Annotated in this window: 103 protein-coding genes, 1 other RNA gene and 1 other annotated feature (1 of these 105 only partly in view); of the genes, 88 read left to right on the top strand and 16 right to left on the bottom strand. The window is 40.5% G+C overall.

What is annotated here, in order from left to right; genetic code table 11:
* Positions 1 to 1,368, bottom strand: partial view of a methyl-accepting chemotaxis protein gene (locus tag ACDD58_RS14340; protein WP_118208886.1) — the 5' portion only. Its footprint begins 102 nt before the window's first position; 1,368 of the gene's 1,470 nt are visible here — the first part of the coding sequence; it begins with the start codon at positions 1,366 to 1,368; the stop codon falls past the left edge of the window.
* A gap of 157 nt (positions 1,369 to 1,525) precedes the next feature.
* Positions 1,526 to 2,329, bottom strand: coding sequence for a hypothetical protein (locus ACDD58_RS14345; protein WP_117920902.1), 804 nt, complete (start codon positions 2,327 to 2,329; stop codon positions 1,526 to 1,528).
* Between the two features lie 242 nt (positions 2,330 to 2,571).
* Here ACDD58_RS14345 and thrC point away from each other — a divergent pair, with 242 nt between their 5' ends.
* Positions 2,572 to 4,062: a threonine synthase gene (gene thrC / locus ACDD58_RS14350; protein ID WP_118208885.1), complete on the top strand. Its 1,491-nt coding sequence runs from the start codon at positions 2,572 to 2,574 to the stop codon at positions 4,060 to 4,062.
* A 105-nt stretch (positions 4,063 to 4,167) separates the two neighbouring features.
* On the opposite strand, the gene ACDD58_RS14355 is transcribed toward thrC, so the two are convergent.
* A complete protein-coding gene (locus ACDD58_RS14355; protein ID WP_117920900.1) occupies positions 4,168 to 5,061 on the bottom strand; it encodes a chemotaxis protein CheX in 894 nt (297 codons plus the stop codon).
* A 2-nt stretch (positions 5,062 to 5,063) separates the two neighbouring features.
* Complete coding sequence (locus ACDD58_RS14360) at positions 5,064 to 5,441, bottom strand: response regulator (protein WP_006858027.1); 378 nt, start codon at positions 5,439 to 5,441, stop codon at positions 5,064 to 5,066.
* Positions 5,442 to 5,644: 203 nt separating this feature from the next.
* Between ACDD58_RS14360 and ACDD58_RS14365 the strand changes: the two genes are divergently transcribed.
* The 3 genes from ACDD58_RS14365 to ACDD58_RS14375 all read left to right on the top strand — a co-directional run bounded on the left by ACDD58_RS14365 (position 5,645) and on the right by ACDD58_RS14375 (position 8,324).
* On the top strand, positions 5,645 to 5,986 hold the full coding sequence (locus ACDD58_RS14365; RefSeq protein WP_117920899.1) for a hypothetical protein: 342 nt from the start codon (positions 5,645 to 5,647) through the stop codon (positions 5,984 to 5,986).
* Positions 5,987 to 6,103: 117 nt separating this feature from the next.
* Entirely contained in the window at positions 6,104 to 6,778 is a 675-nt protein-coding gene (locus ACDD58_RS14370) for a response regulator transcription factor (RefSeq protein ID WP_117920898.1), read from the top strand.
* Complete coding sequence (locus tag ACDD58_RS14375; RefSeq protein WP_118208884.1) at positions 6,768 to 8,324, top strand: HAMP domain-containing sensor histidine kinase; 1,557 nt, start codon at positions 6,768 to 6,770, stop codon at positions 8,322 to 8,324. The genes ACDD58_RS14370 and ACDD58_RS14375 overlap by 11 nt, the downstream gene beginning before the upstream one ends.
* Before the next feature lie 29 nt (positions 8,325 to 8,353).
* Here the strand turns inward: ACDD58_RS14375 and ACDD58_RS14380 are convergent, their stop codons facing one another.
* Positions 8,354 to 9,718: a citrate/2-methylcitrate synthase gene (locus ACDD58_RS14380; protein ID WP_117920896.1), complete on the bottom strand. Its 1,365-nt coding sequence runs from the start codon at positions 9,716 to 9,718 to the stop codon at positions 8,354 to 8,356.
* 173 nt (positions 9,719 to 9,891) lie between these two features.
* Here ACDD58_RS14380 and ACDD58_RS14385 point away from each other — a divergent pair, with 173 nt between their 5' ends.
* The 12 genes from ACDD58_RS14385 (at position 9,892) to ACDD58_RS14440 (ending at position 24,486) form a co-directional block, all read left to right on the top strand.
* Positions 9,892 to 10,311 carry a cytidine deaminase gene (locus tag ACDD58_RS14385; RefSeq protein ID WP_117920895.1) on the top strand — a complete coding sequence of 140 codons (420 nt, stop codon included), beginning with the start codon at positions 9,892 to 9,894 and terminating at the stop codon, positions 10,309 to 10,311.
* Between the two features lie 99 nt (positions 10,312 to 10,410).
* The gene (locus tag ACDD58_RS14390; RefSeq protein WP_118208883.1) at positions 10,411 to 11,463 is read left to right on the top strand and encodes an FIST signal transduction protein; all 1,053 of its coding nucleotides are present in this window, start codon (positions 10,411 to 10,413) and stop codon (positions 11,461 to 11,463) included.
* Between the two features lie 12 nt (positions 11,464 to 11,475).
* Positions 11,476 to 12,438, top strand: a complete 963-nt coding sequence (locus ACDD58_RS14395) for a methyl-accepting chemotaxis protein (RefSeq protein ID WP_117920893.1) — start codon at positions 11,476 to 11,478, stop codon at positions 12,436 to 12,438.
* 122 nt (positions 12,439 to 12,560) lie between these two features.
* Complete coding sequence (gene pckA / locus ACDD58_RS14400; protein ID WP_117920892.1) at positions 12,561 to 14,165, top strand: phosphoenolpyruvate carboxykinase (ATP); 1,605 nt, start codon at positions 12,561 to 12,563, stop codon at positions 14,163 to 14,165.
* A gap of 229 nt (positions 14,166 to 14,394) precedes the next feature.
* Entirely contained in the window at positions 14,395 to 15,468 is a 1,074-nt protein-coding gene (locus tag ACDD58_RS14405; protein ID WP_117920891.1) for a guanylate kinase, read from the top strand.
* Positions 15,469 to 15,534: 66 nt separating this feature from the next.
* A non-coding RNA gene (ssrS, locus tag ACDD58_RS14410) (6S RNA) lies at positions 15,535 to 15,727 on the top strand.
* Positions 15,728 to 15,978: 251 nt separating this feature from the next.
* Positions 15,979 to 18,234: a SpoIID/LytB domain-containing protein gene (locus ACDD58_RS14415; RefSeq protein ID WP_370778106.1), complete on the top strand. Its 2,256-nt coding sequence runs from the start codon at positions 15,979 to 15,981 to the stop codon at positions 18,232 to 18,234.
* On the top strand, positions 18,231 to 19,088 hold the full coding sequence (locus ACDD58_RS14420; RefSeq protein WP_117920888.1) for a YihY/virulence factor BrkB family protein: 858 nt from the start codon (positions 18,231 to 18,233) through the stop codon (positions 19,086 to 19,088). Before ACDD58_RS14415 ends, ACDD58_RS14420 begins: the two co-directional genes overlap by 4 nt.
* 43 nt (positions 19,089 to 19,131) lie before the next feature.
* Positions 19,132 to 19,361 (top strand) — a binding site (T-box leader).
* Positions 19,362 to 19,473: 112 nt separating this feature from the next.
* Complete coding sequence (pheS, locus tag ACDD58_RS14425) at positions 19,474 to 20,493, top strand: phenylalanine--tRNA ligase subunit alpha (RefSeq protein WP_370778108.1); 1,020 nt, start codon at positions 19,474 to 19,476, stop codon at positions 20,491 to 20,493.
* A gap of 25 nt (positions 20,494 to 20,518) precedes the next feature.
* The gene (gene pheT, locus ACDD58_RS14430) at positions 20,519 to 22,936 is read left to right on the top strand and encodes a phenylalanine--tRNA ligase subunit beta (RefSeq protein ID WP_370778110.1); all 2,418 of its coding nucleotides are present in this window, start codon (positions 20,519 to 20,521) and stop codon (positions 22,934 to 22,936) included.
* An 84-nt stretch (positions 22,937 to 23,020) separates the two neighbouring features.
* A complete protein-coding gene (gene queA / locus ACDD58_RS14435) occupies positions 23,021 to 24,058 on the top strand; it encodes a tRNA preQ1(34) S-adenosylmethionine ribosyltransferase-isomerase QueA (protein ID WP_370778112.1) in 1,038 nt (345 codons plus the stop codon).
* A gap of 86 nt (positions 24,059 to 24,144) precedes the next feature.
* Complete coding sequence (locus tag ACDD58_RS14440; RefSeq protein WP_370778114.1) at positions 24,145 to 24,486, top strand: PilZ domain-containing protein; 342 nt, start codon at positions 24,145 to 24,147, stop codon at positions 24,484 to 24,486.
* A gap of 189 nt (positions 24,487 to 24,675) precedes the next feature.
* On the opposite strand, the gene ACDD58_RS14445 is transcribed toward ACDD58_RS14440, so the two are convergent.
* The gene (locus ACDD58_RS14445; protein WP_370778116.1) at positions 24,676 to 26,529 is read right to left on the bottom strand and encodes a right-handed parallel beta-helix repeat-containing protein; all 1,854 of its coding nucleotides are present in this window, start codon (positions 26,527 to 26,529) and stop codon (positions 24,676 to 24,678) included.
* 486 nt (positions 26,530 to 27,015) lie between these two features.
* On the opposite strand from ACDD58_RS14445, the gene ACDD58_RS14450 reads away from it, so the two are divergent.
* On the top strand, positions 27,016 to 28,704 hold the full coding sequence (locus ACDD58_RS14450; RefSeq protein ID WP_117920882.1) for an AAA family ATPase: 1,689 nt from the start codon (positions 27,016 to 27,018) through the stop codon (positions 28,702 to 28,704).
* An 86-nt stretch (positions 28,705 to 28,790) separates the two neighbouring features.
* Here ACDD58_RS14450 and ACDD58_RS14455 read toward each other — a convergent pair whose 3' ends face one another.
* A complete protein-coding gene (locus tag ACDD58_RS14455; protein WP_370778118.1) occupies positions 28,791 to 29,888 on the bottom strand; it encodes a prephenate dehydrogenase/arogenate dehydrogenase family protein in 1,098 nt (365 codons plus the stop codon).
* A 349-nt stretch (positions 29,889 to 30,237) separates the two neighbouring features.
* Between ACDD58_RS14455 and ACDD58_RS14460 the strand changes: the two genes are divergently transcribed.
* Positions 30,238 to 32,331 (top strand): elongation factor G, encoded by a 2,094-nt coding sequence (locus ACDD58_RS14460; protein ID WP_370778120.1) that lies wholly within the window; start codon positions 30,238 to 30,240, stop codon positions 32,329 to 32,331.
* Between the two features lie 108 nt (positions 32,332 to 32,439).
* The gene (locus ACDD58_RS14465; RefSeq protein ID WP_241070672.1) at positions 32,440 to 33,765 is read left to right on the top strand and encodes an InlB B-repeat-containing protein; all 1,326 of its coding nucleotides are present in this window, start codon (positions 32,440 to 32,442) and stop codon (positions 33,763 to 33,765) included.
* A gap of 56 nt (positions 33,766 to 33,821) precedes the next feature.
* Here the strand turns inward: ACDD58_RS14465 and ACDD58_RS14470 are convergent, their stop codons facing one another.
* Entirely contained in the window at positions 33,822 to 34,100 is a 279-nt protein-coding gene (locus ACDD58_RS14470; RefSeq protein ID WP_117921369.1) for a hypothetical protein, read from the bottom strand.
* A gap of 30 nt (positions 34,101 to 34,130) precedes the next feature.
* Complete coding sequence (locus ACDD58_RS14475) at positions 34,131 to 34,457, bottom strand: hypothetical protein (protein ID WP_117921370.1); 327 nt, start codon at positions 34,455 to 34,457, stop codon at positions 34,131 to 34,133.
* A 168-nt stretch (positions 34,458 to 34,625) separates the two neighbouring features.
* Between ACDD58_RS14475 and ACDD58_RS14480 the strand changes: the two genes are divergently transcribed.
* Positions 34,626 to 34,790 (top strand): hypothetical protein, encoded by a 165-nt coding sequence (locus ACDD58_RS14480; RefSeq protein ID WP_243102832.1) that lies wholly within the window; start codon positions 34,626 to 34,628, stop codon positions 34,788 to 34,790.
* A gap of 148 nt (positions 34,791 to 34,938) precedes the next feature.
* Here the strand turns inward: ACDD58_RS14480 and ACDD58_RS14485 are convergent, their stop codons facing one another.
* Positions 34,939 to 35,163: a chorion class high-cysteine HCB protein 13 gene (locus ACDD58_RS14485; protein ID WP_117921372.1), complete on the bottom strand. Its 225-nt coding sequence runs from the start codon at positions 35,161 to 35,163 to the stop codon at positions 34,939 to 34,941.
* A gap of 313 nt (positions 35,164 to 35,476) precedes the next feature.
* On the opposite strand from ACDD58_RS14485, the gene ACDD58_RS14490 reads away from it, so the two are divergent.
* From ACDD58_RS14490 to ACDD58_RS14560, 15 genes are all read left to right on the top strand, one after another.
* Positions 35,477 to 36,865, top strand: a complete 1,389-nt coding sequence (locus ACDD58_RS14490) for an isopropylmalate/homocitrate/citramalate synthase (protein WP_015560518.1) — start codon at positions 35,477 to 35,479, stop codon at positions 36,863 to 36,865.
* A gap of 10 nt (positions 36,866 to 36,875) precedes the next feature.
* Positions 36,876 to 37,535: a GntR family transcriptional regulator gene (locus tag ACDD58_RS14495; RefSeq protein ID WP_117921374.1), complete on the top strand. Its 660-nt coding sequence runs from the start codon at positions 36,876 to 36,878 to the stop codon at positions 37,533 to 37,535.
* Between the two features lie 14 nt (positions 37,536 to 37,549).
* Positions 37,550 to 38,761 carry an NADP-dependent isocitrate dehydrogenase gene (locus ACDD58_RS14500; RefSeq protein WP_117921376.1) on the top strand — a complete coding sequence of 404 codons (1,212 nt, stop codon included), beginning with the start codon at positions 37,550 to 37,552 and terminating at the stop codon, positions 38,759 to 38,761.
* Positions 38,758 to 40,695 carry a ribosomal protection-like ABC-F family protein gene (gene abc-f, locus ACDD58_RS14505; protein WP_370778125.1) on the top strand — a complete coding sequence of 646 codons (1,938 nt, stop codon included), beginning with the start codon at positions 38,758 to 38,760 and terminating at the stop codon, positions 40,693 to 40,695. The genes ACDD58_RS14500 and abc-f overlap by 4 nt, the downstream gene beginning before the upstream one ends.
* 124 nt (positions 40,696 to 40,819) lie before the next feature.
* Positions 40,820 to 41,473: a redox-sensing transcriptional repressor Rex gene (locus tag ACDD58_RS14510; protein WP_118209033.1), complete on the top strand. Its 654-nt coding sequence runs from the start codon at positions 40,820 to 40,822 to the stop codon at positions 41,471 to 41,473.
* A gap of 86 nt (positions 41,474 to 41,559) precedes the next feature.
* The gene (locus ACDD58_RS14515; RefSeq protein ID WP_370778127.1) at positions 41,560 to 43,122 is read left to right on the top strand and encodes an NAD(P)H-hydrate dehydratase; all 1,563 of its coding nucleotides are present in this window, start codon (positions 41,560 to 41,562) and stop codon (positions 43,120 to 43,122) included.
* Positions 43,123 to 43,154: 32 nt separating this feature from the next.
* Entirely contained in the window at positions 43,155 to 44,324 is a 1,170-nt protein-coding gene (alr, locus tag ACDD58_RS14520; RefSeq protein ID WP_117921382.1) for an alanine racemase, read from the top strand.
* 73 nt (positions 44,325 to 44,397) lie between these two features.
* Positions 44,398 to 44,745: a type II toxin-antitoxin system PemK/MazF family toxin gene (locus ACDD58_RS14525; protein WP_015560523.1), complete on the top strand. Its 348-nt coding sequence runs from the start codon at positions 44,398 to 44,400 to the stop codon at positions 44,743 to 44,745.
* A gap of 83 nt (positions 44,746 to 44,828) precedes the next feature.
* Entirely contained in the window at positions 44,829 to 45,557 is a 729-nt protein-coding gene (locus ACDD58_RS14530) for a YebC/PmpR family DNA-binding transcriptional regulator (protein WP_117921384.1), read from the top strand.
* 165 nt (positions 45,558 to 45,722) lie between these two features.
* Positions 45,723 to 47,174: a glycogen synthase GlgA gene (gene glgA, locus ACDD58_RS14535; RefSeq protein WP_117921386.1), complete on the top strand. Its 1,452-nt coding sequence runs from the start codon at positions 45,723 to 45,725 to the stop codon at positions 47,172 to 47,174.
* A gap of 154 nt (positions 47,175 to 47,328) precedes the next feature.
* Positions 47,329 to 47,982 carry a ClpP family protease gene (locus ACDD58_RS14540; protein ID WP_117921388.1) on the top strand — a complete coding sequence of 218 codons (654 nt, stop codon included), beginning with the start codon at positions 47,329 to 47,331 and terminating at the stop codon, positions 47,980 to 47,982.
* A gap of 103 nt (positions 47,983 to 48,085) precedes the next feature.
* On the top strand, positions 48,086 to 48,964 hold the full coding sequence (locus ACDD58_RS14545) for an undecaprenyl-diphosphate phosphatase (protein WP_186898800.1): 879 nt from the start codon (positions 48,086 to 48,088) through the stop codon (positions 48,962 to 48,964).
* Positions 48,965 to 48,985: 21 nt separating this feature from the next.
* Positions 48,986 to 51,754, top strand: a complete 2,769-nt coding sequence (locus tag ACDD58_RS14550) for a DNA translocase FtsK 4TM domain-containing protein (RefSeq protein ID WP_370778130.1) — start codon at positions 48,986 to 48,988, stop codon at positions 51,752 to 51,754.
* Positions 51,755 to 51,773: 19 nt separating this feature from the next.
* Positions 51,774 to 53,444 (top strand): formate--tetrahydrofolate ligase, encoded by a 1,671-nt coding sequence (locus ACDD58_RS14555; RefSeq protein ID WP_117921394.1) that lies wholly within the window; start codon positions 51,774 to 51,776, stop codon positions 53,442 to 53,444.
* A 23-nt stretch (positions 53,445 to 53,467) separates the two neighbouring features.
* Entirely contained in the window at positions 53,468 to 54,598 is a 1,131-nt protein-coding gene (locus tag ACDD58_RS14560; protein WP_370778133.1) for a tetratricopeptide repeat protein, read from the top strand.
* 2 nt (positions 54,599 to 54,600) lie between these two features.
* Here ACDD58_RS14560 and ACDD58_RS14565 read toward each other — a convergent pair whose 3' ends face one another.
* A complete protein-coding gene (locus tag ACDD58_RS14565; protein WP_370778134.1) occupies positions 54,601 to 54,912 on the bottom strand; it encodes a helix-turn-helix transcriptional regulator in 312 nt (103 codons plus the stop codon).
* A gap of 69 nt (positions 54,913 to 54,981) precedes the next feature.
* On the opposite strand from ACDD58_RS14565, the gene ACDD58_RS14570 reads away from it, so the two are divergent.
* The 3 genes from ACDD58_RS14570 (at position 54,982) to ACDD58_RS14580 (ending at position 57,459) form a co-directional block, all read left to right on the top strand.
* A complete protein-coding gene (locus ACDD58_RS14570; RefSeq protein WP_006855327.1) occupies positions 54,982 to 55,320 on the top strand; it encodes a hypothetical protein in 339 nt (112 codons plus the stop codon).
* A complete protein-coding gene (gene tnpB / locus ACDD58_RS14575; protein ID WP_006855325.1) occupies positions 55,313 to 55,666 on the top strand; it encodes an IS66 family insertion sequence element accessory protein TnpB in 354 nt (117 codons plus the stop codon). The genes ACDD58_RS14570 and tnpB overlap by 8 nt, the downstream gene beginning before the upstream one ends.
* Before the next feature lie 146 nt (positions 55,667 to 55,812).
* Positions 55,813 to 57,459, top strand: coding sequence for an IS66 family transposase (locus tag ACDD58_RS14580; protein WP_370775866.1), 1,647 nt, complete (start codon positions 55,813 to 55,815; stop codon positions 57,457 to 57,459).
* Between the two features lie 53 nt (positions 57,460 to 57,512).
* On the opposite strand, the gene ACDD58_RS14585 is transcribed toward ACDD58_RS14580, so the two are convergent.
* Positions 57,513 to 58,094: an AraC family ligand binding domain-containing protein gene (locus ACDD58_RS14585; RefSeq protein ID WP_370778136.1), complete on the bottom strand. Its 582-nt coding sequence runs from the start codon at positions 58,092 to 58,094 to the stop codon at positions 57,513 to 57,515.
* A 416-nt stretch (positions 58,095 to 58,510) separates the two neighbouring features.
* On the opposite strand from ACDD58_RS14585, the gene ACDD58_RS14590 reads away from it, so the two are divergent.
* The 4 genes from ACDD58_RS14590 (at position 58,511) to ACDD58_RS14605 (ending at position 62,723) form a co-directional block, all read left to right on the top strand.
* Positions 58,511 to 59,887, top strand: a complete 1,377-nt coding sequence (locus ACDD58_RS14590; protein ID WP_117921399.1) for an ABC transporter substrate-binding protein — start codon at positions 58,511 to 58,513, stop codon at positions 59,885 to 59,887.
* 84 nt (positions 59,888 to 59,971) lie between these two features.
* A complete protein-coding gene (locus tag ACDD58_RS14595) occupies positions 59,972 to 60,859 on the top strand; it encodes a carbohydrate ABC transporter permease (protein WP_370778138.1) in 888 nt (295 codons plus the stop codon).
* Positions 60,860 to 60,872: 13 nt separating this feature from the next.
* Complete coding sequence (locus tag ACDD58_RS14600) at positions 60,873 to 61,709, top strand: carbohydrate ABC transporter permease (RefSeq protein ID WP_118208868.1); 837 nt, start codon at positions 60,873 to 60,875, stop codon at positions 61,707 to 61,709.
* Between the two features lie 48 nt (positions 61,710 to 61,757).
* A complete protein-coding gene (locus ACDD58_RS14605) occupies positions 61,758 to 62,723 on the top strand; it encodes a glycoside hydrolase family 43 protein (protein WP_370778140.1) in 966 nt (321 codons plus the stop codon).
* Between the two features lie 79 nt (positions 62,724 to 62,802).
* Here ACDD58_RS14605 and ACDD58_RS14610 read toward each other — a convergent pair whose 3' ends face one another.
* Complete coding sequence (locus ACDD58_RS14610; RefSeq protein WP_186898793.1) at positions 62,803 to 63,381, bottom strand: xanthine phosphoribosyltransferase; 579 nt, start codon at positions 63,379 to 63,381, stop codon at positions 62,803 to 62,805.
* A gap of 304 nt (positions 63,382 to 63,685) precedes the next feature.
* Between ACDD58_RS14610 and ACDD58_RS14615 the strand changes: the two genes are divergently transcribed.
* Complete coding sequence (locus ACDD58_RS14615; RefSeq protein WP_370778142.1) at positions 63,686 to 65,434, top strand: IS1634 family transposase; 1,749 nt, start codon at positions 63,686 to 63,688, stop codon at positions 65,432 to 65,434.
* A 130-nt stretch (positions 65,435 to 65,564) separates the two neighbouring features.
* On the opposite strand, the gene ACDD58_RS14620 is transcribed toward ACDD58_RS14615, so the two are convergent.
* The gene (locus ACDD58_RS14620) at positions 65,565 to 66,092 is read right to left on the bottom strand and encodes a hypothetical protein (RefSeq protein WP_241070674.1); all 528 of its coding nucleotides are present in this window, start codon (positions 66,090 to 66,092) and stop codon (positions 65,565 to 65,567) included.
* Positions 66,093 to 66,251: 159 nt separating this feature from the next.
* On the opposite strand from ACDD58_RS14620, the gene rlmH reads away from it, so the two are divergent.
* A complete protein-coding gene (gene rlmH, locus ACDD58_RS14625; RefSeq protein WP_370778144.1) occupies positions 66,252 to 66,743 on the top strand; it encodes a 23S rRNA (pseudouridine(1915)-N(3))-methyltransferase RlmH in 492 nt (163 codons plus the stop codon).
* Between the two features lie 67 nt (positions 66,744 to 66,810).
* A complete protein-coding gene (locus ACDD58_RS14630) occupies positions 66,811 to 68,334 on the top strand; it encodes a family 43 glycosylhydrolase (RefSeq protein ID WP_370778146.1) in 1,524 nt (507 codons plus the stop codon).
* A 58-nt stretch (positions 68,335 to 68,392) separates the two neighbouring features.
* On the opposite strand, the gene ACDD58_RS14635 is transcribed toward ACDD58_RS14630, so the two are convergent.
* Complete coding sequence (locus ACDD58_RS14635) at positions 68,393 to 69,919, bottom strand: sodium/proline symporter (RefSeq protein WP_118208862.1); 1,527 nt, start codon at positions 69,917 to 69,919, stop codon at positions 68,393 to 68,395.
* A gap of 167 nt (positions 69,920 to 70,086) precedes the next feature.
* Between ACDD58_RS14635 and ACDD58_RS14640 the strand changes: the two genes are divergently transcribed.
* The 33 genes from ACDD58_RS14640 (at position 70,087) to ACDD58_RS14800 (ending at position 106,336) form a co-directional block, all read left to right on the top strand.
* Positions 70,087 to 71,292: a chloride channel protein gene (locus tag ACDD58_RS14640; protein WP_370778148.1), complete on the top strand. Its 1,206-nt coding sequence runs from the start codon at positions 70,087 to 70,089 to the stop codon at positions 71,290 to 71,292.
* 66 nt (positions 71,293 to 71,358) lie between these two features.
* The gene (nth, locus tag ACDD58_RS14645) at positions 71,359 to 71,997 is read left to right on the top strand and encodes an endonuclease III (protein ID WP_118208861.1); all 639 of its coding nucleotides are present in this window, start codon (positions 71,359 to 71,361) and stop codon (positions 71,995 to 71,997) included.
* Positions 71,998 to 72,153: 156 nt separating this feature from the next.
* On the top strand, positions 72,154 to 72,888 hold the full coding sequence (locus ACDD58_RS14650) for a CAP domain-containing protein (protein WP_370778150.1): 735 nt from the start codon (positions 72,154 to 72,156) through the stop codon (positions 72,886 to 72,888).
* Positions 72,889 to 73,024: 136 nt separating this feature from the next.
* Positions 73,025 to 73,843: a xanthine dehydrogenase family protein subunit M gene (locus ACDD58_RS14655; RefSeq protein WP_117921419.1), complete on the top strand. Its 819-nt coding sequence runs from the start codon at positions 73,025 to 73,027 to the stop codon at positions 73,841 to 73,843.
* A gap of 80 nt (positions 73,844 to 73,923) precedes the next feature.
* Positions 73,924 to 74,388, top strand: a complete 465-nt coding sequence (locus ACDD58_RS14660; RefSeq protein WP_186898787.1) for a (2Fe-2S)-binding protein — start codon at positions 73,924 to 73,926, stop codon at positions 74,386 to 74,388.
* Entirely contained in the window at positions 74,385 to 76,688 is a 2,304-nt protein-coding gene (locus tag ACDD58_RS14665) for a xanthine dehydrogenase family protein molybdopterin-binding subunit (protein ID WP_186898786.1), read from the top strand. The genes ACDD58_RS14660 and ACDD58_RS14665 overlap by 4 nt, the downstream gene beginning before the upstream one ends.
* A 19-nt stretch (positions 76,689 to 76,707) precedes the next feature.
* Complete coding sequence (locus ACDD58_RS14670) at positions 76,708 to 77,397, top strand: nucleotidyltransferase family protein (protein WP_370778758.1); 690 nt, start codon at positions 76,708 to 76,710, stop codon at positions 77,395 to 77,397.
* Positions 77,384 to 78,691, top strand: a complete 1,308-nt coding sequence (locus ACDD58_RS14675) for a pyrimidine-nucleoside phosphorylase (protein ID WP_370778153.1) — start codon at positions 77,384 to 77,386, stop codon at positions 78,689 to 78,691. Before ACDD58_RS14670 ends, ACDD58_RS14675 begins: the two co-directional genes overlap by 14 nt.
* A 34-nt stretch (positions 78,692 to 78,725) precedes the next feature.
* Positions 78,726 to 78,995 (top strand): YabP/YqfC family sporulation protein, encoded by a 270-nt coding sequence (locus ACDD58_RS14680; RefSeq protein WP_006858311.1) that lies wholly within the window; start codon positions 78,726 to 78,728, stop codon positions 78,993 to 78,995.
* 3 nt (positions 78,996 to 78,998) lie between these two features.
* Positions 78,999 to 80,246 carry a sporulation protein YqfD gene (locus tag ACDD58_RS14685; RefSeq protein ID WP_370778155.1) on the top strand — a complete coding sequence of 416 codons (1,248 nt, stop codon included), beginning with the start codon at positions 78,999 to 79,001 and terminating at the stop codon, positions 80,244 to 80,246.
* Positions 80,233 to 81,231, top strand: coding sequence for a PhoH family protein (locus ACDD58_RS14690; protein WP_117921431.1), 999 nt, complete (start codon positions 80,233 to 80,235; stop codon positions 81,229 to 81,231). The genes ACDD58_RS14685 and ACDD58_RS14690 overlap by 14 nt, the downstream gene beginning before the upstream one ends.
* Positions 81,228 to 82,421: a hypothetical protein gene (locus tag ACDD58_RS14695; RefSeq protein WP_370778157.1), complete on the top strand. Its 1,194-nt coding sequence runs from the start codon at positions 81,228 to 81,230 to the stop codon at positions 82,419 to 82,421. The genes ACDD58_RS14690 and ACDD58_RS14695 overlap by 4 nt, the downstream gene beginning before the upstream one ends.
* 61 nt (positions 82,422 to 82,482) lie before the next feature.
* The gene (gene ybeY, locus ACDD58_RS14700) at positions 82,483 to 82,980 is read left to right on the top strand and encodes an rRNA maturation RNase YbeY (RefSeq protein WP_199654169.1); all 498 of its coding nucleotides are present in this window, start codon (positions 82,483 to 82,485) and stop codon (positions 82,978 to 82,980) included.
* A 15-nt stretch (positions 82,981 to 82,995) separates the two neighbouring features.
* Complete coding sequence (locus tag ACDD58_RS14705; RefSeq protein ID WP_118208852.1) at positions 82,996 to 84,657, top strand: polysaccharide biosynthesis protein; 1,662 nt, start codon at positions 82,996 to 82,998, stop codon at positions 84,655 to 84,657.
* A gap of 74 nt (positions 84,658 to 84,731) precedes the next feature.
* A complete protein-coding gene (locus tag ACDD58_RS14710) occupies positions 84,732 to 85,118 on the top strand; it encodes a hypothetical protein (protein ID WP_117921439.1) in 387 nt (128 codons plus the stop codon).
* Positions 85,119 to 85,251: 133 nt separating this feature from the next.
* Positions 85,252 to 86,523: an NAD(P)/FAD-dependent oxidoreductase gene (locus ACDD58_RS14715; RefSeq protein ID WP_370778161.1), complete on the top strand. Its 1,272-nt coding sequence runs from the start codon at positions 85,252 to 85,254 to the stop codon at positions 86,521 to 86,523.
* Complete coding sequence (locus tag ACDD58_RS14720) at positions 86,523 to 88,142, top strand: NAD(P)/FAD-dependent oxidoreductase (protein WP_370778163.1); 1,620 nt, start codon at positions 86,523 to 86,525, stop codon at positions 88,140 to 88,142. The genes ACDD58_RS14715 and ACDD58_RS14720 overlap by 1 nt, the downstream gene beginning before the upstream one ends.
* A 79-nt stretch (positions 88,143 to 88,221) precedes the next feature.
* The gene (gene mutS / locus ACDD58_RS14725) at positions 88,222 to 90,849 is read left to right on the top strand and encodes a DNA mismatch repair protein MutS (protein ID WP_117921488.1); all 2,628 of its coding nucleotides are present in this window, start codon (positions 88,222 to 88,224) and stop codon (positions 90,847 to 90,849) included.
* Between the two features lie 18 nt (positions 90,850 to 90,867).
* Positions 90,868 to 91,566 (top strand): FAD-dependent thymidylate synthase, encoded by a 699-nt coding sequence (locus tag ACDD58_RS14730; protein ID WP_370778165.1) that lies wholly within the window; start codon positions 90,868 to 90,870, stop codon positions 91,564 to 91,566.
* 53 nt (positions 91,567 to 91,619) lie between these two features.
* On the top strand, positions 91,620 to 93,764 hold the full coding sequence (mutL, locus tag ACDD58_RS14735; RefSeq protein WP_370778167.1) for a DNA mismatch repair endonuclease MutL: 2,145 nt from the start codon (positions 91,620 to 91,622) through the stop codon (positions 93,762 to 93,764).
* Between the two features lies 1 nt (position 93,765).
* Complete coding sequence (gene miaA / locus ACDD58_RS14740; protein WP_370778169.1) at positions 93,766 to 94,722, top strand: tRNA (adenosine(37)-N6)-dimethylallyltransferase MiaA; 957 nt, start codon at positions 93,766 to 93,768, stop codon at positions 94,720 to 94,722.
* Complete coding sequence (locus tag ACDD58_RS14745; protein WP_370778170.1) at positions 94,715 to 96,010, top strand: aminotransferase class I/II-fold pyridoxal phosphate-dependent enzyme; 1,296 nt, start codon at positions 94,715 to 94,717, stop codon at positions 96,008 to 96,010. Before miaA ends, ACDD58_RS14745 begins: the two co-directional genes overlap by 8 nt.
* 113 nt (positions 96,011 to 96,123) lie before the next feature.
* The gene (gene radC / locus ACDD58_RS14750) at positions 96,124 to 96,819 is read left to right on the top strand and encodes a DNA repair protein RadC (protein ID WP_186898776.1); all 696 of its coding nucleotides are present in this window, start codon (positions 96,124 to 96,126) and stop codon (positions 96,817 to 96,819) included.
* Between the two features lie 24 nt (positions 96,820 to 96,843).
* Complete coding sequence (locus tag ACDD58_RS14755) at positions 96,844 to 97,860, top strand: rod shape-determining protein (protein ID WP_117921455.1); 1,017 nt, start codon at positions 96,844 to 96,846, stop codon at positions 97,858 to 97,860.
* Between the two features lie 8 nt (positions 97,861 to 97,868).
* Positions 97,869 to 98,726, top strand: coding sequence for a rod shape-determining protein MreC (gene mreC, locus ACDD58_RS14760; RefSeq protein ID WP_186898775.1), 858 nt, complete (start codon positions 97,869 to 97,871; stop codon positions 98,724 to 98,726).
* A 15-nt stretch (positions 98,727 to 98,741) separates the two neighbouring features.
* Positions 98,742 to 99,260 carry a rod shape-determining protein MreD gene (mreD, locus tag ACDD58_RS14765; RefSeq protein ID WP_118208844.1) on the top strand — a complete coding sequence of 173 codons (519 nt, stop codon included), beginning with the start codon at positions 98,742 to 98,744 and terminating at the stop codon, positions 99,258 to 99,260.
* A 22-nt stretch (positions 99,261 to 99,282) separates the two neighbouring features.
* Positions 99,283 to 102,129: a penicillin-binding transpeptidase domain-containing protein gene (locus ACDD58_RS14770; protein ID WP_370778173.1), complete on the top strand. Its 2,847-nt coding sequence runs from the start codon at positions 99,283 to 99,285 to the stop codon at positions 102,127 to 102,129.
* A gap of 62 nt (positions 102,130 to 102,191) precedes the next feature.
* Positions 102,192 to 103,019 (top strand): septum site-determining protein MinD, encoded by an 828-nt coding sequence (gene minD / locus ACDD58_RS14775; protein WP_006858326.1) that lies wholly within the window; start codon positions 102,192 to 102,194, stop codon positions 103,017 to 103,019.
* Positions 103,012 to 103,209 carry a cell division topological specificity factor MinE gene (locus ACDD58_RS14780; RefSeq protein ID WP_006858327.1) on the top strand — a complete coding sequence of 66 codons (198 nt, stop codon included), beginning with the start codon at positions 103,012 to 103,014 and terminating at the stop codon, positions 103,207 to 103,209. Before minD ends, ACDD58_RS14780 begins: the two co-directional genes overlap by 8 nt.
* 4 nt (positions 103,210 to 103,213) lie before the next feature.
* Positions 103,214 to 104,317, top strand: a complete 1,104-nt coding sequence (locus ACDD58_RS14785) for an FtsW/RodA/SpoVE family cell cycle protein (protein ID WP_117921467.1) — start codon at positions 103,214 to 103,216, stop codon at positions 104,315 to 104,317.
* 19 nt (positions 104,318 to 104,336) lie between these two features.
* Complete coding sequence (locus tag ACDD58_RS14790) at positions 104,337 to 104,732, top strand: methylglyoxal synthase (protein ID WP_006858330.1); 396 nt, start codon at positions 104,337 to 104,339, stop codon at positions 104,730 to 104,732.
* 79 nt (positions 104,733 to 104,811) lie between these two features.
* A complete protein-coding gene (locus tag ACDD58_RS14795; protein ID WP_117921490.1) occupies positions 104,812 to 105,795 on the top strand; it encodes a D-alanyl-D-alanine carboxypeptidase family protein in 984 nt (327 codons plus the stop codon).
* A gap of 118 nt (positions 105,796 to 105,913) precedes the next feature.
* A complete protein-coding gene (locus tag ACDD58_RS14800; RefSeq protein ID WP_015560543.1) occupies positions 105,914 to 106,336 on the top strand; it encodes a hypothetical protein in 423 nt (140 codons plus the stop codon).
* A 138-nt stretch (positions 106,337 to 106,474) separates the two neighbouring features.
* On the opposite strand, the gene ACDD58_RS14805 is transcribed toward ACDD58_RS14800, so the two are convergent.
* The gene (locus ACDD58_RS14805; RefSeq protein WP_117921469.1) at positions 106,475 to 106,687 is read right to left on the bottom strand and encodes a DUF378 domain-containing protein; all 213 of its coding nucleotides are present in this window, start codon (positions 106,685 to 106,687) and stop codon (positions 106,475 to 106,477) included.
* A 124-nt stretch (positions 106,688 to 106,811) separates the two neighbouring features.
* Here ACDD58_RS14805 and ACDD58_RS14810 point away from each other — a divergent pair, with 124 nt between their 5' ends.
* From ACDD58_RS14810 to ACDD58_RS14855, 10 genes are all read left to right on the top strand, one after another.
* On the top strand, positions 106,812 to 108,212 hold the full coding sequence (locus ACDD58_RS14810; protein WP_370778178.1) for an HlyD family efflux transporter periplasmic adaptor subunit: 1,401 nt from the start codon (positions 106,812 to 106,814) through the stop codon (positions 108,210 to 108,212).
* Between the two features lie 14 nt (positions 108,213 to 108,226).
* Positions 108,227 to 108,922: a YggS family pyridoxal phosphate-dependent enzyme gene (locus ACDD58_RS14815; RefSeq protein WP_370778180.1), complete on the top strand. Its 696-nt coding sequence runs from the start codon at positions 108,227 to 108,229 to the stop codon at positions 108,920 to 108,922.
* A gap of 4 nt (positions 108,923 to 108,926) precedes the next feature.
* Positions 108,927 to 109,463 (top strand): cell division protein SepF, encoded by a 537-nt coding sequence (locus ACDD58_RS14820; RefSeq protein ID WP_117921475.1) that lies wholly within the window; start codon positions 108,927 to 108,929, stop codon positions 109,461 to 109,463.
* Positions 109,464 to 109,465: 2 nt separating this feature from the next.
* Entirely contained in the window at positions 109,466 to 110,218 is a 753-nt protein-coding gene (locus tag ACDD58_RS14825) for an RNA-binding protein (protein WP_370778181.1), read from the top strand.
* 78 nt (positions 110,219 to 110,296) lie between these two features.
* Positions 110,297 to 111,391, top strand: coding sequence for a 3-dehydroquinate synthase (aroB, locus tag ACDD58_RS14830; protein ID WP_370778182.1), 1,095 nt, complete (start codon positions 110,297 to 110,299; stop codon positions 111,389 to 111,391).
* 27 nt (positions 111,392 to 111,418) lie between these two features.
* The gene (gene lspA / locus ACDD58_RS14835; RefSeq protein ID WP_117922138.1) at positions 111,419 to 111,943 is read left to right on the top strand and encodes a signal peptidase II; all 525 of its coding nucleotides are present in this window, start codon (positions 111,419 to 111,421) and stop codon (positions 111,941 to 111,943) included.
* Positions 111,944 to 111,991: 48 nt separating this feature from the next.
* Positions 111,992 to 112,924, top strand: a complete 933-nt coding sequence (locus ACDD58_RS14840) for an RluA family pseudouridine synthase (RefSeq protein ID WP_370778184.1) — start codon at positions 111,992 to 111,994, stop codon at positions 112,922 to 112,924.
* A gap of 155 nt (positions 112,925 to 113,079) precedes the next feature.
* A complete protein-coding gene (locus ACDD58_RS14845) occupies positions 113,080 to 113,709 on the top strand; it encodes an AAA family ATPase (RefSeq protein ID WP_370778186.1) in 630 nt (209 codons plus the stop codon).
* A 172-nt stretch (positions 113,710 to 113,881) separates the two neighbouring features.
* Positions 113,882 to 114,334, top strand: coding sequence for a D-aminoacyl-tRNA deacylase (gene dtd / locus ACDD58_RS14850; protein ID WP_370778187.1), 453 nt, complete (start codon positions 113,882 to 113,884; stop codon positions 114,332 to 114,334).
* Positions 114,335 to 114,553: 219 nt separating this feature from the next.
* Complete coding sequence (locus ACDD58_RS14855; RefSeq protein WP_370778189.1) at positions 114,554 to 115,288, top strand: tRNA 2-thiocytidine biosynthesis TtcA family protein; 735 nt, start codon at positions 114,554 to 114,556, stop codon at positions 115,286 to 115,288.
* The last annotated feature ends 55 nt before the right edge of the window (positions 115,289 to 115,343 follow it).

The following is a 115,343-nucleotide window of genomic DNA, read 5'->3' on the forward strand; positions in this document are numbered from 1 at the left end:
ATGTGCAGTCAGTTCTTCTGATATTGCAGAAAGTGTCTGGACGGAATCAGAAATAACCTGATTTGCATCTTTTAATTCTGAGGTGCTTGTGGTCAGGTTCTGTATACCATTTTGAATGGAAAGTGTATTTTCATGAATGGAAGAGAAGCTGTCTGCAGTATTTTGCGCACTTTCTTTTTCCTGATTGATACCGCCAATCATCTGCTGTATCACAGTAACAACTTCATTGATAGCAGAAGTAACATTATTGATCAACTCAGTTATCTTTATGGTCGCATCCTTTGTCTGTGAAGCCATTCCTGTGATTTCGGTGGCAACAACAGAGAACCCTTTTCCTGCTTCTCCGGCTCTTGCAGCTTCAATACTTGCGTTTAGTGCGAGAAGGCTGGTCTGGGATGTAATCCCGCCGATCAATTCTACGATAGAATGCATTTCTTCCATATAATGATTTAATGTTTCTAACTTTGCGGCAGCTTCCACGCTGTTTTCAACAGAAGTATCTACCTGGCTGGCAAGAAGGTGCATGGAATTACTTCCTTCTGTTACGATGTCTAACGTGTGCTGCATATTTTCACTGATCTGCTGTGTTACATCATTGACAACCACAATTTTATCCTGAATGGATTTTGTCTGCACACCCTGTTCCCTAACTGCTTCTGTTGCATCTGCTGTACCGCTGGATACTTCCTGCATGGCATGCTGGGTTGTCTGGGCTGCGGTGCTTAATTTATCAAGTTCCTGATGGATACTGTTGATTTCCTGATTAACATGATCTGATAATTCAGACAGGTTTGTCAGTAATTTCTCTGACTGTGTCTGGGATTCCTCGGCACGTTTGATTTTCTGTGTCATATTGAGGTTTAAAGTCTGTGAAGTATAGTAAGAATAAATACCGACCATAATCATAATGACGACCTGGATTACAGCATTGTCCTGTCCGGAATAACCAAATTTTCCATTCTGAGAACCTACAATTACGACAATAAGACTTTCAATCGTGGTTCCGGCGTTGACCATAAGAGAATATTTTACATCGTTATAAACGGAAATAATTAAAATCATTGGAATAACGAATAAAAAAACCAGACCGTTTGTGGCAGTAAAAAGTGCAAAACTGTAAAAAACAGCAAAACCGATCGCAACGAGATGTTTGATCGCGGCTGATTCATGTGATTTGTTCCAGAAATAAAATTCTGCAATGACAGGTGCAAAACCGAGAATCATAATGATAAGAATATAACCCCAGGTCTGAAGTCCGGAAAGCACCTGCAAAATACAAAACAGTGTCATGATACTCGAATCAATCAGATGAGCATACATACAGGTTTTATTATTTCGTTCAAGATCGCTGAAAGTGGTTTGGCTCATAAATATGTCTCCCTTTATGTATAGTTATTCAGTAGGAATGGTAATTCATCAAAACATTTGTGTTTATTGTACTACTTTTTAGACAAATATACAATAACGTGATTTTGAAAACAGGCGAGCACAACTTGACATTTTCAGTCAGGCTATGCGTCAAAGATCATATTGTGCCAGAGTTTTTTAGATAAGAAAGATAACGTTCAGACAGCTTTATTTTTGTATAAATTTCCGCATATTCTTTTGGTGAAAGTGTATCAATATAATTTTCAGGAAAATCTTTTTGGATTCCGGCGGCTTTTGCGAGGTCTGCAGCCTTGTTATATGCAATAGCAGCTTTTTCCTCACTAGAATAGGTTCCGACGATATAGTTGCCATTAATATGTATCGTAGCACGATATTTGGTAATTCCTTTTACCATATAACGAGCGACACCGTGAAAACGGTTAATCACAAGGATGTTAGCATAACGATAGTCCGATGGGTCCCCGTTGACAAACTGATAATCCCTGCCGGCAACTGCATATGGACGTATCCCATAGCGTGACAGAATGGAATACTGCATCCCGTAATCACTGACAAAAAGGTGTCCCTGCCGTTTCTGGATCTTGTGACTGGAATAATAAAAAAGATCGTCAATGTCAAATTTTAATTCTTCATGTTCTGAAAGGAAATAACTGAAATATCCTTTACGGAGATAGATCGGATTTTTAAAATAGAGTCCATTATCACGAAAATTAAGCAAAATGATGATTTTTTCATATGGAAGAGTTGTTTTGTATGAGTAGACATTGTCAATGGTTATGACTGAGTCAGAAAGAGCCTGTGATGCTTCCTTATAAGCCAGATGAGCTGTATCTTCTGATGAAAAACTTCCAAGACTGATGTGTTTGCCGGAATAATTGATGCTGGAACGATAGTAGATGGTTCCATCTATTTTTGTAGCAGGAAAAACTCCTTTTAACATAAAAATCTCCATTCTGCGGTTAAAGTTGTTATGATGCATTGATGAGATGTAATCAGCATATCATGTTTCCGGAAAGGTTGCAAGATGATGCGATTTTTGTAAAATAATATTTTCATACGTTAAAGCATTGACATGAAGCAATCATTTCCTATATAATACTAAAAAGTATTGATATAATACTGGAAGGTATTGGAAATCCCAAACTTAATTACGATGAATAAAAAGATAAGAGGACGAAGAAAATGGAATTAATGTATGCAAGCACAAGAGACGCAAATGAAAAAGTGACAGCATCACAGGCAATTTTAAAAGGACTGGCAAATGATGGCGGTTTATATGTACCGACTGAGATCCCGTCTTTGGATGTAAGCATGGAAGAACTTTCTAAGATGACTTATCAGGAGACTGCCTATGAAGTACTCAGACTGTTTCTGACAGATTATACAGAAGAAGAGCTGAAAAACTGTATTAATGCTGCCTATGACAGTAAGTTTGATACAGAAGAAATCGCACCGTTAGTGGACGCAGATGGTGCGTATTATCTTGAATTGTTCCATGGTCCGACGATCGCTTTTAAAGATATGGCATTATCCATTCTGCCACATCTTCTGATCACTGCAGCAAGAAAGAATAATGTCAAAAATGATATCGTGATCCTGACCGCTACATCCGGTGATACCGGAAAGGCAGCATTGGCAGGCTTTGCAGATGTAAAGGGAACCAAGATCATTGTATTTTATCCAAAGAATGGCGTCAGCCCGGTACAGGAAAAGCAGATGGTAACACAGAAAGGTGATAATACTTTTGTTGTTGGTATCCATGGCAATTTTGACCAGGCACAGACCGGTGTTAAGAAAATGTTTTCTGATGCAGAATTTGCAGAGGAGATGGACGCTGCAGGTTATCAGTTTTCATCTGCAAACTCTATCAATATCGGACGTCTGGTACCACAGATTGCATACTATGTATATGCATATGCAAAATTATATGCAAACGGTGTGATTGCAAAAGATGAGAAGATCAATATTGTGGTTCCTACCGGTAACTTTGGAAATATCCTGGCAGCGTTTTATGCAAAAAATATGGGCATTCCGGTAGCAAAACTGATTTGTGCTTCAAATGAGAATAAAGTCCTTTATGATTTCTTCTCTACCGGTACCTATGATAAGAACCGCGAATTTATGCTGACAAGTTCTCCATCTATGGATATTCTGATCTCAAGCAACCTTGAACGTCTGATCTATCGTATTGCAGGTGAGGATGCTGTGAAGAATGCTGCACTGATGAAAGAATTAAATACAACCGGCAAGTACGAGATCACACCGGAAATGAAAGAGAAACTTGCTGATTTCTACGGAAATTATGCGAGCGAGAAAGAGACAGCAGATACCATCCGTGATCTGTATGAGAAAACAGGTTATGTGATTGATACACATACAGCAGTTGCTGCATCTGTATATCATAAATATAAAAAAGATACGAATGACACAGATACCAAGACCGTGATCGCATCAACAGCAAGTCCGTTTAAATTCAGCAGAAGCGTTATGGATGCGATTGATCCAAAATATGATTCTTTATCTGAGTTTGAGCTGGTGGATGAATTAAGCAGGATCGGCAATGTAAAAATTCCACAGGCAATCGAGGAAATCCGCAGTGCCGAGGTTCGCCATAAGACTGTATGTGAAGTGGAAGAGATGCCAGAGGTTGTAAAACAGTTCCTTGGAATATAATAAATAAGCAGATAACAGAAAATAGAATGTTCATTCCGCAAACATTCTATTTTCATCAAAAAAACGACTGTGTTTTGCACAGTCGTTTTTTTATCATAATGAAATTTATAATTCGTTGTGAATCAGTTCAAAGATAAAATGAATCGTTCCGAAAGAATAAACAACCGGTAACAGATATGCTTCATGTTCAAATGTGATCAATTCATCTGTCACAACATTTGGAACATCAAGCTGCAGTTCAAGCCCCTGTTCGTTTGACATATTAACGTTGAACAGACCATTATGAAGATTTAAGAAATCTTCAAGAGAGGACTGTACATATTCATCAAAACTGTTGAAATCTTCATCAACATAACGGGATGCAAATGCAATACATGTACTTTCCGGCATGTCAATATAAGTACGGATGGAAAACTTACCGTTGATCTGCTGGCTGATACAATAGTTTGTCGGATATTCTTTACAAAGTTCAGGACGAACTGGTGAAAAATCATCTCCGATAAAACGAACGAGATCGTTAAACAAAAGATGCAGGAAAGAAAGTTCACCAGGTGAAAGCTGACGTTCTGCAACGACAAAGAAATTTTCTACAAGGTGGTTTACGATATCCTTTGTCTCTGCGGACATATCTGCATCATAAAGTTCATTATCTGACTGATAACCGATGATAAGAGACTGAAGCTGCTCATTATTAATAACACCATCATTTAATAATGCCTGACCAAGAAGTAAGAAGTTAGGATTCTGTGTCTGCAGTAACTCTGTAACCTGTGCTTCTGTCAGATAGCCCTCGCGGATGGCAAGTTCGCCGAAACGTTTATCTTCATGTGTCTGCATGATGATTACGCGGTCCACTTCACTGGCTGACATATATCCTGCATGCATGGCGAGAGTTCCTAATTTCGGATGCTCAGAATTTGCTTCCTGCATAGCATGCATTAACTGTTCTTTTGTGATTCCGTGTGATAATAAGTAGTTTCCGAAAAATTGAGCGTACATGTCTATCTCCCTTCAAATCTTGAAGTAATAATATGTTCGATCTGATCCGCATTGATCGGTTTCTGGATAAAATCACTGGCACCTGCCTCAATGGCTTCGCGGAGCTGGGACTGCGTACCGACAGAAGAGACAATAATGATAGTAGCATCTGGATCAAAATCAGTAATCTCATGTATGACAGCATTGCCATCTTTGATCGGCATAACGATGTCAAGAAATACAAGCGAAGGGGATTCTTTTTTGTAAATATCAATAGCATCCTGTCCGTTTGCAGCCTCTAAAAATGTTGGTGTGCCAAACTGGGAGAGGATATCCTTTAACTGTTTTCTTGCTAAAATAGAATCGTCACTGATGAGAATTTTTGTGTCATCAAATTTCATGGTTTTTTGCCCCCTTCTATAAGTATGTTGTTTTTATTTTACACTAATCGGCGCAAGAGTTCAATGTTTCTTGACCGAAAATATGGGATTTTATGTAAAAAAACAAATTAAAACGTCTGGTTGCGCCAATTTTGTATTGCGTTTATAATAAAAAACATGAGACAAAAAAGTCGAAATACAAAGATTTATGCTGGAGGTTTAAAATGAAAGTAATGGTTGTATTTGATGCGGTAATTCTGCTTTTTGGGATCTATATGGTAGTATCTTCACTTCAGATGAAAAAAAGTGGCAGGATCAATGCCATGGTAATTGCAGAAGAAGAGATGAAAAAATGTAAAGATACAGCAGGATTTATAGCATTTATTTACTGGAGAGAGGCGTTGTTCGGAGGAATCGTTGCCCTAGTCGGACTGGTTGGTATCATCAATGAACTTACGAATTTCTTAGGAAAGCTGACTTTGGCAGAACTTGTGATCTTTCTTGGGTCATTTTTATGGTTCCAGAACAGCTTAAAGACTGCACGGGAAAAGTTCCTGCACATTTAAGACGTTCATAGGAGAGCATATTTTCACAAGATACAGATGATAGTCACACAGCCGTCACATAAGCCGGTTATAGTAATGAACAGAAAAAAGTCAGTTTGTGGGAGGAAATGAGACGTTATGGAACGCATTTTAGTTGTAGACGATGAAGATAAGATCCGTGCGATCATCCGGAAATATGGAGAATTTGAAGGGTATGAGATCACAGAGGCACATGATGGGATGGAAGCAGTCGAAATTTGCCGGAAAGAAGATTTTGACCTGATCATACTAGATGTAATGATGCCGGAACTGGATGGGTTTTCAACCTGCCGGGAAATCCGCAAATTCAAAGAAATTCCTGTTATTATGCTATCGGCACGCGGTGAAGAATATGACAAGATTCACGGATTTGAACTTGGAATCGATGATTATGTGGTAAAACCGTTTTCTCCACGTGAACTGATGATGCGTGTGAAAGTTGTGATCAGCAGAAACAATAAAAAAGATGTAAGAAACGGACATGAAATTTTTCAGGCGGAAGGTCTGATTATTGATTTTACGGGACGGACTGTGACCGTAGACGGAAAACGTGTCGAAATGTCACCAAAAGAATATGAACTTTTGTTTTATCTGGTGAGAAACCGTAATATTGCACTTGATCGTGAGAAGCTGATCACAGAGGTATGGGGATATGATTATTATGGAGATGACAGAACATTAGATACCCATATCAAACTTTTGAGGAGCAGCCTTGGGGAATACCGCAAATTTTTAGTGACACTAAGAGGGGTGGGATACCGGTTTGAAGCATGAAAAAATCAGTATTAAGTGGAGGGTATTTACTTATCTGCTCATATTTACAGGAATACTTCTTGTTGTATTATGGCTGATCCAGATCTGTTATCTGGATTCATTTTATACCATGATCAAAAGCAGGGAAGCAGAACAGGTTACATCAGTGGCTGCAGGAATATTAACATCAGACGAAGAAGATAAAGATACCATGATCCATGATATTGCAGCCAAAAATAACATGGCGGTATATGTAACAGATATACAGGGGAATGAAATATACAGCGCAGAGTATATTGTAAATTCAAGACTCACAGATATGCCGTCAGAGCAGATACAATATTATTATGAACAGGCAAAAGAACATGGCGGTATATTTAAGGTAGAATACGAAGGTGGGATCAACCCGGAGTTCTGGGATGATAACATGAAAAAACCTGAAAATGTAGAAGAAGATTTACTGAGGGATGAAAAAGAACCGTTAGAACCTGCCACAGAAGATGGAACCGAAAACGGAAATGAACGTGTTTTTCATGGCTTTTTACAAAAACGGGGACAGGAGCGCATTAAGAGTGTGATCTATGTGAAAGCAGTGGAGTGTAAAGGTCAGGAATATATTCTGATGGTCAATACACAACTGACACCGGTGGATGCAACAGTCAATACACTGCGTATTGAGCTGGTATGGATCACGGTTATTATGATTTTGCTTTCACTTGGAATTGCTCTTTTGTTATCCAGGCAGATATCAAAGTCACTGATCCGGATCAATGAGTCAGCGAAAGCACTTGCAAAGGGAGATTTTGATGTACGTTTTGATGGAAAAGATTATCGTGAAGTAGCAGAACTTTCAGATACGCTCAATGCAACAGCGAAAGAACTTGGCAAAAATGAGTCTCTGCGGAGGGAATTGATTGCAAACGTATCACATGATTTAAGAACGCCTCTTACGATGATCATTGCCTATGCAGAGGTGATGCGGGACCTTCCGGGAGAAAACACACCGGAAAACGTCCAGGTGGTGATCGATGAAGCCGGACGACTGACAAACCTTGTAAATGACATGCTTGATATATCAAAACTTCAGGCTGGTGTTATGGAAAAAAATGATACCGAATACAATCTGACGGAAAGTATCGAATCTGTTCTTGAACGCTATAATAAACTGAAAGAGCAGGATGGTTACTGCATACATTTTGAATATGACAGAAAAGTTCTGGTAAAGGCGGATGAATACAAGATATATCAGGTGATCTATAATCTGATCAACAATGCGGTCAATTATACCGGAAAAGATAAAACAGTGTGGGTGCGTCAGAAAATTTTACAGGATTATGTTCGGATAGAAGTGACAGACAGCGGAGAAGGTATTGCAGAAGATGCACTTCCTTATGTGTGGGATCGCTATTATAAAGTGGATAAAACACACAGGCGCGCTGTAATGGGAACGGGTCTGGGCCTTTCCATCGTAAAAAATATTCTGGAACTTCATCATGCCAGATATGGTGTGGAGAGCACCCCCGGATGTGGATCAACATTCTGGTTTGAGCTTCCAATAGAAAAATAGCAGAATTGAGAAAAACGCTGACTTTCCGGTCAGCGTTTTTCCATTGGAATATATTCTTTATGTTCACCAATATTTTTATAAGCAGGACGCATGATCTTACCGTTGATGGCAACTTCTTCAAGACGGTGGGCACTCCATCCGGCAATCCTGGCAATCGCAAAGATCGGAGTATAAAGTTCCACTGGAAGTCCTAACATACTGTAAGCAAAGCCGCTATAAAAATCGACATTTGGACTGACACCTTTATAGATCTGACGTTCATCTGCGATGATCTTTGGTGCTAATCGTGATACAGCATCATAGAGAGCGAATTCTTTTTCATAGCCTTTTTCGGCAGACAGTTTTTCTACAAATGAACGGAAAATGCGTGCACGAGGATCAGAAAGAGAATATACCGCATGCCCCATACCATAGATCAGACCGGCATGGTCAAAAGCCTCTTTATGTAATAAAGCTCTCAGATAGCGGCTGATTTCCTCTTCGTCATTCCAGTCGGAGAGGTTTGCTTTCATGTCTTCAAACATGCGGACAACTTTGATGTTGGCACCACCGTGCTTTGGACCTTTTAAGGAACCTAAGGAAGCGGCGATCACAGAATAAGTATCTGTTCCGGATGAAGATACCAGATGTGTGGTAAAAGTGGAGTTATTTCCACCTCCGTGCTCCATATGAAGAATCAGCGCTGTATCTAAAAGTTTTGCCTCTAAAGGTGTAAACTGGCTGTCCGGACGCAGAATATGCAGAATGTTTTCTGCAGTGGAATATTCGGCTTTTGGTGGATGAATAAAAAGGCTTGCACCATCATGATAATGTTTATAAGCCTGATAACCATATACGGAAAGAAGCGGAAACAGGCTGATAAGCTGTAAACATTGCCGCAGTACATTTGGAAGCGATATATCATCAGCAAGATCGTCATAGGAATAGAGCGTAAGAACACTCCTTGCAAGCGTATTCATCATATCTTTGCTTGGAGCTTTCATGATAATATCGCGGACAAAACTGGTAGGAAGCGTACGGTATTCACTGAGCATTTTTGTAAATTCCATCAGTTCTGTTTTGGTGGGAAGTTTTCCAAAAAGAAGCAGATAAGTACATTCTTCGAAACCAAAGTGGCTGTTTTCCGATGTGCCGTCAATAATATCTTTGACATTGTAACCACGGTAATAAAGTTCACCATCTGCCGGGCGCATTTCACCGTCGATCATTTTTGTGGAACAGACATCAGATATTTCTGTAAGACCGACTAAAACACCTTTACCATTAATATCGCGCAGACCACGTTTAACATCGTATTTTGTATAGAGAGCAGGATCAATTCTGGCACACTGTTCGCTGAGCTTTGACAGATGCTGTAATTCCGGGGTAATTTCGCAGAAACGATTGGCAGTCATAATAATCCTCCGTATTTTTTGATTTATTACTTTATAACATTAAAGTATTTTTACTTATCATATCATAAGTATTTCTTATGACACAAGAGTTTTCTAAAAAAACTTTTCATGAAAGAGTTTTTCAGGTAAAATATAAACAGATGACTTAACACATTTAAAGAGAGGAAACAAAAATGGATATAAAGAAACTGGCACAGGAATCAATAGCGGCAAAAGAATTTGCTTATACACCGTATTCACATTTCAGGGTAGGAGCTGCCCTGCTTACAAAAGATGGAAAAATATACCGGGGATGTAATATAGAAAATGCTGCCTATACACCGACAAACTGTGCAGAGCGGACAGCTTTTTTTAAAGCTGTATCAGAAGGGCAAAAAGAATTTACTGCGATTGCGATCAACGGGGACGCAGATGACTATCTTTATCCATGTGGGGTATGCCGGCAGGTCATGGCAGAGTTTTGTGATCCGGAAACATTTCAGGTGATTCTTGTGAACACACCGGATGATTATAAGATATTTACATTGGAAGAGTTGCTGCCTGGAGCATTTACAAAGAAGGATATCACAAAAGCAACCGGAAAAGAGTTGTAAAATATAGCTGATAAACTTGACAGACAGCACAGGAAATAGGATAATTTTTACAGATATGTTTGGAATCTGAAACAGAAAAGATAAAGGAGAGACAAACAGATGAAAGAGAGTTATGGAACAAGTTCCAGTGGAAATTTAAAAGAAGCTGTACGGGGGTTGGGGAATCCGGCATTTTTGATCCTGATGTCAAATGCAGAGCAGCTTGAAGCTCATGCAGCTGAACTGGAAGAATTATATCCGGGTGTACCGAGCATTGGATGCATCGGAATGAGTTACCAGACAGGTGTGACGGAAAAAGGTGTCAGTGTAACAGCGTTTGAAGGTGTAGAGGCTGTGACAGACGTATTAGAGCAGGCATCCATCATGCCGGTCAAATATATCAGCAGGGTTGAAAAGGCTTTACAGAAGATAAATGCGTCATCTGAAAATACTGTCTGTATTGATTTTTGTACAGGGAATGATGCGGCGGTTCTTACGACCATGTACAGTATTCTGGAAAAAAAGAAAATTTCACTGACAGGTGGAACAGGGGATGGTGGAAAAGTTTCCGTAAATGGAAAGGTATATGAAGATGCAGATGCTTTTGCATTTGTGAAAAATACCGGTGGCAAAGTTAAAGTGTATAAGGAAAATATTTATTATCCACTTCCACAGTATCGTTTTATTGCATCAAATACAGACCGCAGTAAATACACAGTCGGGGAACTAAACGGAAAGCCGGCAAAACAGGTCTATGAAGATACACTTGGTATCCGGGAACAGGATATTGTAAACCAGACTTTTAAAAACCCGATCGGTAAAAAGAACGGGCAGGATATCTGTATTATCTCAATCAAAGAAGTAGCGGGAAATGCATTGGGCTGCTATCGTCAGGTCAATGATTCCGATGTGCTTTATCTGCTTGAGACGAATGATTATCCTTCCATCGTGGAAGAGACGGTGCGGCAGATCAAAGGTGATTTTGCAAGGATTTCTGGTGTTTTTTCCGTAAATTGCATTTTCCGTTATCTATTCTTCTCCCAGGAGCATTATATGGATCAGTATTTAAAGACAATGGGGACACTTGGTATGCATGCAGGTTTAGTTGGTTTTGGGGAACATTATAACAGCCAGTTTGTAAATCAGACCATGTCGTGTGTTGTATTTGAGTAAGGGGGAGAGAGAATGTTTCAATTCAAAAAAGAGATAAAAGAACAGGTGAGTCAGACAGAAGAAAAATTAAATCTGCATCCGGTAATACATGTGTCTGAAAGTCTGCTTGACTACCAGAAAAAACTTTCACAGACAGAGGTAAGATCTCTGGATGAATTACAGGAAATCCAGAATGCATTTCAGGCGGTTTTAGAGGAAAATGAACAGCTCAAAGAGAAGCTTGGCTCTTTTCATGAAACGTTTGAAACAGTTGGCGAAACGTCAGGACAGTTTGCCGGTGTGCGAGAAGATATTACAAAATCGGTGGAAGAGGCACAGCAGAAAGTCGGTGGCTTAAAGGAGAGTTCAGGGGAAGTACAGGAACATTTTGATGAGATCCAGCGCACATTCGAAGATTTCCAGGCATCCGTGCAGAAAATCAAAGAATGTATGGGACAGATCATCTCAATTGCCAACCAGACCAATATGCTTGCATTGAACGCATCCATTGAGGCGGCGCGTGCCGGGGAGCAGGGAAAAGGATTTGCCGTTGTTGCAGAGGAAGTAAAGAATCTCGCCAGTGAGATCAAAAGCCTTGTCAGCACCGTAGATGGAAGCATTGTGGAAGTGGAACAGGATACGGAAAATTTAAACCAGAGCATTGCTACATCGAAAGAGTCACTCGGGAAAAGCTTAGAGAGTGCAGATGAGACATATGAGGTGTTTGACCGTATTACGGCGGCTGCAAGCGGAGCAGACCAGGTACAGCAGGAGATTGCAGGCGTGCTTGATGATTCAAGGGAAAAACTTGCCGATGTAAACCGTTCGCTTGAGCGGGAAAAGGCAGAGTATGATACAGTTCGCATGCATATAGAGCGGGCAAATGATCTTGGAACACAAAAGAGTACCATGTTCGAAAATATGGAGAATTTACTGGTGCAGATCACACCGATTGCAAAAGAGTTAGAACAGAAGAATTTTACAGCCGGAGAATAAAAAAAAGGGTGACATTATTTTACAAAAACTGATTGACAAAAAAATAACATTGTGTATATTTATATTAGCGGAATTTTTTAAAAAATACCCTGATTATTTTAAAGGAAAGAGGTTAAAGAGCAATGGCAAATATCGATTTAAGCAAGTATGGCATTACCGGAGTAACAGAGATCGTTCACAATCCTTCTTACGAGATGTTATTCGAGGAAGAGACCAAAGCAGGTCTTGAGGGTTATGAGGTTGGTAAGGAAACAGAACTTGGTACAGTTAACGTTATGACTGGTATCTATACAGGACGTTCCCCGAAAGATAAATATATCGTTATGGACGAGAATTCAAAAGACACTGTATGGTGGAATTCAAAAGAATATCCAAACGATAACCATCCTATGTCAGAGGAAACATGGGCAGCAGTGAAAGATCTTGCAAAGAAAGAGCTTTCAAACAAGAGACTGTTCGTAGTAGATGCTTTCTGTGGAGCAAATAAAGATACACGTATGGCAGTTCGTTTCATCGTTGAGGTTGCATGGCAGGCTCATTTCGTAACAAACATGTTCATCAAGCCAACAGCAGAAGAATTTGAGAACTTTGAGCCGGACTTTATCGTATACAATGCTTCAAAAGCAAAAGTTGAGAACTACAAAGAGTTAGGTCTTAACTCAGAGACATGTGTTGCATTCAACATTACATCCAAAGAGCAGGTTATCGTCAATACATGGTACGGCGGAGAGATGAAGAAAGGTATGTTCTCTATGATGAACTACTATCTCCCACTTAAAGGCATCGCTTCCATGCACTGTTCAGCAAACGCTGATATGAACGGCGAGAATACAGCAATCTTCTTCGGACTTTCCGGAACAGGAAAGACAACACTTTCTACAGATCCGAAACGTCTCTTAATCGGTGATGATGAGCACGGCTGGGATGACAACGGTGTATTCAACTTCGAGGGTGGATGCTATGCAAAGGTTATCGGTCTTGACAAAGAGTCTGAGCCGGATATCTACAATGCAATCAAACGTAACGCACTGTTAGAGAACGTTACTGTTGATGCAAACGGAAAGATCGATTTTGATGACAAGAGCGTTACAGAGAACACTCGTGTATCTTACCCGATCAACCACATTACCAATATTGTTAAACCTGTATCATCTGCACCGGCTGCAAAGAATGTAATCTTCTTATCAGCAGATGCATTCGGAGTACTTCCTCCAGTATCTATCCTGACACCAGAGCAGACACAGTACTACTTCCTGTCTGGATTTACAGCAAAACTTGCTGGTACAGAGCGTGGAATCACAGAGCCGACACCTACTTTCTCAGCTTGCTTCGGACAGGCATTCTTAGAGCTGCATCCTACAAAATATGCAGAAGAGCTTGTTAAGAAGATGGAGAAGAGCGGCGCTAAAGCATACCTTGTAAATACAGGATGGAATGGAACAGGAAAGAGAATCACAATCAAGGATACAAGAGGAATCATCGACGCTATCCTTTCTGGTGATATTCTTAAAGCTCCAACAAAGAAAATCCCAATGTTCAACTTCGAGGTTCCTACAGAGCTTCCAGGTGTAGATTCAGGTATTCTTGACCCACGTGACACATATGCAGATGCATCTGAGTGGGAGACAAAAGCAAAAGATCTTGCTGACAGATTCATCAAGAACTTTGCTAAATACGAAGGAAACGATGCTGGTAAAGCATTAGTTTCTGCAGGTCCTCAGAAATAATAAAGTGCACGCTTTGCGAGCAGACTTATTGTTATGAATGACGATCGGGTGTGACTTGGTTCACACCCGATTTTTTAATTCATAGGAAATTATGTCCTATGAATTAAAAAGCCCTCCGGGCAGGATCGCACTGCGTCGGAGTGGAATTATGTCGCTGGAGCGACCCGCCGCAGGCGGAGAATCCTGTAAAGCAGGATTCTTTCTTGCAGTAAAAAATAGGAGGATATTTATGCTGACTTATGGAATTGACTGGGATGATGTGATTTCTGATCTGAATACACATGCAATTACGCTTGCAAATAAGGAACATGCCTTGAATCTGAAATTAGAAGATATCAATTCATGGGAAAATGTCGGTAAGGCATCGATCATCAAGCAGTACTATCAGGACGAACGGATTTATCGTATGCAGACAGTGACGGATGAAGCCAAAAATTTCATACATGAACTGCAGAAAAAAGGGAAAGTATATATTATTACAGCAATTGCACCGCAGTTTATGAGCCTGCGCGCAGAACAGATTCTGACAGCATTTCCTGATTTTCCGGAACAGAATATTATTATGGGATTCCAGAAATCGCTGGTTCGTTTTGATGTTACGTTAGATGATGGACCGCATAATATTCTTAAAAGTTGTGCTAAATATCCGGTTTTAATGCGCCGCCCATGGAATGATTCACTTAGCGGCATTCTATCTGTAAATCATTATGGGGAATTTTTGCAGTTAATAGATCAGATCAAAGAGTCAATGCTGTTAGATAAAAAGCCGGTTTCATTTCCGTCTGTGATAGCATTGGTCGGACCGTCCGGTTCCGGCAAAAATGAACTTGCCAAAAGGTTAGAAAAAGCGGGAGCAGGAAAGATTGTTCATTCGTATACGACAGGAACAGCAGATGGGTTCCATCAGAGACTTTCGGCTGAAGAGTTTAAAAATAAAAAAAATGATTTTGTAACAGTAACCGTGTATGCCGGAAATAAATATGGTATCCTGGCGTCTGATATTGCAAAAATGATCGAAGATGGGATTAATCCGATCGTGCCGCTTGATATCGGTGGTGCAATAGCTATGAAACGATTGTTTTCAACAGCCATATTGTTTTGCAGGAGCAGTCGTGAAAAAATGATTTCCAATATTTTAGAAAAAACTATCAGTAATCAGGAAAAAATGTACCGTCTATTATCATTGGAAAATGAAATTGACAATGAAGAACTCTGTGACTTCTCTATACGGACAGATAATATGGAAGAAGCTATTGAACAGGTAAGGATGCTTTTGTCAATAGAGAAAATAGATAGAAAGTAAAACAAAATTTGGCACTAATTAATAGTTGCGAAATGGGGCATATTAAAGTATAATAAGACTATCAAAAACGGCCTGGGATGTGCGACACCCTACATTTTTGAACCTACATTTACTTTTATGGGATTCTTATATTCGAAGGCAGATGTCAAGCCATCAGTACTTCGGTACGTGAGCAGTGGAAGACAGAAACCAGCGTGCGGTTACCCACCTAGCGGTCGCTAGGAGTCAAAAACGTAGGAAACGGCATTTTGGGTTTTTGACAAAAGATCATAAGGTACAGAAGATTTTTTAGTACAGAAGAGATGAAGAGTACAAAAGAAAATTTGATGTACAGAAGAATATTTGGCATACAGATGAAAAAGATCTGCTATACAAAAGAATATTTAAAATACAAAAGAACTTTTGTTTTCGGACAAAAGATCAGGGAAGCTGCTTTGAAATATAAGCAGCTTCTTTTGTGCAATAAAATGACAGAAATTATATGTATTTGGTACAGAAACGGGGCTCAACGTGAAAAAAAGAAATATACCTAAAATTTCAGCAGTCATACTGGGAGTTTTAATTTGTGTTTTTATAGGTGTACTTATAAACAAACTGAAAGAGAATTATGATCCGGAAGTTTTTTCGGAAGATTATATCAGTATTGATGAAGTAAAACAGGAACTGGCTTTTACCGTGTATTCAAAGGATGAATGGGACGACTGGTTTTCAGACAGGAAACAGGAGTATCTGACACAGTCAGTGCTGGATGAACTGTTAAAAAAACTGGGTGTTTCAGAACAGATTGATTTTGTGGTAAAAAGAAAAAACTCAGCCATCCCGCGTACAGAATGGAATCAGATATATGAGCAGATACTTGGATTTCTTGATATGGAACAGAGCGTGACAAAAGAGTCTTTGCTTGTGTTAAATAGTCTGGAGCTGGATGATCAGACGGTTCTTGTAACGAATCAGGGTGACTATTATACCAGATTACAAAATACATATTTTACAAACTGGATGGCATATGAGATTTATATAAGAGAGAATCAGTGCATTGGCATTGCACAGGTATCCAGACAGGGACAAACGGTCGAGAATGTATATTTAAAATCCTGCCAGAGGGAACAAATCTGTTTTTTATTTGCCGGTGCAGTTTATGAAATAGAATTGAACGATGATCAGATATCCTGCGAACCGGGAGTCTGTGACCTCGTATTTACGGATGGTACGCTTACTGCAATCAAGACAAAACAGGATTTTATACAGGGGCAGATGTTGTCTTATGATGATTCTGAGATTGAGATAGAAGATTATGGAAGAATCCACCATAATGGAAAACTTCCGGTTTATCAGACTTATGGCGATGTGTCTGAAAAATCGATATCGGATGTTGTTTTAGGTAACATGGATGTTGCTTATGTAACAGCAGGGAAGGAAGTCTGTGCGATCCTTATTCTACAGCCTGCTGATATAAAAAATATCCGGGTTCTTCTTTTAGCGGATGATGGTACAAATGTCCGGAAAGATATATATTTAAAATGTTCTGTGAAAGCTGTAGTGACCTGTGGCGATGAAACAAAAAATACAGAACCGGATGAACTTCTTCACCCTGCGGATGCATTGACAGATACCTCTGGAAAAACTTATGTTTTGAAGCCGGAAACGGAAGATGGACGGATCTATCTGTGTGACCAGAATGGGACAGCTACGTCAAATGGCTATTTTGGAACGATCGAGGTGAGAAATACAGAGAATGGGTATACGGTCGTGAATGAGCTGCCATTAGAAGAATATTTATCTGCGGTTGTGCCAAGTGAAATGCCGTCAAATTTTTCGGCAGAGGCATTAAAGGCACAGGCGGTATGTGCGCGCAGTTACGCTTATATACAGCTTATGCGGGCAGATCTTGCGGCATACGGAGCGCATATCAATGACAGTACATCTTATCAGGTTTACAATAAAGTGGAGCAGACCAAGGAGTCCGTTGCGGCTGTCGATGCAACATGTGATCAGGTGATGACCTGGATGGGAAAGGTTGTGGAGGCATATTATTTCTCTACATCAATGGGGTATACAGATACGGCAGAAATCTGGAATGTGGATGATCCTGCTGATTATGGATATCTGAAAAAAACATGTTTAAATCAGACGGATGATGGGATGGACTTATCGGATGAAACAACATTTACCCGGTATATTAAGGGCAACGCGGATGGATATGATAGTGATATCCGTTATTACAGGTGGTCTGCAACAGCAGATTTATCGGATAAAACGGAACAGGTAAATGAGATCTTATCAGCAAGACATTCCATTTCACCCCAAAATGTGTTATATTATGAATCTGACGGCACAACAGAGATGGATGTTTCTGATGCCGGAAAGAAAATGGGAGACATTACCGGAATGTCAGTGGAAGCAAGAAGTGGTTCCGGTTCGATCCTTACATTGAATCTTACTTATGAACATGGTGTTGTAAAAGTAAAGACAGAATACAATATTCGTAAGATTCTTGGATGTATGATCGAAAAAATAGTCTATGCAGATGCAACGGAATCAGAAAATATGACGATGCTGCCGAGTGCATTTTCAACGATCGAAAAGCAGGAAGACGGAACCTATCTGTTATCCGGCGGGGGTTATGGTCATGGACTTGGCATGAGCCAGAATGGCGCAAATGGAATGGCAAAAGCCGGTATGAATTATCTGGATATCTTAAATTATTTTTATCAGGATATTAAAATAGAGACAATCGGAGAGATGGAAGGAAAAAAGACATTATGATCTGGAAGATTATAGGAAATGTCATGTCATTTATGGGAAAATGTAAACGGGATAAGATCAACGCATATTCTGCGCAGTCAGCTTTTTTTATTATATTATCGCTGATCCCGTTTCTCATGGTTTTTTCGTCCCTGTTACAGTATACATCTGTGACGGAGGGGACACTTTTAAAAATTATAGAAAGAGTTATGCCGGAATACATAGCACCGTTTCTTATTTCCCTGATTGATGAGGTGTATAACAGATCTGTGGGCATTATTTCCATTACAGCGATCGCGGCTATCTGGTCTGCAGCAAAGGGAGTACAATATATGACCGATGGACTTAATTCTGTCAATGACCTTGAAGAGACAAGAAACTGGTTTGTGCTGCGCCTCTGGGCAGTCGTTTATACAGTAGTGTTTGTGATCGCGATTATATTTACGCTGCTTGTAATTATTTTTGGAAATTCGCTTCAGAAACTGGCATCGCAGTATATTCCGTTACTGCGGCATGCTGTGGATCTGCTGTCACATTTTCGAGGTCTAGTCATGTTAGCAATGCTGATCCTTTTCTTTGATATAATCTTCACTGCACTGCCGAATAAAAAGCTGACCTTTAAAAGCCAGCTTCCGGGAGCTGCGATCTGCGGAGTGGCATGGTATGTTTTTTCTATTGGTGTATCTATATATGTGGATTATTTTAATGGTTTTTCCATGTATGGAAGCCTGACAACGATCGCACTTATCATGTTGTGGCTTTATTTCTGCATGTATATCATGATGATGTCGGCGGAAGTAAACGTTATTTTCAATGACAGTATCCGGAAGTGGCTGCTCAAAGATAAAGAGAAGAAAAAAAGAAAAAACTCTTGAACTAATAAATTGCCTGTGCTACAATGCAATACAGAGTGAAAAAGAAAAGGCATTGAACGTGATTAGTAGTGCACTATAATTCTTTCAGAGAGAATGGGTCACCGGCTGAAAACCCATTTAAGACAAGGTAGGAATCGAAGTTCGCACGGGAGCCGCATTTGTGAAATGACAGTAGCAGATGACGTTTATGCACGTTACGCATGTTAAGAGCTTCCTGCCAGCTACTATGGCAGAAAGAATCAGGGTGGTACCGCGGAATCATTCGTCCCTGGACGAATGACTCCGCGTTTTTTGTTGCTGAAACAAATCCATCACAGGAAATTGTGTCACAAAAATAATTTGTAAGACAAATATCTGAAAGAAATAATGCAGAATGGAGATTATCATGAAAGAAAAATTGCAGAAAATCAGAGAAGATGCGATCCGTCAGATCGAGGCATCCGGCGATCTGTCAAAATTGAATGATGTGCGTGTTGCAGTTCTTGGAAAAAAAGGAGAACTGACCGCCGTATTGAAGAGTATGAAAGATGTCAGTCCGGAAGAACGTCCATTAGTCGGACAGCTTGTCAATGAGACAAGAGAGAGCATCGAAAAGATCTTAGATGAAACAAAGAAAAAATTAGAGGCAGCAGAGTTAGATGCAAAACTCCGCAGAGAAGTTATTGATGTGACACTTCCTGCAAAGAAAAATAATGTCGGACACCGTCATCCAAATACAATCGCATTAGAAGAAGTAGAGCGCATCTTTACCGGAATGGGATACGAAGTAGTAGAAGGACCGGAAGTAGAGTACGATTATTATAACTTTGAGGCACTTAATATCCCGGCAAACCATCCGGCAAAAGACGAACAGGATACTTTCTATATCAATGACAAGATCGTACTTCGTACACAGACCTCTCCGGTACAGGTCCGCGAGATGGAAAAAGGAAAACTCCCGATCCGTATGATCGCACCGGGCCGTGTATTCCGTGCAGATGAGGTAGATGCGACACATTCTCCGTCTTTCCATCAGATTGAGGGACTTGTTATTGACAAAAACATTACGTTTTCTGATTTAAAGGGAACACTTGCAGAGTTTGCAAAACAGTTATTCGGACAGGACACAAAGGTAAAATTCCGTCCGCATCACTTCCCATTTACAGAACCGTCCGCAGAGATGGATGTAACCTGTTTTAAATGTGGCGGTAAAGGATGCCGTTTCTGTAAAGGAGAAGGCTGGATCGAGATCTTAGGCTGTGGTATGGTACATCCGCGTGTACTGCGTATGAGCGGTATTGATCCGGAAGAATACTCAGGATTTGCATTCGGTATCGGATTAGAGCGTATTGCACTGCTCAAATATGAGATCGACGATATGCGTCTGCTCTATGAAAATGATCAGAGATTTTTAAATCAGTTCTAGGAAAAAGATAGGAGAATATAGCATTATGAATACTTCATTAAAGTGGATCAAAGATTTAGTTCCTGGTCTTGACTGTACACCACAGGAATATATGGATGCCATGACTTTATCCGGCTCTAAAGTAGAAGGATATGAAAACATGGATGAGGATCTCGACAAAATTGTGATCGGACAGGTAAAAAGCATTGAGAAACATCCGGATGCAGATAAACTTGTCATCTGTCAGGTAGATATCGGAACAGAGACGATCCAGATCGTAACAGGAGCTCCAAATGTAACTGAAGGCTGCAAAGTACCGGTCGTATTAGATGGCGGAAAAGTTGCAGGCGGTCATGACGGAAGCAAGACTGAGGGCGGTATTAAGATCAAAAAAGGAAAACTGCGCGGCGTGGAGTCAAACGGCATGATGTGCTCGATCGAGGAACTCGGTTCCAACAGAGATATGTTCCCGCTTGCACCGGAAAATGGTTTATATATTCTGCCGGAAGATGCTCCGGTCGGAGAAAATGCAGTAAGTTATCTGGGATTGAATGATACGGTTGTTGAGTATGAGATCACTTCAAACCGTGTAGACTGTTTTTCCATTCTTGGTATTGCGAGAGAAGCAGCAGCTACATTCGGAAAAGAATTTGTTCCTCCGGTTGTGACAGAAACAGGTAACAATGAAGATGTCAACGATTACATCAAAGTATCTGTAAACGATGACAAACTCTGCTCCCGTTACACCGCAAGAGTTGTAAAGAATATCAAGATCGCACCGTCACCGGAATGGATGCAGCGCAGACTGCGTGCACAGGGAATCCGTCCGATCAATAACATTGTCGATATCACAAACTATGTGATGGAAGAGTATGGTCAGCCAATGCATGCCTATGATCTTGATACGATCGAGGACAGAGAGATCGTTGTAAGACGTGCAGCAAAGGGTGAGCAGTTTGTAACATTAGACGGTCAGGAACGTACTTTAGATGATTCTGTACTGATGATCTGTGATGGAAAGAAAGCCATCGGCATTGCAGGTATCATGGGTGGAGAAAATTCCATGATTACAGACAATGTAAAAACAATGCTGTTTGAAGCTGCATGTTTCGATGGAACAAACATCCGTCTGTCCGGAAGAAAGATCGGACTGCGTACCGATGCTTCCGCAAAATTTGAAAAAGGATTAGATCCGAATACAGCGATCGAAGCAATGAACCGTGCATGCCAGCTCATCGAGGAGCTTGGAGCCGGAGAAGTTGTCGGCGGCGTAGTGGATATTTACCCGAATGTCAAAGGGGATAAGCGTATTCCATTTGAACCGGAAAAATATAACAAACTTCTTGGAACAGATATTGCCAAAGAGACAATGCTCGCATATTTCTCAAAGATTGATTTAGGCTATGATCCGGCCTCTAATGAAGTGATCGTTCCATCCTGGAGACAGGACTTAGAGTGTGACGCCGACCTTGCAGAGGAAGTGGCAAGATTCTTCGGTTATGACAAGATTCCGACCACATTACCAAGCGGTGAGGCTACCACAGGAAAACTTACCTTCAAACTCCGTATTGAGGCAGTAGCAAGAGAGATCGCAGAGTTCTGCGGATTTTCACAGGGTATGACGTATTCATTTGAGAGTCCGAAAGTATACGATAAATTATTATTGCCGCAGGATTCCCCACTCCGTAAGGCAGTTGTGATCAGCAATCCGCTTGGAGAGGATTTCTCCATTATGAGGACAGTTTCCTTAAATGGTATGCTGACATCACTTTCCACAAACTTTAACCGCAGAAATAAAAACGTGCGTCTGTATGAACTTGGAAATATTTACCTGCCAAAACAGGTACCGGTAACAGAGCTGCCGGAAGAGCGCATGCAGTTTACACTTGGTATGTACGGAGAGGGTGACTTCTTTACCATGAAGGGTGTGATCGAGGAATTCCTCTACAAAGCAGGCATGAAGCTGAAACCGGAATATGATCCGGAATCCGGAAAACCATTCTTACATCCGGGACGTCAGGCAAATGTTGTCTATGATGGTACCGTGATCGGTTATCTTGGAGAAGTTCATCCAACGGTTGCTGCAAATTATGCGATCAAAGAGCGTGTTTATGTGGCAGTACTTGATATGCCGGAGATCGTATCCCGCGCATCTTTCGACCACAAGTATGAAGGAATCGCTAAATTTCCGGCTGCAACCAGAGACATTTCCATGGTTGTTCCGAAGAAAGTGCTTGCCGGTGATATTGAGAAGATTTTTGATGAAAAAGGCGGCCAGTTCTTAGAGAAATATGATCTGTTTGATATCTATGAGGGAGCACAGATCAAACCGGGATATAAATCAATCGCATATTCTTTATCTTTCCGTGCAAAGGACAGAAACTTAGAGGATGCCGATATTACCGGTGCAATGGATAGGATTGTAAATGCACTTGAGCGTGTCGGTGCTGAATTAAGAAAATAAAACAAAAAGCATATGCATGTAAGTAGTGCCTGATCCGGTTTTTTACCGGATCAGGTATTTGTAGTATATTGAATGAGGATTATCATGGATGTAAAAGATTTTTATTATGACCTGCCACAGGAACTGATCGCGCAGGACCCGTTAGAGGATCGTTCCAGTTCGCGGCTGATGGTATTGGATAAAAATACCGGTGAAGTGACACATCGTGTTTTTAAGGATATTACAGATTATTTAAGACCGGGAGATTGTCTGGTTATTAATAATACGAAGGTAATACCTGCAAGACTTTATGGAGTAAAAGAGGGCACACAGGCAAAGATCGAGATTCTTTTATTAAAACGTAAAGAGAATGATATCTGGGAAACACTTGTAAAACCAGGAAAAAAATGTAAAGTTGGAACAAAGATCATTTTTGGCGAAGGACTGCTGACCGGTGAGGTTATTGATATTGTTGAAGAGGGAAACCGGCTGATCCAGTTTCATTATGAAGGGATTTTTGAGGAAATCTTAGACCAGCTTGGACAGATGCCTCTGCCGCCTTATATCACACATCAGCTTCAGGATAAAAACCGTTATCAGACGGTATATGCAAAATATGATGGTTCCGCCGCCGCACCGACAGCAGGACTCCATTTTACACCGGAGCTTTTAAATAAAGTACGGGAAATGGGTGTGGAGATTGCAGAAGTAACACTTCATGTAGGACTCGGTACTTTTCGTCCGGTCAAAGAAACAGATGTTCTGAAACACCATATGCATTCTGAATTTTACCGGATCGAGCAGTCACAGGCAGATAAGATCAATCATGCAAAGGAAACAGGGCATAGTGTCATTGCAGTAGGAACTACCAGTACACGTACTTTGGAGGCAGCTTCGGATGAGAATGGTTTCCTGCGTGAGACAAGCGGGTGGACAGAGATTTTTATTTATCCGGGGTATCAGTTTAAAGTCATTGATTCTCTGATCACGAATTTTCATCTGCCGGAGTCTACACTTGTGATGTTAGTTTCTGCGTTAGCAGGCAGAGAGCATGTGTTAAGCGCATATGAGATTGCGGTAAAAGAAAAATACCGTTTCTTTAGTTTTGGGGATGCTATGCTGATTACGGATACCACAGTTTAAATGATCTGAAAAGATGCAACAGACAGCATGATTTACGGGCAAAATGCTTGCTTGAAAAAATCACGAAAGAGAAGGAGAATTACGGAATGGAAGAGAAAAGACACCATAAGCGTTTAAAACTCGACGTTTCCATCCAGTTAGAACGTCTGACAGAAGATGGAACAACGACATATGATTATACGCAGGTCGAAGTTACGGATGTTTCGCGTGGTGGAATCGGCTTTTTGTCCAACGAACCTTTGGAAGTTGGGAGATATTATAATACTAAGATCCAGATATGGACGAAAGAAGTGTTCGATGCGGTCATCGAAATCGTGCGTAAACAGAAACTGGAGGATGGAACAGACAAATATGGAGCAACTTTTATAGGCATGTCCGACACGGATGCGATAAAAATTGATATTTATCAGGTGTTTCGTGAAGCATAAAAGTATAAGAGATGAAGTATGCTTTTGATGACAGGATAAATGCAAAAAATCGAAGAGAGCCAGATAGGTCACATCCTAAAATAAAGATGATCTGTCTGGCTCTTTTTATGTCTGTCATTCTTCGTCCATAAGTTATCATTTATGAAAGCATAGGTATACGAATAAATTATTTGTAAGTCATAAAATTAATCATGCTTCATAAGAACTTATGGTAATTGTATAATCGCTCGTACCTTCCACATAAGTGGTTCCATCAGAGCCTTTGACGGTAACGGTATTGCCGTCCGCGTCAGTGATAGTTCCCTTGCAGGTTAAAGATGAGAGAGTGCTATCCCCGTCAACGATCCAGGTAGAACTGCTGTCAATGGTCAGATTCGCGTAACCGTCGCCTCCATTTCCGGCATTGCTTTCATCCTGAACAAAACTTCCGGTCCAGGTACTTTTATTTTTAAGAGAAACATCCAGTTGGCTGATACTGTCCCAGATGATCTTTCCTGCCATGGTCTGGGAATCTGCAGTAAATTCGCAGTCAGCACCGTTGGCACCGGAAGAACCCCAGCCTCTGGCATTGCTGTTGCCGGTACATTTTAACAGGAAATCATTGGAATCAGAATAGTTTAAATCCACACCGGATAAATAAAAGGTACTTTCTGTATTTGTTGTATAAAACATACCGCCGTTTTCAGAAGTCAGACTGCCGCCTGTCATGGAAAAATTACTGTTTCCGACTTCGGAATCACCGGACATACTCTGATAGAGAATGACAGTCCAGTTACAGTCATTCTGTTCATTTTCCGGAATATTGCCGGTCAGATCACAGTCTGTTAATTTTAAGGAGTTCAGACCTTCAATACAGACTGCTTCCGATCCGTTTGCTGTTAAAGAAGCATTTGAGATAGAAATATCTGCAGTACAGTAAACAGCCGGAGAACCGGTTCCGTTTGAGGTATAGCTGCCACCGTCTACCGTCATGGTTCCGCCTCCACGGTCACTCCGGATTGCCGCAGAAGATTCGCCGTTCGTTGTCACGGTCAGATTTTTGGCAGTGAGTGTACCACCTCCTGCAACATGAATACCGCCGGATGTATCCTGTGTGGTTGTGATTGTACTGTCAGAAACCGTAACATTTCCGTTACCATAAGAAAAGATGCCTGCACCACCGGCAGAATCTGTCGTGATCGTTGCATTGTCTACAGATACTGTTCCGTCAGTTGCCAAAAGACCGGCACCTACTCCGTAAAAACTGGATGAATCGCCACCGGTACTATCAGAGGAAGTGCGGTCTAATGTGATATTTTTTAAAGTCACATTCGCTCCATTTGATACAAGAATCGCATTTTCATCAGATCCTGTGGAAGAGAAAGAAGCATCCGAAACTTCGGTATCTTCCGTGTATTCTGTTACTGCATTGTAGGATTCCGGCTGGGAGGAAGCGCTGCCTCCCGGTGCGCCGCCTCCCGGTGCGTTGCCTCCGTCAGAAATTGTTACTGTTGCCGCATTTCCATCATCATCGAAGGTGATCGTTACCATAGTGCCTTCTGATAAAGCGGAAAGTGTGGTTTCATTTCCATCTTTGTCATAGTAGACGGTGGAATCGGTCAGATTGATCGTCTCGGTTGACATATTGCCCATATCCGGTGTGCCGCCGTTGTCGGAAGGAGCAGAAGTGTTGTCGCCACTTGGCTGATTGTCAGGGGTTTCGGTGGAATCTGTGCCATCAGAGTCTGGTTTGTCAGCCGGAGCAGAGTTATTGTCACTGCCATTGTTGTCACTCGGCGGATTACCCGGTGCTTCGCCCTGACCACCGCCCGGCATGGTAGCAACCGTGATTGTGCTGTCGGTAATTTCGGAAATCATTCCCATGATCGTATTTTCATCTGATTTTGTATCAGTATCTTCAGTAGACGCTTCTACGGTACTTTCCACCGAAGAAGAGGTGCTGGTGGTATTGTCTGTGTCCGTACTATTGTTTGTACTGCCGCATCCAGAGAAAATCAGTGTTCCTGCCAGTGCGATGCATAGTAATGCTTTTTGATATTTCATAGTGTTTTTCACTCCTTTTTTTGTTGATAGCTGTATTCTACCGATGCAATGTGACGGTTAGATGAAGTGGGATTGGAAGTTATGTGAATTTAAAGAGAAGGTTGTGTGGAAGAGAAGCTGGAATACCTTTTTGAAAGTAAAAAAGTTATTTGAAAATTTTTTTGAATTTTATGAAATTTACTATTGTAGATTTTATAAAAGTGTGCTAAACTATATTTGTATCCATGAACTAGTTTATAATGTAAACAGTTCAACTCAAGAGGCTGTATTCCTGATTAACGTCAGGGATACAGCTTTTTGACTGTTATGGAATCGTTTAAAAGACTGAAGATGTGAAAATTTCAGATAAAATTCAAGTAGTCATTACAACGAAGAAAAGTTGATATTACTACCCGAAATTGATACTATGATTACAGAACAAGCGGTTGTAATAAAAAGTCCTTTGCCATAAGGCGGGGGACTTTTTAAAAAAGAAGGGAAGCAGACATGAGACCATTACCGGTTGGAATTGACAGTTTCGAAAAATTAATTCAGGAAAATTATTACTATATTGATAAAACTCTGCTGATCAAAGAGCTATTAGAGCTGAAAGGCGAGGTAAATCTGTTTACCCGCCCCAGACGTTTTGGCAAGACGCTGAATCTGAGCATGTTACAGTATTTTTTTGAAGATACAGGAGATGCGGAGCAGAATGTGAGAAACCGTGCATTATTTACTGGCTTAAATATTATGAATGCAGGGGAAGAATATATTTCACAGATGGGGTGTTATCCTGTTATTTTTCTTACATTAAAGTCTGCAAAACAAAGGAATTTTAAAGCAGCTTATTTTAAACTGAAAGAAGAAATTTCTGAAGAATTTAAAAGACACGAGAAACAGATAATGAGCGGTAATATCTCAGAAGATGACAGAACTCTGTTTTATGAAATTGCGTCAGGAAAAGCGGACAGGGAGGTATATTCCGGTTCTTTAAAGACATTAAGCAGGCTGCTTTATCAGGTGACCGGGCGAAAAGTGATCATTCTGGTTGATGAATATGATGTACCGTTAGAAAATGCATATTTTTCCGGATTTTATAATGAAATGATTGACTTCACCCGGTCGTTGTTTGAATCTGTGTTAAAAACAAATGCGTATCTTCAGTTTGCAGTCATTACAGGCTGTCTTAGAATATCGAAAGAAAGTATTTTTACCGGTTTGAATCATTTGAACGGTATTTCGATTCTGGATAAACAGTACAGCGAACATTTTGGATTTACAGAGCAGGAAGTAAAGCAGGCAATGATTTCCTATGGTGTGGAAGATCGTTTTGCAGATATGAGAGAGTGGTATGATGGATATACTTTCGGAAACTGGGAAGTATATAACCCGTGGAGTGTCATCAAGTTTTTATATGATCTTGTGGCGGATCAAAATGCATTCACACGTCCGTACTGGGTAAATACCAGTTCAAACGATATTGTAAAAAATCTTGTACTGCGTGCCGACAGGGAAACAAAAGGGCAGATTGAGACGCTTCTGGCAGGAAATACATTGGATATTCCGGTTCATGAGGAAATTACTTACACGGATATTTATGAGAATGATGTGAATTTATGGAATTTTCTGTTTTTTACCGGGTATCTGACTAAAACAGATGAATACATGGATGATGGTATCATTTTTCTGAAAGTCCGGATACCGAATCAGGAAGTGAAAATGATTTATAAGACCACAATACAAAACTGGTTTCGGGAAAAAGTAAAGAAAACAGATTTCCATGATCTGTATCAGGCGATGGAAACGGGAAACGCGGCGCGTATGCAGGAGATTCTGAATGAACAGTTGTTAGTAACAATCAGTTATTATGACAGTGCGGAAAGTTTTTATCATGGTTTTCTTGCCGGGATTCTAAGCCAGAGCAGCAATTATCTTGTTGAGTCGAACCGTGAATCAGGGAAAAGACGATATGATCTGATGGTAAAAAGTCCGTCGCTCAGAGGCAGGGCATTTATTATAGAAGTAAAAGTGTCTTCTGGAATTGATGAATTGGAAAATGATGCAGAGAAAGCGGTGCGTCAGATTTATCAGAAAGGATATAAAGAGGCACTTTTAAAGGAAGGTTATAAGACAATTGACTGTTATGGGATTGCTTTTTACCGGAAGGACTGTGAAGTTTGGTATGATGGAAAATAATATAGAATGTATGCTGCCAGGATGAGATATTTCATTATCATGCGCAGAAAAAATGCCGTACGATCAACCGACCGTACGGCATTTCCCTATCTTTCGTAAATCGTATAATGATGTTTCTTAAGCAGTGCGACTGCCAGTGCTAACGATTCCCCGTCATACATTTCAAGTCTCAAGACACCGCCTTCAAATTCACGGTTATGAATGATGCCGATGTTTTTTATGCTTAAATTATTGCTTGCAAGGATCGTGGCGACGGTGGCGATCCCACCGGTCTCATCGATCAGATCTAAATATAATTCGTAAATGTTCTTTAAGGCGCCTTTTGCCGTAATAGTGATAGAATCACGGTAATCCTTTGCAGCAGTAAAGGCATCTAATAAAGCTGATTCATCTGCATCTGCGATATTGATCCGCATTTTCTCCAAAGTATGAATATAACTGTCCAATAATTTTAAAATCTGTTCCTGGTTGGACAGGCAGATATTTTCCCACATGACAGGAGAGGATGATGCAATTCGCGTGATATCTTTAAATCCTCCGGCTGCAATGGTTTTCATGATCTCATTTTCATCATCTGATTCACGAACCAGATTTACGAGACTGTATGCGATCACGTGCGGCAGATGGCTGATCGCTGCGGTAGCATAATCGTGCTGTTCGTATCCTAAAACAAGTGGAATCGCACCGAGAGAACGCACCAGTTCTGTCAGTTCTTCCACGGCGGGAGCAGGACTTTTTTCGGTTGGTGTGATAATATAGTAAGCATTTTCCAAAAGTGTTTCTGAGGCGTTGGAAAGACCGGTTTTCTCAGATCCCGCCATCGGATGCCCGCCAATAAAGTTAGCTTCAAGACCTAGCTTTTCTACTTCCCTGTGAATCTCTGTCTTGACGCTTCCGACATCTGTGATAATGCAGTCCGGTGAGATCACATCTTTTAACTGCTGCAGATATTCGATATTTTTCCTGGTCGGCGTACATAGAAAAATATAATCGCAGTCTGCAAAATCTTTCAGTTCACACGGTGTATTGTTTACGATTAAATGTTCTTTATAAGCGTCGGCAACCGTCTCGGTATGATGTGCAGTTGCAATCATTGTGAGTTCCGGATGAAGTGCATGCAGTTTCTTTGCAATGGAACCACCGATGAGTCCGAGTCCGATAAAGCCGATTTTCTGAAGTGACATATATGGAAATCCCCCTGTTAGATGTTAAAATTCTATTCTTATAATTCTTTACCTATCATAGACATAAATCACAAGAAAGTCAACACGTTAAAGTACAAAAGTGTATATTGCATAAAAAAATAATCAAAGTTTGGACGAAATGTGAACACTATGTAAACATTCCATGCAAATGGTAAAAAAATATTTAAAATGCATACATAATATATAAACAAATTTTGGGTAATATAAAAATAGTTAGTAAATATGAATAAATAAGTTGTAATAAACGTGTAAATTTAGTAAAATATAACCATACAGCGAATGCCGTTTCAGAGGTATCGACTAAAAAATATGTATTGGAGGATTTGCTATGAACGTTTACACAACTGACAAGATTCGTAATGTGGTTCTGCTTGGACATGGTGGATGTGGTAAAACAAGTCTCGCCGAGGCGATGGCTTATCTTGCGGGGATGACAACACGCATGGGAAAAGTTACCGATGGTAACACGATCAGCGATTATGACAAAGAAGAAATCAAACGTCATTTTTCCATCAACACAACTGTGATACCGATTGTCTGGGGTGATACCAAGATCAATATCCTTGATACACCTGGTTATTTTGATTTTGTAGGGGAGGTAGAAGAAGCAGTCAGTGCTGCGGATGCAGCAATTATCGTAGTATCCGGTAAGGCTGGCATTGAAGTCGGCACAAAGAAGGCATGGGAGTTATGTGAGACATACAAACTGCCGCGTATGGTATTTGTTACAGATATGGATATCGATGAGGCAAGTTACCGGCAGGTCGTAGAAGATTTACAGCAGCTATACGGCAAGCGGATCGCACCTTTCCATCTTCCGATCCGTGAAAACGGACAGTTCGTCGGTTATGTCAATGTATTACAACAGCGGGCAAAACGCTGGAAAGATAACGGCGAAGTGGAAAAGGTAGAAGTGCCGGAGTATTCCAAAGAGAATCTTGGTATCTGCAGGGAAGCATTGATGGAGGCTGTTGCGGAGACGAGTGAAGAATTTATGGATCGTTATTTTGGAGGGGAAGAGTTCTCCGAGGATGAGATCCGCCAGGCACTCCGTGTCAATGTATCCGATGGAAGCATCGTTCCGGTGCTGATGGGTTCGAATGTTCTTGCACGCGGCATGTATACACTGATGGTCGACATTGTAAAATATCTTCCGAGTCCGGAAAAACGTTCCTGCACCGGAATCAATGCAAAGTCCAACGAGGTATACAATGCAGACTATGATTTTGCAAAACCAAAATCAGCTTATATTTTCAAGACGATTGCAGACCCGTTTATTGGGAAATATTCATTGATCAAAGTTAATTCGGGAGTTATCAAAACAGATGATCTTCTTTACAACCAGCATAAAGATACAGAGGAAAAAATCGGAAAGATCTATGTACTCTGTGGCAATAAGCCGGAGGAAGTAAAGGAACTGCATGCGGGAGATATCGGAGCGTTAGCGAAGCTGACGAAAGCAGCTACCACAGATTCCCTCTCCACAAAGGCAAACCCGATCCTGTATATAAGAACCCAGATCTCCACACCATATACCTATAAACGTTATAAGGCGGTCAATAAAGGAGATGAAGATAAGATTTCACAGGCATTACAGAAACTGATGCTTGAAGATCTTACATTAAAAACAGTCAATGACAGTGAAAATGGCCAGACATTACTTTACGGTATGGGAGACCAGCACCTTGATGTTGTGGCAAGCAAACTGTTAGAGAGATACAAAGTTCAGATTGAACTGAAAAAACCAAAAGTAGCATTCCGGGAGACCATTCGTAAGAAAGCGGATGTGGAATACAAGTACAAAAAACAGTCCGGCGGTCATGGACAGTATGGTCACGTCAAGATGACATTTGAACCTTCCGGAGACCTTGAAACACCATATGTATTTGAACAATGTGTTGTCGGTGGAGCCGTTCCGAAGAACTTCTTCCCGGCGGTGGAGAAAGGAATCCAGGAAGGCGTGCAAAAAGGACCGATGGCAGCTTATCCGGTGGTAGGAGTAAAAGCAGTTTTATATGATGGCTCTTATCATCCGGTAGACTCTTCTGAAATGGCATTTAAGGTTGCAGCACTTCAGGCATTTAAAAAAGGTTTCATGGAGGCATCACCGATCCTGTTAGAGCCGATCGCATCCTTAAAGGTTGTTGTACCTGACAAATATACAGGTGACATCATGGGAGACTTAAATAAGCGCCGTGGACGCGTACTTGGAATGAATCCGACAGAACACGGTTATCAGGAGATCGTAGCTGATATCCCATATATGGAATTATATGGATACAATACAGATTTACGTTCTATGACCGGTGGAAGCGGAACCTTTTCTTATGAGTTTGCAAGATATGAACAGGCTCCTTCTGATATTCAGGAACAGGAGATCGCAGAAAGAGCAGGCAAACTCGATAACACGGACAATTCATAAAAACTTCTTTGAAAAATAAAAGAAGCAGGTCTTCCCGGAAAGCAGAGCAAAAAACACAGACTGGCTGTAATACCAGCTGGTCTGTGTACAAAAAAGGGAGGAATGGGTATGCAGTTTGGCAGAAAAATTTGCAAAGAATTATTTGTAATTTTATATGTATTTATTTTTCTTGTAAGTGATCCAAAACTGGTTCGTGCCTGCAGTATTATCATCCTCCCGAATGCTTCACAGGAGACCATTGCAAGTGATGATATCACATTAGACCTCTTTGCAGGAGAAAATCCATCGGAATATCATATCGTATATGAAGTAAATGGTGGCATTAACAGTAGTAATAATACAAAAAACATCAAAAAGGAAGAACTTCCGTTTACCTTGGATGTGCCGGTTAAGATCGGATATAATTTTGCCGGCTGGTATGCAGATTGCAATTATTCCAGAAAAGTTACAACAATTGATGAGGACAGTCCTGCTAATATGGTGCTTTTTGCAAAATGGACAAAAAACATCGATAATCATTATAATGTAGAAATGTATTCTTACCAGACTGGCACGATCCGTGATAGCAGTCAGAAAGAGTTAAAGGAATGTTCTTATACTTTTTTGGATTCTCTTTCGATTCCGGGAATGCCTTCTACCAGAGAAAAAGATTATAAGGACAATTTGATCAGCAGTTCCAGCCAGTGTATGCAGGGACTTTGCTTCACACCGGATTATATTCTTATCACAGCCTATTCAGAAGATCGTAAAAATTTAGGCTCGTTAATGGTATTTGACCGTGAGAGTGGTGAATATCTTGTGACACTTGGCATGAAGAAAGAAAGTCATCTTGGAGGTATTGCTTTTGATGGTGAAAATGTCTGGATCTGCCATTCTAATTCCAATACATTAGAGCGCATTTCCTATGAATATATCACAACAATTGCAAATGATGTACCGGGGTATTGTATTGATGCATCCGCTTTGTCAGATGAATATCGTCTGAAAAATACACCATCCTGCATTACCTGCTACGGCGGAAGACTCTGGGTTGCTACACATACCAGATTTTTTGATTCCGAAATGTATTCTTACAGTTACGATAAAGAAGCGGATAAACTGACAGCAGTCAGCAGTTATAATCTTCCAAGCAAGGTGCAGGGCGTGGCTTTTGATGATAATGGCTCTATTTATTTAAGTACCTCTTATGGAAGAAACAATTCTTCTTATTTGAAAGTTTATGCGTCTCTCCTTGCACTGGATAAAAAGCCAAATGATCCAAAGGTAAAAGTTGAGATGCCGCCTTGCTCAGAGGAAGTTGCGATTGCGGATGATACGGTATTTGTTTTATTTGAATCTGCGAGTGCAAAATATTTTGAGGGTACAGACGGTATGGGAAAAAGTCCGGCACCGATTGACAAGTTGTTAGAAGTGAGTGTTGCTTCAATCTGGTAAAACTAAATCAAACAGCAAGCAGATAGAAAAGGGATGGAGTGTTTCCATCCCTTTTGTCAGCTTTGTTTCCGTTCTTTCATAAGACGGATGATCTTATCCGCCTTATCCGCCTCTTCTTTCGACATGTTTTGTTTTAACAGGGCAATTAACATTTCTGTTTCCGGATCAGTAAACTGGATATTGTTTGTCTTTGCCGCATTCATGGTGCCAAGGAGAAATGGCATCATATCTTTAATATTTGTTGGCTTTTCTTTTGAAGCAAAGTTCATTAAAAACTGCAGTTTTTCGGGTGACATATTTTTCAACCCCGGATTATTCCAAAAATCATTTTCCATATTTTTTCCTTTCAAAAGATTTAAGATATTTTATGCAAAAATCGTCTCATATGTTTCCATCATGGAAATCATATTCGTAAGCATATCAAGTGTTTCGAGTTCCTTATCCGTACAGAATTTCCGGAGATCGTTCAGCATAGCAAGCGTGGAATTTTCTTCTTCGCTGACAGAGCACATAGACATGACTTTATCTTCCTGATTAAATACCTGGATGGTATTCTGTAATTCCATATATTTGATCAGAATGGCAAATTGTTTTTTCTGGTCGCCTTTCATATAAGGAATTGCTGTTTTTAACATCTGCAGTTCTCGGGTCTGTGTCATATTATCAAATGGCGTGAATGAATTTTGTTCCATAAAAATCTCCATTCTTGTGTGTGAAAAAAGTTTTTTTCACTCGAATGCCTTTTTTTTCAGTTTATGAATCAGAAAAATAGATTATGTCAGCTATTATGCAGATTTTAGGATGGGTTTAGTGACGATGTCAGGCAGTCCGGCATAAAATAAACAGGGAGGAATAAAAATATGCTGATTATTGATGGAAATAGTGTTTATGAAATAGATGAGGAGTGTGCCAGGAGAAAGAAAGTCCCGAAAGAATGTGGAATTTATGAGAAGATGATACAACAGCAGAAATGGGAAAAAGATCAGGAATATACAGATAAAAATCAGAAAGAAAAATACTCATAATATCGATGATCTATGAATCAGGAAAGAATCCTGCCCGGAGGGCAAAAAACGTCTCGCCTGTAACGGGCAGAGACGTTTTTGGTATAAACAATAGAATGATACAGGGCGACCGGCAATACCGGCCGCCTGTATGGAATGGATGCTCAGACTAGCAGAAGCATCCTCCGCCATTTCCACCACAGCCGCCGCAGCAGAAGAGAAGCAGGATGATCCACAGACAGTCATTACTGCCACCACAGCCATTATTTCCACCACAGAATCCGCCGTTACCGCCACAGCAGCATAATAAGATGATGATCCAGAGAATGGAATTGCATCCTCCCTCGTTACAGGAACATCCACCACCACAGTTTGTTGCAGCTAAATCACTCATATAAAACCTCCAGAAATTTTTCTTACACTGTATCTTATGTGAAAGCCAGATAAGTGTTACAAATCTGAAAAAATTTTCTGTTAGGTTTAAAGGAATATACAGGATGCATATTTTAACATATTTATAACTGCAAGTTATAGAAAATATAAAATTTTATGCCTTGACAAATAAGAGAAGAAATGTATAGAATATAGAAAAAGTATAATTGTATACAATTATGCATGAAAAAATATTCACTCTAAAAGTAAAAATATGCATTCATGGCATAGGTGTCAATGGCACAAGTGCCATGGCAGAAAGAAGGATTTACGTTATGAGAGAAGTTGTAATGAATAAGAAAACGAATCTGCTGCAGCTTGAAGAGCATTTTTATCAGTTAGCAGATGTGAAAGAACCAAATGTATTCCATAATCTGTTCCCGTATGATGAGATCCCAAAGATCGCATTCAATGACCGAATTGTACCACATAATATGCCTGAAAATATCTGGATCACAGATACGACATTTCGTGATGGACAGCAGTCAAGGGCACCTTATACAACAGAACAGATCGTGACGATCTATGATTATCTGCATCGCCTGGGTGGACCGAAGGGTCTGATACGACAGAGTGAATTCTTTTTATATAGCAAAAAAGACAGAGATGCCGTCTATAAATGTTTAGAGCGCGGTTATAAATTTCCGGAAGTTACAAGCTGGATTCGGGCAAGCAAACAAGACTTCCAGTTAGTAAAAGATATCGGTCTGCGTGAGACAGGTATTCTGGTAAGCTGCTCGGATTATCATATTTTCTATAAAATGAAAATGACAAGAAGAGAGGTCATGAATCTTTACCTGAGTGTCATCCGTGAGTGTTTGGAGACAGGTATCAGTCCACGCTGTCATTTGGAGGATATCACAAGATCTGATATTTACGGTTTTGTAATTCCGTTCTGTGTGGAGCTTATGAAGCTGATGGATGAATATAAGATTCCAATCAAGATCCGTGCCTGCGATACTATGGGATATGGAGTGAATTTCCCTGGTGCTGTGATTCCGCGAAGTGTACCGGGTATCATTTATGGTTTGACCACACATGCAGGTGTACCTTCTGAACTGATCGAATGGCATGGTCATAATGATTTCTATAAAGCAGTTAATAACTCTACGACGGCATGGCTTTATGGAGCCAGTGGTGTCAACTGCTCCCTGTTCGGTATCGGAGAGCGTACCGGTAACACACCGCTTGAGGCTATGGTTTTTGAATATGCACAGTTAAAGGGAACACTCGATGGTATGGATACCACAGTGATCACAGAGCTGGCGGAATATTTTGAAAAAGAGCTTGGATATGTGCAGCCGAGCCGTACACCGTTTGTCGGCAGTAATTTTAACGTTACAAGAGCTGGAATCCATGCGGACGGACTTCTGAAAAATGAGGAGATCTATAATATTTTTGATACCGGAAAATTCTTAAACAGACCGCCATTAGTATCTGTTTCCAACACATCCGGTCTTGCAGGAATTGCTCTCTGGATCAACTCATATTATCATCTTCCGAAAGATAAGAGTGTCGATAAGAACTCAGAACTTGTAAAAAAAGTAAAAGTCTGGGTAGACAAGCAGTATGAGGATGGACGTGTTACGGTACTGACGGATAAGGAATTAGTAGAAGAAATTGAAAAATGCTGTAAGGAATTAAATGTAACAATAGGAGCATGAGGTGTCATATATGGGAGAGGATAATTATTCCTTAAGTTCTCGTGTGTTCCATACGATCCGTGAGAATATTTTATCCGGAAAATATGCGACAGACGAAGAACTGAAGGAAAAAAATATCGGCGAAGAGTTAGGCGTCAGCCGTACTCCGGTGCGTGAGGCGCTCCGCCAGCTTGAACTGGAAGGATTAGTCACCATCATTCCGAATAAGGGTGCTTATGTTGTAGGTATTTCCAAGAAAGATATTCAGGATATTTACGAGATACGGTCACGTTTGGAGGGACTGTGTGCAAAGTGGGCTGCGGACAATATCACAAAAGAGCAGTTAGATGAACTGGATGAAAATATATATCTGTCTGATTTCCATGCAGCAAAAGGAAATTCAGAACAAGTCGTGGAATTAGATAACCGTTTCCATGAAATTTTATATAACGCTTCTGACAGTAAAGAGCTGAAACATGTGCTGCTTGATTTTCATCATTATGTGCAGCGTGTACGTAAAATCACACTTGCAGATCCAAAACGTTCTGTGCAATCGAATCAGGAACACAGACAGATTGTGGAAGCATTAAAAAAACATGATGCCAATCTGGCAGAAAAACTTGCAAATGAGCATATGATGAACACCATTCACAATATGGACAATTACGGATGGGACAATTTATTTCAATAGAAAAGGAGAACATAATGGAAAAAATCAAAATGACAACACCACTGGTAGAGATGGACGGAGATGAGATGACAAGAATCCTCTGGAAAATGATCAAAGATGAATTACTTCTGCCGTTTATTGATTTAAAAACAGAGTATTATGATCTTGGATTAGAGCATCGTAATGAGACAAATGATCAGGTTACCGTTGACTCTGCCAATGCAACAAAGAAATACGGTGTTGCTGTAAAATGTGCAACGATCACACCAAATGCAGCACGTATGACAGAATATAATTTAAAAGAAATGTGGAAAAGCCCGAATGGTACGATCCGCGCCATGTTAGATGGAACGGTATTCCGTGCACCGATCGTTGTAAAAGGGATCGAGCCATGTGTAAAGAACTGGAAAAAACCGATCACGATCGCGCGTCATGCATATGGCGATGTATATAAAGCAACTGAGATGAAGATTCCTGGAGCAGGCAAATGTGAGCTGGTATATACAGCGGAAGATGGTACAGAGACGAGAGAACTGATCCACAACTTTACCGGAGCAGGCGTTGTTCAGGGACAGCATAACCTTTGCAATTCCATTGAAAGTTTCGCAAAAAGCTGTTTTAATTATGCACTGGATACAAAACAGGATCTGTGGTTTGCAACAAAGGATACGATTTCAAAAAAATACGATCATACCTTTAAAGACATTTTCCAGGAAATCTTTGATGCAGAGTACAAAGAAAAATTCGAAAAAGCAGGTATTACCTATTTTTATACATTGATCGATGATGCAGTTGCACGTGTAATGAAGTCTGAGGGTGGTTATATCTGGGCATGTAAAAATTATGATGGAGATGTCATGAGTGATATGGTTTCAAGTGCATTTGGTTCACTTGCCATGATGACTTCTGTATTAGTTTCCCCGGATGGATATTATGAATATGAAGCTGCACATGGAACGGTACAGCGCCATTATTACAAACACTTAAAAGGTGAGGAGACATCCACAAACTCTGTTGCAACTATTTTTGCATGGACAGGTGCACTTAAGAAACGTGGAGAACTTGATTCTAACCAGGCATTATCTGATTTTGCAGAAAAACTTGAAAAGGCTTGTATAAAGACCATTGAAGATGGTAAAATGACAAAAGACCTTGCGCTGATTACTACAAATCCGAATCCGGTTGTATTAAACAGCGAAAATTTCATCAAGGCAATCAGAACAACATTAGAGGAAAGTTTAAAATGATTTTGTCATGTCAGAGTATCTCAAAGTCTTTTGGAACAGATGAGATCTTAAAAGATGTAAGTTTTCATATTGAAGCAAACGAAAAAGCAGCGATTGTCGGCATCAATGGTGCCGGCAAGTCTACGCTGCTTAAAATTATTATGGGCGAAGAAACGTCCGATACCGGTGAAGTGATCCTTGCAAAAGATAAAACAATCGGTTATCTGGCACAGTATCAGGATGTATCGGGGCACAGAACCATTTATGACGAAGTTCTTAATGCAAGAGCTGACATCCTTGAAATGGAACAGAAACTCCGCAATATGGAGTCAGAAATGAATCAGCAGACCGGTGGGGAACTGGAAAAACTGATGGAGGTTTATCATCGTCTGAGCCACGAATTTGAACTGCAGGGCGGATATGCATACCGGAGTGAAGTAACCGGTATTTTAAAAGGACTTGGTTTTTCAGATGAAGATTTGAGCAAACAGATGAGCGAGTTATCCGGAGGACAGAAAACAAGAGTTTCCCTTGGCAAACTTTTAGTCACAAAGCCGGATGTACTGCTTTTAGATGAGCCGACGAACCATCTGGATATGGAGTCGATCCGCTGGCTTGAGAATTTTCTGCGGGCTTACAAAGGGGCTGTTGTGATCGTAGCACATGACCGTTATTTCCTGGATCGCGTTGTCACAAAAGTTGTAGAGATTTTCCAGCATAAAGCGTATGTATATCAGGGAAATTACTCGGATTTTGCGAAGAAGAAAGCAAAAGTCCGTGAAGATCTGTTAAAACAATATTATAATCAGCAGCGTGAGATCAGACATCAGGAAGAAGTTATCACAAAGTTAAAATCGTTTAACCGTGAAAAATCCATCAAGCGTGCGGAGAGCCGCGAAAAGATGTTAGACAAGATAGAACGTATTGAAAAACCGGTTGAGGACAATACAGACATTAAGATCGTGTTAGAGCCAAATGTGGTCAGCGGAAATGATGTCCTTACGGTGTCAGGTCTTGCAAAATCATATCCGCCGGTTACATTGTTTTCGGATATCTCATTCGAGATTAAACGTGGGGAGCGGGTAGCACTGATCGGCAATAACGGAACCGGGAAAACGACCATCTTAAAGATCATCAATAATCTGATACAGGCAGATGGTGGTACGGTAACACTTGGTTCGAATGTTCACATTGGATATTACGATCAGGAACATCAGCTTTTACATATGGATAAAACCATATTTGAAGAGATCTCAGATGCTTATCCAGAGCTGAATAACACAAAGATCCGCAATGTACTGGCAGCCTTTTTATTTACAAATGATGATGTGTTTAAGCGGATCTCAGATTTAAGCGGTGGTGAAAGAGGCCGTGTCTCCCTGGCAAAACTGATGCTTTCAGATGCTAATTTTCTTATTTTAGATGAGCCGACAAACCATCTGGACATTACATCCAAGGAAATTTTGGAATCTGCATTAAACCAGTATACAGGAACGGTATTTTTTGTTTCACATGACCGCTATTTTATCAATCAGACAGCAACAAGAATCCTGGAGCTGACAGGTGAAACAATTGTAAATTATATCGGAAATTATGATTATTATCTGGAAAAACATGATATTATGACGCAGTTGTATGTGAAACAGCCAGAAACTTCAGATGTGCAGCCTAAGAAACAGGATGATGCCGTTAATAAGCTCGACTGGCAGGCACAAAAAGCAGAGCAGGCAAGGATTCGTAAAATTGAAAACAGTTTAAAAAAAGCCGAGGAAGAGATTGCCGCACTTGAAAGTGAAATAAGCATGATCGATGAAGAATGTGCAAAGCCGGAAAACGCAGTTAATTCCGCAAAATTAAATGAGCTTGCAGCAAGACAGCAGGAGTGCAGGGAACGACTGGAAACCTGCTATGAAACCTGGGAAGAGCTGTCAATGCAGTTAGATGGAACTGATTGATGATATTTCCTGACAAAGCAGAAAATATCTTATTGAAAAAAGATAGTTAAATTTTTCACACATTGACAGACACAGGGGAAATCACTATAATAAACGAGAGAACGTAAGAAAGGTGGAACCTTTTGTGCAGGAAAAAGAAATATCACAGGCAGTTATCCGGAGAATGCCGCGTTATTACCGCTACCTCGGAGAACTCTTAGATGCCGGTGTAGAACGTATATCATCCAATGATCTGAGTAAACGAATGAATGTGACCGCATCCCAGATCAGACAGGATCTGAATAATTTTGGTGGTTTTGGCCAGCAGGGTTATGGTTATAATGTAAAGTTTTTATATGAGGAAATCGGTAAGATATTAGGTTTAAATGAAAGACACAATATTATTGTGGTGGGTGCAGGTAATCTTGGACAGGCACTTACAAACTATGTGAAATTTGAAAAACTTGGTTTTGTGATCATAGGACTGTTTGATGTAAATCCTGCATTGGACGGTGTGACCGTGCGTGGAATCAAAATCCGCATGCTGGATGAATTAGAGAGTTTCTGTGCAGAAAATCAGGTGGATATTGCGGCGCTTACTATGCCAAAGGAAAAGGCTGATGCCATTGCAAACAGACTAGTCGGACTTGGAATCCGCGCAATCTGGAATTTTGCGCATGTAGACCTGGAGCTCATTGATAAAAATGTTGTTGTAGAGAATGTACATCTTTCCGACAGTTTGATGCAGTTATCTTACAACATTGTCAGAAACAAAAAAGCAGAAAAAAACGGCAACTGAAAAGGGTGCCATAAATTCAGGAAGCAATTAGCTGCCGCACAGATCTTTGTGCGGCGTTTTTTGCTTATAACAGGGGGCTTATTATCATGAAGTATCTTGTAAACAGCAGGGAAATGCAAAAATATGACGTAAATACCGTTTTACATTTTAAAGTTCCGGGACTTCTTCTGATGGAGCATGCAGCAATAACATTTGTAAATGAACTCCATAAGCAAAAGGTTGATCTCTCAGAAGTTCTTATCGTATGCGGCAGCGGAAATAATGGTGGAGATGGTTTTGCGATCGCCCGCCTTTTATTTCTGGAGGGACATACTGTTACAGTTGTTTTTGCTGGAAATAAAGATCATTGCTCGGAGCAAAACAGAATCCAGCAGGATATTTTAAATGCATATGGTGTTCCTGTCTATACGGATTTACCGGAACAGATCAGACCAACAACTGTCATAGATGCACTATTTGGTGTAGGGTTGTCGAGAGACGTGACTGGTACTTATGCAGATATATTATGTTGTATGAATACACTTCCGGGAGAAAAAGTGGCAGTGGATATTGCATCCGGAATTTCTGCAGATACAGGTGCTGTCCTTGGTATGGCATTTCGTGCAGATATCACGATCACATTCGCATTTGCGAAATTAGGCAGTATTCTCTGGCCGGGAAATGAATATGCCGGCAGAGTGATCGTATGTGATATCGGTATCACGAAAGAAAGCTGGCTGGGAGAGACACCGTCAGTAATGGCATTGGAAACGAAAGATTTATTGCTGCTCCCGGAGAGAAAAAGTCATTCTAATAAAGGAAGCTATGGAAAACTTTTGCTGATCGCAGGAAGTGTCAATATGGCAGGGGCGGCAGTTTTATCTGCAAAAGCTGCTTACGCCACAGGATGCGGTCTGGTGCGTGTGCTGACGCCGGAAGAAAACAGGATTATTTTACAGAGCTGTGTTCCAGAGGCGGTTCTTACTACTTATGATAAAAATGCTGCTCCGGGGAAGGCTGTATTACAGGAGGCTTTTGATTGGGCAGATGCCATTGTGGCAGGTCCCGGGCTTGGGAAAGAAAAAACTGCTGCACAGATATTAAATTTTGTGTTAGAATATGGAACGTCACAGGAAAAGAAAGCAATTCTTTTTGATGCGGATGCGTTAAATCTGATAGCAGAGCAGAATGACTTACCAGAGGCAGATATCTGGAAAAATTTTAAAATCCCGGCAGTGATCACACCTCATCCCGGAGAGATGAGCCGGCTTACCGGAAAAACAGTCAATGAGATCCAGCATCATTTGCTTCAGACTGCTGCGGATTATGCAAAAGAATATCACGTTGTATGTGTCTTAAAAGACGAACATACCGTAACTGCACTGCCGGATGGTAAAAAATACCTGAATCTTTCTGGCAATTCCGGAATGGCAACAGCAGGAAGCGGAGATGTGTTAAGCGGTGTGATCGGTACACTTATGGCACAGAAAATAACACCTTACCAGGCGGCTCCTCTTGGGGTATATCTTCATGGTCTGTCCGGTGATCTTATGATACGCACAACGGGGTTACAGGGGCTTACAGCCTCAGATCTGATCTGTGGTATTAAAAAAGTTCTGAATATTTATACTACAAAGCCGATCGATAATGAACAAAAATTCGTTGAATAAAAAACGGTACACAAAATAGATGGAGGATCAACATGAACAGATACAGCAGAGTGCATGCGGAAATCGATCTGGATGCAATTCTACACAACATGGATGCGATGCGCGGAAACATTGCAAAAGACACAAAAATTATGGCTGTCATTAAGGCAGATGGCTACGGACATGGTGCCGTAGAGATTGCAGAGACGATTGAAAAACTGGATTATCTTTATGGTTATGCAGTTGCCACGGTTGAGGAAGGACTTATCCTTCGTAATCACGGAATCCAGAAACCGATCCTGATCTTAGGATATGTATTCCCGGACCAGTATGTGGATATGATTAAAGCAGGTATCCGTCCAACCGTATTTACAAAAGAGATGGCAGAAAAACTTTCCGTTGCCGCAGCAAGTATCGGAAGAGACTGCAAGATCCATTTCGCGATCGATACCGGAATGAGCCGGATCGGTTATCAGGTCACAGAAGACGCAGCAGATGAGATGGCACAGCTTTCAAAACTGCCGCATATTATAGTGGAGGGTATTTTTACCCATTTTGCGAAAGCGGATGAAAAAGATAAGGAACCAACCTACCAGCAGATCGGACTTTTCAAGAAAATGATCGGCATGTTAGAAGACCGTGGCGTAAGTATTCCGATTCATCACTGTTCAAACAGTGCAGGGATTGTCGATATTCCAGATGCAAATATGGATATGGTCCGCGCCGGCATCACATTGTATGGCATGTGGCCGTCTGAGGATGTAGATAAGAATGCGATCAGCCTGAAACCTGCATTGACACTGGTGACACATGTGGCATATGTAAAGGAACTTCCGGCTGGCAGAGCAATCAGTTATGGGGGAACTTATGTCACAACAGAGCCTTGCATAATCGCAACGATTCCGGTTGGTTACGCAGATGGCTATGCAAGAGGCCTTTCAAATAAAGGATTTGTTTTGATCCATGGAAAACGTGCACCGATTCTTGGCCGTGTCTGCATGGATCAGTTTATGGTTGATGTTACCGACATTCCGGATGTTAAAAATGAAGATGAAGTGATTCTCATTGGCAGAGATGGTGATGAGTGTATCACTATGGAAGAAGTCGGTGACCTGTCCGGACGATTCAATTATGAATTCGCCTGTGATCTTGGAAAACGTATTCCACGTGTTTATATCCATGGTGGAAGGATCATTGGCACGAGAGATCATTTTTCAGAATAACAGGAAGAAATGGAATACACCAGTAAAAATTGGCAATACTATCCGTAAAGTAAGAAAAATGGAGTGGAAGTATATGGTAATTAGACGTGGTGATATTTTTTATGCAGATTTAAGACCGGTGATCGGCTCAGAACAGGGCGGTGTAAGACCGGTGCTTATTATACAGAATGATGTTGGAAACAGGCACAGTCCTACCGTGATCTGCGCAGCAATCACATCCCAGATGAATAAGGCGAAGCTGCCAACCCATGTAGAACTGGACAGCAGAAAATATGATCTTGTCAAGGATTCTGTTGTTCTTTTAGAACAGCTTCGCACGATCGATAAAAAACGGTTAAAAGACAAGGTATGTCATTTAGATTCCCAGATTCTGGTGAAAATAGATAAGGCGCTTGAGGTAAGTTTAGAGTTGTATACATAAATAGACTTGCCAGAAAACGGAAATAGTGATAAAATAAAATGTATTTTTGAAGCAATAAACAAGTGAGAAAAGAGGAAGTATTTATGTCAGGACATTCCAAATTTGCGAATATTAAGCACAAAAAAGAAAAAAATGATGCAGCAAAAGGAAAGATTTTTACAATTATCGGACGTGAGATTGCCGTTGCAGTAAAAGATGGCGGTCCGGATCCTGCAAACAACTTTAAACTGGCTCAAATCATTGCAAAAGCAAAAGCAAGCAATATGCCAAACGATACGATTGAGCGTGGTATCAAAAAAGCATCCGGCGAAGGCAACTCTGTCAATTACGAGTATTGCACTTATGAGGGATATGGTCCAAGCGGAACAGCCATCATTGTAAAATGTCTGACCGACAATAAGAACCGTACCGCTGCCAATGTCCGTAACGCATTTACAAAAGGACATGGAAGTATCGGTACACAGGGATGTGTTTCCTATATGTTCGATGAAAAGGGACAGATCATTATCGCAAAAGAAGACTGTGAAATGGATGCGGATGATCTGATGATGATCGCACTTGATGCTGGTGCAGAAGATTTCTCTGAGGAAGAGGACAGCTATGAGATCATTACAAATCCGGCTGATTTTGAAGCAGTACATGCAGCACTTGAAGCAGAAAAGATTCCTATGGCAGAAGCGGAAGTTACAATGATTCCACAGAATTATGTAGAGCTGACAGCAGAAGAGGATTTAACCAATATTAACCGTATTCTTGATCTGCTTGATGATGACGATGATGTACAGGAAGTATATCATAACTGGGATGAATAAATAATATATAAAATACACAGGAAAACGACATGGAGAAGAAGTCTGTGTCGTTTTTTGTATGAAAAAGTTTTTCTGCATTGCAGTAAAAAAGATATGGTATTCTTTTCGGAAATGTTATATGATAATAGAAATAGATGTAGAATAAACACAGGAATGGAGATTGCTATGAAGAAAATACTTTTTGCAGCATCGGAGTGTGTTCCGTTTATTAAAACCGGGGGTTTGGCGGATGTATGTGGAGCATTGCCAAAAGAATTTGATAAGAATGAATGGGATGTCAGGGTTGTAATACCAAATTATAGCTGCATTCCGGATAAGTTCCGCAGCAAATTCGAATATGTAGCTCATTTTTATATGAGCACCGGCAGTTATATTACGAATAAATATGTCGGTATTTTAAAATATGTCATGGATGGCATTACATATTATTTTATTGACAATCAGGAATATTTTAACTGTGCAGTGCCATATGGAGATGTCCGCTATGATATTGAAAAGTTCTGTTTCTTTGACAAAGCTGTATTGTCCATGCTAAAACAGATTGACTTCTGCCCGAATCTGATTCACTGTCATGACTGGCAGACAGGTCTTATTCCGGTATATCTGAAAAATGAATTTCAGGCAGATTCTTTTTACTGGGGAATGAAGAGTATCATGACGATCCACAACCTGAAATTCCAGGGAGTATGGGATATCAAGACTATGCAGGGACTGACCGGATTTTCAGCTTCTTTGTTCACACCGGATAAACTGGAATTTAAAAAGGATGCCAACATGTTAAAAGGCGGACTTGTTTATGCAGATTATATCACGACTGTCAGCGATTCCTATGCGCAGGAGATTCAGACCGAGTACTATGGAGAAGGATTGAACGGTCTGTTATCTGCACGTCATTTTGATATGCAGGGTATTGTAAATGGTATTGATTATAAAGTTTATGATCCGGCAACAGATGGAAAGATCTATACGAATTACACACCATCGGATTTCCGGAAGAAAAAGTACATGAACAAGGTAAAACTTCAGGCAGAGCTTGGACTTGCTGTTGACAAGAAGAAATACATGATCGGGCTGATCTCAAGACTGACAGATCAGAAAGGCTTAGATCTTGTGAACTATGCGATCGACCGGATCGTGGATGATTATACCCAGCTGGTTGTCATAGGTACCGGAGATCCACAGTATGAGAATATGTTCCGCCATTATGCATGGAAATACGGTGATCGTGTATCTGCTAATATCTGTTATTCTGATGAACTTGCACATAAACTTTACGCAGCGGCAGATGCTTTCCTGATGCCATCCCGTTTTGAACCATGCGGGCTGACACAGCTTATTTCTTTCCGTTATGGTACTGTTCCGATTGTCCGTGAGACAGGTGGATTAAGAGATACGGTAAAACCATTTAATGAGTATGAAAATTCAGGAGACGGTTTTTCATTTGCAAATTATAATGGAGATGAAATGCTTTCTGTGATCAATTATTCAAAACATATCTTCTTTGACCGCAAGAAACAGTGGAATCAGATGATCGACCGTGGCATGGCAAATGATTATTCATGGAATAACTCTAAAGGGAAATACGAGGGATTATACAATTATCTGCTCGGATGCTAATTCTGTATGATTATTTTGCAGATTGGATATACTTAAATAAGGATGTCGTATAAAAAACAGGATGTTACAAACATCCTGTTTTTTCATTCATGACAATAGAATATTTAAAGAGCGTACCGTCTATTGTTTTCATATCATATGGAAGGAGTATATCATGGCAGAAAATCAGGAAAAGAAAAATGAAGAGATCAAAGAGTTTGGTCAGATACAAATGAAAAATAAGATTTCATTACTGACGATCATTGGGGAGATTGAGGGACACGACTGTCTTCCGGCAACTACCAAAACCACAAAATATGAGCATGTTCTGCCAAAACTGGCTGAACTTGAAGATAATCCGGATACAGAAGGGCTGTTGCTGCTTTTAAACACGGTTGGTGGTGATGTGGAAAGCGGTCTGGCGATTGCCGAAATGATTGCATCCATCCGGAAACCAACCGTTTCACTGGTTCTTGGCGGCAGTCATTCCATCGGTGTCCCTTTAGCCGTGTCAACGGACTATTCCTTTATTGTGCCATCCGGAACCATGGTGATCCATCCGGTTCGCATGAATGGAACCGTGATTGGCGCAAAACCAACATACGATTACTTTAAACAGATGCAGGACCGGATCGTACACTTTATCAGTACACATTCAAAAGCAACGGAAAAACGTTTGGAAGAGCTTATGATGAACACCGGAATACTCACAAAAGATCTTGGAACAATTCTGGTCGGAAAAGAAGCGGTAGATGAAGGACTGATCAATGAAGTTGGAGGTATTTCCGATGCATTTTCAAAACTGCATCAGATGATAGAAAAAAAATAACCAGTTAATGACAATCTGCCTCAAATATGTTAAGATAAAACATGTATGTAAAAAGTTACTGCAAAAGAACGATTTATTACGGAGATACAAAGAGGAGGCAGATATGTCATTATTACAGGCAATATTGATGGGGATCATACAGGGATTGACAGAATTTTTACCCGTGAGCAGTTCCGGACATCTGGCGATTTTTAAAATATTATTTGGGGTAGATACAGAGACAGGACTTTTATTTGATGTACTTTTGCATATCGGGACTCTGGCAGCTATTTGTGTTGTATACTATAAAGATGTTTTGAAAATGATTGTAGAGGGAATCGGTCTGATCAGGGATTGTATCATTAATTTCGTCCGTTTTATCGGGAATAAAACCGGCAGGACAGATGAGCCATATCTCCGTCTGGTAAACAGCAGCTACCGCAAATTAGTTGTTTTGATCATTGTATCCACGATTCCAACAGGAATCATCGGAGTGGTCGGAAAAGATGTTGTGGAGATGGCATCTGAGATATTACTTATTCCTGGGATTTGTCTGATTCTTACCGCTGTCCTGCTTTTTATTGCAGATCATGCAAAAGATGGAGATAAGCTGCCAAAAGGTGTTACATATACAAATGCATTTGGCGTCGGTATTGCACAGGGAATAGCAACGCTTCCGGGGTTGTCACGTTCCGGAACGACGATTACTGCATGCCTGCTCAGTGGTTTTAACCGTAATTTTGCTGTAAAATACTCATTTTTGATGTCGATACCGGCAATTCTTGGAGCACTGGTACTGGAATTAAAAGATTACACGGCAGCTGCACTTTCTGGTGCGGAAATTGCATACTATGTAGTTGGTATGATCGTAGCTGCTGTAGTAGGTTATGTCTGTATTAAGACAATGCTTATTGTTGTGCGTAGAAAGAAATTTACAGGCTTTGCTATTTACTGCCTGATCGTAGGCGTTATCTCGATCGGCGGATATATCTATATGGCATAAAATTGATTTGGAGGTAATATTTTGGCAACAGGGAATAGGAAGCGTTCTGCTGCCGGTAAAAGAACATCATCCGGCAGGAAAACAAATTCTGGACATAAGAGGACTACAAAAAAACAGCAGGAATATGAAGCAGAATTTACACGTGAAGTGATCTTATGGATCGTAGTAGCTGTTTCACTTTTACTTTTTATCAGTAATTTTGGATTTGGCGGTACCATAGGAGGAACGGTCAGTCGTTTCTTTTTTGGTATATTTGGAATTATTTCATATATATTTCCGATTGTATTGCTGGTTGGTACTTTTTTTGCTGTTTCGAATCAGGGAAACAGAGTTGCGGCTGTAAAATTAGTGGCAGTCATTCTTTTTGTGGCATTTTTGTGCATGTTTTTCGAACTCATTTCCGATGGAACGGATGCGAAAACTGCAATGGATGCCTACCGGTATAGTTTTGATGCAAAAAGTGGCGGCGGACTGATCGGTGGCGTGCTTTCACATATGTTATGTTCCGGTTTTGGAATTATTGGCGCTTATGTGATCGATGTGATCGTACTTATCATTTCACTTGTACTTATTACCGAACGTTCCGCATTCCGTGGTATGCAAAAGGGTGGACGTAAGGTATATGAGTCTGCGAAGATAAGTAATGAGCGGCACAGAGAACGTGCAGAGATGCGAAGGGAAGAACGTGAACAGCGGGAGCAGCAGCGTAGAATGGACAGAAAGGTTGAGGGAGTTGCTATCGATACCAAACTGATCCCGGATACGTCACAGAAACGTTCTCAGGATATCAGCGAGATTTTGCCGGAAGATATGATAGATCTGCCGGAGATCAAAGAGGAAAAACGTGTCACACTGACTGCAGGAAATGCACCACAGAAGATGGCTCCATCTGCATTTTCAGATGAGGCGTTAGAAGCAATGGGACAGGCTCTGACGGAAAAAACAGCGCTTTTTGCAGCGGAGGATGAGCAGGCATCTTTTCCAATCCAGATGGAAGAACCAAAAGTTTCACAGACAGTCGAAGAGGAAGAGATATTCGATATGCCGGGGCGTCCTGATCCTGCAATGGCATTTGGAATAGAGCCTTTTTCAGAGGATACCTCAGATCTATTATCATTTGAGGCTGATTTAGGATCTGATTTATCGGAAGAAGAATCAGTTGATGAAGATATACAGGCGCAGCAGACCGCTGCAGAACAAACCGGACCTGTAAAACGTGAAACTGTATCTCACGAGCCTGTATATATGAAAAATGAAGATGCAGCTGAACCGGTAATGGAAACAGATCTGGAAACTGCACCACCTGAGAAAGCGTATGTATTTCCTCCTGTTACACTTCTGAAACAATCTGAAAACAAGCAGGGAGATACCAGAAAACAGTTACAGGAAACTGCCATGAAGCTGCAACAGACATTAAAGAATTTTGGTGTTAATGTCACGATCACAAATATCAGTTGCGGACCTGCCGTAACAAGATATGAATTACAGCCGGAAATGGGTGTAAAAGTAAGCAAGATCGTTAATTTGGCGGACGATATCAAGTTAAATCTTGCAGCAGCGGATATCCGTATCGAAGCACCGATCCCTGGAAAGGCAGCGATTGGTATTGAAGTTCCAAATAAGGAAAATGTTATGGTGTCGTTCCGCGAGCTGGTGGAATCTGAGGAATTTCAGTCCCATCCATCGAAAATTTCTTTCTGTGTCGGAAAAGATATCGGTGGTAAAGTATCTGTAGCTGATATTGAAAAAATGCCGCATCTTCTGATCGCAGGTGCAACGGGTTCCGGTAAATCTGTCTGCATCAACACGATCATTATGAGTATTTTGTACAAGGCAGATCCGAAGAATGTAAAACTGATCATGGTAGATCCGAAAGTTGTGGAGTTAAGTGTTTACAATGGTATCCCGCATCTTCTGATACCGGTCGTTACTGATCCGAAAAAAGCAGCAGGTGCCTTAAACTGGGCAGTAGCAGAAATGACTGACCGTTATAATAAATTTGCCGAAGCACATGTCCGGAATTTAAAAGGATACAATGCTAAAATAGACAGTCTTCCGGATGTGGAAGGTGATCCGAAACCGGAAAAAATGCCTCAGATCGTCATTATCGTGGATGAGTTAGCAGATCTGATGATGGTTGCACCGAGTGATGTGGAAGGTGCGATCTGCCGGTTGGCTCAGCTTGCACGTGCAGCCGGGATTCATCTTATCATTGCAACCCAGCGTCCTTCTGTAAACGTAATCACCGGATTGATCAAGGCAAATATGCCAAGCCGTATTGCCTTTGCGGTAACATCCGGTGTTGATTCAAGAACAATTCTTGATATGAACGGTGCAGAAAAACTGCTTGGGAAAGGCGATATGCTTTTCTATCCGCAGGGAATTCCAAAGCCGGTCCGTGTACAGGGAGCATTTGTTTCTGACAAGGAAGTATCAGATGTTGTCAATTACATCAAAGAGGAAAATGGACAGGTTTCATATAACGCGGCAGTGGAAGAACATATGAATAATATAGAATCTGAAAATACTACTGTGAGCATTGATTCAAATTCGGGAACCGGAGATGGAAGAGATGCATATTTTGCAGATGCCGCAAAACTTTTGATCGATAAAGAAAAAGGGTCTATTGGAATGTTGCAGCGTTATTTTAAAGTTGGTTTTAACCGGGCAGCAAGAATTATGGATCAGCTTGAGGAGGCCGGCATTGTCGGTCCGGAAGAAGGTACAAAACCGCGCCGCGTTTTAATGACGCAGGAGCAGTTTGAACAATACGAAGAAGAATATTTATAAGACACGAGGAGGAATCATTATGAAAACAGACATCGAGATCGCACAGGAAGCAGAAATGCTGCATATCCGTGAAGTAGCCGAAAAACTTGGTATCACAGAGGACGAATTAGAACTTTATGGAAAATATAAAGCAAAACTCTCTGATGAACTGATGGAACGTGTTAAAAATGAACCAGATGGAAAATTAATCCTTGTAACAGCAATCAATCCAACTCCGGCGGGAGAAGGCAAAACAACGATCAGTGTAGGACTTGGTGAGGCATTTGGACAGCTTGGAAAGAAAGCAGTGATCGCACTCCGTGAACCGTCCCTTGGACCGTGTTTTGGAATTAAAGGCGGTGCTGCCGGAGGCGGTTATGCACAGGTAGTTCCAATGGAAGACTTAAATCTTCATTTTACCGGAGATTTTCATGCGATTACTTCTGCAAACAATCTGCTCGCTGCATTGCTTGATAATCATATCCAGCAGGGAAATGAGCTTGGTATTGATCCAAGACAGGTTGTCTGGAAACGTTGTCTGGATATGAATGACCGTGTCCTTCGAAATATTGTAGTCGGTCTTGGCAGAAAAATGGATGGAATGGTCAGGGAAGATCATTTTGTTATCACCGTTGCATCAGAAATTATGGCTGTATTATGTCTTGCAGATGATATGCATGATTTAAAACGCAGACTCGGAAAGATCATTGTTGCATATACTTATGATGGTAAGCCTGTTACTGCAGATGATATCAAAGCGACCGGCGCAATGGCTGCATTATTAAAAGATGCTTTAAAACCAAACCTGATCCAGACTTTAGAGCACACACCAGCAATTGTTCACGGCGGACCATTTGCAAATATTGCACATGGCTGTAACAGTGTACGTGCTACAAAGACAGCTTTAAAACTGGCGGACTATGTCATCACAGAAGCCGGTTTTGGTGCAGATTTAGGTGCAGAAAAGTTTTTTGATATCAAATCCCGTATGGCAGGGCTCCATCCGGATGCTGTTGTCTTAGTTGCAACGGTAAGAGCATTAAAATACAATGGCGGTGTTGCAAAAGCTGATCTTGGTGAAGAAAACTTAGATGCTTTAAAGAAGGGTATCGTAAATCTTGAAAAACATATCGAGAATTTACAGAAATATGGTGTTCCAGTTGTCGTGACATTAAATTCATTTGTTACAGATACGAAAGCCGAGACCGATTATATTGAACAGTTCTGCCGTGAAAGAGATTGTGAATTTGCACTTGCAGAAGTTTGGGAAAAAGGTGGAAAAGGTGGAGTAGAACTTGCCGAGAAAGTATTAAAAACCTTAGAGACAAAGGAAAGTCATTTCAAACCATTATACCCGGATGATCTTTCACTGGAAGAAAAAATCGAGACGATTGCAAAAGAAATTTATGGAGCTGACGGTGTGACATATGCACCTGCTGCTGCAAAGGAGTTAAAGCGCATTGCTGAGATGGGAATGTCAGATTTCCCTGTATGTATGGCAAAGACACAATATTCCCTGTCTGATGACCAGACGAAACTCGGACGTCCTAGCGGATTTACCATTAATGTGAGAGAAGTTTATGTTTCTGCCGGAGCAGGTTTTGTTGTAGCGGTTACCGGAGCGATCATGACAATGCCTGGACTTCCGAAAAATCCGGCAGCATACGGTATAGATGTTGATGATAACGGTGTGATCACAGGATTATTTTAATAAGTCGAAAGTGAGGATATCCCATGAAATGTGCGAAGTGTGGGGCAGAGTTAAAAAAAGGCTGCCTTTACTGTTCTGTCTGTGGCCACGAAGCACAGATAGTTTCGGATTACAACGTACTTGAGGATGATTATCTGCGTTCACTTCTAAAAGACGGAGAAAGTGCAAAAAATCCGCAAAAGACGGAAGTAGAACCCCAAAAAAACAAAAAGAAAAAAAACAACCATCTGCTGCTGATTCTCTGTTGCTGCTTTATAGTGACAGGTGCGGCAGTTGGTGTTGCTGTAAAACTTTATATAGATAATAAGAATGCAAATTCCTACGATTATCAAATTGAAATGGCTGAAAAAGAACTGGTAGATCATAATTACGAAAATGCACTTCAATATTATAAAACCGCATTGGCATTGCAGCCGGATGATATCAAAGTACGTGAGGCAATGGCAGAAGTCTATACCAGCCAGAAAGAATATGATTCAGCACTCGTTTTATATATGGAAATCCTTCAACTTGACAAAACGAATAAAGAGGCTTATCAGCATCTGATCTCCATTTATGATGAAATGGGGGATTATGACAGCATTCTTTCTTTAAAAGAAGATGTTACGGATGAGGATATACTTGCATTATTCGATGATTATGAGGTTGGTGAACCAATCATATCTCCGCTTAGTGGGCAATATGATGATTATATTACAGTCGTGATCTACTCAATTGCCGGAAATGACATTTATTATACGACGGATGGCACTGTCCCGGATAAAGAAAATGGGATTCCATATCCACAGGGAGGTATTCCGCTAAATCATACTGGAAATTTTGAAATCAATGCTGTATGTTGTAATGAAAAAGGCATCTACAGTGATATCGTAACAGAAGAATACCAGATTCAGTTTAAAAAACCGGATCTGCCATCTGTCTCACCAGATGGAGGAGTTTTCTCTGAGGAGACCACTGTAACAATCACACAGCAGAAAGATTGCACGATTTATTATACATGGGATTCTACAGATCCAACAACAGAATCGGCTGTTTATACAGAACCGATTGTTGTTCCGGAAGGGGATTATGTATTATCTGTCATGGCAGTAAATAACAAGACAGGTTTAGTCAGTGATATCTATCGTGTAAATTTGGGATATCATCCACAATGATATCAGGACTGATACATGTTCCGAAACTCTGTTGGAGTACAATTTTTTATAATTTTAAACATCCGCATAAATGCGGAAATACTATTATAACCGGAGTGAATGGCCACTTCGGTTATATTTATATTGGGATCTAACAGAAGTTTTTCAGCATATGAAATTCGCTGGTTGTTCAGGTATTTATAAAAAGAAATATTTGTAAATTCTTTAAACAATCTGCTGAAATGATATTTTGAAAATCCTGCTAAAGCAGCAACCTGTTCTAAGGTAATATCTTCTGTACAATGCTGGTTGATATATTGTAAGTACGTAATCATCCGTATCTGTCAGCAACTATATTTTTCTGATACACTCTTTTCATAACAAAGAAAGGAAACTGTATCATTATGAAAACAGATGAAAAAATCACGCTGTGGTCTGAAAGAATCCATGAATTTCAATTCAGTGGGCAGACTTGCAAAACATGGTGTCAGGAACATCACGTTCCAGTCTCTACAATGAATTATTGGATGCGCAAGCTGAAAAAATTGGACGAACAATCAGATACAGATATGATTTTTGCAAAAATGCCAACGGAAAAAGAGATTTCAAAGAATGAGACTTTGAATATCAGCCCGTCTCCAGTCCGCATTTTTATCACAAATGCTATTCGGATTGAAGTGATGCCTGAATGCCCGCCGGAATTTTTTCGTGTTCTGATCCAGGGGCTGAAAGATCATGCTTGATCTGGCAGGTGGCACAACCGTTTACCTTGCCTGTGGAGCTACCGATCTGAGAAAAAGCTATCACGGACTGGCTGCAATTATCAAGCTAAAATTCAAACTTGATCCCTATTCGCGCTGCATGTTTGCGTTCTGCAACCGCAGGCGGACTTCTATTAAGATTCTGCAATGGGACGGATCCGGTTTCTGGATTCTGATGAAGAGGCTTGACAAAGATTCCTTTCACTGGCCGGATACTCCGGATGAATTACAGAAAGTGACCCTGAAAGAAATGCATTGGCTGTGTGATGGTCTTTCACTTACTCCGAAGGGAGCTTTTGAAGAAAGACATCCAAAGATTGTTGTATAAAGAACGGATTTGTCAATTCGCAAAAAGCACGAAATACTTGTGGATATCGGTATATATTCCTACACAGTAAAACGTTGATTTTTCTCGAACAGCTGGACTTTCTATGCTATACTGGAATTATCATATAAGAGTTTGGAGATTGCCGGATGGATCCGTTTTTTACAGAGGAACAGCTGAATAACATGAGCCGTGAAAACATGATGGAAGTTATGAGAATCATGCAGAATCAGGTTCAAAAAAAAGAGACCGAGGTACAGCTTCTGAAAGACAAGCAGAAAGAACTGGAATTTATGAACGCAATGCTTTCAGACCGTCTTGCGCTTGCACAAAGAAGACGTTTCGGTTCTTCCAGTGAAAAATACGCAGATGGATATGAACAGATGGATCTGTTTAATGAGGCTGAAGTCAATGCAGATACGGATACTGCTGAGATTGAAGAGGAAATCGTGATTCCATCGCACAAACGGAAAAAACGCACCGGCAAAAAAGAAGAAGATCTCTCTAATTTCGAAGTAACAGAAACAATCGAATATAAACTGACCGGCGAAGACCGCTATTGTCCGGACTGTGGAACAAAGTATAAAGTCGTCACAAAAGAAGTCGTAAAACGACTGAAATTCATCCCCTCCACCTTTGAAGTGGTTGAAGAAGTAACCTATGTATACAGTTGTCCAAAATGTGGTGCTATGATCCGGCCGGAAAAAGAGTTTCCGCTGATCAAGGGAAGCATTGCTACACCTTCGCTGGTTGCCGGAATCATGAATGCAAAGTATGTCAATGGCATGCCGCTGGCAAGACAGGAACGGGAATTCGCAAGGTATGACTTAAATCTTTCAACAAAAACAATGGCAAACTGGATCATCAGCTGTGCAGACCGGTATCTGGGACTGCTTTATGGGCAGATGAAGGAAGAATTCCTAAAGAGCAGATACATCCATTGCGATGAAACCAGGATCCAGGTGATTGATGAACCAGATCAGAAAGGATCATCTCAAAACTGGATGTGGGTATATCTGACAGATCATTACAGTGAAGCCCCACAGATGGTTCTCTTTGATTATGAGAGAACGCGTGCCGGATATCACCCGGTAAACTTCCTTGGAGATACATTTCATGGATATCTGACGTGTGATGGATACCAGGCGTATCATGGACTGAACGATTCCATCACCGTAACCGGATGCTTTACCCATGCGAGACGCCGTTTTGATGCTGCACTCACGGCATTAAAAAAGGATTTCACAAAGGAGCAGCTGAAAGAAACAGTTGCATATCAGGCAATGACGAGGATCGGAATCCTGTATAAAGTAGAGGAACTGATCAAAGATAAGACACCGGAAGAACGGTATCAGGAACGCCAGAAGCAGTCGCGTCCAGTAGTGGAAGCCCTGTTTGAATGGCTGCATTCGATGGAAGATTCTGTAGACAGATCTTCCCTTATTGGTGATGCCATTTTATATACGCTGAATCAGGAAACCTATCTTCGCAGGTACTTGGATGATGGGCATCTGAGCATTGATAATAATAGTGCGGAGCGTGCAATCAAAAATTTTGCAGTAGGCCGCCGGAATTGGCTGTTTGCCAAGAGTATCCGTGGCGCAGATGCCAGTGCTGTTGTTTATAGTATCGCAGAAACAGCCCTGCTGAATGGTCTGAAGCCGTATGTATATCTTTCCTATGTATTAGACGAGCTTCGTAAAATGGGACCTTTTCCAAAGCCGGATGATCTAAATCGGCTTTTGCCATGGTCAAATGAATTACCGGAAGGATTTCGAACCAAAAAGAAGAAATAAAATGTGCCGCCCTGATGGGCGGCATGTTTTTTTAAAAGGCAAGGTACAGATGATTACGTACTTACGATATATTGACAAATACTGATAAATTTATCAATATACTCTTTTTGTTTTGTTGGTTTTGTGTCAGCAAATTTTGCCGGGGTACTGGCAATCTGTCTGCCAATCAAAACGATAAGCTGTAAAAATTTTGCATAAACAGACGTCTCATATAACGGTGTATCAGAGAGATATTCATCTCTGATTCCAAACATAAGAGACATAGCTTCCTCGTGAATGGCAGGAGCCTCCTCCGGAGTGATCAAAACAGCCGGCTGTAAAAAAGGCAGAAATGCAGTAAACTCTTCAAATGGTTTTCCACTGTTCATATCAACCTGAAAAATAATTCGTCGCCCATGACAGGCTTTCATATGGTGCAGAGTACCCGGAATAATAACAATAATGTCTCCTTTGCGCATATGAAATGGAATCTGATTGCAGTCTACATCATATGTTCCTTCTGTTGGCATGATCAGCTCGATGGGTGTATGCCAATGAACCGGATATTCTTCATAATCAGTATTATCAAAAAGCATAAGGGATGAGTTATTTTCAAATCCAACTGTTTCACGAACACCATCTAAATATTTTATCATTCAAATCTCCTTTTCTATGTAAACTTCCTTAGAATTATTTTTTGCCATGTTCTGCATAAATCAGATTATATGTATTTTTTAAATTGATATAAAAATATAAATTTCATTACGAAATATTGCATTTTATTAATCGAAAATCTATTGCTGTTTCTTAAGATATATATACAATATATCAATTTTAAAAACAATATCATTTTATAAAAAAGGAAATGTGCACAAAAAACATAACAATATTTTGAAAAATACTACCAAATTATGCAATTTGTACTTTGGATTAAATACAAAAAAAGCAAGAATTGATTATGAAAAAGCAATTATTGTATAGAGAATAAAACAAGTAAGAAATAAGATAAGATTATCAAATAAATCAATTCACACAGTCAGAATATCTGACAGGTGAAAGAAGGGGGTTACATATGAAGTTAAAAAAAGTTTTAGCAACAGGTCTTTCCTTATTGATGGCAATGGGAACGATAGCAGGTTGTGGAGTATCTACTGATACCGGGGTAAACACAAATGCTTCGTCTGAATCAGGAGTTGCAGCTGCTGAAAAAACAGACCAGAAAGAGGAGAGCACTACAAAAACAGACGGGGATGTAGAAGAGATTACCTGGATGTTCTGGGATGACATGGAGGCAACGGAAGATCTTATCACATTGGGTTATAAAGATGTCATCGACAGATTCAACAAAGATTATGAAGGGGTTTATCACTGTAATGTGATCACAACAAATCTGGAAGAATACTATACAAAATTAAATGCATTAGTTGCTTCCAATCAGACACCGGATGTATTTATTGTTTCACCTGGACCAAATCTTACAGATTATGTGGAGCCGGGGGTTGCGGCTGATCTTACAGATTATTTGCATGAAGACGGATGGTACGATACGTTTAACGGTGGTGTATTTGATAAACAGACTTATGACGGAAAAATTTATGCAGTACCTACCAATCTTGCAGCAGCATGTGTATTTTATAACACAGAAATGTTTGCAGATGCCGGTGTAGATGTTCCGGAAACATACGATGATCTTCTTGCAGCATGTGAGACACTTCAGTCAAAAGGTTATACTCCGATTACGATCAGTGCAGGAACAGCATGGTGTTTATCAATGTTGTGCGGATATCTCTGCGACAGAGAAAATGCAGATCTTGATGCAATTGCAGCAGGTAATGCAAGCTGGCTTGATCAGCCGTTCCAGGATGCAGCAAATAAAATGCTTGAGTTATCAAAATATTTCCAGCCAACAGCAGCAGGAGATACAAATGATGTTGCAACTGCAAACTTTTATAATGGTGAGGCTGCGATCTTAATTCAGGGTTCCTGGGCAATCGCACAGATCAATGGTTCCAATCCTGATTTTGAAGAAAAATGCGGTGTATTCCAGTTCCCGGCCATTGAAGGCGGTAACGATCCAAACCGTATCATTGCAAAAACAGACAGCCTTGCAATGAGCTCTACTACGGAGCATCCGGATGCATGTATTGCATTAATGAAATATTTTACTGATGAGACTGCACAGAAATATACAGCAGAGATCGGTGGAAAGATTCCGGTTACCAATGTTGATATTGATTATGATAAAGCTCCAAAGCAGTTAAAGTATGTGATGGATATCTTTGCAAAAGCAACCGGAACATTTGGATTCTATAATGAATCACTTGCTTCCACAGAAGCCGGTTCAACATTTGATGATGCAATGGTTTCTATTTATCTTGGAAACAATTCAGTAGAAGATGGATTACAGATCATTGAAGATTTTTATAAGGAAAATGTCTGGAATAAATAATGTATAGCTGAAGTACCTGAACACGGGATCTGTTATGGATCCCGTGTTCACAAATAGAATGAATGTGTTGATGGGGGAAATTTTATGGATAAACTATTACGGGATAAAAAAGCCATCTGTCTGTTTCTTGCACCGGGAATAATTCTCTTTACCCTGGTATTATTTATACCAATCTGCCAGTCGATTTATTATTCTCTCTGTGATTGGGATGCGTTATCGAACCCCGAATTTATCGGATTTGGAAATTATATTAAATTGTTTACGAAAGATACAACCATGCAGATCGCATTGAAAAATTCAATATTTTTTATGATTTTTTCCGTAGTATCACAACTTGTTGTTGGTCTTTTTTTAGCAGCATTACTTACGAATATAAAAAAAGGAAGAAACCTTTTTAAGAATATATATTATCTGCCATGTGTACTTTCATCAGCAGCACTCGGACTGTTATGGATGTTTATTTTTACACCAAAACTTGGTATCAATCAGGTTCTTGCAACATGGGGAATAGAAGGACCACTCTGGCTGATGGATGTCAGCGGATATATTACACTTCCGATGAAAGTGATCGCATTTGTTGCATTGTGGCAGTATGTAGGACAATCTATGATGCTTTATATGGCACAGATATCAGGAATCGATAAATCACTTTATGAAGCTGCCTATATCGACGGAGCAACTAAAACAAAAGCTTTCTGGTATGTTACCATGCCATTGATCCGTCCAATGATGGCGATTGCAATGTCCTTAAACTGCATTGGCGCATTAAAATTCTTTGATCTGATCTTTAACATGACAGAAGCCGGACCAAATCATCAGACGGAAGTTCTTGCAACACATCTTTATACGCAGGGATTTAAATATTTTAAATACGGATATGCAAGTGCGATCGGTGTTGTGCTTTTAATTTTATGTCTGTTGGTTACATTTTTCATTAATAAGTTTGTAAAAGTAGAAAACTATGAAATGTAAGGGGGAAATTTACATGAAAGGAAATAAAAAAGCACTGGCATGGAAAATCGTGATATATATATTTCTTGTATTGATGGCTTTTCTTTATTTAGCACCATTGGTATGGATGTTTTTTGTCTCGCTGAAAACGAATACAGAAATTTTTAAAAGTCCATTTGCATTGCCCGAAGAAATCCAGCTTGGAAACTTTATTTTTGCATGGACTGCCGGAAAACTTGGTATTGCAACCTTAAATTCAGCTATTGTATGTGTTACCGCATTAATCCTTAATATTATCATAGGCTGTATGGCAAGTTTTGCACTCGGAAGACTGCGTTTTAAAATGTCCGGTGCAGTTATGACATATTTCCTGATCGGAATGATGATTCCGATCCACTGTATTTTAATACCATTATTTAAAACATTTTCAAATATGCATTTATATAACAGTCTGCTTGGTTTGATCATACCTTATACCGTAGTATCACTGCCTACAACAATTTTTATTATGACAGGATTTTTCAAAAATATGCCAAATGAAATGTTTGAGGCTGCCTGCATAGATGGATGCTCTATTTATAAAATATTTACATCCATTGCATTGCCATTATCCAAAACAGGTATTTTTGTAACAGCATTGATGGCATTCGTCGGGAACTGGAATGAACTTCTTTTAGCAATGGTATTTATCTCAGATGACGCAAAAAAAACACTGCCGGTAGCATTATCCAAGTTTGTAGGACCTTATAATACAAATTATACACAGATGTTTGCTGCGATTATCATTGCAATCCTGCCGACAATCATTGTTTACTGCTGTTTTAGCAACCAGATCGTAGACGGACTGACTGCGGGTGCTGTAAAAGGCTGATGTTAGCATGATATAAATGATCATAAAAAGATTTGAAGGAGAAAAAGAATGGCAAAACAAAAACAACCACTGGTAAAAAATATTTATACTGCAGATCCATCTGCACATGTATTTGAAGGAAAAATTTATATTTATCCTTCACACGATCTGCAGCATGAATGTGAAGACAATGACAATGGAGACCAGTATAATATGGAAGATTATCACATTCTCTGTATGGATAATGTAGACAGTGAATGTGTTGACTGTGGTGAAGTATTGCATATGGATGAAGTTCCATGGGTATCAAAACAAATGTGGGCACCGGATGCGGCATATAAAAATGGAAAATATTATCTCTTTTTCCCGGCACGTGATAAGGAAGGCATTTTCCGTATCGGTGTTGCAGTATCCGATAAACCTGCCGGAAAATTTATCTCGGAGAAAAACTATATAGAAGGAAGTTTCAGCATAGATCCTGCTGTACTGGTAGATGATGATAATGAGGCATATATTTATTTTGGCGGCTTATGGGGCGGACAACTGGAAAAATGGAAAACCGGAGTATTTGATGAAAATGCCACAGAACCAGATCCGGATGAAAATGCAGTTGGACCAAGAGTTGCGAGATTAAGAGATGATATGCTTGGCTTTGCAGAAGATGTAAAAGAAATTGTCATTTTAGATGAAAATGGAGAGCCTTTAAAAGCAGGAGACGAAGACCGGAGATATTTTGAAGGACCATGGATGCACAAATATCAGGGAAAATATTATTTTTCCTATTCGACAGGAACTACACATAAAATTGTTTATGCTGTCGGAGACGATCCTATGGGACCATTTCAGTACAAAGGTGTAATTTTAGAACCGGTACTCGGCTGGACAACACATCATTCCATCGTACAGGTTGGTGAAAAATGGTATCTTTTTTATCATGACTGTGAGTTGTCCGGAGGAGTTAACAGTATGCGCTGTGTGAAATACTGTGAACTTCAATATAATGAGGACGGAACGATTCAGACTATAAAACCATAAGTAGATTCTCTTCTATTTAAATATAGCGGTAAGAAAAAAGCCTGATGGCATATTTTCTTACCGCTATTTATATTTTCTATTATTCTTCCGGAATAAATTCAATCAGATCTTTTCCAAGTTTACTGATGCGGGCGAGAGAGTATACATCAATGCCCTGTTCCATTAATTTTCCGCGTCCCGGCTGGAATGATTTTTCAATCAGGATACCGACTCCGGCGATCGTTGCATGTGCTTTGCGCAGCAGGCGGATTGCTCCTGTTGCAGCTTCGCCGTTTGCAAGAAAATCATCCACGATCAATACATGGTCATTTTCATTGATAAACTGCTGGGATAAGGTCAGTTCATAGCTTGTCCCCTTGGTAAAAGAAGTGATTACTGTCTGAAACAGATTATCATTTAATACCTTAGAAGGCTGTTTCTTTAAAATGATCATTGGAACATTCAGTGCCAGTGCTGTCATAAGAGCCGGAGCAATACCGGAACTTTCGATCGTTACAACTTTTGTTACTCCGCAATCTTTATAATGTTCGGCAAATGCCTCACCGATCTGCTGCATCAAAACAGGATCTACCTGATGGTTTACAAAACTGTCTACCTTTAAAATATCTTCATTGACTGCAATTCCTTCAGAAAGAATCTTCTCTTCAAGTATTTTCACAATAGCCACCTCATATATTCAAATATTTTGTCCATTATAACACATATATCTGACAGAAAAAAGCACTATGCCAAAAATATTTTATCATAAATTGTTTCTATGATGTGATCAATAAGTGAGGCATTCGTCTGCGGATATTTTTCAAGAAGCAATCCCTTCATGATTTCATAACGCAAAAAATAATTCTGCTCGGGAGTTTGACACATTGAAATGCAAAAAAGTACCGCAAAGCCTTGAAATAGGCTTATTTTTTTGTCAAATTTTTATTTTTATTATATAGTAATATTTAGTGATATGTGGTATAATGGTGACAGAGGTGATTATTGTGCGTATAACAACATCAAAATCAAAAAATTCTGAGTCCTTTTACATCACTCAGTCCTATACAAATGCCAATGGGAAAAGTACTTCCAAAACCATCCGAAAATTAGGTACGTTAGCTGAATTATCAGCGCAGCTCCACACGGATCGTGACGGAGTTGTTGAATGGGCAAATGAACAGGCTCGTCTTGAAACACTGAAATATAAAAGTGAAAAAGAGGATGCTACTGTCATGATCCCATTTCATTCCAACAGACTCATGGACTATAATAAGCAGAAACTTTTTTCTGGCGGATATCTTTTTCTTCAGTCTATTTACTATGGACTTAAGCTCGATTCTGTCTGCCGAAAAATCAAAAGCCGACATAAATTCGAGTATGATCTTAATTCGATTTTATCTGATTTAATTTATACAAGGGTTCTAGAACCTTCCAGCAAAAGTTCTTCTTTCCGAGCAGCAAAACAGTTCCTTGAGCCTCCCACTTATGAACTTCATGATGTGTACCGAGCTCTTTCTGTTCTTGCTTCTGAAATGGATTTTATTCAATCAGAAGTTTATAAAAATAGCTTTTTTCTCGGTGACAGAATGGATCGGATCCTTTATTATGATTGCACAAACTACTACTTTGAAATCGAACAGGAAAATGGAGATAAAAAATACGGAAAAAGCAAAGAGCACCGTCCGAATCCCATTATTCAAATGGGTCTCTTTACGGATGGTGACGGAATACCTTTGGCTTTCTCACTCTTTCCTGGAAACCAAAATGAGCAGAAATCCTTAAAACCTTTAGAAACAAAGATTCTCCAACAATTCGGCTGTGATAAGTTTATCTATTGCAGTGACGCCGGACTTGCTTCTGAGGATAACCGTGTTCTTAATCACATGGGACAGAGGGCATTTATTGTCACTCAGTCCATCAAAAAGCTGCCTGCTGAAGACCGGGCATGGGCTTTAAAGAAAACTGGCTTTAAACGTCTCTCAGATGATAAACCTGTTGACCTCACAAAACTGACAGATGATGACAAGAACCAGCTTTATTATAAAGACGAACCATTTACAACAAAAAAACTGGATCAAAGATTGATCATAACCTACTCCCCTAAATATGCCGCTTATCAGAAATCCATCCGTGCGGAGCAGATCTGTCGGGCAGAAAAAATGGTTGCAAATGGCTCTCTAAAAAAACAGCGCAAAAATCCAAATGATCCTGCAAGATTTGTAAATAAGGTAGCTGTAACCAACGAAGGAGAAAAAGCTAATATCCACTATTATCTCGATACGGATAAGATTGCTGAAGAAGAAATGTATGACGGGCTTTATGCGGTATGTACAGACCTGCTTGATGATAACGTTGCAGATATCTTAAAAGTCAGTGAAGGAAGATGGCAGATTGAAGACTGTTTCAGAACTATGAAAACAGACTTTGAAGCCAGACCCGTTTACTTAAACCGTGAAGACCGAATTAAGGCTCATTTTCTTACCTGTTTTCTTGCTCTGTTACATTTCCGGTTATTAAACCGCTCCTTGAAAGGGACTTATACCACAGAACAATTACTTCACACTTTAAAAGACATAAAATTTACGGATATAGAAGAACAGGGCTTCATGCCGGTATATGAGCGTCAGGAAATCACTGACGATCTCCATGAAACCTGCGGATTCAGAACGGACTATCAATTCATAACAAAACGGAAAATAAAAGGAATTCAGAAAAAAAGTAAGCGGAGATAAAACATTACTATATTTCGTGTATGCAGATAAAAGTGCCACACCCCTTGTATTTACAGGGATTGTGGCACTTTATTAACTAATCAACTGTCAAAAATGAGATTATAACACATATATCTGACAGAAAAAAGCACTATGCCAAAAATATTTTATCATAAATTGTTTCTATGATGTGATCAATAAGTGAGGCATTCGTCTGCGGATATTTTTCAAGAAGCAATCCCTTCATGATTTCATAACGCAAAAAATAATTCTGCTCTTCAGATTCATCTGAGATACCGGCATCTGCATTGATTTTTTCTGCCGTATATGTATCTAAAAACCACTGACAGATTTCTTCAAACTGCTGTTCCTCACGGTCAGCGGCGTTTGAAAGAGATTTTAATTCCATAAATGAATGTATGCCGACAAAAAGAAAAATAGCAAACATCACACCCATAACAATAAGGATCATTGTTTTAGAGTAAGCAGCACTTTGAAAAGGAAGCAGATCGAGTCCGAATAAGATCAGAAGAATAAATCCAACGACACTTACAATTGTAAATGTATATGCAGTGGATGTGACATCTTCTTTTTTTGTTTTCTTTGATACATATGCGTGAGACGGTGCTAAGTTGCTCTCGGCTGCATTGTTGCTGATATCAAATGGTTCCTGTGACATAATTTTCCTCATTTCCAGATGAATGAACATCTATTGTTTTTCAAGTAGTTTTAGTATAAATTATAATGTAGATGCATGCAAGCGGATTTGCTAGAATAAGGATAAATGAGTTCGCAGCATAATTCCGTGGAGAGCATAAATAAAACTATGTGAGGAACTATGAAAGTTACAATTTTATGTGTAGGAAAGATCAAAGAAAAGTTTTACAGGGATGCAATTGCAGAATACAGCAAACGATTAAGCCGTTACTGTAAATTAGACATCATAGAAGTCGCTGACGAAAAGACACCGGAAAATGCAAGTGATACGGCAGAAAACCAGATCAGAGAAAAAGAAGCAGAGCGTATCCTGACGCGTCTCGATAAAGAAGCAAAAGAGGGTGCATATATCTTTGCCCTTGCAATCGATGGTAAGGAGTTAGATTCCGTGGAGTTATCGAAAAAGATTGAAAATCTCGGAACTTCCGGGATCAGCCAGATCATTTTTCTGATCGGCGGATCGCTCGGTATGTCTGAAAACCTGCTAAAACGTGCTGATTTTAAACTCAGTTTTTCGAAAATGACGTTTCCGCATCAGCTTATGCGTGTGGTCCTGCTAGAGCAGATTTACCGCAGTTACCGGATTATGAATGGCGAACCGTATCATAAATAATGCAGTCAGTGGGAGTGTCTTTGAAATGAGAAGCCTGTCCTAAACTGCTGTCAAAGGAGAGGTAAACATGAAAGTACAAAATCCAGTTGTCCGGGGGTTTTACCCGGATCCAAGTATCTGCAGTGCAAACGGCAAATATTATCTTGCCTGCAGTTCGTTTGAATATTTTCCGGGGGTTCCATTATTTGAAAGCGATGATCTGTTAAACTGGAAACCGATCGGTCATTGCCTTACCAGAAAAAGCCAGGTCAATTTATATCAGGTTCCCGGTTCCGGCGGGGTGTTCGCACCGACGATCCGCTTCCATAACGGACGGTTCTATATGGTTACCAACAACAATACCTATCAGAAAAATTTTTATGTCTATACAGACGATATCTACAGCGAATGGTCGGATCCCGTTTTTGTGGATCAGGGCGGTATTGATCCGTCTTTGTATTTTGAAGGAGACAAAGTTTATTTTATCAGCAATGGAACGGATGAATCAGATGGAAGAGGCTGTATTTTCCAGTGTGAGATCGATATCACAACCGGAAAACGTCTGACAGAAAGCAGACCGATCTGGAAGGGAAGCGGCGGCCGTTATATTGAATCACCGCATATGTATCATTTTGGGGACTGGTATTATCTTATGGTTGCAGAAGGTGGTACGGAATATGGCCATATGGTAACTTATGCAAGGTCAAAAGATCCTTATGGACCATTTGAAGCGTATGCCCAAAATCCGGTACTTACCAACCGGAATCTGGGTGGTAATGAAAATCATATACAGGGAATCGGTCATGGTGATCTCATAGAGACGCCATATGGAGAAACTTTTATGGTATGTCTTGGATTCCGTATCCAGAGTGACTGGATGCCGTTCCATCATTTAGGACGTGAAGTGTTTTTGGTTCCTGTTACCTGGGATAAGAACGGATGGTTTACGGCAGGTGTGGACGGAACAGTGCAGACTGTGATGGATCTGCCATTAAAAACTTCAGAACAGAAGATAAATGAACGGTATGATGTTTCTTTTGAAACAATAAAAAACGAACCGCAGCGTTTTTGTCATCTCCGTGAATATCATCCGGAATGTTATGAATTTACTGAAAACAGTGTGACACTTTTGGGTAACCGTTTTACACTAAATGATACTGAGTCACCAACATTTTTAGGAGTCCGTCAGTCGGAGTTTGATACAGAACTTACCGTTTCACTTACCGGCAATTCTCCCGAAGCAGGCATCACATTTTATCTGTCAGAGGAACATCATTATGATCTTGCTGTTTTGTGCAAAGAGAAAAAGCGTACATTGATCCTGCGTCTGCGGATCGGAGATGCGGTTATGACAGCAAAAGAAATAGAACTGCCGGAAGATGCACAGATTACTTTAAAAGTGGTATCTGATGCAGCGCAGTATCATTTTTATGGAATCATAAATGAAGAGGAAATTTTGCTTGGAAGTGCACGTACAAAATACTTATCCTCAGAAGTTGCAGGAGGATTTACCGGAGTTGTGATGGGCATGTATGCAGTCAATCCAAATGAGGATCAGAAACAGAAAGCCCAGTTTACAAATTTATACTGGAAACAGGGAACAGACAGATAATGAAAATAGTCCGAGCTTATTGATCTAAAAGTCCGGACTATTTTTTATGAAGATTTCATTATACGCTCTCAAATTCATCAATGATTTCCTGTGAAGGTGGTGCAGTCAAAAGGCTGACAACAACAATCGCAAATGCGGAACATATGAATGCCGGAAGCAGTTCATAAATTCCAAACAGCCCTCCAAGCGGAGCGATCAGGTATTTCCATACGAACACCATAACACCGCCAACGATCATACCTGCAAGTGCGCCATTCCGATTCGTGCGTTTCCAGAATAAGGAAAACAGCATAACGGCACCAAAGGTTGCACCAAATCCAGCCCATGCAAAAGAGACGATACGGAATACCGAACTATCCGGATTTCTTGCAAGGAAAACACCAATAACAGCGATCACGATAACCGTAAGTCTTGCCATGAGCATGGAGGATTTTTTTGACAGCTTTAGTCCCATGCAGTCACAGAAAAGGTTTTGTGAAACACATGAGGATGCGGCTAAAAGCTGGGAATCTGATGTTGACATGGTACTTGCAAGGATTCCGGCAAGGATCAGACCAGCCATAATAACAGTCAAAACGCCGTGATCGCTTAAAAGAACAGCTGTCCTTACGATCAGAGTTTCTGACTGTGAGGAAGTTTCAAATAATTCAAGAGCACCTGATTTTGTCATTGCAGAACCGATGATACCGATAAATATAGCCACAAACATGGAAATAACAACCCATACGGATGCAATTCTTCTGGAGGTTTTTAATTTGTTTTCATCTTCGATTCCCATAAAACGAAGCAGAATATGAGGCATACCAAAATATCCAAGTCCCCAGGCAAGCGTGGAAGCGATCGTCAGTCCCTTATATGGCACAGACACACCGGTTGCAGGGTCATAAGAGGAAGTCAGGCTTAAATATCCACTCATGGATTTTGCATTTGTGATAACTGCATCCAGTCCACCGGCTGTGTGAATACCGAAAAATACGACGATCAAAAGTGCGATCGTCATAATAATACTCTGGATCAGGTCAGTCATGCTTGCAGCAAGAAATCCGCCAAGCGTGGTATATAAAACAATAACGATGGCACTGACGATCATTGCCGGAAGATAGGAAATCCCAAACAGCGTAGAAAATAATTTTCCACATGCGGCAAATCCGGAAGCAGTGTATGGTACAAAGAAAATAACGATCATAATAGCAGAGATCGCCATCAGTGCATGACTTTTGTCACGGTATCTGTTTTCAAAGAAAGCAGGAAGTGTGATGGAATTATTTGCCTTGTGCGTGTAACGGCGCAGACGTTTTGCAACGATCAGCCAGTTAAGATAAGTACCGATCGCAAGTCCGATCGCTGTCCAGCCTGCTTCGGCACAACCGGAAAGATAGGCAACACCCGGCAGTCCCATCAGAAGCCAGCTGCTCATATCAGAAGCCTCCGCACTCATTGCCGTTACGATCGGTCCTAATTTCCGGCCACCTAAATAAAAGTCAGATACATCATTGTTCTTTTTCGAATAGATCACACCGATCCCCACCATCAGGATCAGATAAATGATCATGACGAGCAGCAGCCCTATCGTTTGTCCTGTCATAACAAAACTCTCCTTTGTCTGTTTGTAAAAATTTTTGCTGGTATATCATGAATAAAACATTACTGCAATACTGTATCACAATAAAGTTGTAATGTAAAACTTTTTTTGTTGACATGCTTTTGTATTCGTAGGATGATAGTGAAAGTTAAATGAAGGGAACAAAATTTATGGAGAAAAAATTACAATCATTTATTTTATTTTTGAAATATGTATCACTTGCCGTTTTGACCGGTGTGCTGGTTGGAATCATTGATGCCGTATTTGGCAGAGGACTGCTTGCAATCTCCGATTTCCGGATGGAGCATTATCTGTTTCTGATACCGTTTCTGCCGCTTGCAGGTCTTTTGATCACCTGGCTTTATTATCGTTTCAGCGAAACAAGTTTAAAGGGAATGACACTTGTTTTTGAAACCGGACAGAAGAAAAGAGAGGATATCCCACTGGTTCTGATTCCATTGGTCATGTCTGGAACGTGGATCACACATTTATTTGGAGGAAGTGCCGGCCGCGAGGGTGTCGCTGTACAGATCGGTGCAACGTTATCACATGCACTGGGGCACAGATTTCATCTTCCGAAAGACAGCCGGATTATGCTGATCACAGGTATGGCGGCAGGCTTTGGCGGTTTATTTCAGACGCCGTTTGCCGCAGTATTCTTTTCCATGGAAGTGATCGTTGCAGGAAAAATGCAGTATCATGCACTGCTGCCGGCACTGATAGCATCTTACACAGCAGCATTTACTTCGCATATGCTGGGACTGGAAAAATTTTATGTACCACTTCAGGACGCGGTTAAAATATCAGATGGCAGTATCGCAGTCCGGCTTGTTGTACTTGGAATTATTTTCGGACTGACAGGCAGGTTATTTTCGTTTCTTATTGCACAGTTAAAAAAATTTTTTGGAGAAAATCTGAAGAATCCATATGTCAGGATCGGTGTGATATCGATTCCGTTAGCATTGATTTTGCTATTGCTTTACAATGGGAGATACAGCGGACTGGGGACAAATCTGATCTCTGCTGCATTTTCAGATGGGAATATTTATACTTATGACTGGATCTTAAAATTGCTTCTCACGGTCTTAACTCTTGCAATCGGATTTCAGGGAGGGGAAGTCACACCTTTATTTTCTATCGGTGCATCCCTTGGTATCGTTTTGGGAGAAATCCTTGGACTTTCTCCGGTTCATTGCGCAGCGCTTGGATATGCAGCGGTATTTGCGGGTGCAACAAACACACTTTTTGCGCCGGTTCTGATCGGACTCGAAGTGTTTGGAAGCAATGATATGATTCCATTTTTTATCGTGTGTATGATTGCATATCTGGTAAATGGAAATAAGTCTATTTACGGGGCGCAGGAAGTGAATGGATAAAGTTGTTTAAATGCAGTGTTTTATGGTAAAATAAAAGAAGTTTTAACGATAAAAGTGAGGAGCATCATGAGAAAAAAAGAACTTGCCAAAGAAGTGATCGAACGTCTGAAAAAAGAATACCCGGATGCCGGATGCAGTCTTACCTATGATCAGGCGTGGAAACTTTTAGTCAGTGTCCGTTTAGCGGCACAGTGTACCGACGCAAGAGTAAATGTCGTCGTGGAAAAATTATATGAAAAATTTCCGGATGTAAAAGCACTTGCCGATGCACCGGTGGAAGAGATCGAAGAAATTGTAAGACCCTGCGGTCTCGGAAAGAGCAAGGCAAAAGATATCAGTGCCTGTATGAAGATTTTATGGGAGCAGTATGGTGGAAATGTACCAGATGATTTTGACGCACTTTTAAAACTTCCAGGTGTGGGAAGAAAGAGTGCAAACCTGATCATGGGAGATGTATTCGGAAAACCTGCGATCGTAACTGACACGCACTGTATCCGTCTTTCAAACCGCATCGGTCTTGTGGATGGCATCAAAGAACCGAAAAAAGTAGAGATGGAACTCTGGAAGATCATTCCGCCGGAGGAGGGCAGTGATCTGTGCCACCGCTTTGTATATCATGGACGTGAGGTATGTACAGCACGGACAAAACCATTTTGTGACCGTTGCTGCCTGAATGATATCTGCAAAAAGGCGGGAGTCGAGTAAAAATTACCAGAAATGCCAGATGTTACCGGTTGGATGCAGTTATGAATTATGATATTCTTCTGTTTGTAACAAAAATGTAATAGTTTTAAAACAAATACGTAACATATCAAACTGTTACATTACATTTATGAAATGACAGCAAAATGGAGGATTATCATGAAGAAACAGATACTATTGGCATTTACAGCAGCACTTGGAATTACACTGAGTGTGTCTGCACCGGTAGAAGCAGCATCCGCAAACCGTGTGAATATCTCGGTTTTTGAAAAAGACTGTGCTGCTGATCAGTGGAATTCTTTTGAGGCAGATTCTGTCAATGACTTATTAAAAAAAATATGCGACCGATTTCCGGCAATCGTCCTGCCGGGAGAATGTACACCGGAAATACCAGAAGACGACAAAGACGATCAGACACCTGGTACACCAGAAAAGCCGGATACGCCGGAGAAACCTGAAGAAAATCAGCCGGGTGGCAACACATCCGGCGATGAACAGCCAAAAGAGGATCTTGCGGAAATTTCTTACGTAAAACAGGTTTTAAAGCTGGTTAATGCAGAGCGGAAAAAAGCCGGACTAAATGAACTGATTTGGGATGATACGGTAGCAGCAGCCGCAGCAACACGTTCCATAGAGATTGAAAAATCATTTTCCCACACAAGACCGGATGGAAGAACTTTTGGAACAGCGATCACAGATCTTGGCATTACCTACCGCGGAGCCGGAGAAAATATCGCATGGGGACAGAAAACACCGGAAACTGTTATGAATGCATGGATGAACAGTGAGGGGCACCGCGCAAATATTTTAAACCCGAACTTTAAAAAACTTGGTGTCGGCTACCGTACCAATGGGCAGGGAACACCTTACTGGACGCAACTGTTTACTTATTAAAAGAATGATTGATGAGGTACTGGATATTTCAGTACCTCATTATTTTGTTGTAATCCCGTATTCCTGTTTGACGCAGGTACTTCCGTACAGTATAATATAGGTAGCGCTTTTTTATGCGTACACATAGGAGGAATCAATGTTAACGATCAATGAATACCGTAAGGTAGAAAGTTTAGAAGAAGCATATGAGCTGAATCAGAAAAAAAATAATAAGATTATCGCCGGTGGTGTCTGGATGAAGATCGGTGACCGCAGGATTTCAACAGCGATCGATCTGTCGGGACTTGGACTTGATAAGATCACTGAGACGGAAACAGAATTTGTCATCGGTGCCATGACATCCTTACGTGAAATAGAAAAACATGTGGGACTTGCCGCATATACCAACGGAGCGATTCGTGAGAGTGTCCGCCATATTGTCGGCGTACAGTTCCGCAACTGTGCAACGGTTGGAGGCAGTATTTTCGGGCGTTTCGGCTTTTCCGATGTGCTGACGGTATTTCTTGCAATGGATACGCAGGTCGAACTGTATCATGCAGGTATGGTTCCCTTAAAAGATTTTGTTGATATGCCATATGACAACGATATTTTAATTGCACTTCATGTGGCAAAAAAGCCGATCCGTATCGCCTATTTAAGCCAGCGTAATACAGCTACTGATTTCCCGGTGATTGCATGTGCGGTGTCTGAATATGATGACAGTCTGCATGTGAGTATCGGGGCAAGACCGGTTCATGCCGGATTGATAGAACTGCCACTTAGCTCCGCGAAACCGGATGGTTTTGGAAAACAGTTTCCGAAGGGATTTGAAAAAGATGAGACACTGGTCAAAGAACTTGCCATCTGGTGCGCAGATCAGTTTACCTATGGGAGCAACCGCAGAGCCGGTGCCGATTACAGGAAACATGTTGCAGGCGTGCTGATCCGCAGGGCAATCTGTTCTTTTGGAGAATAAAGACAGGCTCTGGTGTCAAAAAGGTATGAAAGTCTTTGATGATAAAAAGATAATATCAGAAATGGAGAACAAATAATAAGATGAAAATACATGTATGGTTGAATGAGCGTGAGATCACGCGTGAGATCGCAGCAGATCTGCCGCTTTTGGAATTTGTCCGGTCTGAGGGCTGTTACAGCGTAAAAAGGGGCTGTGAAACATCTAACTGTGGTCTGTGTACCGTATGGATTGACCACAAACCGGTGCTTTCCTGTTCCGTATTAGCAGCAAGGGCAGACGGTACACATATCACCACCTTAGAAGGTGTGGAAGAACGCGCAAGAGAATTTGGTACTTACCTTGCAAAACAGGGTGGAGAACAGTGTGGTTTCTGTAATCCGGGATTTATCATGAATGTACTTGCGATGGAGGACGAGTTAGATAATCCGACTGAGGAGGATATGAAAGAATACCTTGCCGGAAATCTCTGCAGATGCAGCGGATACGAGAGCCAGCTTCGTGCAGTTAAAGAATACCTGAAATTTAAAATGGGGGAAATGGCATGAATAGCAGTACGAATTTAAGAAAACCGGGAAAATTTGTCAATGCTCCCGTAATGAAAAAAGATGCAATGGCGCTTGTGACCGGAAAACCAGTTTATATGGATGATGTAGCGCCAAAAGACTGTCTGATCGTAAAGGTACTCAGAAGTCCGCATGCCCACGCACTGATCAAAGAAATCCGCACAGATCTTGCTGAAAAAATAGACGGTATCGTCTGTGTGCTGACCTACAAGGATGTTCCAAAACGTCGTTTTACCATGGCAGGGCAGACATATCCGGAACCAAGTCCATATGACAGATACATATTAGAAGAACGTGTCCGTTTTGTTGGTGATCCGGTTGCGATTGTTGCCGGAGAAACAGAAAAAGCAGTTGATATGGCATTAAAGCGGATCAAAGTGACCTATGAGGTTTTAGATGCTGTTTTAGATTTCCATACGGCAATGGATAATCCTATTTTAGTTCATCCGGAGGATGACTGGAAGTCACTCTGTCCGGTTGGTGCTGACAACAAACGAAATCTCTGCGCATCCGGCGTAGATGGTGAAGGAGATGTGGATGCTGTCATTGCAGACTGTGATATTGTGTTAGACGAAACTTATCATGTCAAAGCCATGCAGCAGAGTATGATGGAAACTTTCCGTACCTGTACATATATGGATACCTATGGACGTCTGATCGTGCTCAGTTCCACACAGATTCCTTTCCATGTAAGAAGGATCGTTGCAAATGCACTTGATATTTCCAAGGCAAAAGTCCGTGTCATCAAACCTCGTATCGGTGGAGGTTTTGGTGCAAAACAGACGGTTGTCACAGAAGTATATCCGGCGATCGTAACCTTAAAGACCGGCAAACCGGCAAAAATGATCTACACCAGAGAAGAATCCATGATCGCATCTTCACCGCGTCATGAGATGGAAGTAAGAGTTCGTCTGGGTGCAATGTCCGATGGAACGATCCGTGCCATTGATATGCATACACTGTCTAATACTGGAGCATTTGGTGAACATGGTCCGACTACCGTAGGATTAAGCGGACATAAATCTATTCCAATGTATCATACAGAAGCATTCCGTTTCCAGTATGAGGTTGTCTATACGAACCGCATGTCCGCAGGAGCTTATCGTGGTTACGGCGCAACACAGGGTATTTTTGCAGTCGAGTCCACGGTCAATAAATTAGCCGATAAACTTTCTATGGACCCAATCGTACTTCGTCAGAAAAACATGATCCATGAAGGGGATATAATGCCTGCATATTATGGTGAGACCGCAAATAGCTGCCGTTTAGAAGAATGTCTGTTAAAAGCGTCCGATATGATCGGATGGAAAGAAAAAGGCATGCGTACTGTGATGCCGGATGGAAAGATCCGGGCACGCGGAGTTGCAATGGCGATGCAGGGATCTTCCATTTCAAACTGTGATGTAGGTTCTGTCACGGTAAAATTAAGCGATGAGGGAACGTATCATATTACAGTCGGCTGTACTGATATGGGTACCGGATGTGATACGATCATTGCCCAGTTTGCGGCAGATGTGTTAGAAACAACGATCGATAATATATCTGTCTACGGCGTAGATACTGATATTTCCCCATATGATTCCGGTTCTTATGCATCCAGTACAACTTATCTGACCGGAATGGCAGCAGTAAAGGCATGTGAACAGTTGAGAGAACACATTATTGCACTTGCAGCAGCCCGTATGAATAAAGATGCTTCTGCACTTACTTTTGATGGAGAAAATGTCATCGATGAATCAGACGGTTCTAAAATGAGCCTTTTTGACATTGCAACCGCGTCCATGTGCAATAATGAGATATCAATGGAGGTTACTTATTCACACAGCTCCCCGGTATCACCGCCACCATTTATGGCAGCCTGCGCCGAAGTCGAGGTTGACCCGGAAACAGGCGCGATTGAGTTGTTAGACTATACCGCCTGTGTTGACTGTGGAACTGTCGTAAATACCAATCTTGCAAGGGTACAGACAGAAGGAGGACTTTTGCAGGGAATCGGCATGACACTGTACGAGGATATCTGGTACGATGAACGCGGGAAAAATCTTTCCAATTCCTTTATGCAGTATAAAGTACCAAGCCGTCTGGATACAGACCGAATCCGTGTGGAATTTGACAGCAGCTATGAACCGACTGGTCCGTTTGGTGCAAAATCCATCGGTGAGATCGTCATCAATACACCGGCCCCGGCGATCGCAGATGCAGTTTATAACGCAACCGGCGTCTGGATCAATGAGCTGCCGATCACTCCGGAGAAAATCTTAAAAGGAATGCAGGTGATCTGATACGGAACAGATAAATCTGATCTATCTTGCTGCCGGATATGCGAGACGTTTCGGCAGCAATAAACTGCTCACGGAATTTCATGGGAAACCATTGTTTTTGCATGGACTGACGGAACTGGTTCGTCTGCAGAAAATGTGTAGTTATCCATGCAGGCTCATTGTTGTGACTGCATATGACAGGATTGAGGAACTGTGTAAGGAAATATTGGAAAACAGCAGAAAAAATACTCCAGACGAACAGGATCATTTGACAAAAAAAGAACATACTGTACATGGTCAGAATATACCAAAAGATTATATAATTGTACGCAACCAGGGAGAAGAAAATGATGGGATTGCCTCAAGCATCCGAAAAGGGGTAAAGGCAGCGATAGATTCTCCTATGAAAAACGGGGGCGATTCATTTTCTTATGATATGTTTTTTCAGGCAGATCAGCCTTATGTAAAGGCTGAAATACTGCTTGATTTTCTAAATGATTTTATAGAAAGTAAAAAAGGAATCGGAGCATTATCCTGTGAGGGCATTTTACGAAGTCCGAATCTTTTTGCTGAAAACTACCGTGCAGAGCTGCTTAGGCTGACCGGAGAATGTGGTGGTAAAAAGATCATCCGTTCCCATCCGGACGATGTTTTCACTTATCCGGTTGAAATGCCGGAATTTTTTGTTGATATTGATACAAGGGAGGATTATGCACATGAGAATGTATGACCTGATTGAAAAGAAAAAACTTGGTATGGAACTGACCACAGAAGAGATCCGTTTTATGATAGAGGGATTTACAGATGGTACAATTCCCGATTATCAGATGTCTGCAATGACAATGGCAATCTGTTTTCAGGGAATGAGTAAACGTGAAACAGTTGATCTGACGCTTGCTATGCGTGACAGCGGGGATGTACTTGATCTTTCCTCTATTCCTGGTATCAAAGTTGACAAACACAGTACCGGCGGTGTGGGCGATAAAACATCGCTTGCCCTGACACCGATCGTTGCATCACTTGGAGTTCCGGTTGCAAAAATGTCCGGAAGAGGGCTTGGCCATACCGGCGGAACGATTGACAAACTTGAGAGTTTTCCGGGATTTACGACTGCGCTCCCGGAAGAAACTTTTTTTAAAAATGTCCGTGAGATCGGTATTGCGATCGCAGGCCAGACTGCAAACCTTGCACCGGCAGATAAAAAGTTGTACGCATTGCGGGATGTCACAGCTACCGTCGATCAGATGTCACTGATCGCAAGTTCCATTATGAGTAAAAAATTAGCCTCCGGCAGTGATTCGATCGTACTTGATGTTAAGACCGGCAATGGTGCATTCATGAAGAAATATGAAGATTCCGTTGCACTTGCAAAAGAGATGGTATCAATCGGAACAATGGCAGGAAAAAAGACAGCAGCAGTCATTACTGATATGGATCAGCCACTTGGAAACGCTATCGGAAATGCCATCGAAGTGATCGAGGCGATCGATACTTTAAAAGGCCATGGACCTTCCGATTTTAAAGAAGTAGTCTTTGCACTTGGAGCGCAGATGCTGCTTTTTGCAGAGCGTGCCGGTTCCCATGAGGAGGCTGTAAAACTCATGCAAGACAGCATTGACAGCGGAGCCGCACTTGATAAACTGGCTGAGTTTGTAAAAGCCCAGGGCGGTGATGTATCTTATGTTTACGATACCACAAAATTTCCGGAAACGGCATATTCGATCGACGTCAAAGCAGAATGCAGCGGATATGTGCACCGTATTCTGGCAGAGAATATCGGTATTGCCTGTATGACTCTCGGTGGCGGACGTGAGACAAAGGACAGTAAGATAGATCTTTCCGTCGGTATTTATTTAAAAAAGAAAAATGGCGATCAGGTAAATACCGGTGATACTCTGGCTGTTATCTATGCGAATGACCGTGCAAAAATGAATACTGCTGCCGAAAAAGTACTGCACGCATATGAAATTTCAAATGAACCAAAAGAAATGCAGCCAGTTGTAAAAGAATATATTTACGAATGAGAATAAGATCTTTTTTTCCTTCATACAATTATATATGAAGAAAAATCAGAAAGAAAAAATAATAAACAGTTTAGAACTGCCGAAGGATCTGATGCTTGGTGCGGCGATCGTGACTGCAACCGGGCGGCATGAGGTTCTGATTTCTAATTATAAAGGAATCCTGGAATATGAGGATTCCTTTATCAAAATACAGACAAAAAACTGCAGGATACTGATTTCCGGCTCACATCTTGCAATCGATTATTATACGAATGAGGAAATGAAAATTACCGGTTTTTTAGATACGATCCAATACGAGAACTGACAGATGCTGCTCTCGGTAATTAAATATTTTAAGGGGTACGTGTATGTCCGTCTAAGCGGTTATGCGCCGGAACGTTTCCTTAATTTATGTGGAAGCCGTGACATTCTGATCTGGAATTTAAAATCTATTGCAGATGGATATGAATTCTGTATCAGTGTAGCAGGCTTTAAGCAATTACGTCCGATCTTAAAAAAAACAAGAACACATATACGGATCATAAAAAAATACGGCATGCCGTTTGAATTGTATCATTACCGTAAACGAAAAATGTTTGCCATGGGGATGATCCTTTTTGCAGGACTGCTTTATTACCTTTCCGGTTTTATCTGGAATATTGAGGTCAATGGCAATTCTTATCTGTCCGAAGAAGTCGTACTCTGTTTCCTTTCAGGGGAACATGCTTCTTTTGGTGCAAAGAAAAAAAACATTGACTGTGCAGCTTTAGAAGAAACGTTAAGAAGCCGATATCCGGAAGTTATCTGGACTTCCATTAAGATCTATGGAACAAAAATGACGGTAGACATTCAGGAAAATCTGCTTCCCGAAGAAAATTATAAGAATGATAAAGATAACACTGCACGTGATATTATTGCATCAGATGATGGCGTTATCTCAGATATGATCACAAGAAGCGGTACTCCTGTTGTGACCACGGGCATGGCAGTCAAAAAAGGGGATATACTGGTCAATGGAAGTATTGAGATCCTGAATGATGATGGCGATACAAAAAAATATCTTTACCGTACTGCAGATGCGGATATTACGGCAAAAGTTACATATTCCTATCATGACGAGATACCTGCTGAATATATAAAAAAAATACCGACCGGTGACGAAAAAATAACGTATCAGATCAGGATTTTAGAGCACCTGTTCAAAAATCCCTTCTTTTCACCGGTGGAAGAACCGTATGATGTCATATCGGATGTGTCACAGTTTCATTTCACAGACAACTTTTATCTGCCGGTTTATCTGGTCAGACAGACTTATTCCGGCTATAAAAATGAAAAAAATATATATACAGAAAAAGAGGCAAAACAAATAGCTTCCCGGAATCTTAAGAAATATATTGACGATTTGGAAGAAAAAGGTATTCAAATTACAGGAAAAAATGTTATTATAGAAAGAACAAAGAAAAAATATGTGGTGAAAGGGACGATAGAAACTTTAAAATCCATTGTTTCCTATCAGCCGACAAAAATCATCGAACAATCGAGTGAAGAGAGGCAACCGACAGATGAGTCTGACTGAACTATCATTAAATATACCAACTGATCATGTCGCAAATGTATTTGGTCAATTTGATGCGTACATCAAAAAGATTGAGCGTACGTTAAATGTCACTGTAGTGTTACGCGGTGAAAATATGAAGCTGCTTGGAGAAGAACATAATTTAAAAAAAGCAGAACAGGTGTTTTTACAACTGATCGAGTTATCCAAAAGAGGAAATATTATCACGGAACAGAATGTCAATTATGCTCTTGCGCTTTCGGAGGAGGAAAAAGAATCCGCGATCGTTGAAATTGATAAAGATTGTATCTGTCATACGATCAACGGCAAACCGGTAAAACCAAAGACACTTGGTCAGAAAGCATATGTAGATGCGATCCGCCAGAAAATGATCGTGTTTGGAATGGGTCCTGCCGGGACCGGTAAAACATATCTTGCGATGGCAATGGCAATTACTGCATTTAAAAACGAAGAAGTAGGAAGGATCATCCTGACACGTCCGGCAATCGAAGCCGGAGAAAAATTAGGATTTCTGCCGGGAGATCTGCAAAGCAAAGTTGACCCCTATTTAAGACCACTTTATGATGCATTATATCAGATCATGGGGGCAGAAAGCTTCCAGAAAAATATGGAAAAGGGGTTGATCGAGGTCGCACCGCTTGCATACATGCGAGGACGTACACTTGACAATGCATTTATCATATTAGATGAAGCACAGAATACGACACCGGCGCAGATGAAAATGTTCCTTACCCGAATTGGTTTTGGTTCTAAAGCAGTGATCACGGGTGATGCTACCCAGAAAGATCTTGCACCGGGCACAGCATCCGGTCTTGATGTCGCATTAAAAGTATTAAAAAAAGTGGATGAGATTGGAATTTGTGAGCTGACCAGTAAAGATGTAGTTCGTCATCCGGTCGTACAAAAAATTGTCAAGGCTTACGAAGATTATGAAAACCGCAATAAGAGTACATCAAAAAGAAGACAGGAGACTCGCCAGCGATGAATGACCGCCTTGTAATCAAAAGAGTATGGAACCATGTCTGTATGTTTATCGTTACCATCATGGTGACACTTTTGTTATGTGCAAAACGACAGATTTTGCTGGATCAGTTTTTGGGGATTGTCTGTATTGCTGTGATATGGTTTGTGTTATTTCTTTTTCTCATAGAGCACGACCGTGCAGAAGGACTGATCTGTCATAACCGTGAAACAGATTTTAGAAAAATATTATATGGTTACACATCAGCAGCAATAGTAGTCTTTTTGGCTGCATATTTTCCTGAATTTGTCAAACCTCTGATGCTTGTGCCGCTTCTTATCGTTGCCTTTGGTTCCGAACGTCTTGCACTTATTACCGGAATTTTCTGGGATGCAATGCTATGTCTCGTGTTAGGGCTGCATTCACAGGAATTAGTACTGTACTGTCTGATGACGATTTTTGGAGCAATACTTGCTGGAACGGCTGAAGAGGCAGTGAAACGTGAGAAGACACTTATATGGTATGAAGTACTGTTATTCTGTCTTTCCATTATGCTTCCAATAACTTTTTATTATCTGACTTATCAGGAAGTCCATTTTAAACTTTTATTATGGGGACTTTTTGAAGGTGCCATCAGTGTTTTATGGATGCAGTTTGGCTTTCGTCATTTTTCCCGTTTAAGAGAGCAGGAGGTAAATGATATTCTGACAGATATCATAGATGATACGTATCCGCTTGTCCGTGAGCTTTCCAGTTTCTCGAAACAGGAATATCAGCATGCACGCAGAGTTTCAGAACTTGCCGCAAAATGTGCAAAAGTTGTCGGTGCCGATGAAAAGACATGCGCAGCAGCAGGATTTTATTACCGGATCGGTATTATGGAGGGAGAACCTCTGACACAGAGCGGGATCCGTATTGTGCAGGAACACTGTTTTCCGGAAGATGTCATCCGTATCATCAGTGAGTACGATGGAGAGACAGCACCGCCTTCATCCATAGAGTCAGCAATCGTACATATGGTAAACGGTCTGGTAAAAAAGATAGAGGTGTTTGACAGTTATACAATGGCAAGCGAATGGAACCAGGATATGGTCATTTACCAGACATTAAACGAGTATTCCGCCAGCGGAATTTACGACCAGTCAGGACTTGGCATGAATATGTTTTTGAAGATCAGGGAATATCTTGTAAATGAGGAGAATTTCTTCTTTTAAAAATTACATGAAAAACAAAAGATATAAAAATTGCCGGTAAGGCACAGAAATGAGGAAATTTATGAGTCTTTTTATAGAAAAAGAAACGGAAACAGATTTTTCATTTGATGAGGAGACACTTGCAAAAGAAGTGACAGATTATGCGATCGAGCATGAGGGATTTCCCTTTGAAGCGGAGATCAATCTGACACTCACAGATAATGATGGAATCCACGCCATCAATAAAGAATACCGTGATATAGATGCGCCGACAGATGTTCTGTCATTTCCAATGCTTTCTTATGAGAGTGCAGGAGATTTTTCAAAGTTAGAAGATGATTATGATGATAATTTCAACCCTGACACAGGGGAGATCATGCTTGGGGATATTATTATTTCCGTTGACAAAGTAAAAGAACAGGCGAAAAGTTATGGACACAGTGAAAAACGTGAATATGCGTTTCTGATCCTGCACAGTATGCTTCACTTATTTGGATATGACCATATGACGCCGGAAGACGCTGCCGTTATGGAAGGAAAACAAACTGAGATCTTAAACGAAATGAACATTTTAAGATAACGAGGATTAAGTCACATGGGCAAACAAAGTAAAAAAAGCAGTACAAGTTTCCTTGTGCAGGGTTCTATTCTTGCCATCGCATCTATTGTCAGTCGTATTATTGGTCTGATCTACCGTATCCCGCTGACAAATATTATTGGTGATACAGGAAATGATTACTATGGAACTGCTTTTCAGATTTATAATATTTTATTGATCATTTCATCTTACAGTCTGCCACTTGCAGTTTCAAAGCTGGTATCCGCAAACTATTCACAGGGCAGAAGACACAATGTATACCGCATTCTAAAATGTGCGCTGGTTTTTGGTGCATGTACGGGTACAATCGCGGCACTGATCCTGTTATTTGGAGCAGAGTTTATCACAGGAACACTGATGAAAACACCGATGAGTATTTTTGCAGTACGGGTACTGATTCCGGTGCTTTTGATCGTTGCCGTGCTTGGTGTTATGCGAGGCTTCTTCCAGGGACTTGGAACAATGATGCCAAGTGCAACCTCCCAGATTTTAGAGCAGATCGCAAATGCGATCGTCAGCGTATGGGCTGCGTATGTGCTGGCTGATTATGGTGCGAAAGCAGGTGCACTGCTTGGTGATGCAGATAATTATTCTGCTGCATATGGGGCTGCCGGAGGAACACTTGGCACCGCTATAGGTGCATTAGTCGCATTATTATTCTGTACCTTCGTACTGGTTGTATATCTCCGTGTATTTAAACGCAGCCTGCACAGAGAACGCAGAAATAATGTAGACTCTTATGCATCTATATTTCATTTATTGATCGTAACGATCATTCCTGTTTTACTGAGCAGTACCATTTATAACTGTAATGCAGTTATAGACCAGGCGGTGTATAAACACATCGCAGCATTTCAGGGTTATACAGCAAGCCAGTATGGCTCCTGGAATGGTATTTATACAGGAAAATATACGGTTTTGATCAATGTCCCGATTTCCATTGCATCAGCAATGGCTGCATCCTCTGTTCCTGCACTTACCGCTGCCTATGCAGCCGGAAAAAAAGGTGAGGCAAAGCGGCAGATTAGTGTCGCGACACGTTTTATCATGGTGATCGCATTTCCTTGTGCAGTTGGCATGGGTGTGCTTGCATCTCCGATCTTACAGCTTTTGTTCCGTGATTCATCCGAGACCGCCGCACATATGCTGCAGGTCGGAGCCGTTACAATTTTATTTTTCTCCCTGTCAACGCTTTCGAATGGGCTTTTACAGGGAATGGGGCGTATGAAAGAACCGATCAAAAATGCGATTATTGCACTGGTACTGCATTTGGGACTGTTGGCAGCACTTATGTTCCTGTTTGATTTAAATATTTTTGCGGTTGTTATTGCAAATGCTGCATTCGGCCTTATCATGTGTATCTTAAATGCAAGATCGATCCGGCGATACAGCGGATACCGCCAGGAAGTCCGGAAAACGTTTTTTGTTCCTGCAATTGCGGCGACTGGAATGGGTGTCGTTGTATGGCTCATCTATCACGGTATCTTATATGTACTGCGTATCAATGCGATTGCAACGGTTCTGTCAATTGTAGCCGGAGCAGCAGTATATGCTGTATTACTGCTGTTATTAAAAGGATTAAATGAACAGGAGATCCTGCGTTTCCCGAAAGGACGCATGTTGGCAGACATAGCCAAAAAACTTCATCTATTAAGATAAATAGTTCTTACAAATGAATAAAAAGTAAAATATGGCAAATACTTATCGTAAAAACCGTAATATGGGGTGATGAAATGAAAAAAACGACGGGTATTTGCCTTTTTACCGGCATGATCTTTCTTCTGCTGATCCTGGTAGTATATTTATTATCTATACAGCAAAATACAGGAATAGGAAAAGAAAATCTGACTGCTTCAACCGAGAGTATATCAGATGAAAATGACACGGAACAAATTGTCCGGTCAACAGAAATTATTGCTATCTGTGAACCATACACATATGTAATTAAACAGAAAAACGGGGTGTTAGTTGTATACCAGAGTGATGGTGTTACAGAGTTTTTTGAAACAAATATCCGCATACGTGATCTGGATGCAGATATGGTAGAAAAAATAGAAAACGGTATCTTTTTTTCGGATGACCGGGAATTATATGATTTTCTGGAAAGTTATTCAAGCTGATATTTCCCTTGTATCATAGTATTGATGAATTACCAGCAATAACAATGATTTTCACGGATTGAATGTTTGTTTTTTGTATGCTAAAATATGCTATGGTTTGTTTGGAAAAATATCTAAAAAAGGTTTGAAATATATGACAGAAACAGAAGTTGCAGTCATTGGCGGCGGGGCATCCGGGCTGATGGCTTCCATTATGTCCGCATCGACGGGCGCAGATACGATCATTTTAGAACATATGGATCGGGTAGGAAAAAAAATACTCGCCACAGGAAATGGAAAATGTAATTATACAAACGAAGTGCAGGGATTGTCGTGTTACAGAGGCGAAGACCCTGCTTTTACTGTGCCGGTAATGAAGCAGTTTGATCAGAAAAAAACAGTGGATTTTTTTCGCCGGATCGGCATTGAACCTAAAATAAAAAACGGTTATTATTATCCGGCAAGTGAACAGGCAGCTTCCGTTTTAGACGTACTGCGCATGGAAGCAGCATATACAGGTGTAAAGGAATTTGTCTCCTGCGAGATCAAAGCCATCAGAAAACAGGGAAACTTCTTCCTGATTCAGACAGGCAGAGGCGATTTTCGTGCAAAATCGATCATTTTTTCAACTGGCCTTTTCGCTTCACCAAAAAGCGGAAGTGATGGCAGTGCGCTTCCATATATAGAACATTTTGGCCACCATATCATAGATATTGTACCGGCTTTAGTTCCGCTGCAGGGCAAACAGTCATTCTTTAAAATGCTTGCAGGAATCCGTGCAGAAACTTTGATAAAATTATACATAAACGGTGCAGAAACAACCACAGAACGCGGTGAATTACAGTTGACAGATTATGGGATATCCGGGATTCCGGTTTTCCAGATCAGCCGGTTTGCAACCAAAGCATTAAAGCAAAAGAAACAGGTCTATGCGATAATTGATTTTATGCCTGACAGGTCTTTTGATGAAATTACCAGTCTTTTAAAACTGCGATTTTTAAAACGAGCACATGGAAAAGATGCCGCCCAGGCGATGATCGGGCTTTGCAATAAAAAACTCGCAGAAGTGCTTTTGAAAGAAGCGGGGATTGATCTTCACATTCCGGCAGAAAAAGTATCCGAAAAACAGTTCACGCGCCTTACTAAGCTGTTAAAAGGACTTCATGTCGACATTACCGGAAGCAAAGATATCGCGCAGGCACAGGTATGTGCAGGTGGAGTAGATACTCATGAAATTGATGCAGAAAGTATGATGTCAAAATTAGTTTCCGGCTTGTTTTTCGCAGGAGAAGTCGTTGATATTGACGGTACCTGCGGCGGATATAATCTGCAATGGGCATGGTCAAGCGGATATGTGGCAGGAATCCATGCAGCGGAATATGCACGACGTGGGAAAAAAGTACACAAAAAAGAAATGAGGAAGTAATGATTCGTATTAACCAGATCAAGCTGCCGGTAACACACGACACGGCACAGTTAGAGCAAAAGATCAGAAAAGCACTGAAATTTACAGCAGATACGCCATTTAAATACCAGATTGTCAAAAAATCCATCGATGCACGAAAGAAACCGGATCTGTTTTATGTGTACTCTGTAGATGTTGAAATACCAAATGAACAGAAAATCGTCAAAAAGGTTAACGATAATAATATTATGTTAACTAAAGTTAAAAAATATGTTCTTCCAGAAGTAAAAAATCCCTCCCTCACACCTGTGATCGCGGGGGCTGGTCCTGCAGGACTATTTTGTGCCTATGCATTAATGTTAGAAGGTTTCAGACCGGTTGTTGCAGAGCGCGGGAAAAAAATCGATGAAAGGACTGCTGATGTGCAAAAGTTCTGGGAAACCGGTATTTTAAACACAGCTTCTAATGTCCAGTTTGGTGAAGGCGGTGCAGGAACATTTTCTGATGGAAAATTAAATACATTAGTTAAAGATCCCATCGGGCGTAACCGTTTTGTCCTTGAAACATTTGTAAAATTTGGCGCACCGGAACATATTTTATATGAAAATAAGCCGCATATTGGCACCGATATTCTTGCGGATGTAATAAAACGGATGCGTACTTTTATGTCAGAAAATGGTGTGGAGTTTTTATTTGAAACCTGTGTAACCGGTTTTTCCACCGATAAAGACGGCAATTTAAAATCCGTTGAATTAAATCACTCCAGACAGATCAATACCGGTTGTATGGTTCTTGCGATCGGGCACAGTGCAAGAGATACGTTTTCATTGTTACATGAAAAAGGGCTTGATATGCAGGCAAAATCTTTTGCAGTCGGATTCCGTGTTGAGCATCCGCAGAGCGAAGTTAATCTGACACAGTATGGAAGTTTATATGCCGGCAGACTTCCGGCGGCACCTTATAAAGTGACGGCAAATCTTTCATCTGGACGTGGTGTGTATTCCTTTTGCATGTGTCCTGGAGGCTATGTTGTAAACGCTTCCTCAGAAGAACGCCGCATTGCTGTCAACGGTATGAGCTATTCTGACCGTGCCGGCAGCAATGCAAACAGTGCGATCATTGTCTCTGTCACACCGGAAGATTTCAAAGCAGATGCAGTACGCCATGGTGAACTGCCACAGGATGCGGCTGATATGTTAGATGCCTTATCTGGTGTACGTTTTCAGGAGCGTTTAGAGGCACGTGCATGGCAGATCGGAAATGGAAAAATTCCACAGCAGTTATTTGGAGATTATTGTAAAAACCGTGCCTCTGTTTCTTATGGCGCATTTGAGAGCACGACAAAAGGAGAAGCAGTACTTGATAATTTAAGAGGCCTCCTGCCGGAAGAATTAGAGGAGTCTTTCATAGAAGGAATGCACCATTTTTCCCATGCCATCCCGAAATTTGACCGTGACGATGCGATTCTTTCCGGGGTGGAAAGCCGTACATCCTCACCGGTACGTATCGTACGCGATGAAACTTTTCAGTCAAATATCCGTGGCATTTACCCATGTGGGGAAGGTGCGGGATATGCGGGTGGTATCATGTCTGCAGCGATGGACGGATTAAAAGTTGCCGAGGCGATCGGTAAACAATGACTCAAACATAAAATAAATAATTCACAATGATTTAATAAAAGGAAGAACAGAGGTTAAGAACGTGGCAGAATATACACCTATGATGCAGCAATATTTAAAAACCAAAGAAGAATATAAAGATTGCATTTTATTTTACAGACTCGGTGATTTTTATGAGATGTTTTTTGATGATGCGATCGTTGTATCGAAAGAACTTGAACTGACATTGACCGGTAAAAGCTGCGGTACCGAGGAGCGTGCGCCGATGTGTGGAGTACCTTATCATGCAGTGGAAGGGTACTTGAATAAACTGGTTGCAAACGGTCATAAAGTTGCGATCTGTGAGCAGGTGGAAGATCCGAAACTCGCAAAAGGATTAGTAAAACGGGAAGTGATCCGCATCGTTACACCTGGAACAAACACAGACATGCAGGCTCTCGATGAATCTAAGAATAATTACATCATGTGTATCGTTTATCTTGCGGATAAATACGGTATTTCTCTGGCTGATATTTCAACTGGAGACTATTTCGTCACAGAGGTAGATTCCGAACGCAAGCTCATTGATGAGATCAATAAATTTGCACCGTCAGAAATCATCTGTAACGAAAGTTTTTACATGAGCGGAGTCGATCTTTCTGATATGAAACACCGTCTCGGTATCGCAGTTTATTCACTGGAATCCTGGTATTTCAGTGATGAGACAGCAGAGAATACCTTAAAAGAACATTTTAAAGTACAGAGTCTTGAAGGATTAGGCTTATCTGATTATGCATGCGGTACGATCGCAGCGGGCGCATTGCTCCGTTATCTGTATGAAACACAGAAAAATGACCTTGGTAATCTTTCTTCCATTCATCCGTATTCAACCGGAAAATATATGATCATTGACAGTTCGACCAGACGCAACTTAGAACTGGTAGAGACGCTGAGGGAGAAACAAAAACGTGGTTCACTGTTATGGGTATTAGACAAGACCAAAACTGCAATGGGTGCGAGAACACTCCGCGCTTATGTAGAGCAGCCACTGATCGATAAGGCAGAGATCGAACTGCGTCAGGAAGCTATCGGTGAATTAAATGATCATGTGATCACAAGAGAGGAATTACGCGAATACTTAAATCCTATCTACGATCTCGAACGTCTGATCACCCGTGTGACTTACCGGACAGCCAACCCGCGTGACCTGATCGCATTTAAAAATTCAATCAGCATGCTTCCTCCGATCAAATCTCTGCTTGATGAGTTTGACGGTGCATTGTTAAAAAATATCCAGAATGATATTGATTCCATGGAGGAACTGTGTTCACTCATTGATAATTCGATCATGGAAGAGCCTCCTATATCTGTGCGTGAGGGTGGTCTGATCAAAGAAGGCTATAACGAAGATGTCGATAAATACCGCAATGCAAAAACAGAAGGCAAGACCTGGCTTGCAGAATTAGAAGCAAAAGAACGTGAAAAAACAGGAATCAAAAATTTAAAGATCAAATACAACAAAGTGTTCGGTTATTATCTGGAAGTAACCAATTCTTACAAAGATCTGGTACCGGATTACTTTACAAGGAAGCAGACACTTGCCAATGCAGAGCGCTACATTACACCGGAATTAAAAGAATTAGAAGATATGATCTTAGGTGCGGAGGACAAACTTGTCAGCTTAGAATATGATCTGTTCTGTGAGGTCCGCAACAAAATTGCAGAAGAAGTTGTCCGTATCCAGCGCACAGCAAAAGCGATCGCAAACCTGGATGTTTTTGTTTCACTTGCAGTTGTTGCCGATCAGAATAATTACTGCAGACCAAAGATGACAGGCAGTGGTGTGATCGATATCAAAGGCGGCAGACATCCGGTTGTCGAAAAAATGATCACCAATGATATGTTTATCGATAACGATACATATTTAGATAACGGAAATAACCGGATAGCCATCATAACCGGACCGAACATGGCTGGTAAATCCACCTATATGCGGCAGGCTGCACTGATCGTTCTGATGGCACAGATCGGAAGTTTTGTTCCTGCTTCATCTGCTAAGATCGGCATTGTTGACCGTATCTTTACACGTGTCGGCGCGTCAGACGACTTAGCGAGCGGCCAGAGCACTTTTATGGTGGAGATGAATGAAGTCGCCAATATTCTGCGTAATGCGACATCAAACTCTCTTCTGGTACTCGATGAGATTGGACGAGGAACAAGTACTTTTGACGGTTTAAGTATTGCATGGGCCGTGGTCGAACATATCAGCAATCCACGCCTGCTCGGCGCAAAAACACTGTTTGCAACACATTATCACGAGCTGACCGAGCTGGAAGGGAAACTGAACAATGTGCACAACTACTGCATTGCCGTAAAAGAAAAAGGCGATGACATTGTATTCTTACGTAAGATCGTGCAGGGCGGTGCAGACAAGAGTTATGGTATCCAGGTTGCAAAACTTGCCGGTGTTCCGGATTCTGTCATTGAACGTGCGAAGGAGATCGTGGAAGAGTTAAGCGCAAACGATATCACATCCGTCACGAAAAACATCACACCCGCAGCATCAGGAAATAAAAAGAAAAAAGAGCGTCTTGACGAAGTTGATTTGACACAGATGTCTTTATTTGATACCGTAAAAGACGACGATATCTTAGAAGAATTAAAGACGATCGATGTTGGAAACCTAACACCGATCGAGGCGTTAAACAAACTTTATGAATTACAGAATAAAATAAAAAACCGATGGTAGAAATGGAGAATAAAATTTATGGGCACAATTACAATTTTACCGGAAACCACGAAAAACCCGATCACACTGATGGGACAGCGTGCCGGCGTCTGTTGGGGAGGAAATATAGAAGATCCGGCAAAGAATTATAAGAGAGGTATGGACTGTATCATTTCCGGACATGGAAGGGTCATGGAATATATAAATGTAGAAATGATCATTTCCGGTTATTCAGCAAGAGTAGAGCGTGAATGGTATACACATATCGGCGGTTCACCAACACGTTTACAGTCAAGCACACGCTACATCAATTATGCCGGACGCGGATTTGACTACATCATCCCGCCGTCAATCAAAAACAACGAAGAAGCATTGGAAAAATATCAGGCATTGATGGCTCATATCAATGAAGAATGCCGTTCTCTTCAGGAAGATTACGGTATTCCAAAGGAAGATGTTGCAAACGGACTGCCGCTTGGTATGACAGCATCTATCGTAGATAAGAGAAATCTGCGCAGCTTAGCGGAGATGAGTCATCAGAGAATGTGTAACCGCGCATACTGGGAATTCCGTCAGCTGTTCGGTGATATCATAAAAGCACTTTCTGAGTATTCCGAGGAATGGCGCTGGATCACCGAGAATTTATTTATGCCAAAATGCGATTATTTCGGATACTGTTCCGAGACAAGACCGTGCGGCAAACCGGTATCCGGTGTTCCGAAAATGCCGAGACCATAAGTACATCTGCAAAAAACACAGCAGAAACGATTGATACAACGAGGTGAATCTGTATGCCGGAAATTACACTGCTCAGTCAGGAGACAATTGATAAGATTGCTGCAGGGGAAGTAGTAGAACGCCCTTCCTCTGTGGTAAAGGAACTGGTAGAAAATGCCATTGATGCAAAAGCGACTGCCATTACTGTTGAGGTCAAAGAGGGCGGTATCTCATTTATCCGCATCACTGACAATGGCTGTGGTATTGAGCGTGCGCAGGTACCGGTTGCGTTTTTGCGCCATTCGACCAGTAAGATCAAAAGCGTGGAAGATCTAATGAGCATCACTTCTTTAGGATTCCGCGGTGAGGCACTTTCCAGTATCGCCGCAGTATCGCAGGTCGAACTGATCACAAAGACCTATGGCGAACTGACAGGTACCCGCTATGTCATTGAGGGATCAAAAGAAAAGGAAAATGAAGAGATCGGTGCACCGGAGGGAACCACCTTTATCGTACGTAACCTTTTTTATAATACCCCGGCAAGACGTAAATTTTTAAAGACCGCACAGACAGAGGGCAATTACATCAACGATCTGATGGAACGGCTTGCTCTGTCACATCCGGATGTTTCCTTTAAATTTATCAATAACGGGCAGACAAAAATGCATACTTCCGGCAATTCCAGGGAAAAAGATATGATCTATCATATCTATGGCAGGGATATCACCTCCGGTCTTTTGGAAATCGATCATAAAAACGAATATTTTCATCTCAAAGGATTTATCGGGAAACCCATAATTTCCCGTGGAAACCGTAATTTTGAAAATTATTTTATCAATGGACGTTATATAAAGAGTGCACTGCTCTCAAAGTCGATTGAAGAAGCATATAAGGGATTTCTGATGCAGCACCAGTATCCGTTTTGTGTTCTGTACTTTACGATGGATACGGATCTGTTGGATGTCAACGTACATCCGACGAAGATGGAACTTCGTTTTTCAAACAATGAAGCGATTTATAAAACACTGTTTGAAATCATCCGCGGTGCCCTGACACATAAGGATTTTATCCCGGAAGTGCCGGTGCAGGAAGAAAAGATACAAAAACGGGAAAACATCAAAGCACCACTGCCGGAGCCATTTGAGCGGCGAGGTGTTGAGACAGTACGGAGCGGGCATAGGTTCCAGCCGCAGGACGTGTATGCGCAGGGGCAGGCGGGAATGCCACGCAAAGGAACTGTGCCGCAGAATGAGCCAGTCCGATCGCAGGCAGCAGTTTCAGCGCAAAATGCAATACCTCAGAAGGAATCAGCACCGCCGGAAAATCTTTCGATTTTTAATTCACTGCTTCCAAAGAAAGAACCGGCCGGTTCTGATAATTCGTCCGATATGCAGCTAAAACGACCTTCTGCAAGTACAGAACATAACCTTGCGCATGAGACTGATGCAGGGCAGTCCGCAGACCGGGTATCGGAAACTAATACATACACCGTTTCCAAACCAGTACCGCAGCTAATGCCAACAGATAAACCAGCCAAAAGCCTGCCAGAAAAGACACCGGCACCTTCCCCAGAGTCAACAGTCACTTACGAGCAGCAGGAACTTGCAGCAGTCTCCGAAGGTTTTCTGACTAAAGATGCCCAAAAGCGCCATAAGATCATCGGACAGCTCTTCGACACCTACTGGATGGTGGAATATGAGGATAAGCTGTTCATCATTGATCAGCATGCGGCACATGAAAAAGTACTTTATGAGAAAACAATGAAAAAAGTTCATGAAAAAACATTTTCATCACAGACGTTAAGTCCACCGATCATTTTAACATTAAGCCTTGAAGAAATTGAAATGCTTGAAAAATATAAGGCACAGATTGATACATTCGGGTATGAGATCGAGCCGTTTGGCGGAAAAGAATATGCAGTAACTGCCATTCCGGCTGATTTTACAGGAATCGACACAAAAACAATGTTTCTTGAAATGTTAGATGATTTTGCAAATATTAACGGAAATGATTCTCCCAATGCTATTATGGAGAAAGTTGCTTCTATGTCCTGTAAGGCTGCGATCAAGGGAAACCAGCACATCAGCAGACCGGAGGCAGAGAGGCTCATTGATGAACTGTTAGAACTGGAAAATCCATATAACTGCCCACATGGACGCCCGACGATCATTTCCATGACAAAATATGAAATCGAAAAGAAATTTAAAAGGATTGTCTGATATGAATCAAAAACCAATGATTATTCTGACCGGTCCTACCGCGGTGGGAAAAAGTGCCCTCTCGGTAGAACTTGCAAAAAAAATAAACGGAGCGGTCATCTCTGCAGACTCCATGCAGGTCTACCGCCATATGGATATCGGCTCCGCCAAGATTATGCCGGAGGAAATGCAGGGTATCACGCATTATATGATCGATGAATTAGAACCTGACGAAGAATTTCATGTTGTGCGTTTTACAACGATGGCAAAAGAATATTTAAAAGAAATCTATGCGGCGGGGAAAATCCCGATCATAGCCGGCGGCACCGGATTTTATATTCAGGCACTTTTGTACGATATTGATTTTACAGAGCAGCAGTGTGATGAGGCATACCGCAGACAATTAGAGGAACAGGCAAAAGAACACGGAGCCGGATATCTGCATGAAATGCTGCGCAAAGTCGACCTTGCATCTGCGGAGGCGATTCATGCCAATAATGTCAAACGTGTGATCCGGGCTTTGGAATTTTATCATTTATCCGGTCAGAAAATATCTGAACACAATGAAACGGAGCGTCAGAAACAATCTCCTTATAATTTTGCCTATTTTGTTCTTAACGATGAACGCGCAAAATTGTATGAGCGCATTGACAAACGTGTAGATGCGATGATAGCAGCAGGACTGGTAAATGAAGTTCAAAAATTAAAAGATATGGGGTGCAGCCGGGAAATGGTTTCCATGCAGGGACTCGGCTATAAGGAGATACTTGCATATTTAGACGGCGAATATACCTTAGAGGAAGCCGTCTATATCATCAAACGGGAAACCCGTCATTTTGCCAAACGCCAGTTAACGTGGTTTAAAAGAGAGCGCGATGTGATTTGGCTCGACAAGCAGACATTTGGCTATGATGAGGCAGCAATTTTAACAGATATGATATCAATTTTACAGGAAAAGGAAATAATCAGTCATGAATAAATGGATGGAAGAACAGTATGAAGCTCTTGGTATTTCAAGAGAAGTATATGAATTTGGAGAAAAGATCGAAGTCTCCTTGAAGGAGCGTTTTGAAGCGATTGATGCAACGGCTGAATATAATCAGTTAAAAGTGATCAAAGCTATGCAGGATAACCGTGTAAGTGCAGAATGCTTTAACATGTCCTCCGGATACGGTTATAATGATCTCGGACGTGATACATTAGAAAAAGTATATGCATCCTGCTTTAAAGGAGAAGATGCTTTAGTACGCCCGCAGATCACCTGCGGCACACATGCACTGGCGCTTGCTTTAATGTCTAACCTTCGTCCGGGAGACGAACTGTTGTCCCCGGTCGGAAAACCATATGACACGTTAGAGGAAGTGATCGGTATCCGCCCATCTAAGGGATCGTTGGCAGAATACGGCGTATCCTATCGTCAGGTAGATCTTCTGCCGGACGGAAGTTTCGATTATGACCACATCAAAGAAGCGATTAATGAGCGCACAAAACTCGTAACGATCCAGCGATCCAAAGGATACGCGACAAGACCAACACTTTCTGTGGCACGTATTGGAGAATTGATCTCGTTTATCAAAAAAATTAAGCCAGACGTCATCTGTATGGTAGATAACTGTTACGGTGAATTTGTGGAAGAACGTGAGCCTCTTGAGGTCGGAGCAGATATGATCGTAGGTTCCCTGATCAAAAATCCGGGCGGCGGTCTTGCACCGATCGGCGGTTATATCGTTGGAAAAAAAGAATGTGTTGAAAATGCGGCTTATCGCCTGACTTCTCCGGGACTTGGAAAAGAAGTCGGTGCATCATTAGGCGTTATCCAGTCTTTCTATCAGGGATTTTTCCTTGCACCTACTGTAGTAAGTGGTGCATTAAAGGGAGCGATCTTTGCAGCAAATATCTATGAAAAACTTGGATTCGAAGTTATTCCAAACGGCAGTGAAAGCCGCCACGATATCATTCAGGCAGTTTCATTCCACAATCCGGATGCACTGATCGCTTTTTGCGAAGGGATTCAGGCAGCTGCTCCGGTTGACAGCTATGTAACACCGGAACCATGGGCAATGCCTGGATATGACAGTGATGTTATTATGGCTGCAGGTGCTTTTGTTCAGGGATCATCCATTGAGCTGAGTGCAGATGGTCCGATCAAGCCTCCATATGCCGTTTATTTTCAGGGCGGACTGACCTGGTACCATGCAAAACTGGGTATTCTGAAATCTTTACAAAAACTTAAGGAACGAAAACTTGTCGACCTTGACTTGTTATGATAAAATATAATGTGATTTATTCATAACAACAAGTTTGCCCATACAATGCGTACAGGCTGTTGTTTATGGTAATAGATCTTTATGCTTCCCGGGAGAGTAGAAAGGGAGCATTCATGAACAAAAATACTACGGTAAAAGAATTGCCGGATTCGGAAAAACCATATGAAAAGTTTCTTACATATGGACCGGAATACCTAAGTGATGCGGAGCTTTTAGCAGTGATCATCCGTTCAGGGACAAGTGGTCTAAAGTCTGTGGAAGTCGCGCAGAATCTGCTAAATGATGGTCAGCGCAATTTATTAAATCTCTATGATATTCCATTTGAAAAGATGCAGAAAATACGTGGAATTGGCCCGGTAAAGGCAATCCAGTTAAAATGCATTGCAGAATTATCAAAACGGATTGCGCAGACACGGTCAGCTCCTGATATCTGTATGACGAACCCAAAAACAATCGCAGATTACTATATGGAACATCTGCGTCATGAAAGCAAAGAACATCTGATTATCTGTATGTTCGACAATAAATGTCACATGAAAGGTGATAAACTGCTTTCTATCGGCAGCGCAAATGAAACAATTGTTTCACCACGCGAAGTTTTTGAGACAGCAATCAATTGTCATGCAGCACATCTTATCTTAGTCCATAATCATCCAAGTGGTATACCAGAACCATCCCATGCAGATGATATTGTCACAAAACGCATTTTAAACTGTGGACAACTGATGGGCATTCCGCTTTCCGACCATGTTATTATCGGGGATCATTCTTACTTTAGTTACAGAGAAAATAACAGGATCGTGGTATAAACCGCGTTCCAAAGGGAGAGAACAATGACAAACAACGTATACGGTATTGATCTTGGAACATGCAATATGAAGATTTACTGCAAATCTTCCAACAAGATCTTAAATGAAAAAAACACGATCGCATTAAAAAATAAAGATGAGATCTACGCTTATGGTAACTCGGCATACGCAATGTATGAAAAGGCTCCGGAGTCTATCCATGTGACATTCCCTGTTACAACAGGTGTTATCGCAGATTTCAACAATCTTCAGTCCATGATACAGCTCTTCTTAGAAACGCATGTTAAAGGAAGCCTGAAGGGTGCAGAATTTATCGTCGCAGTACCAACAAGTATCACGGAAGTGGAGAAAAAAGCGTTCTTTGACATGTTCTATAAGAGCAAGATGAAACCGAAGAGTGTACTTTTATGTGAAAAACCGATCGCTGATGCCGTTGGGTTGGGATTAGATGTCAATGAACCGACCGGTATCATGGTTGTAGACATCGGTGCAGATACAACGGAGATCTCCGTTATTTCACTTGGCGGACTTGTACTTAGTGATCTGCTTCATTTTGGTGGAAATAAGATTGATGAATCCATCATTACCTATGTAAAACGCAATTACAATCTGGTCATCGGACAGAAAACTGCCCAGAGCATGAAAGAACGCTTAGGTTCCGGTATCCCGGGCAATGAAGACACGATGATCGTTGTCGGAAGAGATGTCGTAAGTGGTCTTCCGATTGAAATGGAAATGTCCGGTACTGTAGTATATGAAGCCATCAAAGATAACCTTGAAAGTATCTGTAATTCCATCAAAATGATCTTAGAGAAAACACCACCGGAACTTGCAAAAGACATTATCCATTCCGGAATCTATATCACAGGCGGAAGTTCCCAGATTCACGATCTGGATAAATTATTTGCAGATATCACAGGCATTGATATCAATACCTGTGAAGAACCGGAAGAGTGTGTTGTACGTGGTCTTGTAAAAATTGTATCTGACAGCAAATACAAACATCTGGCATTCAGCATGAAAAGTAAGATCTTGATTTAGGGGATAGTATGAGACGAAAACCAAAATTTGTTCTTCCCACAAAATATATACTGCTTATCTTAAGCGGTGTATGTATTGTGGCAATATTACTCAGTTTTACACTTGGCATATCCGGCGGACCATTAAATACTGTCGCCGGATATGTATTTATTCCAATGCAGCGCGGTATTAATTCCGTTGGCACCTGGATTGGCGAAAAAGCAGACAATCTAAAAAAATTAAATGACGTCATGGCAGAAAACGAAGACCTGAAACATCAGGTAGATGATCTGACAACCGAATTAAATACAATCAAGTTAGAACAATATGAGCTTGAGAACTTAAGAGAACTCTTAAATCTGGACCAGAAATACCCAAGTTATGACAAAGTTGCTGCAAATGTTATCGGAAAAGACGGTGGCAACTGGTTTACCAATTTTACGATCGACAAGGGATCAAACGATGGAATTGAAGTGGATATGAATGTGATTGCAGGAAGTGGTCTTGTGGGAATTGTTACTGATGTAGGACCTAATTATGCAAAAGTATCTTCGATCATCAATGATACCATGAAAGTCAGTGGTATGGTGTCGACCACATCCGACAATCTGATCGTAAATGGCAGTTTACAGGATATGAATGAAAATATGGTCATTGAATTTTCCAATCTCAACGATAAGAATAATGAAGTTGCCATCGGTGATCCTGTCGTTACCTCTTATGTATCAAACCGTTATCAGCAGGGTATTCTGATCGGTTATATCAGTACACTTAGCATGGATTCTAATAATCTTACAAAGTCGGGTACCATCACACCGGCAGTCGATTTTGAGCATATCGAAGAAGTTCTTGTCATTTTAAATAAGAAACAGACAGCAGAATCTTAGAAACAGAGGTTATTTATGAGAAGAAAGATTACCGTATTTATTATTATTGCCGTCTGCTATCTGCTGCAAACGACACTTTTTGATACCCTTTCCTTTGCATCCATATCACCAAATCTTCTGATCATTGTGACATCGTCCTTTGGTTTTATGCGTGGACGCAAAGAAGGGCTTTTTATCGGCTTTTTCTGCGGACTGATCTTAGATATTTTCGGTGGAGGTGTTCTTGGATTTTACAGCCTTCTATATATGTATATCGGTTATATCAATGGAATGTTCCGCAAACTTTTTTACCCGGAAGATATCAAACTGCCACTCGTTCTGATCGCCGGCAGTGATTTGAGCTGCAACCTTCTGATTTACTTTATTATGTTTCTTTTTCGAAACAGATACGACTTTAACTACTATTTTTTACAATTAATGATACCAGAGTTGGTTTATACCATGGTTATAACAATTTTTTTGTATTTTGTAATTTTAAAGATCAACCAGAAACTGGAAGCTATCGAGAAAAGGAGTGCAAGCAAATTTGTTTGATAATATAAAAGAAGCATGCCGTATGTTTTTTAAATCACGGCTTGTTGTGGCAACAGTTGTAATGATCCTGTTGTTTTCCATTCTTCTCTGGCGTGTTTTTTCTCTTCAGATCGTAAACGGAAAAGAATATCAGGATAATTACACGTTAAAAATCGTCAAAGAGCGTACCTTAAACAGTACACGTGGAAATATATATGACCGTAATGGCAATCTGCTTGCCTACAATGAGCTGGCATATTCCATTACAATCGAGGACAATGGTACTTACAGTTCTAATAAAGCAAAAAACACTGCCCTCAATGAGGAGATCGCGCAGGTTGTGACTGCACTTGAAGCCAATGGCGACTCCATTGTCAACGATTTTAAAATATCTATGGATGACAATGGCAATTACAGCTACAATGTAGAAGAATCCGGTGCAACCTGGAAACGTTTTCTGGCAGATGTGTTTGGAGAGGCTTCATTTGAAAGTATGCAGGAAGATGAATCTGACATCATTTCCCGCAACAAACTTGATTTTAAACCGACGGAAGCAACCGCTGCACAGGTTATGCAATATCTGGCGGGCAGCAACCGTTATGCCATTGGAACCGAATATGATGATGCAATGGCATATAAGATTACTGTTGTACGTTTTTCCATGGCACAAAATGCCTATCAGAAATATATTGCAACAACGATCGCAACGAACGTTTCCGAGGAATCGGTTGCCTATATCAGCGAACACGCTGCAGAATTGCAGGGGGTTGAAGTATTAGAGGATACCATACGAAAGTACAACGATAGTGAATATTTTTCTTCCATTATCGGTTACACCGGAAAAATATCCACCGACGAATACAATAAACTTTCAGAGACAGATGATTCCTATACTTTAAATGACGTAGTCGGTAAACTTGGTATTGAACAGTATATGGACAGCGATTTAAAAGGTGAGAAAGGTCATGAAAAGCTCTATGTGGATTATCTTGGAAAAGCGGTAAAAGTCATTGAACACGAAGAACCGCAGGCAGGAAATGATGTCTATCTGTCTATCGACAAAGATCTTCAGATTGCAGTATATAAGCTTTTAGAGCAGGAGATTGCCGGAATCGTATACTCCAATATTGATAATCCTGGATCAGATATCAATATTCCGATCACAGATGTCTATTTTGCACTGATTAACAATAATGTGATTGATTTTTCACATTTTTCAGAAGAAAATGCATCCCCCACGGAACGGGAAGTACAGCAGATCTTTGCCAGCAGACAAAATGCTGTAATTGAACAGATACGCACCGAACTGACCGGAAGTGCACCGACACCATTTGCATCGATGACAGAGGAATATCAGGATTATTTTACCTATATCATAAAAAATATGCTTCATGATAACAATATCCTGTTAAAGAAAAATATTGATACGTCCGATGAGGTTTACCTTCAATGGCAGAATGGGGCGATTGGCCCGCAGGAGTATTTAAACCATGCAATTGCCAAAGGGTGGATCGACATTACAAAGTTTTCCGTAAGTGAAAAATATTCAGATTCTACTGAAATATATGATGCATTGTGTGATTATATTCTAAATGATATCAGTACAGATTCAGATTTTACAAAAATTATATATGAATATTTAATCCAGACCGATGCAATTACCGGAAGACAGCTTTGTCTGATCTTATTTGATCAGAATATTCTGGCATTTGACGAGGATGATATTGCAGGATTATCAGGCGGCACAATTGCACCGGCTTCCTTTATCAAGGAAAAGATCCAGAATCTTGAAATTACACCGGCACAGCTTGCCTTAGATCCATGTGCGGGCTCCTGTGTGATCACAGATACAAAGACAGGGGAAGTTCTCGCTTTGGTAAGTTATCCTGGATACGACGGTAACAGGCTTGCAAACACCGTCGATTCCGATTACTTCAACAGCCTGCAGCAAAATAATGCAAGACCTCTGTACAATTATGCAACCCAGCAGCGGACGGCACCTGGTTCTACATTTAAAATGGTATCAGCGACGGCAGGTCTTGCAGAACATGTGATCAGTACGACGGAGCAGATCCAGGATCTTGGAGTGTACAAAAACGTAAGCAATGAACCGAGATGCTGGATTTATCGTTCTTTCCACGGATCACATGGTCTTATTAATGTGTCTGAAGCACTTAGAGATTCCTGTAACTACTTCTTCTATGAAGTTGGTTACCGTCTCAGTACCAATAATTATGCAATGAGCTACAATAATGATGCCGCAGAAAACGGTATTGAAAAAATTCAGAAATATGCTTCACTTTATGGCCTGAATGAAACAACCGGCATAGAAATTGAAGAGAGCAAACCGCAGGTCGCAGATAGTTTCCCTGTCATGGCTGCCATTGGTCAGAGTAATAATAACTACTCCACGATACAGCTCGCCAGATATGTTACTGCCGTTGCAAACAGTGGTACCGTATATAATTACACACTTTTAAACAAAGTAACGGATTCTGACGGAAACACATTAAAACAATACGAACCGGAGATACGCAATACCGTGGATGTCTTAAGTGACAGTGACTGGGATGCCATTCATACCGGTATACGCATGGTGGTTGAAAATACAAAAGAATTCGATGGATTTCCAATCGAGGCAGCCGGCAAGACAGGTACGGCACAGGAGGATCTGAAACGGCCAAACCACGCTTTGTTTGTCGGTTATGCTCCGTACGATAATCCTGAAATATCAATTGCAACGCGTATTGCAAATGGATATACTTCCCACAATGCGGCAGAAGTTTCAAAGAAGATCCTTGCATACTATTTCAAAGTTGAAGATGCTGATTCTCTGTTAAACGGACAGGCTGAGAATATTAATGCTACATCAAATGGTGTAAATGATTAACATTTGAATAATTCCCGTTTTTTTGCGGGTTTTATTAATAAATCAAAACAGGAGGTTCCCTCATGGGTGAAGTGATTACTTTTACCTCAGGAAAAGGCGGCGTTGGCAAAACGACAACCACAGCTAACGTTGGCGCAGGACTTTCACTGTTAGATAAAAAAGTCGTATTGGTAGATACTGATATCGGCTTACGAAATCTTGATGTTGTCATGGGACTGGAAAACCGGATCCTCTATAATCTGGTGGATGTGCTAAGCGGCAGATGCAGGGCGAAACAGGCAATCATCCGGGACAAACGATTCCCGAATCTCTCTGTGATACCGTCATCCTGTACAAAAGAAAAAATTCTGCTTGATTCTGATCAGATGAAACATCTGCTTGATGATCTAAGACAGGAATTTGATTATATATTAGTTGACAGTCCCGCAGGTATCGATCAGGGATTTTTACTTGCCATTACGGGAGCCGACCGCATTGTAGTGGTCACAACACCTCAGATTGCAGCCATTCATGATGCTGATTGTGTACTTCAGATATTAAAAACACATTATACGGTAAAAACAGAACTTCTGATCAATGGTTTTCGCAAGCACATGGTAAAAGACGGAGATATGCTAAATATCGATGATATCTGTGAACTTTTAGATGTGCCATTACTTGGTGTCGTGCCGGAAGATGAACAGATCATCATTGCCCAGAACCATGGCGAACCGTTGCTGCATCTGGATGGAAATAAAAAGAATGCATTACTTTCTGAGCTCTGCTACAACAATATTGCACGGCGAATCACAGGTGAGGAAGTGCCTCTGTTAAATTACATAAAACAGGGCAGTATTTTTTCGAAGATATTTTTTAAAAAGAAACCTGTGAAAGGAGCGCTGCATGTTTAAAACCCATTCCGGAAATGTTGCAAAAGAGCGCTTAAAGCTGATGATGAATGCAGACCATCAAAAACTGGATGATGCCACTATGGAACTGATCCGTCAGGAGATAGGCTGTGTTATCACGAAATATGTGGTTATAGAGCCGGAGAACATTGAGATTAAAGTAATGTTAAAGGATTACAAGAAAAGAGAGTAGGATAATGTCTAAACTTTATAAACTAAAGAATTATAAATTCATACTGGTAATGTATGTTCTGATTTTAAATACCCTGGGGGTCTTTCTGGTTGGAAGTGCAAGCCCCGGGGATCAGAAAAAACAGATCATCGGTATGGTAAGTGGTATTATTATCATGGTGATTTTATCTCTGATCGATTACAGTTTTATTCTCCGTTTTTCCTGGATCATATATCTGTCTGCTGTCGGACTTTTAGCGCTGGTACTTGTTGCAGGTGATTCTTCAAAAGGCGCACAGCGCTGGTTTGAGATCGGCGGTTTCCGTTTTCAGCCATCTGAGCTTGTAAAAATACTTTTGATCATATTTTTTTCATATTATTTTATGAAACACGAAGAAAAGATCAATTCCGTAAAGGTAATCGTTTCTTCCTTTGTATTACTTGCAATCCCTCTGTTTTTAATTTATAAACAGCCAAATCTATCGACTATGATCGTGATTACTTTAGTTTTTGCCGCATTATTGTTTATGGCAGGCTTAAATTATAAACTGGTGGTCGGTGTTCTTATTATCTGTATTCCGGTCGGACTGATCGGTATGACACTGATCATCCAGGATAAGATTCCGTTTATTCATGCTTATCAGCTTGGACGTATTATGGCATGGCTTTATCCGAATGATTATCCTGATCTTGCTTACCAGCAGCAGAATTCCATCATGGCTATTGGTTCCGGTCTTTTATGGGGAAAAGGACTTAATAATACAGATCCTACATCTGTTAAAAATGGTAACTTTATTCTGGAACCACAAAATGACTTTATTTTTGCAGTTGCAGGGGAGGAACTTGGATTTGTGGGCAGTGCAGTGATCATAATTCTCTTGCTTTTCATCACGATTGAGTGTATATTTATTGCTAGAAAAGCAAAAGACACAGCAGGCAGACTGATCTGTTGTGGTGTAGGCGCACTGGTCGGATTTCAAAGTTTTGTTAATATCAGTGTGGCAAGCGGACTTCTGCCAAATACAGGTGTAACTCTTCCGTTTGTCAGTTATGGTCTTACATCATTATGGTCTTTGTATATAGGTATCGGGCTTGTCTTAAATGTCGGGCTTCAGCCGAAAAAATATTAACAACAGGGGGTCCTACAACATGAACATTGGATTAATAGCACACGATTCAAAAAAGAAACTGATGCAGAATTTCTGTATCGCTTATCGGGGTATACTTTGCAAAAATGAGCTTTACGCAACAGGAACAACTGGCAGACTGATTGAAGAAGTTACAAATTTAAACGTTCATAAATATCTGGCAGGGCATTTGGGTGGTGCTCAGCAGTTAGGAGCTCAGATTGAACATAACGAAATAGACCTTGTTATTTTTCTTCGTGATCCGTTAACACCAAAGTCACATGAACCGGATGTCAACAATGTCGTAAAGATCTGTGATACGCACAACATACCACTTGCTACAAATCTTGCCACAGCCGAGCTTCTGATCAAATCCTTAGACAGAGGCGATTTAGAGTGGCGTGAAATGTACAAATAATGAAAACAAATGAAAAATATGTACGCAGGATATACCTTTGTCTGGTGTATCCTGCGTATTTTGTGAAAGGAATTTTAACATGAAACGATTGCTAGCTGTTGTATGTGTGACAACACTTTTACTTGGCAGTATCACAGGCTGCGGGGAAGAAAAAGTCACCTTGGAACAACCTTATGATATTTACGAGACAACTGGAAGCCTTGGTCTTGGATCAACAGTTTCCGCCGGTGCACAGGAATACTTTTCAAATGATCTCTGTGTTGCAGATGATTTTCCTCTTGGAACGGATACAACTGATTCCCAGGTTGCAGAAGGAGCCGGTACTTTTAATCTGGCAACAAATGAAGTTGTTTATGCCAAAAATATCTATGAGAGACTTTATCCGGCAAGCACAACAAAGATCCTAACTGCATACATTGCTTTAAAGTACTGCACAGATTTAAGTCAGACGGTCACAATCAGCGAAAATGCCGCAAATCAGGCTTCCGATTCCTCTGTCTGCGGACTTCATGCAGGAGATGTGATCCGCATGGATGATCTTTTATATGGTATGATGCTGCGAAGTGGTAATGATGCTGCAATTGCGATAGCTGAGTCGATTTCAGGCAGTGTAGAAGAATTTGCAACGCTGATGAACCAGGAAGCGGCAGCACTTGGTGCAACACAGTCTCATTTTGTCAATCCAAACGGTCTTCCGGATGAAAATCATTATACCTCCGTATATGATCTGTATCTGATTTTCCGTGCTGCATTGCAGAACGAAACATTTGTCCAGATTATAGGCACAACATCTTATGATGTAACTTATCAGGCGGCAGATGGTACAACAGAAGAGCATACATGGGAAAATACAAACCAATATCTGAGCGGTCATGCAAAAGCTCCGGACGGTTTTACTATAATCGGTGGAAAAACAGGTACAACCGGTGATGCAGGATACTGTCTTGTCCTTTATTCTATGAATGAACAATCCCAGCCAATTATTTCTATTGTTCTGAAAGCAGACGCAAAAACAAACCTTTATCTGTTAATGAATGAAATGTTATCCGGTTTTGCAAATTAATTGAAAATATCATTGTGTTTTTTGTATTTATATACTATAATTAATTTATAAAACGAACCGTTTTTATTCATTTTCACGAATATGGACGTTGCATCGAAGGATCAGGAGGGAAATGACCATGATAGAGATTATTTCAGGTGAAAAGGGAAAAGGAAAGACAAAGGAACTGCTTAACAAGGTCAATACATCGATCACATCTGCAACTGGCAATATCGTATATCTGGATAAGAGTCAGAAACACATGTATGAGCTGAATAATAAAATACGCTTGATCAATGTAAATGACTTTCTGATTGATAACTGTGATGAGTTCCTCGGTTTTATCTGTGGTGTGATATCACAGGATCACGACCTCGAAGAAATGTATCTTGACAGTTTTCTTACCATTGCATCAATTGATTCTGATGAACTTTTAAATCATGCGATTCAAAAGCTCGACGTGATCAGTGAAAAATACAATGTAAAATTCATCTTAAGCGTATCGAAAGATGAATCTAAACTGACAGATATTGCAAAAGCAAAAATTGTCATTTCCCTATAATAATGAATATGTAATATCGGTAGTGCACAATATGAACATATCTATTGTTATGAATGAATATGCGGTATGGAAAGTTCTTTATCCATGCCGCATATTTTTCATAACAATAGAATATCTGCATAGTATGCATTCTGTTGTTTAAGATTCACCTACAGAACGGATTCTTCCGAACAGACTGATCAGATATAATCCACCAATTCCCACAAGTGCATAAATTATTCTTGTAAGCCATGACATGTCCCCGAAAAGAAATGCCACCAGATCAAATCTGAAAAAACCGATCAGTCCCCAGTTAATTGCACCGATAATAACCAATGTAAGCAATGTGTAATCAAGCCAGTTTGTATTCATTTTTTAGCCTCCTTTTGCAGATAGTATGCACATTAAAAAAATTTTTATTCATACAAAACTTTTTGATCCACGTTGTTTTCTATTGAATAAAATGTTAGAATAGAAATGTTGAAAATTTTAAGAGGTGAGTAAATTTTTGAATGAACATAAAAAAATAGTAAAATATCGCAAACCGTTCAACATAAATATTGGCGTAATCATTTTTATTATTATTTTCATATATCTGGTTTTTAATGTCTTTTCTTACATTACAACAACACACATTTCCGTTTATGAAGTGGAACAGGGAACCATGGCAGAAAATAATGTTTACCGTGGTCTGGTTCTTCGCGATGAAACAATTGTTACATCACAATATACCGGTTCGCTGAATTATTATGTACGGGAATCTTCGAGAGTCGGATACGGCGATCTGATCTGTTCCGTTGATGAAAGTGGAAGTGTTTCCCAAAAGATCAATGATGTCAGTACAGATGCTTCTAATCTGGATGCCGAGGGACTCTTAGAAATTGAAAATGATATTTCCGATTATGAAAATTCCTATCAGTCACAGACATTTTATAATACTTATTCATTTAAAGAAAATATTGATTCTGCACTGAATGAAGCATTAAGTCTGGAGGCTTTAAACGGATTGGCTGACTATACATCTGCCGGTGGTGGTTCTTCCTTTCATACAGTCACAACTGATACCCCCGGAATCCTTGCTTATTATACGGACGGATTTGAAAACACAACGACAGATAATTTTTCAAAAGAACAGTTTGATGAAGCTGCTTATCAGCGAAATAATTTAAAACAGAATACATCCGTTACCACCGGAGATGCTCTATATAAACTGATCAGTAACGAAGAATGGCAGATTATCGTTCCCATCGCAGATACACTTGCAAATGAACTTCAGGATGATAATACTCTGAAACTTAAGTTTATAAAGGACGGAAAAACAGCATACGCTACCTATGTGATCACAGAAAAGGGTGGTGAAAAATATCTGATTTTAACACTTCGCAATTCTCTGGTACGTTATGCAAAGGATCGTTTTCTGGAAATTGAGCTGCTGCTTACCGAACAGACCGGACTTAAAATTCCAAATTCTGCTATTACCGAAAAAGAATTCTACACCATACCGGTCAGTTACTTTATGAAAGGTGGAGATTCTGATGCCGATGGACTGCTTGTTTCGTCCACAAATAAAAATGGAAAAACAACGACTGAATTTGTTTCCCCAACCGTCTATTATACAACGGATGATTATTACTATATAGACAGTGAAAATGTCACTGCCGGAGACATTCTGGTAAAACCGGATTCAAATGAAACTTACCGGGTCGGATCAGACACTGCAACACTAAAAGGTGTCTATAATGTCAATAAAGGTTACGCTGTTTTCAAACAGATTGATATACTCTATCAGAGTAAAGAATATACCATCGTAAAAACAGGAACTTCCTATGGAATTTCTCTTTACGACCATATAGCCTTAGACGGAGCGAAGATCAATGAAAATGATTTGTTAAAATAATGGAGGAAAAATTAATGTTAAAAGAAAATCTTGCAAATGTAGAGAAAAATATTGAACAGGCTTGTAAAAATGCCGGTCGAAGCCGTAATGAAGTAACCCTGATCGCAGTAAGCAAAACAAAGCCTGTCGAGATGTTACAGGAAATCTATGATGAAAATATCCGTGATTTTGGTGAAAATAAAGTCCAGGAGCTCTGCAGTAAAATGGAGCAGCTTCCATCGGATATCCGCTGGCATATGATTGGGCATCTTCAGCGCAACAAGGTAAAATATATCGTCGGAAAAGTTGAACTGATTCATTCCGTAGATACATACCGCCTTGCAGAAGAGATTAATATTCAGGCAAAAAAACAGAATGTGATCGTCCCGATTCTTGTCGAAGTCAATATCGCGCATGAAGAGTCTAAATTTGGTATTTCCGCAGAAGATGCCATCCTTCTTGTGGAAGAAATTTCCAGGCTTGAAAACATTCGTATCAAAGGACTTATGACGATTGCACCTTATGTTGAGAACCCAGAGGATAATCGCCTATATTTCCGAAAAATAAAACAATTATCTGTTGACATAACAAATAAAAACATAGATAATGTATCTATGGAAATTCTGTCTATGGGAATGACAGGCGATTACATGGTTGCAATCGAAGAGGGTGCTACCATGGTGCGTGTTGGAACCGGAATTTTCGGTGAAAGAAATTATAAACAGGAGTGAGAACATGGGAGTTCTTGATAAATTTTTAAATGCAATGCGTCTGAATCCGGATGATGATGACGATTTTTACAACGAAGACTATGATTATGATGACGATTATACAGAGGACGAGCCAAAACAGACATTTCATCGTGAAAAAAAACGTGATGCTGTGGAAAAAGATTATGATTCGGAACGTTCAAAAGACACTTCAACAAAATCCACCTCAAAGGTTACGCCGATCCGGCCAGCGAAAAAGCAAGCCGGTCCTGGCGGTATGAAAGTATGTGTGATCAAACCTACTTCCGTGGAGGATGCAAGGGAGATTACAGAGACTTTACTGGAAAACCGTACTGTCGTGCTCAATGTAGAAGGTCTTGACGTTGAGATTGCACAGCGTATTATTGATTTTACATCCGGTTCATGTTTTGCGATCAGTGGTAATCTGCAGAAGATTTCAAATTATATCTTCATTATCACACCGGCATCCGTAGATATTTCCGGGGATTTTTTAAGTTTAATGGATTCATTTGAGACAAGGGGTATTCAGACTGATTTTTAATTATGAATGAGCAGGATCTTTGTAAAAAACGCCTGTTAGATCTTTCAAGACAGGCTGATCGGAAGGGAATCGTTTTATTCAGCGATTTCCTTAATTTAAATGAAATGAATATTTACCACCAGTGCCAATCAGGATTTGTAACAAGGACGGAAAGCTATGGCGGTATACCTTATGCAGAGCGTCAGATAATTGCTTTTATTCCTGATGCTCTTTATTATGAGTGGACATATCCGATTGCGGTATTAAAAGTAGAACCGGCATATCCAAAATTTGCAGAAAAATTAGGACACCGCGATCTGCTGGGATCTATCATGACACTCGGTATAGACCGCGCGAAGATTGGTGATATCCTTATGGGTGATGGCTGTTATTATATTTTATGTGAGGAGAATGTTGCCCCATATTTTATGGAACAGCTCACAAAGGTTCGCCACACACTTGTTCATTTAAGTATTGCAGATGCAGACGAAATCAATTTTCATCAGGAATTAATTGATAAAGACGGCATTATCACCTCAAACAGACTTGACGCCGTCATTGCCTGTGTATACCGTTTATCCAGAAGCCAGTCCCAGGAATTGATTCACGCAGAACGTGTATTTGCAAATGGAAAAATCATTCAGACACCGACCTATATCTGCAAACCTGATGATATTATTTCTGTGCGTGGTCACGGACGGTTCCATTTTATTTCCATCTCAGGAGAAACTAATAAGGGTCGTCTGAAAATCAAATATCAGCTATACCAAAGTTAATAAAACTCATAAACAAACGTATAGGAATGGGAATTACTGTGATGTGCTCATTAGATATGGGCAGAAATGGAGATTATTATGTCAAAAAGCATACCGGTTACAGATGGAACAAATGTGATTTATACCATCGAATTAACAAATGATTTTAAGGATCTTTGTAAAGAACTGTCCCGGCTTGGAATAGATTCTGACCGAAAACTTTGTATTGTCACTGATTCTAACGTAGCTCCTCTATATGCAGAAGAAGTAAAAAAACAGCTGTCTACGTCATTTTCAAATATATTTGTACATATTTTTCCTGCTGGTGAGGCAAGCAAAAACACAGATACAGTCGGTACATTATATCAATTTCTGATAGAAAATCACTTTGACAGAAGAGATATTCTGTTAGCACTTGGTGGTGGTGTAGTCGGTGATCTGACCGGTTTTACAGCAGCAACTTACTTACGTGGAATAGATTTTATCCAGATTCCAACCACATTGCTTTCGCAGGTGGATAGCAGTATTGGCGGTAAAACAGGTGTTGATTTTATGCAGTATAAAAACATGGTTGGAGCATTTTATCAGCCTAAACTGGTCTATATGAACCTTTCCGTACTGCATTCTCTTCCAAGGAAACAGATTGTTTCCGGAATGGGAGAGATTATCAAACACGGATTGATCAAAGATGCTGCCTATTTTGAATGGCTTATCGCACATGAAAAGGATATCTGGGCATTAGATCCGCAAATTTTAGAAGAAATGATCTATATAAGTTGTAATATTAAACGTGATGTAGTCGAACGTGATCCAAAAGAACAGGGAGAGCGTGCACTTCTTAATTTTGGACACACGATTGGTCATGCCATTGAAAAACTTTCTGATTTTACACTTTATCACGGAGAATGTGTAGGACTTGGTATTGTTGCGGCATCCTATTTATCCATGCAGCTTGGTCATATCTCTGCAGAAGACTTTGCCCGGATTAAAAATGCGTTATCACTCTTTGAACTGCCGTTGCAGATTGATGGATTTGATGCCAGAGAAGTCCTTTTGGCAACAAAATCTGATAAAAAAATGGTTGGAAACCAGGTTAAATTTATTCTGTTAAAAGAAATTGGAAACGCTTATATTTATCGGGAACTAAGCGATGAACAGATTCTTGACGGTATCCGTTATGTCTGTCATGAATAAAATTATTTTCAAAGAAACGAGGACTCAATGAATCAGCAATCCAAAACTATTTTAAAAAAAGCTATTATTGGTATTTTATGTTCAGTTATTCTGATATTGTTAGACCAGTTTACAAAACATCTTGCAGTAAAGCACCTGAAAGATCAGATGCCTGTTGTTTTATGGAAAAATGTTTTTGAACTCAGTTATTTAGAGAACCGTGGTGCAGCTTTTGGTATCCTTCAGGGAAAACAGTGGCCACTTATCATTTTCACAGTGATTGTTTTAATGATTATCATATATTTATATCTGATGCGTATTCCATCCGAAAAGCATTTCGGATTACTCAATGTAATCGCCATTCTGTTTTTTGGCGGTGCGATCGGTAACTTTATTGACCGGGTCATGCAGGGATATGTTGTTGATTTTTTCTATTTCAGGCTGATCGATTTCCCTGTATTCAACGTTGCAGATATATACGTGACTGTGGCTGCAATACTTTTAATATTATGTCTGTTATTTTATAAAGAAGAAGATTTTGAACGTATTCTTCCGGCAAAAAAGAAAAAATAACAATATCTGCATGCCAGAAATACCGTATCAGACAAGAATGGAGTATTTATGAAACAGGAAACTTTCGAAATAGAGGCAGAATATGAAGGAGAACGCTTAGATAAATATCTAAGCGTTATTTTTGAGCAGTCTGAGAGTACTTCAAATGCACCTTCACGTTCTTTTTTTCAAAAATTAATCAAAGATGGACATGTAACAGTAAATGATTCCCAGGAAAAGGCAAATTATCGTCTGCATATGGATGATCTTGTATGTTTGGAAATTCCCGATGCTGTAGAAACACCGATCCTCCCGGAAAATATTCCTCTTGACATTTTATATGAAGATGATGATCTTCTCGTTGTCAATAAACCGAAAGGAATGGTTGTTCATCCATCCGCAGGCCATTATTCAGGTACTTTGGTCAATGCAGTCATGTTTCACTGTAAGGACAGTCTTTCAGGCATTAACGGTGAAATACGTCCGGGAATCGTACACAGGATCGATATGGACACAACCGGTTCACTGATTGTATGCAAAAATGATGAAAGCCACGTTAAAATTGCCGAACAGATCAAAGAACACAGTGTCAACCGCAGATACCGCGGTATTGTATATGGCGTTGTAATGGATGATGAAGGGACGATCAATGCTCCGATCGGCAGACATCCGACCAACCGGAAGAAGATGGCAATCAATGAAAAGAATGGGAAACCTGCGATCACACATTATAAAGTACTGGAACGTTTTTCAAATTATACTTACATGGAATTCAAATTAGAAACTGGCAGAACCCATCAGATCCGCGTACATATGGCAAGTATCGGTCATCCATTGCTTGGAGATACCGTATATTCCAGTGGAAAAAGTCCATTTAAGACGCAGGGTCAGACACTCCATGCCATGACTATTGGTTTTGTACATCCGTGCACGAATGAATACATGGAGATATCGGCTCCACTTCCGGAATATTTTTTGAAAATATTAAAAAGTTTGCATTAAATTTCGAAAAATTGTTTTATTTTTCGAGAAAGTGTAGTATAATTATACAAAAGAAACAGATGTCTCCATATTAAATTCAAATATTTTGTATATATCATACAAATCTTTCGTAATATGTAATGACAATCTGATGCAAAAGAAAGTGGGGGATTTTTATGTCAAATAAGATATATACCATTGGACGTGAATTTGGAAGCGGAGGTAAAGCAGTCGGTGAGGCGCTTGCTGACAGACTTGGTATCGAATTATACGATAAAGAATTATTACAGCAGGCGGCAAAAGACAGTGGTTTTTGCGAAGAAATTTTTGAAAATCATGATGAAAAACCAACCAGCAGTTTTTTATATTCACTGGTTATGGATACATATTCCGTTGGAAGTTATAATTCTTCACCATTTTTGGATATGCCATTGAACCATAAAGTATTCCTTGCACAGTTTGAAACAATCAAAAAGATTGCAGATCGTGAATCCTGTGTTATCGTCGGCAGATGTGCGGATTATGCATTGGCAGATTATACAGACTGCATCAACATTTTTATTCATGCAGATATGGAGAAACGTGTCAAAGCTGTCAGCAAACGTCTGAATATCACAGAGAACAAGGCGAAAGATCTGATCCAGAAAAAGGATAAACAGCGTGCCAGCTATTACAATTATTATTCCAGCAAACGCTGGGGCGATTCCAACAGCTATCATTTGACTCTTGATGCAGGAAAACTTGGTATTGATGGATGTGTCGATATGATTTTAAAATTCCGTGAAATTATGGATGCACAGAAATAAAATACGAAAAAGAATATGCTTAATATAATTTTATCCTCATCAAAGCCTTTTTACTTTGATGAGGATATTTGATTTTTTAATGTAGAAAAGTGTAAGCAGATCATCCGAAATATGTTAAATTTTTAATAGAATTTTTTTATAAAAAACGAAGAAAAGGGAGTAACTACAGATTATGAGACTCATAGTACAGCGTGTAAGCACAGCTACATGTCGGGTAGATGACCGGATAACAGGAACTATTCAGAAAGGTTTTATGGTGTTAATCGGTATATCTGATTCTGACACAAAAGAGATTGCAGATAAAATGATAAAAAAACTAATTGGACTTCGTATTTTTGAAGATTCTGAAGGAAAGACAAATTTATCATTGCAGGATGTTGCAGGAAGCCTGTTATTAATATCACAGTTTACTTTATATGCAAATTGCAGAAAAGGAAACAGACCGTCTTTTATAGGTGCTGGCAAACCAGATATGGCAAAGGAACTTTATAACTACATTATTGATAATTGTAAGAAACAGGTACCAATTGTAGAACAGGGAATTTTTGGAGCAGACATGAAAATTTCTCTTGTAAATGATGGACCTTTTACAATCATTCTTGATTCTGATGAAATCATTGGATAAAGATTTATTGTATCAGACACAAATTTCGTATGTAGCAGAGTATCAATGTTTTATGTATTGATAACTTTATATATTCGCAAAACACAAGTTTAACGAATAGTTGTGTTTGGAATCAGATGATGTAGCTTGTCAACTCAATATACGCTGTGTCGGCAACATTTCTCATCTGCATTTTTACTAAAAATATTGTATAATAAAGAAAGTTCAGGAGGCTTACATATGAAATTACAGCAATTATACAGCTATACCAGAAAAGCAATTGATGAATATCAAATGATCGAATCCGGCGACAGAATCGCCATTGGTATTTCCGGAGGTAAAGATTCTCTCACACTTTTATATGCATTGAGTGGTTTGCGCCGATTTTATCCCAAAAAGTTTGACTTGTTAGCAGTGTCAGTAAATCTCGGTTATGAAGATTTCGACCTCACTGCCGTATCAGACCTATGTCGTGAACTTGATGTTCCATATCATATCGTTAACACAGAAATAGCTAAAATCATCTTCGAAGAACGTGATGAAAAGCCTTCCTGCTCCTTATGTGCGAAAATGCGCAAAGGAGCATTAAATCAGGCTATTAAGGAACTAGGCTGCAATAAAGTGGCATATGCACATCATATGGATGATGTGATCGAAACTGCATTTTTATCCATGATTTATGAAGGACGTTTTTATGTATTTCCTCCAAAAATTTATATGGCTGATTCTGATCTTACGATAATCCGTCCTCTGATCTATGTATCTGAAGCAGAGGTAAAAGGATTCCGAAATAAATATCATCTTCCAGTCGTAAAAAATCCCTGTCCAATGGATGGTAATACCAGACGTGAATATGTAAAACAGCTTATAAGACAGCTTAATTTGGACAATCCAGGTGTAAAAACCAAACTTTTTCATGCTATCTTAACCGGAAATATACCTGGATGGTCAATTATAAACAACGAACAAAATTAAACTTTATACAAAGTTGTATTCTTTACTCTCATACTTATTATGAAAATAAAATTTT

Origin of the sequence: Roseburia sp., from assembly GCF_041325975.1 — a bacterium.
GTDB classification, from domain to species: Bacteria; Bacillota; Clostridia; order Lachnospirales; family Lachnospiraceae; genus Roseburia; species Roseburia rectibacter.

Bases quoted from the DNA above. Each gene is read 5' to 3' on its own strand.
- ACDD58_RS14345 (WP_117920902.1), bottom strand. From the start codon at position 2,329: ATGTTAAAAGGAGTTTTTCCTGCTACAAAAATAGATGGAACCATCTAC.
- thrC (WP_118208885.1), top strand. From the start codon at position 2,572: ATGGAATTAATGTATGCAAGCACAAGAGACGCAAATGAAAAAGTGACA.
- ACDD58_RS14355 (WP_117920900.1), bottom strand. From the start codon at position 5,061: ATGTACGCTCAATTTTTCGGAAACTACTTATTATCACACGGAATCACA.
- ACDD58_RS14360 (WP_006858027.1), bottom strand. From the start codon at position 5,441: ATGAAATTTGATGACACAAAAATTCTCATCAGTGACGATTCTATTTTA.
- ACDD58_RS14365 (WP_117920899.1), top strand. From the start codon at position 5,645: ATGAAAGTAATGGTTGTATTTGATGCGGTAATTCTGCTTTTTGGGATC.
- ACDD58_RS14370 (WP_117920898.1), top strand. From the start codon at position 6,104: ATGGAACGCATTTTAGTTGTAGACGATGAAGATAAGATCCGTGCGATC.
- ACDD58_RS14380 (WP_117920896.1), bottom strand. From the start codon at position 9,718: ATGACTGCCAATCGTTTCTGCGAAATTACCCCGGAATTACAGCATCTG.
- ACDD58_RS14385 (WP_117920895.1), top strand. From the start codon at position 9,892: ATGGATATAAAGAAACTGGCACAGGAATCAATAGCGGCAAAAGAATTT.
- ACDD58_RS14390 (WP_118208883.1), top strand. From the start codon at position 10,411: ATGAAAGAGAGTTATGGAACAAGTTCCAGTGGAAATTTAAAAGAAGCT.
- ACDD58_RS14395 (WP_117920893.1), top strand. From the start codon at position 11,476: ATGTTTCAATTCAAAAAAGAGATAAAAGAACAGGTGAGTCAGACAGAA.
- pckA (WP_117920892.1), top strand. From the start codon at position 12,561: ATGGCAAATATCGATTTAAGCAAGTATGGCATTACCGGAGTAACAGAG.
- ACDD58_RS14405 (WP_117920891.1), top strand. From the start codon at position 14,395: ATGCTGACTTATGGAATTGACTGGGATGATGTGATTTCTGATCTGAAT.
- ACDD58_RS14420 (WP_117920888.1), top strand. From the start codon at position 18,231: ATGATCTGGAAGATTATAGGAAATGTCATGTCATTTATGGGAAAATGT.
- pheS (WP_370778108.1), top strand. From the start codon at position 19,474: ATGAAAGAAAAATTGCAGAAAATCAGAGAAGATGCGATCCGTCAGATC.
- pheT (WP_370778110.1), top strand. From the start codon at position 20,519: ATGAATACTTCATTAAAGTGGATCAAAGATTTAGTTCCTGGTCTTGAC.
- queA (WP_370778112.1), top strand. From the start codon at position 23,021: ATGGATGTAAAAGATTTTTATTATGACCTGCCACAGGAACTGATCGCG.
- ACDD58_RS14440 (WP_370778114.1), top strand. From the start codon at position 24,145: ATGGAAGAGAAAAGACACCATAAGCGTTTAAAACTCGACGTTTCCATC.
- ACDD58_RS14445 (WP_370778116.1), bottom strand. From the start codon at position 26,529: ATGAAATATCAAAAAGCATTACTATGCATCGCACTGGCAGGAACACTG.
- ACDD58_RS14450 (WP_117920882.1), top strand. From the start codon at position 27,016: ATGAGACCATTACCGGTTGGAATTGACAGTTTCGAAAAATTAATTCAG.
- ACDD58_RS14455 (WP_370778118.1), bottom strand. From the start codon at position 29,888: ATGTCACTTCAGAAAATCGGCTTTATCGGACTCGGACTCATCGGTGGT.
- ACDD58_RS14460 (WP_370778120.1), top strand. From the start codon at position 30,238: ATGAACGTTTACACAACTGACAAGATTCGTAATGTGGTTCTGCTTGGA.
- ACDD58_RS14465 (WP_241070672.1), top strand. From the start codon at position 32,440: ATGCAGTTTGGCAGAAAAATTTGCAAAGAATTATTTGTAATTTTATAT.
- ACDD58_RS14470 (WP_117921369.1), bottom strand. From the start codon at position 34,100: ATGGAAAATGATTTTTGGAATAATCCGGGGTTGAAAAATATGTCACCC.
- ACDD58_RS14475 (WP_117921370.1), bottom strand. From the start codon at position 34,457: ATGGAACAAAATTCATTCACGCCATTTGATAATATGACACAGACCCGA.
- ACDD58_RS14480 (WP_243102832.1), top strand. From the start codon at position 34,626: ATGCTGATTATTGATGGAAATAGTGTTTATGAAATAGATGAGGAGTGT.
- ACDD58_RS14485 (WP_117921372.1), bottom strand. From the start codon at position 35,163: ATGAGTGATTTAGCTGCAACAAACTGTGGTGGTGGATGTTCCTGTAAC.
- ACDD58_RS14490 (WP_015560518.1), top strand. From the start codon at position 35,477: ATGAGAGAAGTTGTAATGAATAAGAAAACGAATCTGCTGCAGCTTGAA.
- ACDD58_RS14495 (WP_117921374.1), top strand. From the start codon at position 36,876: ATGGGAGAGGATAATTATTCCTTAAGTTCTCGTGTGTTCCATACGATC.
- ACDD58_RS14500 (WP_117921376.1), top strand. From the start codon at position 37,550: ATGGAAAAAATCAAAATGACAACACCACTGGTAGAGATGGACGGAGAT.
- abc-f (WP_370778125.1), top strand. From the start codon at position 38,758: ATGATTTTGTCATGTCAGAGTATCTCAAAGTCTTTTGGAACAGATGAG.
- ACDD58_RS14515 (WP_370778127.1), top strand. From the start codon at position 41,560: ATGAAGTATCTTGTAAACAGCAGGGAAATGCAAAAATATGACGTAAAT.
- alr (WP_117921382.1), top strand. From the start codon at position 43,155: ATGAACAGATACAGCAGAGTGCATGCGGAAATCGATCTGGATGCAATT.
- ACDD58_RS14525 (WP_015560523.1), top strand. From the start codon at position 44,398: ATGGTAATTAGACGTGGTGATATTTTTTATGCAGATTTAAGACCGGTG.
- ACDD58_RS14530 (WP_117921384.1), top strand. From the start codon at position 44,829: ATGTCAGGACATTCCAAATTTGCGAATATTAAGCACAAAAAAGAAAAA.
- glgA (WP_117921386.1), top strand. From the start codon at position 45,723: ATGAAGAAAATACTTTTTGCAGCATCGGAGTGTGTTCCGTTTATTAAA.
- ACDD58_RS14540 (WP_117921388.1), top strand. From the start codon at position 47,329: ATGGCAGAAAATCAGGAAAAGAAAAATGAAGAGATCAAAGAGTTTGGT.
- ACDD58_RS14545 (WP_186898800.1), top strand. From the start codon at position 48,086: ATGTCATTATTACAGGCAATATTGATGGGGATCATACAGGGATTGACA.
- ACDD58_RS14555 (WP_117921394.1), top strand. From the start codon at position 51,774: ATGAAAACAGACATCGAGATCGCACAGGAAGCAGAAATGCTGCATATC.
- ACDD58_RS14560 (WP_370778133.1), top strand. From the start codon at position 53,468: ATGAAATGTGCGAAGTGTGGGGCAGAGTTAAAAAAAGGCTGCCTTTAC.
- ACDD58_RS14565 (WP_370778134.1), bottom strand. From the start codon at position 54,912: ATGATTACGTACTTACAATATATCAACCAGCATTGTACAGAAGATATT.
- ACDD58_RS14570 (WP_006855327.1), top strand. From the start codon at position 54,982: ATGAAAACAGATGAAAAAATCACGCTGTGGTCTGAAAGAATCCATGAA.
- tnpB (WP_006855325.1), top strand. From the start codon at position 55,313: ATGCTTGATCTGGCAGGTGGCACAACCGTTTACCTTGCCTGTGGAGCT.
- ACDD58_RS14580 (WP_370775866.1), top strand. From the start codon at position 55,813: ATGGATCCGTTTTTTACAGAGGAACAGCTGAATAACATGAGCCGTGAA.
- ACDD58_RS14585 (WP_370778136.1), bottom strand. From the start codon at position 58,094: ATGATAAAATATTTAGATGGTGTTCGTGAAACAGTTGGATTTGAAAAT.
- ACDD58_RS14590 (WP_117921399.1), top strand. From the start codon at position 58,511: ATGAAGTTAAAAAAAGTTTTAGCAACAGGTCTTTCCTTATTGATGGCA.
- ACDD58_RS14595 (WP_370778138.1), top strand. From the start codon at position 59,972: ATGGATAAACTATTACGGGATAAAAAAGCCATCTGTCTGTTTCTTGCA.
- ACDD58_RS14600 (WP_118208868.1), top strand. From the start codon at position 60,873: ATGAAAGGAAATAAAAAAGCACTGGCATGGAAAATCGTGATATATATA.
- ACDD58_RS14605 (WP_370778140.1), top strand. From the start codon at position 61,758: ATGGCAAAACAAAAACAACCACTGGTAAAAAATATTTATACTGCAGAT.
- ACDD58_RS14615 (WP_370778142.1), top strand. From the start codon at position 63,686: ATGGTGACAGAGGTGATTATTGTGCGTATAACAACATCAAAATCAAAA.
- ACDD58_RS14620 (WP_241070674.1), bottom strand. From the start codon at position 66,092: ATGTCACAGGAACCATTTGATATCAGCAACAATGCAGCCGAGAGCAAC.
- rlmH (WP_370778144.1), top strand. From the start codon at position 66,252: ATGAAAGTTACAATTTTATGTGTAGGAAAGATCAAAGAAAAGTTTTAC.
- ACDD58_RS14630 (WP_370778146.1), top strand. From the start codon at position 66,811: ATGAAAGTACAAAATCCAGTTGTCCGGGGGTTTTACCCGGATCCAAGT.
- ACDD58_RS14635 (WP_118208862.1), bottom strand. From the start codon at position 69,919: ATGACAGGACAAACGATAGGGCTGCTGCTCGTCATGATCATTTATCTG.
- ACDD58_RS14640 (WP_370778148.1), top strand. From the start codon at position 70,087: ATGGAGAAAAAATTACAATCATTTATTTTATTTTTGAAATATGTATCA.
- nth (WP_118208861.1), top strand. From the start codon at position 71,359: ATGAGAAAAAAAGAACTTGCCAAAGAAGTGATCGAACGTCTGAAAAAA.
- ACDD58_RS14650 (WP_370778150.1), top strand. From the start codon at position 72,154: ATGAAGAAACAGATACTATTGGCATTTACAGCAGCACTTGGAATTACA.
- ACDD58_RS14655 (WP_117921419.1), top strand. From the start codon at position 73,025: ATGTTAACGATCAATGAATACCGTAAGGTAGAAAGTTTAGAAGAAGCA.
- ACDD58_RS14660 (WP_186898787.1), top strand. From the start codon at position 73,924: ATGAAAATACATGTATGGTTGAATGAGCGTGAGATCACGCGTGAGATC.
- ACDD58_RS14665 (WP_186898786.1), top strand. From the start codon at position 74,385: ATGAATAGCAGTACGAATTTAAGAAAACCGGGAAAATTTGTCAATGCT.
- ACDD58_RS14675 (WP_370778153.1), top strand. From the start codon at position 77,384: ATGAGAATGTATGACCTGATTGAAAAGAAAAAACTTGGTATGGAACTG.
- ACDD58_RS14680 (WP_006858311.1), top strand. From the start codon at position 78,726: ATGAAGAAAAATCAGAAAGAAAAAATAATAAACAGTTTAGAACTGCCG.
- ACDD58_RS14685 (WP_370778155.1), top strand. From the start codon at position 78,999: ATGCTGCTCTCGGTAATTAAATATTTTAAGGGGTACGTGTATGTCCGT.
- ACDD58_RS14690 (WP_117921431.1), top strand. From the start codon at position 80,233: ATGAGTCTGACTGAACTATCATTAAATATACCAACTGATCATGTCGCA.
- ACDD58_RS14695 (WP_370778157.1), top strand. From the start codon at position 81,228: ATGAATGACCGCCTTGTAATCAAAAGAGTATGGAACCATGTCTGTATG.
- ybeY (WP_199654169.1), top strand. From the start codon at position 82,483: ATGAGTCTTTTTATAGAAAAAGAAACGGAAACAGATTTTTCATTTGAT.
- ACDD58_RS14705 (WP_118208852.1), top strand. From the start codon at position 82,996: ATGGGCAAACAAAGTAAAAAAAGCAGTACAAGTTTCCTTGTGCAGGGT.
- ACDD58_RS14710 (WP_117921439.1), top strand. From the start codon at position 84,732: ATGAAAAAAACGACGGGTATTTGCCTTTTTACCGGCATGATCTTTCTT.
- ACDD58_RS14715 (WP_370778161.1), top strand. From the start codon at position 85,252: ATGACAGAAACAGAAGTTGCAGTCATTGGCGGCGGGGCATCCGGGCTG.
- ACDD58_RS14720 (WP_370778163.1), top strand. From the start codon at position 86,523: ATGATTCGTATTAACCAGATCAAGCTGCCGGTAACACACGACACGGCA.
- mutS (WP_117921488.1), top strand. From the start codon at position 88,222: ATGATGCAGCAATATTTAAAAACCAAAGAAGAATATAAAGATTGCATT.
- ACDD58_RS14730 (WP_370778165.1), top strand. From the start codon at position 90,868: ATGGGCACAATTACAATTTTACCGGAAACCACGAAAAACCCGATCACA.
- mutL (WP_370778167.1), top strand. From the start codon at position 91,620: ATGCCGGAAATTACACTGCTCAGTCAGGAGACAATTGATAAGATTGCT.
- miaA (WP_370778169.1), top strand. From the start codon at position 93,766: ATGAATCAAAAACCAATGATTATTCTGACCGGTCCTACCGCGGTGGGA.
- ACDD58_RS14745 (WP_370778170.1), top strand. From the start codon at position 94,715: ATGAATAAATGGATGGAAGAACAGTATGAAGCTCTTGGTATTTCAAGA.
- radC (WP_186898776.1), top strand. From the start codon at position 96,124: ATGAACAAAAATACTACGGTAAAAGAATTGCCGGATTCGGAAAAACCA.
- ACDD58_RS14755 (WP_117921455.1), top strand. From the start codon at position 96,844: ATGACAAACAACGTATACGGTATTGATCTTGGAACATGCAATATGAAG.
- mreC (WP_186898775.1), top strand. From the start codon at position 97,869: ATGAGACGAAAACCAAAATTTGTTCTTCCCACAAAATATATACTGCTT.
- mreD (WP_118208844.1), top strand. From the start codon at position 98,742: ATGAGAAGAAAGATTACCGTATTTATTATTATTGCCGTCTGCTATCTG.
- ACDD58_RS14770 (WP_370778173.1), top strand. From the start codon at position 99,283: ATGTTTTTTAAATCACGGCTTGTTGTGGCAACAGTTGTAATGATCCTG.
- minD (WP_006858326.1), top strand. From the start codon at position 102,192: ATGGGTGAAGTGATTACTTTTACCTCAGGAAAAGGCGGCGTTGGCAAA.
- ACDD58_RS14780 (WP_006858327.1), top strand. From the start codon at position 103,012: ATGTTTAAAACCCATTCCGGAAATGTTGCAAAAGAGCGCTTAAAGCTG.
- ACDD58_RS14785 (WP_117921467.1), top strand. From the start codon at position 103,214: ATGTCTAAACTTTATAAACTAAAGAATTATAAATTCATACTGGTAATG.
- ACDD58_RS14790 (WP_006858330.1), top strand. From the start codon at position 104,337: ATGAACATTGGATTAATAGCACACGATTCAAAAAAGAAACTGATGCAG.
- ACDD58_RS14795 (WP_117921490.1), top strand. From the start codon at position 104,812: ATGAAACGATTGCTAGCTGTTGTATGTGTGACAACACTTTTACTTGGC.
- ACDD58_RS14800 (WP_015560543.1), top strand. From the start codon at position 105,914: ATGATAGAGATTATTTCAGGTGAAAAGGGAAAAGGAAAGACAAAGGAA.
- ACDD58_RS14805 (WP_117921469.1), bottom strand. From the start codon at position 106,687: ATGAATACAAACTGGCTTGATTACACATTGCTTACATTGGTTATTATC.
- ACDD58_RS14815 (WP_370778180.1), top strand. From the start codon at position 108,227: ATGTTAAAAGAAAATCTTGCAAATGTAGAGAAAAATATTGAACAGGCT.
- ACDD58_RS14820 (WP_117921475.1), top strand. From the start codon at position 108,927: ATGGGAGTTCTTGATAAATTTTTAAATGCAATGCGTCTGAATCCGGAT.
- ACDD58_RS14825 (WP_370778181.1), top strand. From the start codon at position 109,466: ATGAATGAGCAGGATCTTTGTAAAAAACGCCTGTTAGATCTTTCAAGA.
- aroB (WP_370778182.1), top strand. From the start codon at position 110,297: ATGTCAAAAAGCATACCGGTTACAGATGGAACAAATGTGATTTATACC.
- lspA (WP_117922138.1), top strand. From the start codon at position 111,419: ATGAATCAGCAATCCAAAACTATTTTAAAAAAAGCTATTATTGGTATT.
- ACDD58_RS14840 (WP_370778184.1), top strand. From the start codon at position 111,992: ATGAAACAGGAAACTTTCGAAATAGAGGCAGAATATGAAGGAGAACGC.
- ACDD58_RS14845 (WP_370778186.1), top strand. From the start codon at position 113,080: ATGTCAAATAAGATATATACCATTGGACGTGAATTTGGAAGCGGAGGT.
- dtd (WP_370778187.1), top strand. From the start codon at position 113,882: ATGAGACTCATAGTACAGCGTGTAAGCACAGCTACATGTCGGGTAGAT.
- ACDD58_RS14855 (WP_370778189.1), top strand. From the start codon at position 114,554: ATGAAATTACAGCAATTATACAGCTATACCAGAAAAGCAATTGATGAA.